The sequence below is a fragment of the Pseudomonas sp. R4-35-07 genome (assembly GCF_003852235.1).
GTDB lineage: Bacteria > Pseudomonadota > Gammaproteobacteria > Pseudomonadales > Pseudomonadaceae > Aquipseudomonas.
Map to the genome: position 1 here is coordinate 3,997,477 of NZ_CP027732.1, position 115,343 is coordinate 4,112,819.

Here is a 115,343-nt window from a genome sequence, read left to right on the forward strand (position 1 = left end):
ATCAACACCCGCGAAGGACACACTATCGCATTACGCTCAAGCCCGCTGCCGTCCGTAACTACGCTGAATGTGTAGGTCATGGAGGACTGATCCTTCGCCTTCATCAACTCGGATCGCAATACAGGCCCCGCGACCTCTGTTGCGGCTGCTTCTTCTGCAGTTGTAATCGTTCGACCCGCATAAACAACAAAACTGTAGGGAGCGCCGCTCTTATCGATTCCGGTCGCCCGAAGCCAGCACTTGTGTCCTGCTCGCAAAAACCACATCCAATCTATGAAAGCGTCGGCATTCCCGGCGAATGTTTGCGTATCCACAATGCCATTTTGCGTTCTGGGAGGCGTAGCCTGCCGCAAGTTTGGCGTTTCCAGGCGCACAGGAAGGCTGATGCTCAAATTCAACGGCGGCGATGTCTGCACCTTACAGGCGGTGGTGACCGTATAAGTGATTTCCACCACCTTACCCATACTCTCGATCACGGCTTCCGGCGGCAACAACCAGATCACCGCGTCCGTCGTGCTGCCTGGTTTGGAGGGCAATAACCAGCATGTATCGTCCGGTCGTTTCCAGCAGACACTGATGGAGTGCTTGGGGTTGCTGCCGGCGTACTTCACTTCGACATGTACGCCGTCGCGCCCATTGTAAGCGGTCAAGTTGGTAAGCACCGCTTCCGTCACTGTTGGCTCAACCAGCACCAGAGCTTCCTGCTCGATCTTGAACGTCTGGGCAGGGAATTCGAACGCGCTTGCCAAATCACACGCCTCACAAAAACTCATCGCAAAGTGCAGTTCGAACGTACTGCAATCAGCCAACTCTTGCAGCGCGGCCCTGGCGATAGGTGCTACCACACCATCCGCCTTCCAGGCATCCGTCATTGGTACCCGTTCCAGAATATCGAAGCGGTAAACACTGCCATTTTCATACTTGCCCACAAACCACATCCAGCAATAACTCGAACACAAGCTGTAGGCCGGTACCGGCACGATCGCAGTGGCGTCCTCTTTGAACGTCGTGAGGCAAAGGGTTGTTCCAGTAGCTTCCTCTATCTGCGCATAGGGAAATGTTGGGGTAAGGACGTTGATCACGCGTACAGGTGAAGACTGTTCATTGTCATTGAAGCCAAGGGTGTAACTAAGCGTCATAGGCTTGGTGAAAAAACACGCCACCACACAGGCCGGCAATTTGATAGTGGGCAGAACCCCGCTCTGCTCAACCGTTACCTGACCAAGCAGCTTCTTGGGATAACCGGGCCCGCTGACATAAAACGTCACCTCGTCGCCTTTATAAGTGTCAAGGCCGGGAACGGTGACCTCGCCTCCCTCTTGAGTGTTCTCGGGGTTAAGGCACCACTCATCGTTGTATTGCACAGACTGCCTCAGATGGGGAGGTGGCAGGTCTAACCCTGGCGCCACGATCAACGCAGCGGTGCGGCGGCGCTGAACCTCGAGCGCATTTCGCGGTAGGCGCGTTTCGAGATGCGGGTCAACATCAGCAGGGGGTTCGGCCGGCAGACCGCTGGTGATCCAGGCAGACTGGAGCGTAATGGATCTCCACGGTTTACGCCGTGCCAGCCAGCCCCGTGCAATTTCGGGTCGCAGTGCATTACCGCTGGCGACCTCCTGTTCAGTCAACACATGGTCGTAAAGCACAGTGTAGAACGCATGCGGAGGAGCATCTTGCTCAGTGACCGCAGTGCAGTAAACCTTATCGCCCGCCTTCGCAAGAGGATGGAGCGGCACGAGCACCGTCTCATTCCCTTCATGGTCGTTCATGTCATAGGTAGGCGTGTTATGCAGGACTTTTTCGTGAAGCAGTCGAGGCGCGAGCTCTTCACTTTCACTTGCCGGGTAGAACGATATGCCCACTTCCTTGACCAGAGAAGCGGCGAGCTGGCCTTGTGACCTGCCTGTATATGAAATACGGGCAGTGAACCCCATAAGGCTCGTCAAGTAGCGCAAGGGAATTTCAATCTTCCTGGCCCCTGTCTCACCGCTCGAATCCACCAGATTCTCAAGGACAAGTTCAGGCGCCTCCTTTGCGCTGACCGTGACGGTGATGACTGACCCGTCCATACGTGAATCCACGGTCAGATAGGAGTCTCTCATTGCGGAGGGAACCACGATCCCGCCGGCCTCGCCGGAAATCGACGGGGCGTTGACTTCCAAAGCATCAGGCTTAGCCGTTTTCGGTTTAGGGCTCCGTGGTTTTGGCGTGCTGTCAGCGCTCAGTGAGGTTTCAGGGGTTTCAGCGGGTGTTTGCTTGGCCATGATGAGAATTCCGTACTCAAGGTGTTTTTATCCCTGGCCAACCTGTCCGGCCAAGGTGCGCCCCTGTAGTAAGTCTTTTTTTCATGACTGCGCCTACTGTCAGAATTGACAGTTCTGACCAAAAGCACTGGGTTCGGGACGGCTACGTCAACGCGCCGCGCATCGTCTACCTGTCCAGCGACCCCAACTGCCCCACCCTGGAAGAACACGAAGGCGCCAGCAACGGCAGCAAGTTGAAGGGGCGCCGTCGCCGGATAAGTTGGTGAAGATTCTGGGGTTGAAAGTAAGGTAAGTAGGAACGTACGAAAAAAACGCCCACGTATCAACATGGGCGCTTTTACTACAGGAAGTGACTACGCCCAGAATGTAAAGAAGTCCCAGTACGTCCAGTTGCCACAGCTGATTTCTATCCTCCCAATAGTTGAACTCCCCGTTGCCGAGAAATCTACCCAACCATTCCAAGGGTTTCCATTAAGGCTAACCTCGCCCAAGTCATCACCTTCCCGACTATAGAAGGTGATCATTGAAGGAAAGTCGTTGTACGTGTAAGCAAATCTCACTCGTTTACAGTTGAAGGTTAAAGTCAAGCGCAGAAGTTGCGGAGGCCCCTGATGTATGCGGTCAGCAATAACCAGTGCCTGGCCTTCATGCATTCCGGGGATCGTAGATGGATATGACGAGATACCCGCTTGTCCAGGGCCTGAAATAAAGTCAATGGTCATCGTTGGAATACTAATGCTCTGTCCGGCAGAGATCAGTTTGGTGGCCTGCCCTGTGAAGTTTTCGTAACGCATTTCAGGTGGTTTGACTACGGTCAACACGCGCGGTGGACACACCACATTCTCAGTCAAGCCGTCAGTCGACACGCTCCATGTGAAGGTCATGGAGGAGTAATTCTGCGCCTTCACTAACTCGGATCGCAGTACAGGTGCCGCCACCTCGGACGTTGCCGCTTCTTCTGCAGCTGTAATCGTTCGAGCCGCATAAACAACAAAACTGTAGGGAGCGCCGCTCTTATCGATTCCGGTCGCCCGAAGCCAGCACTTGTGTCCTGCTCGCAAAAACCACATCCAATCTATGAAAGCGTCGGCATTCCCGGCGAATGTTCGCGTATCCACAATGCCATTTTGCGTTCTGGGAGGCGTAGCCTGCCGCAAGTTTGGCGTTTCCAGGCGCACAGGAAGGCTGATGCTCAAATTCAACGGCGGCGATGTCTGCACCTTACAGGCGGTGGTGACCGTGTAAGTGATCTCCACCACCTTACCCATACTCTCGATCACGGCTTCCGGCGGCAACAACCAGATCACCGCGTCCGTCGTGCTGCCTGGTTTGGAGGGCAATAACCAGCATGTATCGTCCGGTCGTTTCCAGCAGACACTGATGGAGTGCTTGGGGTTGCTGCCGGCGTACTTCACTTCGACATGTACGCCGTCGCGCCCATTGTAAGCGGTCAAGTTGGTAAGCACCGCTTCCGTCACTGTTGGCTCAACCAGTACCAGAGCTTCCTGTTCGATGCTGAAGGTCCGGACAGGAAACTCGACGGCCGTGCCCAGGTCGCACAGCCCATTAAAATTCGCCGCAAAATGCAGTTCAAACTCACTGCAATCGGCCAATTTTTGCAGCTTGGTCCTGGCTATCGGTGTATCAACTCCGTCGCCTAACCATGCGGTAGTCAGCGGCTCTCCTTCCAATATATAAAACTGATAAGCGTTGCCGGCCTCAAGTGTGCCGGTTACCCACATCCAGCAGCAGTCCTGCTCCATGGCGTAATGCCAGATGGGCACTATCGCCGTTGCGTCATCACCAAAAGTATTGAGGTCCACCCGGTTGCCGGTGGCCTGTTCAATCCCCGGTTTTGGCAAGTCCATGATGCCCAGCACCTTCACTCGGCGCTCTGGTGAGGACCAATGGCTGCCATCGCAGCGCGTGACGTTGTAGGTCAACGTAATGGCTTGCTCGAAATTGGCGCGTATCACTGAGGGCGGTACCGCAAACACCAGGCTGGTTTCACCTTCAACCGGTTGGCGACATTCCAGTTCGACTGTGCCTGGCCCTGGGGTGCCGGTAAGTACCGGGCAAACCATGTCGCCGCTGCACATGCCCTCATAAGCCACCGCGATATGCGCACCGTTCACCGTGTTTATCGGGTTGACCACCCAGCCGTCGAACTCAGTGTGTACAGCTTCCTTGAGCTCAGGGGGCGACAGCTCCAAGTGAGGCTCGGTGAGCAACGTCAACAAAAGTGAGCGGAACAATATAGAGGGAGTAGCCCGGCTGAAGCGCACGGACGCCACAAGATATAGTTCGCTGTCATGTTTAAGTTGCTGGAGCAACGCCCGAGGCAGTGCTCGACGCCACCCCAGGCGTACGTCTTCGTCGGTAACCGGTTCATCCTCGAATGGATAGAGTCTGGCCTTGGAGCCATCCGGATAGATGCCGCCTATATAGCAGTTGATCGTTTGGATTGTGCCGGCAAATGCCCAGGGTGGAATGTAAAGAATCGGGTCTTTACAGCACAACAAAGAAAGATCCAGTTTGCCATTGATCGCTTCGAGAATTTGCGCCTGAGGCAAGTTCGAAGGCAGACTGATCCGTACCTGACCTTGTAAAGAGGTCTGACTCTCATCGTTTCTAGTGACGGTGTATGTAAACAACGCGTAATTGTCCAACCACAAGGCTATGTATTCAGGAGGAATATGAAAGTAGATACAACCTGCGTCGTCGCCATGCTGGGGCTCTATCGGCGGATAAGGGCTGCCTGCCAACGGCCAGTCCAGAGCGATTAAGTCTTTTTTCTGCATACCGTTGTAGCAGACGCTGACGTTGCCTCCGTTCAGCAGTTTGAGTGAATCGACACTGCCATTTTCGTCAGCCTCAAGCAGCTTTGGCTTGGGCAGGTCAAGGGCATCCGGCAATGACTTGGACATGGTGAACGTTCCTTTTCAATAGACAGGGAATGCCGAAGCCAGGTGTTGGCCTGATCAGCATCGCCCTATCACACCGAAAAAAAACAGCCGCTTCTACTGTCAGAATTCACAGTTCTGCTGGACAGCCTAGGCGTTTCAGACCAACGGCCGCCTCACAACCCCTCCAACTCCGCCATCAAATCACTCAACCGATCGACCTTCTCGGCACTGATCTCATTCCCCGCCAACCCCTCGATATACTCGGCCAATTCCGCCACTGTGCTGCATTCGAACATCGCCCGCAGCGGCACATCGCGCTGCAGGGTTTTCTGCACCCGCGAGGCAATCTGCGTGGCCAGCAGCGAGTGCCCGCCCAGTTCGAAGAAGTTGTCCTGCACCCCTACCCGCTCGACTTTCAACACCTCGGCCCAGATCGCGGCCAGGGTAGTTTCCAGCGCGTTGCGCGGTGCCAGGTAATCCTGGCTGTGCGACTGGCCGATCTCCAGGGCCGGCAGGGCCTTGCGGTCGAGTTTGCCGTTGGCGTTGAGCGGCAGGCGCTCAAGCCACAGCCAGTGCAGCGGCACCATGTATTCCGGCAGTTCGCTGCGCAGGCGTTGCTTGATGCGATCCAGGCGTTCGCCAGGGTTCAACGCCTCATCCGCAGCCACCAGATAGCCAACCAGGTGTTTGCCATTGACGCCCTCCTGCACAGCCACCGCTGCATCACGCACTTCACGTTGTTCGTGCAGGCGCGCTTCGATTTCACCCAGCTCGATGCGGTAGCCGCGAATCTTCACCTGGTGGTCCACCCGCCCGACATACTCCAACACGCCGTCACTGCGCCGCCGTGCCAGGTCGCCGGTGCGATACAGCCGCTCGCCCGGTGCGCCGAACGGGTTCGGCACGAACACCGGTGCGGTGCGCAACGGGTCGCTGACGTAACCACGACCGACCCCAATACCGGCCACGCACAGTTCACCGACGGCGCCTTGCGGCACCAATTCCAGTGCGCCGTCCAACAGGTACAAGCGGTTGTTGTCCGTGGGCATGCCAATCGGCAGATAGCTGCCCCGTGTCGAGGCCAGGTCGACACGGTAGAACGCCACATCGTCCGAGCATTCCGCCGGGCCGTAAGCGTTGACCAGGCCGATGTGCGGGTAGCGCAACAACCACTGGTGCGCCAGCTCCGGCGGCATCGCTTCACCGGTCGGCAGCATCCAGCGCAGGCCGTCGAGGCGGATAGCGTCCTGGGCGAGCATGCCCTGGATCAGTGACGGCACGCTTTCCAGCACAGTAATGCCCTGTGCCTGGACATGGGCCAGCAAACCCTGGGGATCATGGGCAAGGCTGTTGGGCACGATGTCTACCCGCGCGCCGAACAGCGGCGCGGCGAGGAATTGCCACACGGAAATATCGAAGCTTTGCGAAGCCGTCTGCGCGATCACATCCGTCTCGCTCAGTTGCAGGTAGGGCACCTTGCTCAACTGGTTATTGAGCATGCCGCGCTGTTCGACCATCACGCCTTTGGGCAAGCCGGTGGAACCCGAGGTGTAGATCACATAGGCGAGGTTGTCCGGGGCGCTGTAGATGCCTGGATTCTCGCCACGGGCCGGGACTTCTTCCCACACCAGCAACTGGCAGTCGAAGCCTTCGAGCAGTTCGATGGCCTGCTCGCGGCAGGCTTCGCTGCACACCAGCAACGGCGTGCGGCTCAGCTCGATGATGCGGCTCAGGCGCGGGCTCGGCAGGCCCGGATCCAGCGGCAAGTAGCCGGCACCGGCCTTGAAGCTGCCGATGATCATGCCCAGCAGCTCCAGATTACGCTCGGCCAGCAACGCCACCGGCTGGTCCGGGCCGACACCCGCCGCGATCAGCGCATGCCCAAGGCCGTTACTGCGCCGGTTCAACTCGTCATAGCTCCATTGTCGGTCGAGACAACTGGCGGCGATACGCTGCGGATGCTGCGCCACTTGCTCCTCGAACAGCTCGACATAACTGCGCTGCAGCGGATAGTCGTGTTCGCTCCGGTTGCAGCCGTGCACCAGGAATTCACGTTCCTGCTCGCCAATCAGCGGCAGCTCGGCCATGTCGCCATGGAAGCCCTGCACCAGTGCCAGCAGCAGGCGCTTGAACTCGCCGAGCATGCCTTGCACGGTGCTTTCATCGAAGTAGCGCTGGTCGTAGGACAGGTGCAGGCCAAGATCATCGCCGGGGTAGCACACGGCGGTCAGCGGGAAGTTGGTGTGGGTGCGACCGGAGTCCGAGGTAGCCTTCAGGCTTTGCGCGTGGCTCAGCACGGAGGTGTCCACCGGGGCGTTTTCGAACACGAACAGGCTGTCGAACAGCGGCTGGCCCTTGGGCAGTTCGCTGAGTTCCTGAATCGTTACCAAGGGCAAATATTCGTACTCGCGCAATTGCATATTGCTGTCGAGCAGGCCGCTCAGCCAGTCGCGCACGCTGCAACGCTGGTCGTCTGCCGGCAGTTTTACCCGCAGGGCGATGCTGTTGATAAACAGGCCGACGGTGCGTTGCATCTCGGGCATCTGCACCGGACGCCCGGCCACGGTGACGCCGAACAGCACGTCACGCTCGCCGCTCAAGCGCCGCAGTACCAACGCCCAGGCCGCCTGGGCGAAGGTGTTGACCGTCAATTGATGGGCCTGGGCCAGCTCGCGCAATTGCGCGCCATCACGGGCATCCAGGCGGGTGTAACAATCGCCCACCAGCATGCCGCCGCTGTGGCCGGCATGTTCGCGCAGGAAAGGCCGGTCGCTCGGGATCGGCGTGGTGCGCTCGAACCCTTGCAGGTTGCGCTGCCACCACTGGCGCGCTTCGTCCAGGTCCTGGCGTTGCAGCCAGGCGATGTAGTCGCGGTAACGCGGCGGCGTCGCCAGTTGCGCATCGCGACCGTCGCCCAGGGCCCTGTAGATTTCGAAAAAATCATTCATCAACAGCGAACGGCACCAGGCATCGATGAGGATGTGGTGGTTGCTCATCATGAACCAATAGCGCGCCTCGCCCACGCGGATCAGGCGCAGGTGGAACGGCGCCTGGTTGAGCAGATCGAAACCGGCTTCGCGTTCGGCCTTGAGCAAGGCTTGCAGACGCGGTTCGTGCTCGTGCTCGGGATCGGCGCTCCAGTCCAGGTATTCGATCGGCGTGTTGCCCGGCTTGTGGATCACTTGCAGCATGTCTTCGCCGACGTTCCAGCAGAACGAGGCGCGCAAGGCTTCGTGGCGGGCGATCACCGCCTGCCAAGCCTCGGCGAAACGCTCGGGGTCCAGCGTGCTGTCGATGCGGTAGCGGTCCTGCATGTAATACAGGCCGGTGCCCGGTTCCAGCAGGGTGTGCAGCAGCAGGCCCTCTTGCATCGGGGTCAACGGGTAGACGTCTTCGATGGCGCTGGCCGGTACTGGCAAGCTGTCCAGTTGCGCCTGGGTCAGCTGGGCCAGGGGGAAGTCGGACGGCGTGAAGCCCCCGGCATCGTCTTCGAGACAATGGGCGATCAGGCTATGCAGCTCGGCCAGATACGCCTCGGCCAGTGCACGGATAGTGTATTGATCGTGGCGTTCGCGGCTGAAGGTCCAGCGCAGCACCAGTTCGCCGCCGTACACCTGGCTGTCGACACTGAGCTCGTTGGGCAGCGGTGCGTCCGGATCGTGCGCGAGCCCGGCGGATTCATCCAGCGGATGGAACAGTGCATCAGCGCCGAAGCTCTGGTCGAACTGGCCGAGGTAATTGAAGGTAATTGCGGCGCTCGGCAACGCCGCCAGGGTGCGTTTGCACAGGTCGTCCGCCAAGTAGCGCAGCACGCCGTAGCCCAGGCCTTTATGCGGTACGCCGCGCAGTTGCTCCTTGATCGCCTTGATCGAATCGCCCGGCTGCGCCTGCGGGGTCAGCCGCAGTGGATAGGCACTGGTGAACCAGCCGACGCTGCGGGTCAGGTCGATGTCATCGAACAGGTTTTCACGGCCGTGGCCTTCCAGCTGGATCAGCGCCGAATCATGCCCGCTCCAACGGCACAGCACGCGGGCCAGGGCGGTCAGCAGCAGGTCGTTGACCTGGGTGCGGTAGGCGCTCGGCGCGTGTTGCAGCAATTGCCGGGTGCGTTCGGCATCCAGGCGCACGCTGACCGTCTCGGCGTCACGGTTGCGCCGTGCACCTTGTGGGCGAGCCACCGGCAACGCCAGCGCCGGGCCCGCCAACTGCGCTTGCCACAGGCTCAATTCTTCGCGCAGGGACTCGCTGTGGGCATACGCCTGCAAACGCGCCGCCCACTCACGCAACGCGCTGGTCTTGGCCGGCAAGCTGACGGACCGGCCATCGCTCAGTTGGCGATAAACAGTTTGCAGGTCTTCGAGCAACACGCGCCATGACACGCCGTCCACCACCAGGTGATGAATGACGATCAGCAGGCGCTGCTGGCCTTGGGGGCCGTCCACCAGCAAGGCACGCAGCAGCGGACCGTGTTCCAGGTCGAGGCTGCGCTGGGTATCGGTGAACAGCGCGGTGCAGTCGGCCATGTCGCGCACTTGCGCCTGCATCAGTACACCGCCTTGCGGCACGGCCAAGTGTTCGGCGTGCCACTGGGCGTCGCGGCGGGTGAAGCTCAGGCGCAGCGCATCGTGATGCTCCAGCACCGCCAGCAGGGCCTGCTCCAGGCGGCGCGGGTCGAGCAGTTGCAGCGGCTTGAGCAGCAGCGCCTGGTTCCAGTGCTGGCGCGCAGGGATGTCGGTATCGAAGAACCACTGCTGGATCGGCGTAAGGCCCGAGGCTCCGGTAATCACACCTTGCTCGGCGCTGACCTGCTCGGCCCGCGTAGCGACGGCGGCCAGGCTTTGCACGGTCTGGTGCTGGAACAGGTCACGCGGGCTGAAATGAATGCCCGCCTGCCGCGCACGGCTGACCACCTGGATCGACAGGATAGAATCGCCGCCCAGCTCGAAGAAGTTATCGTCCAGGCCGACCTGCTGCAGGTTCAACACCGCGCACCAGATTGCTGCCAGGCTGTGCTCCAGTGCGTTGCGTGGCGCCACATACTGTTGGCGATTCGCCTCGGGGTCCGGCTCGGGCAAGGCACGCCGGTCGAGCTTGCCGTTGGCGGTCAGCGGCATGCTGTCGAGCACCATCACATGGGCGGGCACCATGTAGTCCGGCAGTTGCGCCTTGAGCTGGGCCTTCACCGCGTCGCGCAACGCACCGTGCTCAGCGTCGCTGACCAGATACGCCACCAGCTGTTTGCCACTCGGCGAATCCAGCGCCAGCACCACCGCTTCGCGCACGGCGTCATGTTCCAACAGGCGGGTTTCGATCTCGCCCAACTCAATGCGGAACCCGCGAATTTTCACCTGATGGTCGATACGCCCCAGGTACTCCACTAACCCATCGGCGCGTTGACGCACCAGGTCACCGGTGCGGTACAGACGCCCGCCATTCGTCGCGAACGGGTCGGCGACAAAGCGCTCCGCCGTCATCCCCGGACGCTGGTGATACCCCTGGGCCAGGCCTGCTCCGCCGACATACAACTCACCGCTCGCGCCTTGCGGCACCAGGGCCAGGTCGGCGTCGAGAATGTAGGCCACGCGTGCGCCGATGACGCTACCGATCGGCACGCTGGCGGCGCCCTCTTCCAGTTGCTCCGGCGCCAGGCAGGCCAGTGGCATCACCACGGTTTCGGTCGGGCCATAGGCGTTGAAGAACAGCGCAGGCTGGAACGCGCTGCGAATGCGCTGCAGATGTTCCCCGGTCAAGGCTTCACCGCCGGTGATACACATGCGCACCGGCAGGGTCTGCTGTTGCGTGGCCAGCCACTGCGCCAGTTGGCTGCCGTAGCTAGGCGTAAACCCGAGGATGCTGATGCGGTGGGTGCGGATCAGCGCGCAGATTTCCTCGGCATCCCACTGGCCCTGGGCACGCAAAACCACCTGGGCACCGCTGAGCAACGGCACCAGCAAGCGCTCGGTGGCGGCGTCAAAATTGATCGAATAAAAGTGCAGTTCGCAGTCGTCCGGGCGCATGCCGAAACGCTCGATCACCGCCTGGCAATGCATGGCGATTTCACCATGGCACACCACCACGCCTTTGGGCTTGCCGGTGGAACCGGAGGTGTAGATCAGGTACGCCGGGTGTTGCGCCAGGCTGATCATCGGCAGCTCGCTGGCCGGGTAGTTGCTCAGCAGCGGCAGGTCGTGTTCCAGGCACCAGGTCGCGACGCTCGCCGGCAACGGACCGAGGGCGTCGAACATCGGCGCATCGCTGAGCAGCAAGCCGATGCCGCTGTCTTCGATCATGTAATGCAGGCGGTCCAGCGGGTATTCCGGGTCCAGCGGCACGTAGGCGCCGCCGGCCTTGAGGATCGCCAGCAGGCCGATGACCATTTCCAGCGAACGCGGCAGCGCCAGGCCGACGCGCACCTGCGGGCCGACGCCGCGCTCGCGCAGCATCCAGGCCAGGCGATTGGCGCGGGCGTCGAGTTCGGCGTAAGTGAGCGTCACCCCGGCAAAGGTCAGCGCCGGCGCATCGGCACGCTTGCGCGCCTGCTCACTGAACAGTGGGTGAATGCACTGGTCGAGCCGATGCTCACCGGCCTCCACCCCGAGGCTGTCCTGCACGGCGCGCTGCTCGGCGGCGCTGAGCAGGGGTAATTCGCTGAGGCGTTGCTGCGGGTTGTCGATCAGCGCTTCCAGCAGGTTGCGCCAATGCGCGGCCATGCGGGCAATGCGTGGTTCGTCGAACAAATCGGTGCTGTAGGTCAGGCAGCAGCCCAGCCGATGATCGAGGTCGGTGACTTCCAGGTTGAGGTCGAACTTGGTGGCGCGGGCATCGTTGGCCAGGTATTCGACAGTCATGCCGGCCAGTTGGCGGCTCTGCTGGAACTCCCAGCGCTGCACGTTGCACATCACCTGGAACAGCGGGTTATACGCCGCGCTGCGCGGCGGTTGCAGCGCCTCCACCAGATGGTCGAACGGCAGGTCCTGATGGGACTGGCCTTCGATCACGGTGTGACGCACCTGCTCGAACAACTGCGCGACATTCATCTGCCCATCGAGTTGGCAACGCACTACCTGGGTGTTGAGGAACGCACCGATCAGCCCTTCGCTTTCCGGACGGATCCGATTGGCCACCGGCGCGCCGATGCGCAGGTCGGTCTGGCCGCTGTAGCGGTAGAGCAACACGGCGAGGGTGGCGGTCATGGTCATGAACAGAGTCAGGCCATGCTCGGCGTTGAACGCGCGAACACGGGCGGCCAATGCGTCGCTCAGGTCGAAGCGGTACAGCTCGCCCCGGTGACTTTGCACCGCCGGGCGCGGGCGGTCGCCAGGCAGTTCCAGCAGCGGATGTTCGCTGCCCAGTTGCGCGGTCCAGTAATCCAGCTGGCGTTGGCGCTCGCCCGCTTCCAACCACTGGCGCTGCCACACGCTGTAGTCCAGGTATTGCACCGGCAGCGGCGCCAGCGGTGAGTCGCGCTCGTCGATGAAGGCTTCGTAGAGCGCACTGAGTTCACGGGCAAAGATGTCCATGGCCCAGCCTTCGGTGACGATATGGTGCAGGGTCAGCACCAGGTAATGCTCTTGTTCGCCGGCCTTGACCAGGCAGGCGCGCAGCAACGGCCCGGTTTCCAGATTGAATGGCGTATGCGCTTCCTGATCCGCCAGTTGCTGCAAACGCTGCTGACGCTCGGTTTCAGTCAGCGCCGAGACGTCCTGCCAGTCCATGCGCAGGCCGGTCTGTGGCGAGACTTTCTGACAGGCCACGCCATCGACGCTCGGGAAGGTGGTGCGCAGGGTTTCGTGACGCATGATCAGGGCCTGCAACGCCGCCTCGAAACGCCCCACGTCCAGCACCCCGCGCAAGCGCGCCATGCCGCCGACGTTATAAGCCGGGCTGTCCGGTTCCATCTGCCAGAGGAACCACATGCGCTGCTGGGAATAGGACAGCGGCACGGGTTGGCTGCGGTCGACCTTGGCGATTGCAGTCTGTTGGTTGCGTTGGCCCGAAGCTTGGATCAGGCCCACTTGCGCGGCGAAGTCGCCCAGCTCGCTGGCGTCGAACAAGGTGCGCAACGGCAGTTCGACGTCGCAGGCCTGGCGGGTGCGGGAGACGATTTGCGTGGCCAACAGCGAGTGGCCGCCGAGGGCGAAAAAGTCGTCGCGCAGGCCAATACGGGGCAGGCCGAGCACTTCGCGCCAGATCGCGGCAATTTGCTGCTGCAGCGGCGTTTCCGGTTCGACGTGTTCGCGGGTTTGCCACACCGGTTCGGGCAGTGCGCGGCGGTCGAGTTTGCCACTGGGGCTCAGGGGCATCGCGTCCAGGCGCATCAGGTAGGCAGGCACCATGTACTCGGGCAAGTCAACGGCCAGGGCGGCTTTCACTGCCTGTGCATCCAGTTCGGTCGGGCCGGTGTAGTACCCGATCAACTGGCCATCCCGCACCTGCACCACGGCGTGGGCGATGCCGTCCAACGCCAACAGGCGGGCTTCGATTTCCTGCGGTTCCACCCGAAAGCCGCGCAGCTTGACCTGCTGATCGAGCCGGCCGAGGTATTCAAGCACGCCATCGACACTCCAGCGCGCACGGTCACCGGTGCGATACAGGCGCGTCCCGGCTGCGCCCAGCGGGTCGGCGACAAAGCGTTCGGCGGTGAGCCCCGCACGGCCAAGGTAGCCGCGCGCCAGGCCGATGCCGCCGATGCACAGCTCACCCGGCACACCGGCCGGCAACGGGTTGAGCTGCTCGTCGAGCACCCGGCAGATCACATTGCCCAGTGGCCGGCCTATCGGCGAGCGCTCGCCATCCTCCACGGCGCAGTGCCAATGGGTGACGTTGATCGCGGTTTCGGTCGGGCCATAACGGTTGTGCAACTGCACCGCCGGCAGGCATGCCAGGACGCGGTTGCGCAACTGCGCGGGCAAGGCTTCGCCGCCGGAGAACAGCCGGCGCAGGCTGGTGCATTCGGTAACCAAGGGTTCATCGATAAACAACTGCAACAGCGGCGGCACGAAGTGCAACGTGGTCACGCCATGTTCCTGCACCAGTTGCGCGATGCGATGAGGGTCACGGTGCTCGCCAGGGCCGGCCAGTACCAGACGGCACCCTGTGATCAGCGGCCAGAAACACTCCCACACCGACACGTCGAAACTGATCGGCGCCTTTTGCATCAGAACGTCGCTGGCATCCAACGTGTAGGTGGCCTGCATCCACTGCAAGCGCTCGGCCAGCGCCGCATGGGTATTGCCCACGCCCTTGGGCTGGCCGGTGGAGCCGGAGGTGTAGATCACGTAGGCGAGGTTGTCGCCGTGCAGGTGCAGGCCCGGTGGCTGGGTCGGCCAGCGGTCCAGGTGCAGGCTGTCCATGGCGATCACACACACGCCTGCGACCGTCGGCAGTTGTTCCAGCAGTGCGGTTTGGGTCAACAGCAAGTGCACGCCGCTGTCCTCGAGCATGTAGGCCAGGCGCTCGGTGGGGTAATCCGGGTCCAGCGGCACATAAGCGCCGCCGGCCTTGAGGATCGCCAGCAGGCCGATCAGCAACTGCGGCGAACGCTCGGCGGCGATGCCCACGCAGACGTCCGGGCCGACGCCCTTGTCGCGCAGGTAATGCGCCAGCCGGTTGGCCTGGGTATGCAACTGGGCGAAGCTCAGGCTGCCCGCTTGCCAGACCAGCGCGGTAGCGTCCAAGGTGTGCTGGTTGAGCAGCTCGGGCAACCACTGCCGGGCCGGCGCGCAGGGTGCCTGGCTCCACGCCTGTTGCTCATCCTCTGCGGTCAGTTTCAGCTCGCCCAAGGCTTGCTGCGGTTGTTCGCAGACCGCTTGCAGCAGGTGGATGTAATGCTCGGCCAGGCGCTGCACGGTTGCCGGCTCGAACAGCTCATCGGCGTAGTCGAAGGCCAGGCTCAAGCGCCCGGTGCGGTCTTCTTCGCTGTGCAGTTGCAGGTCGAACTTGGCTTCGCGGCTGTGCCACGGCAGTTCCTCGGCGAGCAGGCCCGGCAGGCGGCGCAGGGCGCTGAGGTCACGTTGCTGGTGGTTGAACATGACTTGGAACAGGCCCTGTTCCCGCGCCTGGGGGAAGGCCTCCAAGAGTTGTTCGAACGGCAGGTCCTGATGCGCCTGGGCGTCCATTGCCGCCTGGCGTGTCGCGGCCAACAGCTGGTTGAAAGGCTGGCGCCCGTCGAGCTCGGCACGCAATACCAGGGTGTTGATGAAGAACCCGACCAGCCCTTGGGTTTCCTGGCGTGAGCGATTGGCATTGGGCACGCCGATGCGGATATCGCGCTGCCCGCTGTAGCGATACAACAGCGTTTGGAACGCGGCCAGCAGCAGCATGAAGGGGGTGGATTCATGAGCCTGTGCGGTCTGGCGAATCGCGTCACTGAGCTTGGCGCTCAGGCGTACGGTATGGCGCGAGGCGCTGTTCAGACGCTGCGCCGAGCGCGGGTGGTCAGTGGCCAGGTCGAGCGTTGGGTGATCGCCCTCAAGCGTTGCCTGCCAATACGCCAACTGCCGCTGGCCTTCACCTGCGGCCAGCCATTGGCGCTGCCAACTGCCGTAGTCGGCGTATTGCAGGCTCAGTGGCGGCAGCTCCAGGGGCAGGCCCTGGGACGCGGCCGCGTAGAGACGGGAGAACTCGTCGATCAGAACAGTCAGCGACCAGCCATCGGCGATGATGTGGTGCAGGGTGACCAGCAACTGGTGGTCTTCTTCATCCAGGCGCACCAGGGTCACCCGCAGCAGCGGGCCTTTTTCCAGGTTGAACGAAGTTCGTGCCTGGTCTTCGCGGATTTGCTGCGCGCGGGCTTCGCGCTCGGCGCCGGGCAGGTCGCTGAGGTCGATGACGTGCAGGTCGAACGCCGCACTGGACTCGATGCGCTGGAACCCTTCGCCGTCACGCTCATAGAAACGCGTGCGCAGGGCTTCGTGGCGCTGGACCAGGTGCTGGAAGCTTGAGCGCAGCGCGTCTTCATCCAACGCGCCGCGCAGGCGCAGGGCGCCAGGGATGGTGTAGGCGCTGCTGTGAGGGTCCAGCTGCCAGGTGATCCACAAGCGGTTCTGGGCCAGGGATTGCGGCAGCTCGTGCTGGCGCGACAGCGCAGCCATTGCGCCTTGTGCAACGCCGCCGGCCTGCTGCAGCTGCGCGACGCTGGCGGCGAAGCCTTGCAGGGTGGGCGCCTCGAACAGCAGGCGCAGGTTCAGCTCCAGCCCCAGGGTTTCACGCAGGCGCGCGACCACCTGGGTGGCGCTGATGGAGTTGCCGCCAAGCAGGAAAAAGTGATCGTCGGCGGCAACCGTGGCCACTTGCAGCTGCTCACACCAGATCGCCGCGATCTGCTGTTGCAGGGTCGACGCCAGCGCGACCTCACTCGCCGGCGCTTGCACCTCGGGAAACTGCGCATAGCGGTCGAGGCTGCCATCGGCATGGCGCAGCGCACACGCCGCCCGTTGCACCTTGCCGCTGGAGGTTTTCGGCAGCGCGCCCGGGTTGAGCAGCACCACCACGCTAGGCGCCTCTTGGTAAGCCTCGGCCACCGCTTGGCGAATCGCCTTGATCAGCGCTTCGGGCGGCAGGATTTTCTGCACGCTGCGGCTGATTTCCGCAGCGATGCCGATGCCTTCCAGGCCCTGATCATTCACCGCAAAGGCCGCCACCCGGCCTTTGCGCACCACCTCGACCTCACGTTCGATGGTTTGCTCGATGTCCTGTGGATACAGGTTGTGCCCGCGCACGATCAGCAGGTCTTTCAAGCGCCCGGTGATGTACACCTCACCGTCACGGATAAACCCCAGGTCGCCGGTGCGCAGCCAGGTCCGGTCGGCGTGCTGGACGAAGGTGCTGGCGGTGGCTTCAGGGTTGCGCCAGTAACCCTGGGCGATGCTCGGGCCGCTCGCCCAGAGTTCGCCCACGCAATTGTCGGCTAACTCGCTCAGCGTGTGGGGATCGGCGATCAGCACGGCGTGGTCCGGCTGCTGAGTGCCGCAACTCATGACGGCCCTGCCCTGCCCCGGCGCGGCGCGGTTGGCGGCCAGCGCTTGCTCATCGACGCGCAGCGCGGGGATGCCTTGGCCACGGGTGCCGCCCGCGACGAACAGGGTCGCCTCGGCCAGGCCGTAGGAAGCAAAGAAATTGCTTGAGGTGAAACCGCAGGCGGCGAACTTGTCGGCAAAACGTTCCAGGGTGTCCAAGCGGATCGGCTCGGAGCCGGAATAGGCCACGCGCCACTGGCTCAGGTCCATGAGTTCCAGGGCCGACTCGCTGACCCGTTCGCTGCACAGGCGGTAGGCGAAATCCGGGCCGCCGCTGATGGTGCCGCCGTAGTCGCTGATCGCTTCCAGCCAGCGCAACGGCCGCGCCAGGAAGTAGGCCGGCGACATCAACACGCACGGCACACCGCTGAAGATCGGCTGCAGCAGGCCGCCGATCAGCCCCATGTCGTGGTAGAGCGGCAGCCAGCTGACGATGACATCGTGTGGGTTGAGGTCGATGCCAAAGCCGCGACGGATCAGCACTTCGTTAGCCACCAGGTTGCCGTGGCTGACTTGCACGCCCTTGGGCAGCGCGGTGGAGCCGGAAGTGTATTGCAGGAAGGCAATGTCGTCGGCTTGCAACTCGGGGGCGACCCAGTGATCGGCCAGCTGTGCGTCGAGGGTGTCTACGCTCAAGACCGGTGGTGCGTGGTCAATCTGCGCCAGGCTTTCGCCGAGGCTGGCAATGGTCAACAGCAGGCGCGGCTCAGCGTCGCTGATGATCGACAGCAAGCGCTCCTGGTGATGCCGCTTGGTGGATTCCGGCGGGTAGGCCGGTACCGCGATCACCCCGGCGTACAGGCAGCCGAAGAACGCCGCGACATAGTCCGGGCCGCTGGGGAACAACAGCACTGCGCGCTCGCCCATCGCGACATCGGCTTGCAAGGCGGCGGCGATGGTGCGGGCGCGTTGGTCCAGGTCACGGTAGCTGAGCACCACGCTGTGCTCGGCGGACTCGGCCAGAAAGCGCAGGGCTATCTGGTCCGGCGTCTGCGCGGCACGGCGTTGGAGGGACTGGACCAGGGTGCGGGGAAGTTCGAAGGCGTCCATCATGGGGTTCCTGCCTGAAATCGGCTTACGGGAAAGTCGGGAAGTCGGTGAGATTCAGCCGGCGGCCAGTTGCCGCGCCGCGCCAAGGCGCCAGCGGGCCAGGTGTTCGTCGGCATAGCGGCGCACACAGCGCAGCACGGCGCTTTCGTGCTGCACGAGGAAGAAGTGGTGACCGTCGAACATGTCGAGGGAAAAGCCGCTGGCGGCCTCGAGCTGCCAGTCGAGCAATTGGTCGGCGCGCACGCTGTCCTGCTTGCCGCCGAACACATGGATCGGCACACCCAGGGGCTCGCGCTCGCCATAGGTGAAGCTGCCGCAGAGCAGGAAATCGGCGCGCAGGATCGGCAGCATCAGCTCCATCAATTCAGGATTGGCCAACGCGGCGTCGCAGGTGCCCTGCAGTTCGCGCAAGCGGGCGATCAGCTGTGCGTCGGTCTTTTCGATGGCGTATTCGCTGACATCGCGCCGCGCCGGGCCGGCGGTGCCGGAGGCGAACAGCGCCAGCGGCGCCGGCACATTGCGCGCTTTCAATGCGTGGGCCAGTTCGAACGCCAGCAGGCCGCCGAGGCTGTGGCCGAACAACGCATAGGGGCCATTGAGGTCGCGGCTGATTTCAGTCGCGAGCTGGGCAGCCAAGGCCTTGATATCGCGCTGTAGCGGCTCGCCCATGCGCATGCCACGCCCCGGCAATTCCAGCGGGCACACCTGCAACCAATCCGGCAGCACGCGGCGCCAACGTGCGTAGACCGAGGCGCTGGCGCCGGAATGGGGCAGGCAGAACAGGCGCAGCGGCGTTGGCGTACTCATCACCCGAGGACTCCAAGCTGAAACACGCTGTGTGCACGATAAAAACCCATTTCGCCCTCCTGCGGATGCTGATCCTTGGCCGTTTGTTTACAGGCCTGTCACCCAGAAGAACGGACGGCCCCGGCAAATAATTAGTCGCCGGGGGCAAGCGAGACGTGGTTCACACCTTACCGGAAGGCATAAGATTAGTTCGCCTTCTCATTTGACAATCATTATCATTAAGCATAATTTGTTGCCCGATGTGTAGGAGGCCTCAGCAAGGACGCCCTCCCCTAACCTCTTTTGCAACCAGGTGATTTCCATGACGGAACCAGTATCCACAGGCAGGTGCGACTCACCACTTCTCCAGGCGTTCGTCGACAATCGGCTGATCCTGGTGAAGATCGCAGCACGTATTACCGGCTGTCGTTCCCGCGCCGAGGATGTGGTGCAGGACGCTTATTTTCGGCTGCAGTCGGCACCGACGATCACCTCTTCGTTCAAGGCCCAACTGAGTTATCTGTTTCAGATCGTGCGCAACCTGGCGATCGATCACTACCGCAAGCAGGCCCTGGAGCTCAAGTATTCCGGGACCGAAGAGGAAGGCTTGAATGTGGTGATTCACGGCGCTTCACCGGAAACCTCCCATATCAATTTCAACACCCTGGAAAACATCGCCGACGCCCTGACCGAGCTGCCGCAGCGCACCCGCTACGCCTTCGAGATGTACCGCCTGCACGGCGTACCGCAGAAGGATATCGCCAAGGAACTGGGGGTTTCGCCGACGCTGGTGAACTTCATGATTCGCGATGCGCTGGTGCACTGCCGCAAGGTGTCGGGCAACCACAGCGATACGTTCGCGCGCAGGGTTTGAAAAACACATGTGGGAGGGGGCAAGCCCCCTCCCACATTTGATTTCCAGCGCTCTCAGGGGACTGGCATTACATCGATGCGATACGGCTCGAAGATCTTGAGCATCTGGCCATTATCCCGCAGCTGCTTGAGCAACCCGGCAAACGCAGGCCCGGTGATGGGGGCTTTGGGCCGCAGCAACGCGTAATGGTGATAGACCTGGTCGATGCGCTCCGACACCAGGAATGTCCCCGCCATCTCGGCATTGCGCACCATGAAGTCACTCAGGTACGAACGGGTGACCAAGGCGATATCAGCACGCCTGCGGGCGACCATCAGCAAGTTGCTGTCATGGGAGTACGTCAACGTTGCGTTGAAGTGCTCAGCCAGGTACTTGGGGTCGGGGTTGAAGTTCGCGAAGGCGTAGTGATAGCCGCTGAACACCGCCAGGCGTTTGCCGGCAAGGTCGCTGAAATAGCTTTGGTCGCGACCGGGCTCACGCTCGGCGACGAAGATTTCAGCGTCTTCCAGACCCATGTCGACGCTGGTATGGGCCACGTCTTTCCAGCCCCAGGACGGGTTTTCAAAGATCGCCATGTCGACCCGGCCTTGCTCGAAATCGCGAAAACGCCTGGGAATCGAAGTGGGCACCAGCACAAACTGATAGTCGCTTTGCACGGCGTTCAGCGCTTCGACCAATTGCGGCAGCAATCCGGTATCGGCGCCTTGCTCAGGGCGTACGGTATACGGCGGAAAATGCGCCGCGCCGATCCTCACCAACTGCGCGGCGCTGGCCTGCGTCCACCCTGCGGTACCCAATGCCCAAAATGTCAGTCCTGCAGCCAGCCGCCATGGCGAAAACATCTAGGCACACACCGTGAATTCTATGATGGCGATAAGCTAGGCGTTTTTCCCTGGGGAGACAACGTTCACCCGCAAATTAATAGCCGCACTTCAGTCCGCCTTGAGCACCATCAACAGCGCTTCGTCGGCCAGCTCTTCGAGGGTCAGACTGCCTTGGGTGCGGAACCACGTGGTGGTCCAGGATAACGCGCCGGTCAGGAAGCGCCGGGTGATGAACACGTCGCCCCTGATATAACCAGCGGCCTTGGCTTCGCCCAGTACCTGCAGCCAGATGTCCTCATACACATCACGCAGGGCCAGTACCTGGGCCTGACCGTCGGCAGACAACGAGCGCCATTCATACACCAGCACCGCCATCGCCTCACCGCTGCCGCCCATGATCGACTGCAATTCGCAGCGGATCAGCGCCAACACGCGCTCGCGCACCGTGCTCGTTGCTTCCAGCGCAGCCCGCACCATCGCGGTGTTGTAGAGGATGGTTTCTTCCATCACTGCGCGCAGGATCTCGTCCTTGCTCTTGAAGTGATGAAAGATGCTGCCGGACTGAATGCCCACCGCACCGGCCAGGTCGCGCACGGTGGTGCGCTCGAAGCCCTTGTTGCGAAACAGGTGCGCCGCGGTTTGCAGCAACTTGCCCCGAGCGCTCTCGGGGTCGGTCAATTGTCCAGCGTCGACCAGAGTGCGCATCACCCGCAAGGCTTGGGGGTCGTCCATGCTGCTGTCCCTCATGTCTACTATCGTCTTGGGCGGCAATTTAGGCCGTGGCCACCACCCAAGCAAGCGCTTGGGCAAAACTTGTGTACGGGGTTTACCAACCAGGCGAATCAGCCCCCTGGGCGGAACTACAAGGCCCGGCTACGCTCTATCCCCATCAGGACAGGAACAGTACGGGAACCTGCGCATGCCTCATTGGCTGATTATTGACCTTGAAGCCACCACGGATGACGGCGGCTGGCCCGTGACGGAGATGGAAGTCATCGAAATTGGCGCAAGCCTGGTCAACCGCCAGGGCCGCGAGCTGGATCACTTCCAGCGCTTCGTGCGCCCCCTGCGGCGGCCGCTGCTGACGCCTTTTTGCCGCCAATTGACCCATATCACCCAGGCCAATATCGACGCGGCAACGCCGATCACCGAGGTGTGGCCGCTATTCGAGCGCTGGCTGGGCCAGCATCAGGCGCGCCTGGAAGGCTGGGCCAGCTGGGGCGATTACGATCGCGTGCAACTGGAGCTGGAATGGCAACGCCATGGCCTGGCCAGCGCGCTCGGCCAGACGCCCCATGTCAACCTCAAGCAACGTTTCGCCAAGGCCCGGCGGCTGGACAAGCCCTTGGGGCTTAATGGCGCGCTGCAATTGGCGGGGATGCAGTTCAGTGGCCAGCAGCATCGGGCGCTGGAGGATGCGCGCAACACGGCACGCCTGCTGCCGCTGATTTTGCCGGTCTAGGCAGCTCCCCTGCCCTTGGGCATACTGGCTGACCTTTCCAGACCCTTTTTCCGAGGATTCACTCATGTTCAAAGTCAATGAATACTTCGACGGCACCGTCAAGTCGATCGCTTTCGGCACGGCGGAAGGCCCAGCGACCATCGGCGTGATGGCCCCGGGTGAATACGAGTTCGGCACCGACCAGCGTGAAATCATGCACGTCGTTTCCGGCGCGCTGATCGTCAAACTGCCTGACGCCGAGTGGGAAACCTTTGCCGCCGGCAGCCAGTTCAACGTCCCAGCCAAGAGCAAATTCCAGTTGAAGGTTGGCGTAGACACCGCTTACCTGTGCGAATACCGCAGCTGAACCTGACTCGGCGCAAAAAAATGCCCGTCTCCTGCGAGACGGGCATTTTTTATTCCAGCACCGTTACCGGCATCCCGACCTCCAATTGCCCGACCCCATCGTTGACCAGGTTCTGGCCGAACATCGCGCCCTTCTCGGTGCTGCGATAGGCCTGCAGGGTGGCGAACGGTTCGCGGTCCGGGCTGCGCTCGCCGGTCCGGGGGTCGACGGTCGTGAGAACGCAGCGTGAACAGGGCTTGACCACGCGAAACTCCACATCGCCAATGCGCAAGCGTTTCCAGCCATCCTCGGCAAAGGCCTCGCCGCCTTCGATCACCAGGTTGGGACGAAAGCGCAGCATTTCCATCGGCCGGCCGATTTGCGCGCACAAATCGTCCAGGGAAGCCTGGCCGATCAGCAGCAAGGGGTAGCCATCGGCAAACCCCACTTGATCGTCATCCCGGCCAAAACCGGCCTGGGTCGAGCGTGCACGCTCCAGGGGCATATGCACCAGGCGTGTGGGTTTGCCGATGAAGGCGCTGACCCAGGCCGCCGCTTCATCGCCCGCGTCCGGCACGCGCAGGGTGTCGTGCCAGATGGTCACACCGCGCAACGCATCGGCGCCGGGCAATGCCACGTCGAGCGTCCCATAGCCAGGCGAGCTCAGGGTCAGGCCGCCCGCCGCGTTCCACAGCGCGGTCAACTGGCTCATCTTCGCCACGGCGCGTTGCGTGAGGAAGCGCCCACTGGCTTCGTCCACCAGCATCCAGCGTCGATCCCCTGCCAGCCCGAGTTTATCCAGGCCACTCTGCTGCAAGGCCTCGGCCTTGCCGGATTTCAAGGGGTAACGGTACAACGCGCTGAGACGGAGCATGAGCCTGCATTCCTGGGGAACAAAGTGGCATACCCTAGTGTCACGCGGGCACTTCGTCCAGCATCAGTCGTTGACGCACCACATCCACCAGCTTGTCCGGCTGGAATTTGGAGAGGAAATTGTCACAGCCGACCTTCTTGACCATCGAGTCATTGAAGCTCCCCGACAGCGAGGTGTGCAGCACCACGTAGAGGCCACGCAGGCGCGGGTCATTGCGAATTTCGGTGGTGAGGCGGTAACCGTCCATCTCGGGCATTTCGGCGTCGGTGAAGATCATCAGCAGCTTGTCGGTCATCAGCTGGCCGGTGTCGGCCCAGGCCTTGAGCATGTTCAGGGCCTTGAGGCCGTCGCTGGCGATGTGCATCTTCACGCCCAACTGGCCCAGGGTGTCCTTCAACTGCGACAGCGCTACGTTGGAATCGTCCACCAGCAACACTTCACGGCCACGGGCGCGTTCCAGCACTGGGTCCTCGAGTTTTTCCCTGGAGACCTTGGCGTTATAGGGCACGATTTCCGCCAGGACTTTTTCCACATCGATAATTTCCACCAACTGGTCATCGACCTTGCTGATGGCGGTGAGATAGTGCTGGCGCCCGGCGCTGGCCGGCGGTGGCAGGATGGCTTCCCAATTCATGTTGACGATGCGGTCGACGCCGCCCACCAGGAACGCCTGCACCGAACGGTTGTACTCGGTGACGATAATGGTGCTGTTGGGCCCTGGCACCAGCGGGCGCATGCCGATGGCCTGGGACAAGTCGATCACCGGCAACGTCTGGCCACGCAGGTTGACCACGCCGCAGACGAAGGGATGGCGCTGAGGCATCAGGGTCAGCTTGGGCAGTTGCAGCACTTCCTGCACCTTGAACACGTTGATCGCGAACAGCTGCCGCCCGAACAGGCGGAACATGAGAATCTCCAGGCGATTCTCACCCACCAATTGCGTGCGTTGATCTACCGTGTCGAGAATGCCGGCCATTAAGAGCTCCTGGTGTGCACATGGGTTGCGCGCTGAGAGGGTGTGCAGTTCGTATAGGCAAGTTATCGGCGGCAAGCGCCAGACCTTGACCCCGGTAAAATGCCATGTAAATACATTGATGTCACACTGACATCATGCTTTACTGCATCAGCCCTGTCCTCGGGCTGTGTGGGCCTTGCACGACACTCCAATCGGCGTGCGGTTCCACGACGTAGGGGATTCCCCTATGCGCAATCAGGCCCGACCTGATATTCGCGATATCTAATAGCCATTAATGTGACGCCATTCTCATTGCATGAATGGAGTCAGGCTTTTGTTTGCCATCCCACGCCCTAGGCCCGCGAGCCTTCCAGGCACTCACGTATCGGCAACTGAAGTCGTGTCATCCCGCTCAACTGGGACTACGCACGACTTTCGTGAGCATTTCAATAAATGTCCTACTGAAATATCGGAATCAACCTACAAGCTCCAATCATATTTCAGCGCTAGTTTTAAGCCATTCACCCGGTGCGACATCTCATCACCCGAGCTTGAGTTGCGGAGACATGCATGATGAATAGCGCGAAAGAATGGCAAACGGCACTTCCCGAGTTTCTGCTGGAGGCCGAAATGCTGCTGATCAAGTCCCAAGAGTGCTTGAGCCACCTGCATTTGATCCGCAACGACAGCGACGCCATCGACTGCATGAAAACCAGCCTCGCCAAACTGGCTGAAAAGGCCGACAGCCTGGCGCTGCAGGCGATCAGCGAGTTCTCGCGGCACCTGCAGGACCTCATTGCCAACGCCGAGAACCCGATGCAATTGCATGACCAGGCACTCGATGCGTTACATGACTGCCTCACGCTGCTGGCCTGGCAATTGGAGCTGATCGACACGCGCACCGGCGAGTTGGCCCTGGACGAGACCGAGCAAACGTCGTTGATCGCGACGGTTACTTTGCAGATTCCGCAAAAGGATTTCCGGCATAAACCGCAGCAGCGGTTGCATCATGCGTCCTGAGTCCCAAGCATGTCGCCGACGATAGCTGACCTGTCCAAAAACGACCGATAACGGCGAGAAAGGCAGAAACATCAATTAGCCATCTACGCAATAACGATACAAACCAACTTTACTAATACAACTTTTTCAACTCTGGGATTACCCCCCAGAGTATTTGCGCGGGCCATAAACCAATCAGGCGACCAACGGTAACAGGGGTGGTACTATGCCCCCACTCGAAGTGACTCAACTTCATCATGGTTAAACACGATTCGGCAGCGTATTCCAAACAGAGCCCGGCCAACCGGTCTCCCCGCAGCGAACCTTCAGTGGCTCCATCCGCTATGTACGCCAACCTCAAGCCCCTTTTCTCAAGGTCTGTGTCGCGCAGCAACGCACGCCGCATCGTCCTTGCGCTGTGCCTGTGTTCGTTGTCGGTCAGCGTGTGGGCCTACGCGCATGCTTCGCCCTGGTCGCTGCTGATCCTGCTGGTCAACCTGGCCACGCTGGCGGTGGTGGGCCTGCACCAATGGCGTTCGCGCAAATCCATCAAGTTCCAGCCCCAGGAATTGGCGGACCGACTGTTACAGGTCCAGGAAAACGAACGCCATCGCCTCAGCCGCGAACTGCACGACGACATCGGCCAACTGCTGACCGCCGCCAAACTGCAAAGTGAATGGCTGCAGCGTCGCCTGCCGCCAGAGCTGCACGAGCACTGCACGGTGCTGTGCAATACCCTCGACGAAACCCTGGCCAAAGTGCGCGACGTGTCCGCCATTCTCAACCCGCGCCAGTTGGCCAGCCTTGGCCTGGAAGCCAGCTTGCGCGCGCACCTGCTCAAGACCCTGGAAAACACCTCGGTGTGCTGGAGCCTGGAATGCCAGCAACGCCTGACCGGTATTCCTGAAGAAATGGCCGTGGCGGCGTTTCGCATCACCCAGGAAGCCGTGACCAACATGCTCCGTCACGCCCAGGCACATAACCTGCGGGTGCGCCTGCGACGCCTGCCCGAAGGCTTGTCGCTGACGATCTGCGATGACGGCGAGGGCTTTTCGCCGGTTACCGACCCAGGCCTTGCAGGCCAACGCGGCATGGCCGGCATGGCCGAGCGGATAGACCAACTGGGCGGCACCTTGTCGGTCAGCAGTCAGCCAGGCCAAGGCACGCGGATCGACGCGCTTTTCCCCTGGGCGCCCCGCGCCCTCGAACGGGCCAGTTCCCCTAAGGGTTTCGAGTGACCTGCAATTTACTCCTGGTGGATGACCACGCGCTGATTCGCGCCGGCGTGCGTGCGCTGATCCTGGACATGCCCGGTTACGACGTAATCGGTGAAGCCAGCGATGGCGCGCAGGTGCTCGCGCAATTTCGCGCCCTGCAGCCGGATATCGTGCTGCTGGACCTGTCGATGAAACACACCAGCGGCCTGGATGCCTTGCAGGAACTCAAGGGCGCCTATCCCCTGAGCAAAGTGCTGATCCTGTCGATGCACACCGACCCCGACCTGATCATGCGCGCGCTGGAATCAGGTGCCCACGGCTACCTGCTCAAGGACATGACCGCCAACGAGCTGGAACACGCCCTGCGTGCCTTGCGCAACAACGAGCGCTACCTGAGCCCGGCGATCGCCCACACCGTGATCAATCAAGCACTGATCCGCAGCAACGGCCCTGCGACGCCCGCGCCCCATAGCCACAACCTGACGGCGCGCCAGTTGGAAATCCTGCGCCTGATCGTGCGCGGCAAGTCCACCCGGGAAATCGCCCACGGCCTGGGCCTGAGCATCAAGACGGTAGAAGCGCATCGCTCGCAGATCATGAAGCGCCTGCAGATTTTCGACGTGGCGGGCCTAGTGTTATTCGCTGTGCGCGAGCAGATCATCAGCCTGGACGACTAGGGGCGACCCCAGCGGCAGGTGCACGCGCAGGGCCTTGGGCAAGGCCTCGAAATGCAGATCATCGCCTTCCAGCGGCTCGCCATCGAGGTTGATGTACAAGCCCTGCGCCACCTTGATATTGACCCACGGCAGGCGTGCCCGCACGAACATGGTGTCCAGGCCCCAGCCATTGCTCATCAATTCGCGCAAGGTGCCGACCACCTCCTGGGGCGCCGGCAGGATGCTGATGTCCAGCAGGCCATCATCGGCCAGCGCACCCGGGCACAGCACATGCCCGCCCCCGGCCTGGCGCCCGTTGCCGATCCCGAGTGCGAGCAGCTCGCCTTTCCAATGGAAATCCGGGCCTTCCAGCTCACCGTAGGCAGCCTTCAATTCACTGAAGCGTGACAGACCGGTGAACAGGTAGGCGGCACCGCCGAGGATTTTCTTCAGGTCTTCGGAGGTGTTGGCGGTGACCTGGCTGCCGAAACCGCCGGTGGCCATGTTCAAGAATATCTGCCCGCCGACCTGGCCCAGGTCAATCGCTCTCGGTTCAACATCCAGCAACGCCAGGGCGCCAGCCGGCTCCAACGGCACGCCGGCGGCCTTGGCGAAGTCATTGGCTGTGCCCAGCGGCATCAGCACCAGGCTGGCATCGGTATTGGCGTGAGCCATGGCTTCGGCCACATCGCGCAGAGTGCCATCGCCACCGCCGGCGATGATGTGGGTGTAACCGTCGGCCAGGGCTTCATTGACCAGGCGCTGGGCATCGCCACCTTCCCAGGTCACCCGCACTGCCAGCTCCCAACCCTGCTCACGCCGGGCCAGCACGGCCGCGCGCACGTCCTCGTTGAGGGCTTGTTTGCCGTGGAGGATCAACAGGGCTCTGGCGGTGGTCATTTGGGGAACTCTCCTGGGTCAAAGTGCTTGCAGGATGTTGACCCTTGGGGATGAGGAAAAGTCTGTGGCAGGAGAAATTTGGCTGATGGATGGAGATCAACATGTGGGAGGGGGCTTGCTCCCGATAGCGGTGTGTCAGCTAAAGATTAAGCTGACTGATACACCGCCATCGGGGCATGGTATCTACACAACTTTGTAGCAGCAGCCTACGCTAACCACGATGCGAAGCGAGCCGCTCTTGATCTTGCTCTTGATCTTAGGCGCCCCGTTAAACCACGCTGGCCGGAATTCGACAGTGATTTGGGGGGTAAACCGGCAGGGATGCCGGTTTAGCCGCCCCGCGCCATGGATGGCGCGTGGCGGCGGCCCCCCAAATCAATGTCGGATTACGGGCACACCGAGCCTAGGCGAGGTGCCGAGTGGTGGGGCGAGGACTTTTTGGTTACTTTTGGGTCCTTCCAAAAGTGACACGCTGTAAAAGCGGAACCGCCAGCCGCCGTTACCATAGGAACGGATATGTACTCGTTCTGATCCAACATCCTGGTCGGCTGTCAGGCCGCCATCTGGGGCAAGCCCCCTCCCACATTTGAAACGCGGGGAGTCAGTTAGAGAGGCTTCGGCTCCCGAGCCGTCACAGGTTCAGGGCCATACCAAAGTTATGTGGATACCCAAGGCCATCGGGAGCAAGCCCCCTCCCACATTGCGCCCGGCGCTGATCAGCTTTTGTGCAACTTGCTCATCAACTGCGCCTCGGCCTGGGTCAACCCGCACGACTGGGTCAGCTCATCCACCGTCGCGCCCATGCCCACCAGCTTGGCCGCCTGGGCGAACGACAGGTTCGCGGGATCACGCTGCTCCAACTGCACCAACTTGTCCGGCAACGGCCCGAGAATCGCGCGCAGTTCATGCACTTCATCCCCAACCCGCACCGCACTCTGCTGGAAATGATCGACACGCTTGACCAGCTCCAGAATGCGCCGGTCACGCACCGCATCGCGCTCGGCCTGTTGCAAGGCCAACTCCCGTTGCTGGCGCACATAGCGCAGCACAAACGCCAAAGTCCCGGCCCACAACAGGGCCAGGACGATCACCGCCGCCTCAAGAAACAATCAAATGCTCTCCAGGTCCGACCACTCTTCTTCGCTCATCATTTTGTCCAGCTCAACCAGAATCAACAGCTCGTTGTTCTTGTTGCAGACGCCCTGGATAAACTTGGCGGATTCTTCGTTGCCCACGTTCGGCGCGGTTTCCACTTCCGATTGGCGCAGGTAGACCACTTCGGCCACGCTGTCGACCATGATCCCGACCACTTGCTTGTCGGCTTCGATGATGACGATGCGCGTGTTGTCGTTGACATCGGTCGGCGCCAGGCCGAAGCGCTGGCGCGTGTCGATCACCGTCACCACGTTGCCGCGCAGGTTGATGATGCCCAGCACATAGCTCGGCGCACCCGGTACCGGGGCGATCTCGGTGTAGCGCAGCACTTCCTGCACGCGCATCACGTTAATGCCGTAGGACTCGTTGTCCAGTTTGAAGGTCACCCATTGCAGGATCGGATCATCCAAACCTTGTGCGGACGCTGACTTGTTCATGCTTCTGACCCCTTCAAATGCCGCTATCGACGGCGTGTGTGCTAATGGGCCGCGCAACCGCACGACCTTTATTGTTCAATCAACTGCGTTTGTTCTGCGCCATTTCCTTGACCGCGCCACTGGCGATCAACTCGGCCAGTTCGGCGACGTCGAGCAACGCGCACATGTGTTCGATCACGGTGCCCGCCAGCCACGGCCGTTGGCCACGGTGGCTGCGCCATTTGATTTCGTTCGGGTCCAGGCGCAACGAGCGGCTGACTTGATGCACCGCCAGCCCCCACTCGTAGCCCTGCACGGAGATCACATACTGCAGGCCCTGGCGGAAGTCATCGCGGTAGCGGTCGGGCATCACCCAGCGCGCGGTGTCCAGCACCTTGAGATTGCCGGCCTGGCTGGGCAGGATGCCGAGGAACCACTCCGGTTGCCCGAACAACGGCGTCAGCTCCTGGCCTTCCAGGGAATAGATCGAGCCCAGGCACACCAGCGGCACCGCCAGGGTCAACCCGGCGACGTCGAACAGCAGGCATTCGAACGGCTCGGCGGCCCACGACGGGCGACCATCGCCGGTCACCGGCGGCGGCGTGATGCTCGGCGGCAGGTGCACTTCCACGATCGGCTCGACCACTACCGGCGCCACCACGTCAGGCGTGATTGGCACCACCAGCGGCGTCGCTTCGACGTGCGCATCGCGGGCTTGCTCTTCAAGCACCGCCAACTGGAACTCATCCAGCGCAGCGTCAGGCTCGACGGCCGGCTCCAGCACCAGGATCGGTTCCGGCAGCTCCTCGGCGGTCGCCTCCTGCAGCAAGGCATCCAGGTAGGATTCCAGCGCCAGTTGCGGCCGGGTCTTGAAGTCGAGGGGACGGTTCATCAGGCCACCTGCGCCACAAGCTGCTGGGACAGCAGGTGCTTGAGCAACGCCCGATAGGCCAGCACGCCACGGCTCTTGCCGTCGAATTGCGATGGCGTGAGCCCGGCGCGGCTGGCGTCACGCAGGCGCGTGTCTACCGGGATGTAGCCGTTCCAGATGGTGTCCGGATAGGCATCACGCAGTACGCGCAGGGTGCCAAGGGAGGCCTGGGTACGCCGGTCGAACAAGGTCGGCACGATGCTGTACGGCAAGGCCTGCTTGCGCGAACGGTTGATCATCGCCAGGGTGCTGACCATGCGTTCCAAGCCTTTGACGGCCAGGTGTTCGGTCTGTACCGGGATCACCAACTGCTGGCTGGCCGCCAAGGCGTTGACCATCAGCACGCCGAGCAAGGGCGGGCTGTCGATGATCGCGTAGTCGAAGTCCTGCCACAGTTGCGCCAGGGTCTTGGCGATCACCAGGCCCAGGCCGCTCTGGCCCGGCGACTGGCGCTCAAGGGTGGCCAGGGCGGTGCTGGACGGCAACAGCGAAATACTGTCGTTGCTGGTGGGCAGCAGCAGTTGCCCAGGCAAGTCGCCGGGCACGCTGCCCTTGTGCAGGAACAGGTCGTAGCAACTGTGTTCCAGCGCATCCGGGTCGTAGCCGAAATAGCTGGTCATGGAGCCGTGGGGGTCCAGGTCGACCACGACCACGCGCTTGCCCGCCTCGGCCAGCAAGCCGGCTAACGCGATGGACGTGGTGGTCTTGCCGACTCCACCCTTTTGATTGGCAACTGCCCAGACTCTCATTCGGTTGATTCCTCCCGGTGGGCACACGCGCGACCGAGACATTGCATAGGTTAGTGAGCCGGTGACGGAGAATTGACGGAGCTGGCCCGCACCAGCGGCTTTGCAGGGGCCGGTGCAGTTTGTGTGCCAGCGCGCCTCAACGCCGCATCCGGTGTTGCATTCGCCGTGCCGGTGCCGGTCAGGCTGCGGCGTACATCCAGGTTGCGCGACACCACCAGCACCACCCGCCGATTGCGCGCACGGCCTTCGAGCGTGGCGTTGTTGGCCACCGGCTGGAACTCGCCGTAGCCCACCGACGCCAGGCGCTGGGGGTTCACGCCCTGCATCGCGAGCATGCGCACGATGCTTGCCGCCCGGGCCGAAGACAGTTCCCAGTTGGTCGGGTACTGCGCCGTACTGATCGGCAGGTTGTCGGTAAAGCCTTCAACGTGAATCGGGTTTTCAAACGGCTTGAGGATCGCTGCCACCTTGTCGATGATGGTGAAAGCCTGGTCGCTCGGCAGTGCATCGGCGCTGGCGAACAACAGGCTGGAGTTCAGCTCGATCTCCACCCACAGTTCATTGCCGCGCACGGTCATCTGGTTGGAGCTGATCAGGTCGCCAAATGCGGCGCTGATATCGTCGGCAATGCTCTTGAGCGGGTCGCTGGTGCCGCCGACACCGGCGGCGGTCTCATCGCTGTCGTTGACCAACGGCTTGGCCGGGGTCACCGTCTTGGGTCGTTCATCGCCAATAGGAATTGGCTTGAGCGCGCGATCGGAGTCGGAAAACACCCCGATCAACGCTTCGGAAATAACCTTGTACTTGCCTTCGTTCACCGACGAGATCGAGTACATCACCACGAAAAACGCAAACAGCAAGGTGATGAAATCCGCGTAGGACACCAGCCAGCGTTCATGGTTGACGTGCTCTTCAGGCTCGCGACGGCGACGGCTCACTGACGACCTCCGCAAAACGAATCAACTGGTTCATGTGCATCAATCCATGAAGCCCTGGAGCTTCAATTCGATGGACCGCGGGTTCTCGCCCTCGGCGATCGACAGGATGCCTTCGAGCAGCATTTCGCGGTAACGGGACTGGCGCATGGCAATCGACTTGAGCTTGCTCGCCACCGGCAACAACACCAGGTTGGCGCTCGCCACACCGTAGATGGTGGCGACAAACGCCACGGCAATGCCGCTGCCCAGTTGCGAAGGGTCAGCCAGGTTGCCCATCACGTGGATCAGGCCCATTACCGCACCGATGATGCCAATGGTCGGCGCGTAGCCGCCCATGCTTTCAAAGACTTTGGCCGCGTTGATGTCGCGGCTTTCCTGGGTGTAGAAATCCACCTCGAGGATGCTGCGGATCGCCTCCGGCTCGGCGCCATCGACCAGCAGTTGCAGGCCTTTGCGGGCGTAGCTGTCGGGCTCGGCATCGGCAACGCTTTCCAGGCCCAGCAGGCCTTCCTTGCGGGCAGTGAGGCTCCAGTTGACCACGCGGTCGATGCCGCCTGGCAAGTCGACCCGTGGCGGGAAAATGATCCATATCAGGATCTGCATGGCGCGCTTGAACGAGCTCACCGGCGCCTGCAACAACGCCGCGCCCACGGTGCCGCCGATCACGATCAGCGCCGCCGGGCCGTTGGCCAGGGCGCCGAGGTGGCCGCCTTCGAGGTAGTTGCCGCCGATAATGGCGACAAACGCCAGGGTGATGCCGATCAGGCTCAAGACATCCATCAGAGGCAGGCCTCCACCAGATGCTTGCCAATGTCGTCCAGGCTGTAGACCGCGTCGGCCAGGTCAGCCTTGACGATCGCCATGGGCATGCCGTAGATCACGCAACTGGCTTCGTCCTGGGCCCAGATTGAACTGCCGCCCTGCTTGAGCAGGCGCGCGCCCTCACGGCCATCGGCGCCCATGCCGGTGAGCACCACCGCCAGAACTTTGTCACCGTAGGACTTGGCCGCCGAACCGAAGGTGATATCCACGCACGGCTTGTAGTTGAGGCGCTCGTCGCCCGGCAGGATTTTGATCGCGCCACGGCCATCCACCATCATCTGCTTGCCACCCGGGGCCAGCAGCGCCAGGCCAGGGCGCAGGATGTCGCCATCCTCGGCTTCCTTGACGCTGATGCGGCACAGCTTGTCCAGGCGCTCGGCAAAGGCCTTGGTGAACGCAGCGGGCATGTGCTGCACCAGCACGATCGGCGCCGGGAAGTTGGCCGGCAGTTGGGTCAATACACGCTGCAAGGCCACCGGCCCGCCGGTGGACGTACCGATCGCCACCAGTTTGTAGGCCTTGCGCTTGGGCGCGGGCGAATGGGCGCTGGGTGCAGCCGCGCGGGTAGGCGCTGTCGGCACGGGCCGAGCGACGGGTGCGGGCGCCGGGCGGCTGAACGATGATGTCGGCGCGGCCACGGGTGCAGGCGCAGGTGTCGGCGCGGGCGCGCTGAACAGACTGCGGCGGTTACTGCGCGAAATGCTGTGCACCTTCTCGCACAGCATCTGCTTGACCTTATCGGGGTTACGCGAGATGTCTTCGAAATTCTTCGGCAGGAAATCCACCGCGCCGGCATCCAGCGCATCCAGGGTGACCCGGGCGCCTTCATGTGTCAGCGAGGAGAACATCAACACCGGTGTGGGGCAGCGTTGCATGATGTGACGCACGGCCGTGATGCCATCCATCATCGGCATTTCGTAGTCCATGGTGATCACGTCCGGCTTCAACGCAATGGCTTGATCGATCGCCTCTTTGCCGTTGGTGGCCGTGCCGACTACCTGGATCGTTGGATCGGCGGAAAGAATCTCCGAGACGCGGCGGCGGAAGAAACCCGAATCGTCCACCACCAGGACCTTGACTACCATAAACACTCCGTTAGACGGGGCGGGCGCTACCGCCCTGCCCCGCCAGAATCAAATACGCCGTGCGGCGTAACGCTTGAGCATGCTCGGAACATCGAGAATCAACGCGATGCGACCGTCACCGGTGATGGTCGCGCCGGACATGCCGGGGGTCCCCTGCAGCATTTTGCCCAACGGCTTGATGACCACTTCTTCCTGGCCCACCAGTTGGTCGACCACAAAGCCGATGCGTTGGGTGCCCACCGACAGAATCACCACATGGCCTTCGCGCTGTTCTTCATGCTTGGCCGATGCCACCAGCCAGCGCTTGAGGTAGAACAGCGGCAGGGCCTTGTCACGCACGATCACCACTTCCTGGCCGTCCACCACGTTGGTGCGCGACAGGTCGAGGTGGAAGATCTCGTTGACGTTGACCAGCGGGAAGGCGAAGGCCTGGTTGCCCAGCATCACCATCAGGGTTGGCATGATCGCCAGGGTCAACGGCACCTTGATGACGATCTTCGAGCCCTGGCCCTTGGTCGAGTAGATATTGATCGAGCCATTGAGCTGGCTGATCTTGGTCTTCACCACGTCCATGCCGACGCCACGGCCGGACACGTCGGAGATCTCGGTCTTGGTCGAGAAGCCGGGGGCGAAGATCAGGTTGTAGCATTCGGTGTCGGTGAGGCGATCGGCGGCATCCTTGTCCATCACACCGCGCTTGACCGCGATATTGCGCAGAATCGCCGGGTCCATGCCTTTGCCGTCATCGGTGATCGACAGCAGGATATGGTCGCCCTCTTGTTCCGCCGCCAGGATCACCTTGCCGCCCCGCGATTTGCCCGAGGCTTCGCGTTCTTCCGGGGTTTCCACGCCGTGGTCGACGGCGTTGCGCACCAAGTGGACCAGCGGGTCGGCCAGGGCCTCGACGAGGTTCTTGTCGAGGTCGGTTTCTTCGCCCACCAGTTCCAGGTTGATTTCTTTCTTGAGCTGGCGCGCCAGGTCGCGCACCAGGCGCGGGAAACGGCCGAAGACTTTCTTGATCGGCTGCATCCGCGTTTTCATCACGGCGGTTTGCAGGTCGGCGGTGACCACATCGAGGTTCGACACGGCCTTCTGCATGGCTTCATCGCCACTGTTCAGGCCCAGGCGCACCAGGCGGTTACGCACCAGCACCAGCTCGCCGACCATGTTCATGATGTCGTCCAGGCGCGCAGTGTCTACGCGCACCGTGGTTTCGGCTTCAGTGGCAGGTTTATCGGCAACCGGCGCAGCGGCAGGACGCGCCGGAGCTGGCGCGGCAGCCGGTGCAGGCGCTGGCTTGGCGACCGGCGCTGCGGCTTTGGCGGCGGCAACCGGTGCGGCTGTAGCGACCGCTGCGGCGGCGGCCGGAGCCGGGGCCACTTCGGTGAACTTGCCTTTGCCGTGCAACTCGTCCAGCAAGGCTTCGAACTCGTTATCAGAAATCAGCCCGTCACCGGCAGGTGCTGCGCTGGCCGCCGGAGCGACGGCGGCAGTGGCAGCGACCTGCGGCAAGGCTTCGGCGACGAACGTGCCTTTGCCGTGCAGTTGGTCGAGCAGCGCCTCGAATTCGTCGTCGGTAATATCGGTACTGGCGTTAGCCGCCGGTGCCGGTGCCGCTGGCGCAGCCGCCGGTGCCACGGCGTCGGCCGCGAACTGGCCTTTGCCATGCAACTGGTCGAGCAGGGATTCAAATTCTGCGTCGGTAATGTCTTCGCTGGTCGGCGTGGCAACCGGCGCCGTTGCAGCCGGTGCTTCAGCCTCGGCCTTGACCGCATTGAGCGAGTCGAGCAGTTGCTCGAACTCGCTGTCGGTCACATCCGCCTCGGCTTCCACCACCGGCTCAGGCTCGGCTTGCACAGCCGGTGCTTGCGCAGCCGGTTCGGCCAGGCGCGCCAGGGCGGCCAGCAGTTCCGGAGTGGCGGCGGTGACCGGTGCACGTTCACGCACCTGGCTGAACATGGCGTTGACCGCATCCAGTGCTTCGAGAATCACGTCCATTAATTCCGAGTCAACCTGACGCTCACCCTTGCGCAGGATGTCGAACACGTTCTCGGCGATGTGACAGCACTCCACCAGCTCATGGAGCTGGAGGAAGCCGGCGCCCCCTTTTACAGTGTGAAAACCGCGAAAAATTGCATTGAGCAGGTTCGCATCATCCGGACGGCTTTCCAGCTCGACCAGTTGTTCGGACAGTTGCTCTAAAATTTCGCCGGCCTCTACAAGGAAATCCTGAAGGATTTCTTCATCGGCGCCGAAGCTCATGTGGGTGCTCCTTAGAAGCCTAAACTGGACAGCAAATCGTCTACGTCATCTTGACCGGATACGACGTCTTCACGTTTATCGGCATGAATCTGCGGACCTTCACCCTTGGCGAGGTGTTTTTGTGGATCTTTTTCCGAGAGGATCGCTTCGCGGTCATGTTCGATGCCGGCAAAACGGTCGACCTGGCCGGCCATCAGCACCAGTTTGAGCAGGTTGCTTTCCACTTCGGTGACCAGTTGGGTCACACGCTTGATCACTTGACCGGTGAGGTCCTGGTAATCCTGGGCAAGCAGAATGTCGTTGAGGTTGCCGGCCACCGTGCGGTTTTCCTGTTCGCTGCGCGACAGAAAACCGTCGACCCGACGCGCCAGTTCACGGAACTCTTCAGCCCCCACTTCGCGGCGCATGAAGCGGCCCCAGTCAACGCTCAAGGCCTGGGCTTCATTGGCCATGCCATTGACCAGAGGCGTGGCGTTTTCCACCAGGTCCATGGTGCGGTTGGCCGCTGCCTCGGTCAGCCTGACCACATAGGACAGGCGTTCGGTGGCATCGGTGATCTGGGAAATTTCTTCGGCCTGGGGCATACGCGGGTCAATCTGGAAATTGACGATCGCACTGTGCAGCTCACGCGTGAGCTTGCCCACTTCCTGGTACAGGCCGCGGTCACGGGTCTGGTTAAGCTCATGGATCAACTGCACCGCATCGCCGAACTGGCCCTTTTCAAGGCATTCGACCAACTGGTGAGCATGTTTTTTCAGGGTCGACTCAAAATCGCCCTGTGACGTTTCGTTATGGTCCATAGCTCCCCCGTGGCAGCATCAATGGCCGATGCGTTCGAAGATTTTTTCGATCTTCTCTTTCAAGGCCAATGCTGTGAATGGCTTGACCACATAGCCGTTTACCCCGGCTTGGGCGGCTTCGATGATCTGTTCACGCTTGGCTTCGGCGGTCACCATCAACACCGGCAGGCTGCGCAGTTTTTCATCGGCGCGCACATGGCGCAGCAAGTCGATACCGGTCATGCCGGGCATGTTCCAGTCGGTTACCAGAAAGTCGATGCTCCCGCTGTTGAGGATCGGAATCGCCGTAATGCCGTCATCCGCCTCGACCGTGTTAGTGAACCCAAGGTCACGCAACAGGTTTTTTATGATCCGCCGCATCGTTGAGAAGTCATCAACGATGAGGATTTTCATGTTCTTGTCCAATTCGACCTCCAAGCAGTCTTAAACGCGCCCAGCACCTGGACGCGCCACTTCAATCAACAGGCGTTACACAAAAAGGACTGCCCAGGGCACCACGGAGCGAACCCGCGAAGGCCGAAACCTTCGCGGTAGCGTCTGCAGTGTCCCCACACTGCCTGTCAGCGCGCGCGCCACTCTCCCAACCGCCCCCGCAAGCGGGCCGCGCACTGGCTATGCAACTGGCTGACACGCGATTCGCTGACCCCCAGGACCTCACCGATTTCCTTGAGGTTCAGCTCCTCGTCGTAGTACAGCGCCAACACCAGGCGCTCGCGCTCCGGCAAATTGGCAATGGCCTCCGCCAGCGCTCCCTGAAAACGTTCATCTTCCAGATCGCGCGACGGTTCCATATGCGCGCTCGCGCCGTCCTCGTGCAGCCCTTCGTGTTCGCCGTCCTGCAACAGGTCGTCGAAACTGAACAGGCGGCTGCCCAAGGTATCGTTCAAAATCCCGTAATAATCGTCGAGACTCAATTGGAGTTCGGCCGCAACTTCATGATCTTTAGCGTCACGACCGGTTTTTGCTTCAATTGCACGAATTGCGTCACTGACCATGCGCGTATTGCGGTGTACTGAACGCGGCGCCCAATCCCCTTTACGCACTTCATCGAGCATCGCGCCACGGATACGGATACCCGCATACGTCTCGAAACTCGCCCCTTTGCTCGCGTCGTATTTGGTCGACACTTCGAGCAGGCCGATCATCCCGGCCTGGATCAGGTCTTCCACCTGCACGCTGGCAGGCAAGCGCGCCAACAGGTGATAGGCAATGCGCTTGACCAGCGGCGCATAGCGCTCGATCAACTCGCCCTGGCTGTCACGGGCCGACTTTTTGTAAAGGTTGTAGCCGCTGGATGTCATAGCACAGGTCCCGCGCTCGTCTGATGCACCAATCGTTCGACAAAAAACTCCAGATGCCCCCGAGGGTTGGCAGGCAACGGCCAGGTATCGACCTTCTGGGCTATCGCCTTGAACGCCAGTGCGCACTTGGAACGAGGGAACGCTTCGTAGACCGCACGCTGCTTTTGCACGGCCTTGCGCACACACTCGTCATAGGGAACTGCGCCAACGTATTGTAAGGCGACATCGAGGAAACGATCCGTGACCTTGGTCAACTTGGCGAACAGGTTGCGCCCTTCCTGCGGACTCTGGGCCATGTTGGCCAGCACGCGGAAGCGGTTCATGCCGTAGTCACGGTTAAGCAGTTTGATCAGGGCGTAGGCGTCAGTGATCGAAGTGGGTTCGTCGCAGACCACCAGCAGCACTTCTTGCGCGGCGCGTACGAAGCTGACCACCGACTCGCCGATCCCGGCGGCGGTGTCGATCACCAGCACGTCGAGGTTGTCGCCGATATCGCTGAAGGCCTGGATCAGGCCGGCATGCTGCGCCGGGCTCAGGTGCACCATGCTCTGGGTGCCCGAGGCGGCCGGCACGATGCGGATACCACCGGGGCCCTGGAGCAGCACATCGCGCAGCTCACAGCGGCCTTCGATCACATCGGCGAGCGTGTGTTTGGGTGTCAGCCCCAGCAGAACGTCCACGTTCGCCAGGCCCAGGTCAGCATCCAGCAGCATGACGCGACGGCCAAGCTCTGCCAGGGCCAGGGACAAATTCACTGACACGTTAGTTTTGCCGACGCCACCTTTGCCGCCGGTCACCGCGATCACCTGTACGGGATGCATGCTGCCCATTTTATTTCTTTACCTTGTCTTGCTTAGACGCAGGCTACATGGCTTGGTCGCGTGTATCGCTTGCAGACCATCGATGTAGGTACATTTCACGGTGTTCATCCTGCCTTATCCCACCCGCTTTGCCGGGTTGTGATAAAGGTCGGCGAACATATCGGCCATCGCTTCCTCGCTAGGCTCGTCTTGCATTTGCACACTGACAGCACGGCTGACCAACTGATGACGGCGCGGCAGATGCAAATCATCCGGGATCCGCGGCCCGTCGGTCAGGTAGGCGACCGGTAATTCATGACTGATCGCCAGGCTCAGCACTTCGCCGAGGCTGGCGGTTTCATCCAGTTTGGTCAGGATGCAACCGGCCAGGCCGCAGCGTTTATAGCTGTGATAGGCAGCGGTAAGAACCTGTTTCTGGCTGGTGGTTGCAAGCACCAGGTAATTTTTCGACTTGATGCCGCGTCCGGCCAGGCTTTCAAGCTGCATGCGCAGGGCCGGGTCGCTGGCTTGCAGGCCGGCGGTATCGATCAACACCACGCGCTTGCGCAGCAGCGGGTCAAGGGCATTGGCCAGGGACTGGCCCGGGTCGACATGGGTCACCGGCACATTGAGGATACGGCCCAGGGTCTTGAGCTGTTCCTGGGCGCCGATGCGGTAGCTGTCCATGCTCACCAGCGCGATATTCGACGCGCCGTACTTGAGCACATAACGCGCGGCCAGCTTGGCCAGGGTGGTGGTCTTGCCCATGCCGGCAGGGCCGACCATGGCGATCACACCGCCCTCTTCCAGGGGTTCGATTTCCGGGGTGGCGATCATCCGCGCCAGGTGCGCCAGCAGCATGCGCCAGGCTTGGCGCGGCTCTTCGACTTCGGCGGTCAGCGCCAGCAGGTCGCGGGACAACGGCCCGGACAGGCCGATGCGCTGCAGCCGGCGCCACAGGTTGGCTTGTTGCGGCTTGCTGCCTTGCAGTTGGCTCCAGGCCAGCGAGCCCAGTTGCACTTCGAGCAGCTCGCGCAGGCCGTTGAGTTCAAAGCGCATCGAATCGAACACACGCTGGTCGACTGCGGCGGCCGGGGCTGGCGCTGCAGGACGTGGCGGCTCGACAAACGTAGGTTCCACCAGCGGCTCGGCGGCGGTCAGTGGCAGGCCGGCGAACAATTGGCGGTTGGTGGTGGCGTCGCTATCACCGCGCATGCTCAGTTCGGCCTGGGCCGAGACAATGCGCGAAGCGGTCTTGCGCAGCTCGTCTTCGAGCTCCATGTTCGGCACACGCGGAGCCAGGGCCTGGGGCGTGTAATCCAGGGCGGCCGTCAGCTCGACACCGCCGGCAATACGACGGTTACCGATAATCGCGGCATCGGCGCCCAGCTCATCGCGGACCAACTTCATGGCCTGACGCATATCGGCGGCGAAAAAACGCTTCACTTGCATAACCCACTACCCTCAGCCGTTGGGCCCTACTGTCGCGACGATAGTCACTTGCTTATTGTCAGGAATTTCCTGGTAAGCCAACACGTGCAAATTCGGTACTGCCAGGCGCCCGAAGCGCGACAACATCGCGCGGACCGGACCGGCCACCAGTAGAATCACCGGCTGGCCCTGCATTTCCTGGCGCTGCGCAGCTTCGATCAACGAACGCTGCAGCTTTTCAGCCATGCTTGGCTCCAGCAGAACGCCCTCTTCCTGGCCTTGCCCTGCCTTCTGAATACTATTGAGCAATATCTGTTCCAACCTTGGCTCCAAGGTGATAACAGGCAGCTCAGACTCAACGCCTACAATGCTTTGCACGATGGCGCGGGACAAACCGACCCGCACCGCCGCCACCAGCGCGGCAGTATCTTGACTCTTGGCGGCATTGTTGGCGATGGCCTCGGCGATGCTGCGAATATCGCGCACGGGCACCTGTTCGGCGAGCAAGGCTTGCAACACCTTGAGCAACTGCGACAGCGACAGCACGCCCGGCACCAGCTCTTCGGCCAGTTTTGGCGAGGCTTTGGCCAGCAAGCCCATCAATTGCTGGACTTCCTCGTGGCCGATCAGCTCGTGGGAGTGTTTGTAGAGAATCTGGTTGAGGTGGGTAGCGACCACGGTGCTGGCGTCGACCACGGTATAACCAAGGGACTGAGCCTGGCTGCGCTGGCTGACTTCGATCCACACCGCTTCCAGGCCGAAAGCCGGATCTTTGGCGGTGATGCCGTTGAGCGAACCGAACACTTGCCCTGGGTTGATCGCAAGTTCCCGGTCCGGGTAGATCTCGGCTTCGGCCAGGATCACGCCCATCAAGGTCAGGCGGTAGGCGCTGGGGGCCAGGTCGAGGTTGTCGCGGATATGCACGGTGGGCATCAAAAAGCCCAGGTCCTGGGACAGCTTCTTGCGCACACCCTTGATCCGCGCCAGCAGTTGGCCGCCCTGGTTGCGGTCCACCAACGGTATCAGGCGGTAACCGACTTCCAGGCCGATCATGTCGATCGGGGTTACGTCGTCCCAGCCCAGTTCCTTGGTTTCCTGGGCGCGGGCCGGGGATGGCAGCAATTCCTGCTGGCGGGCGACTTCCTGCAGGGCCTGAACCTTGACAGCATTCTGTTTCTTCCAGAACAGGTAGGCCGCGCCGCCGGCCATGGCCGCCATGCTCAGGAACGAAACGTGGGGCATGCCCGGCACGATGCCCATGACGGCCATGATACCGGCGGCCACGGCCAGCGCCTTGGGCGAAGCGAACATTTGCCGGCTGATCTGCTTGCCCATGTCTTCGGAGCCCGAAGCACGGGTCACCATGATCGCAGCAGCTGTGGATAACAACAGTGATGGCAATTGCGCCACTAAACCGTCACCGATGGTCAGCAAGGCGTAGACCTTGCCCGCATCGCCGAAGGTCATGCCGTGCTGGAAAATACCCACGGCCATGCCGCCGATCAGGTTGATGAACAGGATCAGCAGGCCGGCGATGGCGTCACCGCGCACAAATTTACTGGCGCCGTCCATGGAGCCGTAGAACTCGGCTTCCTGGGCCACTTCCAGGCGACGGCTCTTGGCCTGGTTCTGGTCGATAAGGCCGGCATTAAGGTCGGCGTCGATGGCCATCTGCTTACCGGGCATCGCATCCAGGGTAAACCGAGCGCTTACCTCGGAGATCCGCCCGGCGCCCTTGGTGACCACCACGAAGTTGATGATCATCAGGATCGCGAACACCACGATACCGACCACGTAGTTACCGCCGATCACCACTTCACCGAAGGCCTGGATCACCTTACCGGCGGCGGCGTGACCGTCCTGGCCGTGGAGCATCACCACGCGGGTGGACGCCACGTTCAGCGCCAGGCGCAGCAGGGTCGCCACCAGCAGGATGGTCGGGAACACCGCGAAATCCAGCGGTCGCAGGGCGTACACACACACCAGCAGCACCACCACCGACAGGGCGATGTTGAAGGTGAAAAACACGTCGAGCAGGAACGGCGGCATCGGCAACATCATCATTGCCAGCATCACCAGCAACAACAACGGCACGCCCAGGTTGCCCCGCGACAGGTCAGTCAGGGTGCCACGGGCCGTGCTGAGCATTTGAGAGCGATCTACCACCGGTCTTCCTCGTGTCCTTGAAGCAAAGTTTTGACGCTGGGGGGCGTCCTGCAGGCGGTATTGCAAGAAGCCTTCCAACTTTGCTTTTGGGCCCAGGATGACCTTGGAAGCGACGCAGCCTACGGGTGTGACTCAGGTCAAAGGTGGGAGGGGGCTTGCTCCCGATGGCGGTGTGTCAAGCCCCGAATAGGTGGCTGATACGCCGCCATCGGGAGCAAGCCCCCTCCCACATTTGCGCCCGGGGTGGTCTTTAAATAGGCCGTATATTCGAGGCCTGAACACTTGCCGTTCTCCACACACTTATGGACCCGTCCCGGTATCGTTACGCGCACTGACGGGGAGCGCATAAACGCCCTGGGGTTTATGGATCATTTGAAACGTTAACTTCTTACCAATCGACAGTGCAGCCCCCCGCCAATCGCTCCAATCGATAAAGACGCAGTCATGCCCGTCATCCAGCGCAATCAGCCACTTGCCCCTGGCCAGCTCACGTTTGACTGTACCCGTCGTCACTTTCAATGCCGTTCTCCCTGCATCTCGTTTACAGCCTGCGCGCAGTGCCTGGTGCAATAGAACCGCGAGACGCTGGCGCTGGCTACTGTCAAAGTTGACAGGTAGACGCAAACGACCATTGGGTGCTAGCGAGGGGCTTTCGGTGTTTTTTTCCGCTTGCGGGGTTTTCGCATGGTGGGAGCGGCTGGCGGGACTTCACCGCACTTGGCATCTGTCGACTGCACGGCAACCGCGTTGCCATCACGCTCCCGGGCAATAAAACCAATGCCCTTGACCGCATCGAACCACTTGACCGTAGCCCTATCCATCACCGCCTCCCGAGCCGCGCATGGCTGCGCGGCTCATCGCTGTATCAAACAGTGAAGGCGGCGTATTGGCTACTGTCAAAGTTGACAGGTAATGGGCACCCTCCTGTAGGAGCGAGCTTGCTCGCGAAGGTGGGTAACGATAACGCGCAAATCAGGATGAACGCGGCGACTCGGAGTTTTTCGCGAGCAAGCTCGCTCCTACAGAGGCAGACATAAAAGCGCGTTTTCAGGAGTCGCGACGCAAATCCGGCGGGATCGGCAAGTCCTTCAGCGGATCAGGCCGCTTGCCCTTGCCCGCCCGATACTGGCGGATCTGGTAGACGTAGGCCAATACCTGCGCCACGGCCAGGTACAGCCCGGCGGGGATTTCTTGATCGAGGTCGGTGGAATAGAAGATCGACCGCGCCAGCGCCGGTGATTCCAGCAGCAGGATGTCGTTGGCCACAGCGATTTCGCGAATCTTGAGCGCGGTAAAGTCGCTGCCCTTGGCCAGCAACATGGGCGCGCCGCCCTTCTCCGGGTCGTACTTGAGGGCGACGGCGTAGTGGGTCGGGTTGGTGATGATCACATCGGCGTCGGGCACCGAGGCCATCATCTTGCGCTGGGACATTTCCCGCTGCAGTTGGCGGATGCGTTGCTTGACCTCCGGGCGCCCTTCCTGATCCTTGTGTTCGTCACGCACTTCCTGCTTGGTCATCAGCAGTTTCTTGTGGCTTTCCCACAGCTGGATCGGCGCGTCCACCGCTGCGATGATGATCAACCCGGCAGACATCCACAATGCGCTCCAACCCACCACTTGCAGGCTGTGGATGATCGCCGACTCCAGCGGTTCATGGGCGATGCGCAGCAAGTCGTCGATGTCGGACGACAACACCGACAACGCCACGAACAGAATCAGGATGAATTTGGCCAAGGCCTTGAGCAGCTCCACCAGGGCCTTGGTGGAAAACATGCGCTTGAGCCCGGCCGCCGGGTTCATGCGGCTGAACTTGGGCGCCATGCTGCTGGCGGCAAACAGCCAGCCGCCGAGGGCGACCGGGCCGATCAGCGCGGCGAGCAACAAGGTGATCAGGATCGGTTGCACCGCCAGCAGCGCGATCTTGCCCGAATGCAGCAGGTAGAGCCCCATGGAATCCGGGTTGAGCAACACCTCGCGGGGCAAGGTGAAGTTGTGCTTCATCAGCTCCAGCAAGTCCAGCGCCAGGCCACCGCCGTAGATCAGCAAGGCGCCGGCACCGGCCATCATGGTCGCAACGGTATTGAGCTCTTTGGAGCGTGCGATCTCGCCCTTTTCCCTGGAGTCCTTTTTACGTTTCTCCGTGGGGTCTTCTGTCTTGTCCTGACCACTCTCGCTCTCGGCCATGGCTCAGCGCGCCCGTGCCAGGTCACGTAAGAACTGCAAGGCGTCGGTCGCCAGCGGTTGATACTGATTGAGAATGTCAGCCAGGCCGACCCAGAAAATCCCCATGCCCAACACCAGGGTCAAGGGGAAACCAATCGAAAAGATGTTCAGCTGCGGCGCCGCGCGAGTCATTACGCCAAACGCGATGTTGACCACCAGCAATGCCGTGATCGCCGGCAACACCAACAGCAAGGACGCGCCCAGCACCCAGCCGAGGCGCCCCACCAGTTCCCAGAAGTGGTTGACCACCAACCCGGAACCCACCGGCAAGGTGGTGAAGCTTTCAGTCATCACCTCGAACGCCACCAGATGGCCGTTCATGGCCAGGAACAGCAAGGTCACCAGCATGGTCAGGAATTGCCCGATCACCGCCGCCGACACACCGTTGGTGGGGTCGACCATGGACGCGAAGCCCATGCCCATCTGCACCGAGATGATTTGCCCGGCGACCACAAACGCCTGGAAGAACAGGCTCAGGGAAAAGCCCAGCATGGCGCCGATCAGGACCTGTTCGGCGATCAGCATCAATGCGCTGAGGTCGAGAGCGTTGACCGGCGGCATCGGCGGCAAGCCGGGCACGATCACCACCGTGATCGCCACCGCGAAATACAGGCGCACACGCCGTGGTACCAGGGTGGTGCCGAACACCGGCATGGCCATCAACATGGCCGTGACGCGAAACAGCGGCAGGATGAACGAGGCCACCCAGGTGCTGATCTGGGTGTCGGTCAAGGCCAGTAACGATTGCATCGGTTCAGCCGATCAACTGCGGAATACTGCCGTACAGCTGCAGGATGTATTCCATGAAGGTTTGCACCAGCCACGGGCCGGCGACGATCAGGGTGATCAGCATCACCAGCAGGCGCGGCAGGAAGCTCAGCGTCTGTTCGTTGATCTGGGTGGCGGCCTGGAACATCGCCACCAGCAGGCCGACCAGCAGGCTCGGCACCACCAGCACGGCGACCATCAGGGTGGTCAGCCACAGCGCTTCGCGAAACAGGTCGACGGCAACTTCTGGGGTCATCGCGCTATACCCCTCCGAAACTGCCGGCCAGGGTGCCGATAATCAGCGCCCAGCCGTCCACCAGCACAAACAGCATGATCTTGAACGGCAACGAAATGATCAGCGGCGAAAGCATCATCATCCCCATTGCCATCAGCACGCTTGCCACCACAAGGTCGATGATCAGGAACGGGATGAAAATCATGAAGCCGATCTGGAACGCGGTCTTCAATTCCGAGGTGACGAACGCCGGCACCAGGATGGTCAGCGGGGCCTGGTCCGGCGTGGCGATGTCGGTGCGTTTGGACAGGCGCATGAACAGCTCGAGGTCGCTGGAGCGTGTCTGCGACAGCATGAAGTCCTTGATCGGGCCCTGGGCCTTGTCGATGGCGTCCTGGGCGGTCATTTTCTCCGCCAGGTAGGGTTGCAGGGCTTGCTGGTTCACCTTGTCGAATACCGGCGCCATGATGAACAGCGTCAGGAACAACGCCATGCCGGTAAGGATCTGGTTCGACGGCGTCTGTTGCAGGCCCAGGGCCTGGCGCAGGATCGAGAACACGATGATGATCCGCGTGAAGCTGGTCATCAGCATGACGAACGCCGGGATAAAACTCAGCGCGGTCATGATCAGCAGAATCTGCAGGCTGACCGAGTATTCCTGCGCGCCGGCCGCATTGGTGCCCAGGGTGATCGCCGGGATCGACAACGGGTCGGCGCCCAGGGCCATCGGCGCGGCCAGCAACAGCATGAGCGTCAGGAACACGCGCATTACTTCTTATCCTTCTGATCCTTGCCCAGCAATTCCATCAGGCGCTGGGCGAATTCTGGCGTGGCGGCCTCGGTCTTGGCCGCGTCCACCGGTGTCTTGAGTACGTGCAACGGGGTAATGCGGCCGGGGGTGAGGCCGAGCAAAATCTGCTCCTCGCCGACCTGCACCAGCACCAGCCGATCGCGCGGGCCGAGGGCACGCGAGCCGATCAGCTCGATGACCTGGGCGTTGCCCGGGCCGATACGCTGCACGCGGCGCATCAGCCAGGCCAGTACGAAAATCAGGCCGACCACCAGCAACAGGCCGAGCATCAGTTGCGTCAACTGCCCGCCGACGCTGCCGACCGCAGGTGCCGCAGCCGCTTGCGCGATCGGCTCAGCCGCCAGGGCGCCCAAGGGCAGCGCCAGCAACAGTCCCGCCATGCTGTACTTCATTTCAGCGCAACTTCTTGATGCGTTCGCTCGGGCTGATCACGTCCGTCAGGCGAATGCCGAACTTCTCGTTGACCACCACCACCTCGCCATGGGCGATCAGCGTGCCGTTGACCAACACGTCCAGCGGCTCGCCGGCCAGGCGGTCAAGCTCGATCACCGAGCCCTGGTTGAGCTGCAGCAGGTTGCGGATGTTGATTTCGGTGCTGCCCACTTCCATGGAAATCGACACCGGAATGTCCAGGATCACGTCCAGGTTGGGGCCGTCGAGGGTCACCGGGTCGTTGTTTTTCGGCACGCTGCCGAATTCTTCCATCGGCAGGCGTTTGCCGGCTGGCGCGGAGGCAGCGTCGGCGGCCAGCAGCGCGTCGATATCGTCCTGGCCGACATCGCCGGTTTCTTCCAGGGCCGCAGCCCACTCGTCAGCCAGGGCCTGGTCTTCGGCGGAAGTGTTTTCGTGTTCGGTAGCCATTACATGTCCTCGGCGCAGCAAACAATCATGAATAGGGGGTGCATCAGCGGCGATTGATCGGCTCAATCACCTGCAACGCCAGGTTGCCCTTGTGGGAACCGAGCTTGACCTTGAACGACGGCACACCATTGGCGCGCATGATCAGTTCTTCCGGCAGTTCGACGGGGATCACGTCGCCCGGCTGCATGTGCAGAATGTCGCGCAGGCGCAGCTGGCGGCGGGCCACGGTGGCGCTCAGGGGTACGTCGACGTCGAGCAGGTCTTCGCGCAGGGCCTTGACCCAGCGTTCGTCCTGGTCGTCGAGGTCGGACTGGAAGCCGGCGTCGAGCATTTCGCGTACCGGCTCGATCATCGAGTACGGCATGGTCACGTGCAGATCGCCGCCACCGCCATCGAGTTCGATGTGGAACGTCGACACCACAATGGCTTCGCTCGGCCCGACGATGTTGGCCATGGCCGGGTTCACTTCCGAGTTGATGTACTCGAAATTGACTTCCATGATCGCCTGCCAGGCTTCCTTCAAGTCAATGAAGGCCTGCTCCAGCACCATGCGCACCACGCGCAGTTCGGTGGGCGTGAATTCACGGCCTTCGATCTTGGCGTGACGGCCGTCGCCACCGAAGAAGTTGTCCACCAGCTTGAACACCAGCTTGGCGTCGAGAATGAACAGCGCGGTGCCACGCAACGGCTTGATCTTGACCAGGTTAAGGCTGGTGGGAACGTACAGCGAATGCACGTATTCACCGAACTTCATCACCTGCACGCCGCCCACCGCCACGTCCGCCGAACGGCGCAGCATGTTGAACATGCTGATACGGGTGTAACGGGCGAAACGTTCGTTGATCATTTCCAGGGTCGGCATGCGTCCACGGACGATGCGATCCTGGGTGGTCAGGTCGTAACTTTTGACGCTGCCGGGTTCGGCAGCCATTTCGGTCTGTACCAGACCATCGTCGACGCCATGCAACAGCGCGTCGATTTCATCCTGGGACAGCAGGTCTTGCACGGCCATGTCGTGGTCCTACTGCAATACGAAGTTAGTGAAGAGCGCCTGCTCGACCACGACTTTGCCGAGCTCTTTCTGGGCCACTTCCTGCACGCTGGCAGTGACCTTCTGGCGCAGCATTTCCTGGCCCACCGCAGTGGCCAGGCTGTCGAAGCTCTGCCCGGAGAACAGCATCACCAGGTTGTTGCGGATCACTGGCATGTGCACCTTGAGCGCGTCCAGGTCCGCCTGGTTGCGCGCCAGCAAGGTGATGCTCACCTGCAAGTAGCGTTGGCGACCGTTCTGGTTGTAGTTGGCGACAAACGCCGGCAGCATCGGCTCGAAGATTGCCGGTTGCTTGACGTTAGTGGCGGCGTCGGCAGCGGGGGCCGGCTTGCTGGCACTGCTGTGCATGATGTACCAGGTGCCACCCACCGAGGCGCCAATGGCCAGGAGCAGGCCCAGCACAATCAGCAGGATCAGCTTGAGCTTGCCTTTGCCTGCGGGGGGAGTTGCTGCGTCGTCGCTCTTCGCCATGCCAATAATCCGTCACTATTCGGGGATTCATAGATCTACGGAAAGGCAAGAGCAAGTGTTATGCCAGAGTTGTCTGGCATCAGGACAACAGGACAACACAAATCAAATGTGGGAGGGGGCTTGCTCCCGATAGCAGTGTGTCAGTCAACAAATCTGTTGCTGATACACCGCCATCGGGAGCAAGCCCCCTCCCACATTTCGATCTCCGTTCGGCTTGGGTCAGGCGTAGTAGTCGACGGCGCTGGAGCCGATCACACTGCTCACCACCGGCGCGACGGCGGCCGCCACTTCGCCAGAGTCGACAACCTCGCCAGCGCTACTGCGGCCGCCACTCACGCCCCGCGCCTGGCTCTGCTGTTGTTGTTGCTCCTGCCCGCGAGACTGGTCGGACACATTCACATCCACGTGCCCCATGCCCTGCTGGGCGAACATCTCGCGCAGGCGCCCGGACTGGCTTTCCAGCGCTTCACGGACCACCGCATGGCCGCTCATGAAGCTCACTTGGGCCTGCTGGTCGGGCGTCATGTTGACCTTGATGTCCAGGCGCCCCAGTTCGGCCGGCTGCAGCTGGATTTCGGCCGACTTGAGGTTGGCACTGGAGAGGTACATCACGCGGTTGACCACTTCTTCGGTCCAGCCGCTCTGGTGCATGGCCAGCGGGGCGTTGGTCACTGGCGGCAAGGCGTTGGCGGTTTTCGGCGTGGCGGCCTGGGTCAGCGCGGCGAGGCGGTTGGCGAAGTCATCCACGCGGGTGTCGCTGCTGGCGTCCTTGAGGTCCTTGAGGCCGTCATCGATCAGCGCGCCGAAGGCTTTGTCACCGCCCTGGCCGGTGCTGTCCTTGGTGGCTTGTTGATCGACCATGGTGGCCAGGCCTGCCGCGAAATTCTGCGCGGCGGTCGGTTGATCCAGGGGCGTGGCTGACGCAATTTTCTGTGGCGCCTGGCTGCTGGCCGATACATGACCGCCCTGCTCCATCGCCAAGCGTACGGCGGGCATGGCATCCAGGGGGTCGGCTTCAGGGTCGAAGGCCGATGACTTGGCCTGGTCGTTCACGGCAACAGGGGCGGCGGCGGCCGGCTGGGGCTTGTCATCTTCCACGGCCGCCGTCGGCGCTGGCGTTTCCACCGGCACGGCAACGGGTGTGACCGTGGCGATCAGCGCGGGGTCAACCGGCGGATCGGCCGGCGGCTGTTGCGCCAGGGACGGGTCGGCGGCTGTGTCGGCGGCGTCCTCGTCGGCCTTGGCCGGCTTGGCAGGCAAGGGATTGCCGCTATCGGCAACCGCCGGCGTGCTGGCGGCAGATTGATCGCCGGCTGCCGTCGGCGCCGACTTGCCTGGGGCGTCGGCGGTTTTCAAGGCAGGTTTGGCGCCTTGGTTGGCGAACACTTGAGCGAAGCCAGGGCCCTTGCCCCGTGGGTCCGCAGCCGCTGCCGCAGGGGTGGCGGCAGGCGCTTGAGGCTTGGCCGCGGGGGCAGCCTGAAGGAGCGAATTAGGGGCGACTGGCATAGGTAAAGGTCTCCACTGCATGGGGGTCGGGGATGCAGTATCCAGAGATAGAGCAAGAGTCGGGCCAAGTCGCCCAGGGCAGCTAAATCGCGGTTTGAAGCGCTTCAGAGACTGAAACGCTGCCGCTCCGATTCATACAGCGGCCGGACCAAGGCAAACTCATGATCGATCTGATCGACCAGGGCCCCGAGGTCCGCCGTCGTGCCAACGGACTCCACTTCCAGGCGTTGACACAACTGCGCCAGTCGCACCGCCCCAAGGTTGCCGCTGCTGCCCTTGAAGCTATGGGCGATGCGCCCCAGCGCCTTGGCGTCATCACGCGCCTTGCGCAAGGCGGTGACGCGCTCTTCGGAGTCATGAAGGAAGGTCTCCAGCAACCGTGGGTACTCGTCCTCCATCACCTCTTGCAAGCCCGACAGCACGTCGGGGTCCAGATGAATCTCAGCCACTTGCTCGCTCCTTGATCAAGAATCGGCGGATTATGCCAGAGCCTCCCAGCAAAACTCCACGCAGACACTGCGCCCGCCATCGGACCAGCGTACCGCGCTGCTCAGTTGACGCACCAGGCTCAAGCCGCGGCCAGACAGACGGTCAGCATTCAGCGGCCGCGTCAGCACCTCGTCAACATCGAAGCCAGGCCCGCTGTCCTCGACACGCAACGTCATCTTGCCGCCCTTTGCAGTCGGGGACACCTGCACATGTACCCGGATATGGCCGCTGTTCAATTGCGCCAGCCGCTCGTTGCGCAGGCGGTAGTACTGCGCAAACCCTTCGGCATCTTGCTTGAGCTGTGAATCCAGCCCCAGTACCCCATGTTCGAGGGCATTGGCATACAACTCGGCCATCACCGTGTAGAGCGCACCGCTCTGCTCACGCAGGCCGTGGACCTCCAACAGTAATTGCAGCAGATACGGCAATGGGTTGTAGCGCCTGAGGGTCTGCGCACGAAATTCAAAACTCACCGACCAATTCAGCGGGCACGACTGGCCACTGTCGGAATACATCGGTTCCGCCACGCGCAGCGGTTGGCCGGACAGCAAGGTGATTTCAACCATGCTGACATCGTCCCGTGCCTCACCGCGAAAGGCCGCCAGCGCCTGCTCGATATCCTCGAACAAGCGGTCGGGCTCGCGGTTGGCGGCAAACACCTGCTGCAAACGCTCGGCACCGAACAACTGGTCATTGGCGTCGGCGGTGTCCAGCACCCCATCGGAAAGCAGGAACACCCGGTCGCCCAGGGCCATGGGCCAGACTTCGGTGCTGTCATCGAATGCCTGGGCCGACAGCACGCCCAACGGCAAATGCCGCGACATCAACGGCGTGCGCTTGCCGGTAGCGACCTCATGCACATAGCCCTCGGGCATGCCGCCGTTCCACACCTCCACCACGCGCCGCTCGGTGCTCAGGCACAACAGTGTGGCGCAGCAGAACATGTCCACCGGCAGGATGCGCTTGAGCTTGGCGTTCATCTCGCGCAGGGTCTGCGTCAGCCCATAGCCCTTGGCGGTCATGCCATAGAACACTTCGGCCAGGGGCATGGCACCGATGGCCGCCGGCAGGCCGTGGCCGGTGAAATCGCCGAGCAACACATGCATGTCGCCGGACGGCGTATAGGCCGCCAGCAACAGGTCCCCGTTGAACAGTGCATAGGGCGATTGCAGGTAGCGGATATTCGGCGCCGCGTTGATGCAACCCGAATGCGCGACCTTGTCGAACACGGCCTTGGCGGTGCGCTGCTCATGTAACAAGTAATCGTTGTGACGGGCGATCTGGTCGCGCTGCTGCAGCACCGTGGCTTGTAGCCGCCGCAGGCGGTCCATGGCGTTGATCTTGGCGGCCAGAATCAACTGGTTATAGGGCTTGGGCAGGAAATCGTCGCCGCCGGCGTCCAGACACTCGGCCAGTGCGGCGCTTTCGCGCAGCGAGGTCAGGAAGATGATGGGGACCAACTGCTCGCCCGCCAATTGCTTGATCCAGCGCGCGGCGAGAAAACCATCCATCACCGGCATCATCGCGTCCATCAACACCAACTGCGGGCGCTCGCGCGCAAACACTTCAACGGCTTGCTCGCCATTGGTCGCGGTGAGCACATGGTGACCCTGACGCCGCACGATGGTCGACAACAACAGCAAGTCGGCGGCACTGTCTTCGGCAATCAGGATGGTCAGCGGCTCGGATAAGGGCGCCAGGACTCTCACGAGATATCGAAAAGCTTGTCGAAATTGGAAATGGCGAGGATTTTGCGCACGTCCGTGTTGCTGTTGGTCACGCGCACGTCTGAATTATCGCCACCGGCATGGTCCCGCAGCAGCAGAAGCATGCCCAAGGCCGAGCTGTCCATATAAGTGGTTTCTTTAAGGTCCACGACGTACGACTCAGGCACCTTATAGAACCGCTCGTAGGCATCACGAAATGCCTGGTGGCTGCCGAAATCGAATCGGCCCTTGATCGTGATCGTCAACTTCTTCCCATCCAGGGATACATCTGGCTCGATCGACATGTGACTGCTTCCTTGTCATTGGCACTAGACACAAGGTGTAGCAGGCGAATTCGATCTGAGCAACACAGTAGTTCAAATGTGCCCTGTTTCCCTGGTTAGAACTGTTCCTGGCGAGGAAGGCGCTGGGACAGCTCGTCGAGCAGCTTCTGCTCACGCTTATCCTCAAGGGCCCGCGCTTCGTCGAGATAGCGCTGCACCAACTTGCGCAAACCTTCGACGCGGGCGAACGCCGCTTGCCAGCTTTCGCGCGCCTTGTCGAGGTTGTTCTGGTGCCAGGCCAGGCTCTGGCGCTGTTGGCCGACGGCGGTTTCCAGTTGGTTGAGAAAGCCCTGGTACCCCATCAGCCATTGGCCCGACACGCCCTTGCTGCCGCGCTCGATCCACTGTTGCTGATACTCGAGGCGAAAGCGCTCGAGGTCGCCCAGCTTGCTTTCCGCCAGGCGCACCTGGCCCTGGAAATAGCCCAGGCGTTGCACAGCGGTTTTTTCGGCCTTTTCGGCCATTTCCACCACCGGGGCCAGGCGCGCGGCGCGGCTGTTGGCCATGGCTTAGCCGCCTGGCGCGGGGGCGAAGATGGACTGCAGATGCGCTTCGCTTTCGCCCATGCTGATTTTGTCGTTCAGCCCCTGGCGCAGGTAGGTCACCAACTGCGGTTGCAGCGCAATGGCCAGGTCGGTCTCGCGATCGCCGCCGGCCACGTAGGCGCCAACGCTGATCAGGTCGCGGCTCTGCTGATAACGCGACCACAGCTGCTTGAAGTATTGCGCGCGGGCCATGTGCTCCGGCGTGACCACCGCCGGCATCACCCGGCTGATGGACGCCTCGATATCGATGGCCGGGTAGTGCCCTTCTTCGGCCAGGCGCCGCGACAGCACGATGTGCCCGTCAAGCACGCCCCGCGCCGAGTCGGCAATCGGGTCCTGTTGGTCATCGCCTTCGGACAACACGGTGTAGAACGCAGTGATCGAGCCCCCGCCGGCCTCGGCATTACCGGCCCGCTCCACCAGCTTGGGCAGCTTGGCGAACACTGACGGCGGATAGCCCTTGGTCGCTGGCGGCTCGCCGATGGCCAGGGCGATCTCGCGCTGGGCCTGGGCGAAACGGGTGAGCGAGTCCATCAGCAACAGGACATTCTTGCCCTTGTCGCGAAAATATTCGGCGATGCGCGTGCAGTACATCGCCGCACGCAAGCGCATCAGCGGCGCGTCATCCGCCGGCGAGGCGACGACCACCGAACGCTTGAGGCCTTCTTCACCGAGGCTGTGTTCGATGAATTCCTTGACCTCACGGCCACGCTCGCCGATCAGCCCGACCACGATGATGTCGGCCTCGGTAAAGCGCGTCATCATGCCCAGCAACACCGATTTACCCACACCGGTACCGGCGAACAGGCCCAGGCGCTGGCCGCGACCGACCGTCAATAAACCGTTGATGCTGCGTATGCCCACGTCCAGCGGCACGCTGATGGGGTTACGGTTGAGCGGGTTGATGGTGGGGCCGTCCATCGGCACCCAATCCTCGGCCTTCATGCCGCCCTTGCCATCCAGCGCGCGACCGGCGCCGTCGAGTACGCGGCCGAGCATGCTCATGCCCATCGGCAAGCGTCCGGTGTCGGCCAGGGGCACTACGCGGGCGCCGGGGGCGATACCGGCGAGGCTGCCCACCGGCATCAGGAAAATCTTGTTGCCGGAAAAGCCCATCACTTCGGCTTCGACCTGCACCGGGTGGTAGCTGTCGTCGTTGATCACCATGCAGCGGCTGCCCATGGCGGCACGCAAGCCCTCGGCTTCAAGGGTCAGGCCGACCATGCGCAACAGACGCCCTTCAAGGATCGGCTGGCCGGGCAACTCGGTGGCCTCGGCGTAGCTGCCCAGGCGCTTGGCGAAGCTGGTGCGGTCAAGGCGCATCGGTGGCGTCCAGGTCAACGTTCAGGTCAGGCTCGGCCGGGTGCAGCACCTGCTCATGCAACTGGTCGAGCAATTTGGTCATGATCTGGCTGATGCGGGTTTCCACCGTGGCATCGATGCGGCTGTGCTCGGTCTCGACGCGGCAGCCGCCAGGCTGCAAGGCCGCGTCCTCGACGATGCGCCAGGTTTCTTCATGGCGCTCGCGCAAGGCTTTGACCTGCTCGAAATCCTGCGGGTTGATATACAGCCGCACATTGCCGACACCCAGGGGCAGCAGCTTGAGGGCTTCGCGCATCACGCTTTCGATCTGGCTGGAATCCAGCACCAGTTCACGCTGGATCACTTGGCGCGCGATGTGCTGCACCAGGCCGACCATGGATTTTTCCAGCTGCGAGTCCTGTTCGGCGATGGGGTCGAACAGGTTGCCCATCAAGCGCTCCAGGCTGGCCAATTGGCCACTGAGGGCTTCTTCGGCTTCCTGGCGAACTTTCAGGGTGCTGCTGCGAAAGCCGTCTTTTTCACCGGCCGCGAAGCCTTCGTTGTAAGCCTCCTGGCGGATGGCTTCCAACTCTTCAAGGGTCAGCGGCTGGACTTCTTCCAGCGGCACTTCTTCCATCTGTGCCGGTGGTTCCTCCACTGGTTCCGGCTCAGGCTCCGGCACGTGGGGATCGAAGCTGGGCAACGACCAGATGTCGAACCCGCCGACATCCCGCGCGCGAATCAGGTCGCTGGGCGTCTCATCTTTGTTCGACATGCGGGGCGCCTTAAATCATTTCTTCGCCGCCCTTCCCGCCGAGAACGATTTCTCCGGCTTCGGCCATACGGCGGGCAATGGTGAGGATTTCTTTCTGCGCGGTTTCCACGTCGCTGACGCGCACCGGGCCCTTGGCTTCCAGGTCGTCGCGCAACAGTTCGGAGGCACGCTTGGACATGTTCTTGAAGATCTTTTCCTTGACGCCCTCGTCCGAGCCCTTGAGGGCCAGCACCAGCACGTCGGACGACACTTCGCGCAGCAACGCCTGGATGCCACGGTCGTCGACATCGGCGAGGTTGTTGAACACGAACATCAGGTCTTCGATCTGGCCGGACAGGGTGTCGTCGATCTCGCGGATCGAGTCCATCAACTGGCCTTCGACCGAGCTGTCGAGGAAGTTCATGATGTCGGCTGCACGCTTGATCCCGCCCAGGGTGGTGCGCGAGGCGTTCGAGTTGCCCGAGAACTGTTTCTCGAGAATCGTGTTGAGTTCTTTCAGCGCCGCCGGCTGCACGGTGTTAAGCGACGACACGCGCAGGATGATGTCCAGGCGCACTTTATGGTCGAAGTGGCCAAGCACTTCGCCGGCCTGGTCCGGGTCCAGATAGGCCACGACAATGGCCTGGATCTGCGGGTGCTCGTAGCGAATCACGTCAGCGACCGCGCGCGGCTCCATCCACTTCAGGCTGTCGAGGCCACTGGTGTTGCCGCCCAGCAGGATGCGGTCGATCAGGCCGTTGGCCTTGTCTTCGCCCAGGGCCGAGGTGAGCATTTTGCGGATATAGCTGTCGGAGCCGACGCCCAGGCTGGTCTGGTCGCCGACGATCTCGACGAACTCGCTCATCACCTGTTCGACTTGCTCGCGGTGCACATTGCGCATCTGCGCCATGGCCACGCCGACGCGCTGGACCTCTTTGGGCCCCATGTGGCGCAGCACTTGGGCGGCGTCGGTTTCGCCCAGCGACAGCAGCAGCACGGCGGCTTTGTCGACCCGGGAGAGCTTGGCAACAGCGACTCGATCATTCATCAGCGTTAATCCACTCTTTCACGACCTGGGCCACACGGCCCGGGTCTTCTGCCACCAGACTCTTGATTGCGTTCAACTGAGCGTCATAGCCTTCGCTCGGGCTTGGCAACAGGATGCTTTGCGGGCCGCCCAGGCTGACGCGGTCGTTGGCCAACTCGCCGTCCAGGCCACCCATGCCACCCAACTCGACGTCGCCACCGGCCAAGGCCAGTTGTTTCTTGCCATGCCCGGTGATGTTGTTGAGCACCGGCCGCAGAACGCCGAACACCAGCACCAGGATGAACAACACTCCCAGCACTTGCTTGACGATGTCCCAGAACCACGGCTGGGTGTAGAACGCCGGGTCGGTGATCACTTCGCCGCGCTCGGCGGAGAATGGCATGTTGATTACGCTGACGCTGTCGCCACGGCTGGCGTCGAAGCCGACGGCGTCCTGCACCAGGCGAGTAAAGCGCGCCAATTCGTCGGCGCTCCAGGGTGCGCGGGTAACGGCACCGTCAGCGGCATTGACCTTGACCTGGTCATCGACCACCACCGACACCGACAGGCGATTGATCTTGCCCTGCTGCTGCTTGGTGTGGCTGATGGAGCGGTCGAGCTCGAAGTTCTTGGTGGACTGGTTACGCTTGTCCGCCGGGTACGGCGCGAGCATCGGCTGGCCGGTGGCCGGGTCCATGATCTGCTGGCCGTTGGCGTCCAGCAGCGGTTGGCCGGCTGCAATCGCGCCAGCGGTGGCAGCGGCGCCACCGGTGGTTTGCGGGGCGGAAGCCGGTGCCGGTGGCTGGTTGCTCAGGGCCCCCGGTACGCCTTGCGGGCCGTTGCTGGCGGTGCGTTGTTCACTGGTGGACTGCTCGCTGCGCAGGGCGGGCTGGTCCGGATTGAATTGCTCGGACGTCGATTCGACGGCGCTGAAGTCCACGTCGGCGGACACTTCAGCCTTGTAGCGGTCGTTGCCCAGCACCGGCTGCAGGATGTTATGCACGCGCTGGGTGAGCATGCTTTCCATGCGACGGCTGTAGTCGAACTGCTTGCCGGCCTGGGTCAGCGCGGAATTTTCGGCCATGTCGGACAGCAGGTTGCCCTTCTGGTCGACCACGGTGATCTGCGACTTGCTCAACTCCGGCACGCTGGTGGCCACCAAGTTGATGATCGCCAATACCTGGCCAGGCTCCAGGGAGCGGCCGGAAAACAGTTCGACCAATACCGAGGCACTCGGCTTGCGTTCGTCACGCACGAACACCGAGCTTTTCGGGATGGCCAGGTGCACGCGGGCACCCTTGACGTTATTCAGGCTGGAAATGGTCCGCGCCAGTTCGCCTTCCAGGCCGCGACGGTAACGGGTGGCTTCCATGAACTGGCTGGTGCCCAGGCCCTGGTCCTTGTCGAGGATTTCAAAGCCGATATTGCTGTCGGACGGCGTGACGCCGGCGGCCGCCAGTTTCATCCGCGCACGCGCCACATCGTCGGCCTTGACCAGCAAGGCACCGGAGTTGGGCTCCACGGTGTAGGCGATGTCGGCGGCGGCAAGGGTTTCCATGATCTGCTTGGAATCCATGCCCGCCAGGCTGCCGTACAGCGGCCGGTAATCAGGCTGCTGCGACCACAACACCACGGCAAAACCAATCGCCACGCTGGCAGCCAGGCCGACCATCAGGCCCACCTGACGCAACATGGTCATTTCCGAGAGGTTTTCCAGGAACGACAGGCCAAACAGCGGCGGCTTGCCGTCTGTCTTGGCGGGTACGTTGTCCACGACTGCTTCTGCCATGACTTAAATCTCGCCCTTAAACCGGCATCTGCATGATGTCTTGGTAAGCCTGAACCAGCTTGTTACGCACTTGGGTCAAGGCCTGGAAGGAAACACTGGCCTTTTGCGAGGCGACCATCACATCGGTGAGGTCCACGCCGCTTTTACCGATCTCGAACGCGGTCGCCAACTGGCTGGACGCCTGCTGGGTATCACTGACTTTATTGATTGCCTGACCGAGCATGTCGGCAAAACTGCTTTGGCCCAATTCCGGCGCTGGCGCGACAGATTTCGGTTGAGCCATGGCATCCATTTGCATGGAGCGCATATCCAACATCAACCGATTGAACTCAATACCCTGGCTCATGACCTTCTCTCTCCGACGACCCGCAATTTTTTGACACTACGCAGCGGTTACCAGGGGAGGTGCAACAAGGGTGCCAGCTTCGTTGCGACTCGTAAGAAAAGCCGACAAAGCTTGTCAGCCTGGGCTTTGCTCAGGTGGCGAAAAGATACGCTTCCACATCCATGCCCGCGTCGCGCATCTGCGCCAGCTTGTAGCGCAAGGTGCGCGGGCTGATGCCGAGGCGCTCGGCCGCTTCTTTGCGGCGGCCGCGCTCGGCGCGCAGGGTGTCGATGATCATCTGGAATTCGCGGCGGCGCAGGTCATCGCCCAGGGCGCCGGCCGATTCGGCTTCGGCAAGCACCGGTACCGGCGCCAGGCTCGGCAACGGCGCCACGCCACTGCCCATGGCCAGGCAGAAATCCTGGGGCTGGATCAAGCCGCCCTGCTGCAGGATCAGCGCGCGCTGGATCGCATTGTCCAGCTCGCGCACATTACCCGGCCAGGGGTAAGCGACCAGGCAGGCCTGGGCCTCGGCCGACAGCCGCGCCTGGGCGTGTTTCATTTTTTTGACGTGGTTGTTCAGCAGGCGCTCGGCCAGGGGAATGATATCGGCTGGGCGTTCGCGCAACGGGCGCCAGGCCAGCGGGAACACCGACAGGCGATAGAACAAGTCTTCGCGAAAGCGCCCCGCCGCCACTTCGCCCGCCAAGTCGCGGTTGGTGGTAGCGACCACGCGGATGTCCAGCTGGATCGGCTTGCGTGCGCCCACCCGCTCTACTTCGCGCTCCTGCAACACGCGCAACAACTTGGCTTGCAGGCCCAGGGGCATTTCCGAGATTTCGTCGAGCAGAATGGTGCCGCCATCGGCCTGTTCGAACTTGCCGGCCTGGGCCGCGATAGCCCCGGTGAACGAGCCCTTCTCATGGCCGAACAGGGTGGCTTCGAGCATGTTGTCCGGGATCGCCGCGCAGTTGATCGCGATAAACGGCTGCTGGGCGCGGCTGGATTGCTGGTGGATATAGCGCGCCAGCACTTCCTTGCCGGTGCCGGACTCGCCGGAGATCAACACCGTGGAATCGCTGCGCGCCACACGGGCCGCCAGTTCCAGCAGTTGTGCGCTGGCCGGTTCGAAGGCTATCGGGCCCTCACCCGCCACCGCCGAGATGACGCCCAGGGCATGCCGGGCGACCAGTTCGATCAACGCCTTGGGCTCGAACGGCTTGACCAGATAATCCGCCGCCCCCTGGCGCATGGCGTCCACAGCCCGCTCCACGGCGCCATGGGCGGTCATCAGCAGCACCGGCAATTGCGGCTGGCGCGCGCGCAGCAGGCCGAGCAGTTGGTGGCCGTCCATGCCGGGCATGTTCACGTCGCTGACCACCAGGCTGAACGCCTCCTGCTGCACCGCCTCCAAGGCCTCCTCGGCAGAGCCGACCGCGCGGTAGTCATGGCCCGCCAACAGCAGCGTGTCAGCCAATGCTTCACGCAGGGCGCGATCGTCTTCAACCAATAAAACCTTGATAGCCATGATCCTTTTACTCCGCGCTCGCCGCGCTGGAAAACAGCGGCAAGGTCATCAATGCACAGGTGCCGCGCCCCAACCGGGAGCGCAACTGCAATTCTCCCTGATGCGCACGGGCCACTGCCTTGACCACGGTCAGGCCCAGGCCGGTGCCGTTGGTCTTGGTGGTGAAAAAAGGTTCGCCCAGGCGCTGCAGCACGGCCGGTGCGATACCGCTGCCGCTGTCGCTGACGCACAGGCGCAGGGTTTGCTCGCGGCGATATAGGTGCACCTTGAGGCGTGCACCGGGGCCGCTGGCCTGGGTGGCGTTTTCGATCAGGTTGAGCAGCGCGCCGACCAGGGTGTCACGGTTGCACAGCAACTCGCCGTGGTGGCTGTCGCACTGCCAGCGCAGGCTGGCGCCCTGGATATGCGTGGCCGCCGCCGCTTGCAGGGCCTGCATCAAACCGGCCGGAGTGAGGCGGTCGGTCAACGGCAATTCGCCACGGGCAAACACCAGCATGTCGCGCACCTGATGTTCCAGCTCGTGCAGGCGCTCCTTGAGACGCCCGGCAAAGCGCTGGTGGGTGGCCGCCGGCAACTGCTCATCAGTCAAATGACTGGCGTAGATCAACGCCGCCGACAACGGCGTGCGGATCTGATGCGCGAGGGATGCGACCATCCGCCCCAACGACGACAACCGCTCATGCCGCGCCAGTTGGTCTTGCAGATGACGGGTTTCTGTCAAATCGTTGAGCAGCACCAATTGACCCGGTTCAGCATCCAGGGAGCGGGTGGCGATGGACAGGCGGCGCCCGTCTTTAAGCGACACTTCGTGGCCGTCATCCTCACGCGGCGCGAAGCAGCGGGTGATGACGTGGCGCCACAGCTCGCCTTCCAGCGGCAGGCCGAGCAAGTCGCATGCCGCCGGGTTGGCTTCGCGCACACGGCCCTGGTCATCGATGACGATCACGCCACCGGGCAACAGCGAAAGCAGATTCTGCAGGCGGTTGGCCAGGCGTTCTTTTTCGGCCAGTTCCTGCATGCGCTGGGCGCTGACCACCGCGAGTTCGCCTTTAAGCTCGGACACCCGGGCTTCAAGCAGACTGTAGGAGTCGGTCAGTTGGCTCGACATCTGGTTGAACTGCGAGAACGCCTGTTCAAGACCCTGGCGGGTCGGCGGCTCTACAGGCGAAACCAGCCCCTGGATGGCAGGGGCCGGAGATAGTTGGGCGGCGTGGGGCATCATGCTCTCTCGCTTGGCTGACCGTCAGTTAAACGGAACGTTGCGAGGGCTGTAGCAATACCCGTGCCGAAAAAAAACTACCTAAGAATCAACTGGTTGAAAAACAGGCGTCAATCATCCGCCTGTTCATCGCCCTCTTTGCGGCTCATACCGTACTTGCGCATCTTTTCCACCAGGGTGGTGCGACGGATACGCAGGCGCTCGGCGGCACGCGCGACGATGCCGTTGGCGTCGTCCAGGGCCTGCTGGATCAGGCCTTGTTCCAGGTTGCCGAGGTAATCCTTGAGGTCCAGGCCTTCGGGCGGCAGCATGGCCGTGGCGCCGAAGTCCGGCGCGTGGCCGTTGATCGCCACGCGTTCTTCCATGTCGCTGCGCAGGCTGTCGACCAACTGCTCGTCTTCATCGTCGACGTAGCGGAATTTCTTCGGCAACTCGACCACGCCGATCACACCGTAGGGGTGCATGATCGCCATGCGTTCCACCAGGTTGGCCAGCTCGCGGACGTTGCCCGGCCAGCCGTGGCGGCACAGCGACATGATCGCGGCGGAGTTGAAGCGAATGGAGCCGCGTTTTTCGTGCTCCATGCGCGAGATCAATTCGTTCATCAACAACGGGATGTCTTCCACGCGCTCACGCAGCGGCGCCATCTCGATTGGGAATACGTTGAGGCGGTAATACAAGTCTTCGCGGAAGCTGCCGACCTCGATCATGCTTTCGAGGTTCTTGTGGGTCGCGGCAATGATGCGCACATCCACGCTTTGGGTCTTGTTGCTGCCCACGCGCTCGAAGGTGCGCTCCTGCAGCACGCGCAGCAGCTTGACCTGCATTGGCAGCGGCATATCGCCGATTTCGTCGAGAAACAGCGTGCCGCCATTGGCCAGTTCGAAGCGCCCGGCACGACTGGTGATCGCGCCGGTAAAGGCGCCCTTCTCGTGGCCGAACAATTCGCTTTCCAACAGCTCTGCCGGGATGGCCCCGCAGTTGACCGGCACGAACGGCCCGTCGCGACGTTTGGAATGGTAATGCAGGTTGCGCGCGACCACTTCCTTGCCGGTGCCCGACTCGCCCAGGATCAGCACGCTGGCGTCGGTGTCAGCAACTTGCTGCATCATCTGGCGCACGTGCTGGATCGCCCGGCTGGTGCCGACGAGGCTGCGGAACAGGTTGGGTTCACGGTGACGGCCGCGCTCGCGGGCCTGGTCGTACATCTCGCGATAGACCTGGGCGCGGTGCAGGGAGTCGAGCAGCTTGCTGTAGCTGGGGGGCATTTCCAGGGTGGAAAGTACCCGGCGGCGCTGGTCTTCAGGCAGGTCGACGGAAGAAATATCGCCCATCAGCAACACGGGAAGGAACTCATCCCAGGTTGACAGTGTCTTTAACAAGCCCAAAACAGCGCCAGGAGCGTTTACCGTCCCGATCAGTACACAAATGACTTCACGGCTCGACGCCAACGAGCTGACCGCCTGCTGCCAATCATGGCTACCGCAGGGCAAATTTTCTTCACCGAGAAAATTTAAAATCACCGCTAAATCGCGGCGGCGGACGCTATCGTCATCGATCAGCAGAATTTTGGTTTCACGCCACATGCAATAGCAACTTCCCTAGTAAAACTTCCTGCCCCGGAATGAAGGCAATCAAGACGTCTGTAAGACTTATCTTCTACTAGACGTCTGAAATCTGAAAACAGCACTAGTTAAGTCAAAAATGCTGGCACAGTCAAATATATGACGCGCCGTTCGGACCAACCGCGCCCCTATCAGCCGAACAGATGGTAAACCTTTGACGCATTTTTCGCTTGGTTGATCTGCGACATCTCTTCGAATATCGCCTGGCGCTCGCCGGTCGTCACCTCAAGCAACTGCTGGTACACCGCCAACAGTGCCTCCAGCTTCTCCCGCAACGCATTCTCGTCCACCGGCGCTTCGCTGAGCACGTTATCGATCACGTTGCGACAACCCAGGTCCAGCTCGCCAATGGCTTCCCAGTTGCGCGCAGCCAGTGCGTCGACCAGGGCTTCACGGGTTTCATCAATGCGTTGCAGTGCGTGGCTCATGACGTGCTCCTTAAGGCTTCAGGCCTTATTCTGCTACTGCCTGTTGCGCCGCAATGGCGTCCCAGCCTTCTTTTACGGTGATCAGCAAACGAGCCACTTCGTCGATCATGTCGGCGTCGTTATGCAGGTTCGCTTCCATCAAGCGGTTAGTCATATATGCATACAAACTTTCCAACTGCTGAACGTAGGCCGGGTTATCACTCTTTTCTGCATCCAGGCCGTCACGCAGGCCGATCACGATATCAATCGCCTTGCCGAGCATCAGGCCCTTGGCAGCGATGTCGCCACGCGCCAGCGCCCCTTTGGCCTGGGCCATGCGGTCCAGACCGCCTTCCATCAGCATTTGCACCAGGCGATGCGGGCTCGCCTCGGAGATCTGGGCATGGGAATTAACCTTCTGGTATTGGCGAAGGGCTCGCATGGGATTCATGGTTCTACCTCGTGACAGGCGACAGCGAAAAGGATTTCAGTAACCATTATGTCGACTGGGCTGCTAGAAACTTTAACCCCGATGGTCCTGTAAAAAACAAAGCCCGGGTCAGATGACCCGGGCTTTTTTCATGCATTCAGTCAATTGTTTTTCTGGTTGTTCAGCGCGTTGAGCGTGCCCATGATGTTGTTACTTTGCTGGCGTAACTGGGCGACCAGCGAATCCATCGCCGCGTATTTGCGTGTCAGGCTGGCTTGCAGATCCGCCACATGCACGTCCAGTTCCGCCTGGTCCTTGCTCAAGGTCTTGAGACTGTCGGATAGAGCGGTCGTGCGCGTCGCGAAGATACCGGTGGTCGCTTTGGCATAACCTTCAGTGGCATTGGTCATGCGTGCCAGCAACCCGGTCTTGCCGCTGAACATACTGCTGATATCTGCCGAGTTGGTCAGCGCAATCTTGTCGAAGGTTTTGTCATCCATGGTCAACAGACCGGTACCGGAGTCGGTACTGATACCGAATTGTGCCAGGGACTTGATGGTGCCATTCCCGGACAAGGCGTTGAACTCGGCGCGCAAGGAGCTTTGCAGCGAGCGCATGTTGGCGTCACCGGTCAAGGTCGCCGATACCGAGTTACCCGCCGCGTCCTTGGTCACCTTGGTTTCGGCATTCATCGCCTTGAGCAAAGCGTTATAGCTGTCGACAAAGCCTTTGACCCCGGACTTGAGCGCCGCGGTGCTGGTACTCACGGAAATCGTCGTGGTTGCCTTCGGCCCGTCCGGGTCCTTCGTATCCACGGGCGGTGAAACCGACAGCAGCTTGATGCTGACCCCGCTCACCGCGTCCGTGATGTTGTTGGTCTTGGACGTATAGGGCACGTTATCGATGGTGTACTCGGCGTTCTGCGGCGTATCGATCACTTTGTAGCCGGTATCAATACCCGAGTTGCCCGACAACGTCAGGTCCGAGCCGACGCCACCCGTGGTGGAAGTCAACACCATGCGCGAGCCGGTGGAGTCGGTAACGATGTTGGCACTAAGCCCGACAGTGCCGAACTGGGTGTTGATCGAGTCACGCACCTGCTGCAGGGTTGCGCCCGGCGGCACGCTCAGATCAAACTTTTTACCCGACTGGGAGATGGTCAGGGTTGTTGCGGTATCGCCCTTGTTGACCACTGTCGAAGCGCCGCCAGCCAGGGTGACCGTGGACAGTTTGGAAGGCTGGGCGAGTTTATTGACCACCAGGTTGAAGCTGCCGTTGGCAGCGCCCTGGGCGGTGGTCATGGTCGCGACCTTTTCATTTGACGAAGTGCCGGTCAGGCCACTGAAGCTGTTGTCGTCGGTCATGCTTTTGATGGCGCCACGGAAAGCGTCCAGCGCCGACTGGATTTTGCCGATCGACGACAGCTGGGTAGTCGCTTTCTGTGACTGGGTATTGATCTGGGTCTGCTTCGGCGCCCGATCGGCGTCGACCAAAGCTTTTACGATGCCCTGGATGTCGATGCCAGAACCCACACCGTTTACCGTTGTACTCGCCATCGTCTTTCTCCTAATACGGCTGCTGGCGTTTTCTTGACGAACCGCACTTCAAGAAAACAGCGCAACAAGTTTCATGCCAGTTCAGACCTTTTCATCGAACAGCACATGACTGGCGGTGGCCAGATTTTGTGCCAGCTTCAAGGCCGTTTCCGACGGAATCTGGCGGATCACTTCACCACTTTCAGTGGCGATGACCTTGACCACGACCCGATGGGTGGAATCATCAATGGAAAAATCCAGTTTGCGCTGGGCCGCTTGTACGAACTCTCGAATATCGGTGACTGCTTTTTCCAGGTCAGCCCGTTTCGGCTCACCGGCGGTCGGCACGATCGCCTCGACCTTGGTTTTGTCTTTGTCCGCAACCACCGCGGTGGCCGGGCCTTGAGGGGCTACCGGTGGATAAGACGAGGCCAGCTTTACACTCATGTCCATGTCCAATCTCCTCTACAACCGAAAAGACGAAAGGGCACGTAAACGCGCCCTTCCGTCAGTTACCAAGCGCCGTTATTACTGAAGCAGCTTCAGTACAGCGGATGGCAGTTGGTTGGCCTGCGACAGGATCGCGGTAGCAGCCGACTGCAAGGTTTGTTGCTTGGTCAACTCAGCTGTTTCAGCAGCGAAGTCGGTGTCTTGAACGGTGGAGCGTGCAGCGGTGGAGTTTTTCTGAATGTTGGTCAGGTTGTCTACAGTAGTGGTCAGACGGTTCTGAACAGCACCCAGGCCCGAACGAGTGCTATCGATGCCGCCGATAGCCTTGTCCAGTACCGCGATAGCAGCCTGTGCGTTGAAAGCGCTGCTTACGTCGGTCTGTGCAACAGTGGTCTTGGCCGAAGCTGCGGCAGTACCTGCTGCGGCGAACAGACCGGTCACACCAGCACCGTTCAGCGCGTAGCCTTTGGACGAATCCAGGTTCACTGCACCGGTAGCGATCAGGCCGTCGGCCAGAGCGACGCCGGTACCGAAGGCACCTTTACCGTCTTTGGTAGCAACAGTGATCGAACCGGCGTCAGTGGAGGCGCTGAAGTTCAGGTTCTCACCGGAGTCGGACTTGACCGACAAAGTGCCTTTGGATTCGTCATAGTTGACGCTGATACCCAGTTTTGCAGAGTTGGATTTCAGTTGGTCAGCCAGGCTGGCGGTATCGGTTACACCGGTGAAAGTGGTGGCTTGGCCGCCAACAGTCATGGTGAAGGTAGCAGGCGCGGTCTTGGCGGCAGCACCCACGCTGAATTGAGCTTCAGTGCTGGCGGAAGCGCTCAGGCCACCTACAGCGCCGTTCAGTTGGCTGGCGATGGTTTTCGCCGATGCGCCTGCTGCTACGGTAACAGAAGCGGTCTGGCCGTTACCGGTGATACCGATATCGCCACCGGCAACACCTGTGGTGCTAGGTGCAACGCCGACGCTCTTGATCTGCTGCGAGCCGATGTTGTTAGCAGCAACGTTGTCCAGGGACAGGTTGATGGTTTCGTTGGCATTGGCGCCAACTTGGATGGCTTTGGTGCCGTACGAACCGTCGAGCAGTTTCTGGCCACCGAAGGTAGTGGTTTGCGAGATACGGGTCAGTTCCGAAGTCAGCGCCTGGTATTCTTCCTGGTTGGAAGTACGGTCAGCGTCGCTCAGGGAGCCGGTAGCCGAGGACAGAGCCAGGGTACGCATCTTTTGCAGAATGTCGGTCGAAGCCTGCATTGCGCCTTCAGCGGTTTGCGCGATGGAGATACCATCGTTGGCGTTCTTTACAGCTTGGCCCAGGCCGTTGATTTGGCTGGTCAGACGGTTGGAGATCTGCAGGCCCGAGGCGTTGTCTTTAGCGCTGTTGATGCTCAGACCAGTGGACAGACGCTGCATGGAGGTTTGCAGCGAGTTGGCCGCTTTGCCAAGGCCGTTCTGGGTAGTGATGGAAGCAATGTTGGTGTTTACTGTTAAAGCCATGACGAAATCCTCGATGGATGGATACTGCGGCTTCCGGCCCTGGCAACCGCCGGGTGTGGCCTGAGAACCTACGTAATAGTTATCGTCGTGGTAGCCGGTTGCTTGAGGTTTTTTTTGATTTTTTTTACTAGCCCTGTGCCAGCCCTTGCATTTCAAGGGGTTAGCACTGCCGAAAACCCAGGGTTTATTGGTTTTTCTGGCGCCAAATAAAAAACGCCGATGATCTTTCGATCATCGGCGTTTTGCTATGCGCTCTTAAAGGGTCAGGGGCGATACAGAATCGCCGAGCCCCAGGACAGGCCCACGCCAAACCCACTGATCGCCACGCGCTTCCAGGTGGCGTCCATCACGTGCTTTTCCAGCAGTAACGGAATGCTCGACGACACGGTGTTGCCGGTCTCGACCATGTCCTTGATGAACTTGTCCACTGGCGCATCTTCAAAACGGCGCGCCACGGCGTCGACAATCGCCGCACTGCCCTGGTGAATGCAGAATGCATCAATGTCATCGGCCTGGAGGTCCGACTCGTCGAGCAGCTCGTGCAAATGCGCCGGCACCTTGAGCAAGGCGAAGTTGAACACCTGGCGGCCGTTCATGAAGAACACGCCATCGCTGACCTTCAGGTGCGGCGCACCGGAACCGTCGGTGCCGAACTTGGATTTGCCCAGCAACCACGGCGCGTCTTCGCCCATCCAGGTGGCGGTGGCGGCGTCGCCGAAGAGCATGGTGGTGTTGCGGTCTTCCGGGTCAACGATCTTCGAATACGGGTCGGCGGTGATCAGCAGGCCGTTTTTCAGGCCGGTGGCTTCCATGAAACCCTTCATCGCGTAGATGCCGTACACGTAACCGGAACAGCCCAGGGAAATATCGAAGGCGGCCACGTGGGTTGGCAGGCCCAGTTTGTCCTGGACGATGGCTGCGGTGTGGGGCAGCCCTTCTTCATCGCCGTTCTGCGTGACGACAATTACGGCGTCGATGGACTCGCGCTTCAAGTCCGGGTTGTTGGCAAACAAAGCGTTGACCGCCTCGACACACAGATCGGAGGTTTCCTGCGCGGCTTCCTTGCGCGGCAGGAACGCCGAACCGATCTTGCCAATGATGAATTCTTCATCCTTGGCGAATTTGGCACCCTGGGCGTAGTTATCGATACCGTCCGCCGGCACGTAACTGGCGATGCTTTTTATGCCAATCATTGTGGCTTCCCAATACTAAATAGCTGGAGAACACCTCGGGGACTGCGCCCGAAGTGCTGACAATAAAGGGGATAACCCCATAAAAATTTCGCTGAAAGCCGCGCAATAACCACAGCAAGGCGACTTATCCTTTTCACACGATACAGTGAAGATGCGCTTTATGACTCGCAGGTCACTCAATTTTGTGTGGTTTATGCAAAACCTTCAAACAATTAAGCCTATGAACGACAACGGCCCAGCCTGTTTCCAGGCTGGGCCGTCGGGCTGCTCTGTTGCGCGCTTACATCTTGTTGAACAGGCTCAACTGAGAGACTTTCACGAAAGCCAACTGCGAAGCTTGCAGCATGGTCTGCTGCAACGTCAGGTTGATCGCCGCTTGTGCCGTGTCGATATTGCCAAGATCGCTCATGGTACTGGTGTTGGCCAGGCCGATGCTGGTGTTTTCGCTGGTCTGTATATCCAGCGCATTCTGCCGTGCACCAATAGAGCCTCGCACACCGTCGATCTGGGTGCGGGTGTTGGAAAAGTTACTGATGGATGCATCCAGCACGTCCCGAAGCTTGAGCATCGCCGCTGGGTTGCCGTCGGCCGGTTGCTCCAGGGCCTGGCGCAACTGGCTCAAGGTATCCAACGCGTTCTGGGTCTTCTGGGTGCTGGCCGAGACCGCGAATTGATCACCAGCCTGCGGCGTGCCGCTGACATCAAAGCTTACCCCGGCAGCGGTGACTGTCGTGCCGCCGCCCGTATCACCCGTGGCAATCGTCTTGCTGTCGGCGGTATAGGGCTGGGCATACACTTCATAAGCAGTGGCGCTGGTGAATTTGATCACCGCCCCATTGTTGGCCGGGAACGTGCTGACATAGGCCGCCTGGTTACTCACGGTGGCATTGGTCAATTGCGCGGCAGAGGCGTTGCTGGGCGTACGCGAGACACTGAAGCTGTCCGGCTTGGCCGCCAGACTGAACGAACGGTCCTTGACCAGCGCATCGGAATTCGGCCCGGTGGCGACATCCTTGAGGTTAAGGGTGATATCGAAATTCACTCCGCGCACGCTCACCGTGGCGCCCTCCTCCTTGCTGGCGTCGAAACTGCCATTGCCCGCAATTTCGGAGGTGATGTCATTGCCGTTTCGATCGGACACCTTGAACTGCGTGCTGCTGGTGAACGTCAGCTGGTAAGGCTGGCCGTCCGCGAATTTATTGGTGTAGTCGGTTTCCGACGTCACCAGGCCAGCCGATAGCGCCACTTTGTTGTCGTTCGGCACCGGCGCAGTCGCCGGCGGTACCACGGCAGGCGGAATCCACGTCGCCTGGGTGCGACCCGAGTTGATGGCGCCACCCATGATGCTCTTGCCGGTATCACCGGCGTTGACTTTAAGCGTGTCGGAAACCTGCAGGCTCAGGGGCGTTTCATCACCCTGGTAATTGTAAGTGCCATCGCTGTTGCGACTGTAGGGCGGGGTCGAAGTCCTTGAGCCGGAAAACAGATAATTACCCGACGAGTCCTTGCTGTTGAGCAAGCCCAATACCTGGTCCTCGATGGCACCGATCTCACCGGCAATCGACTTGCGATCCGCATCGCTGAGCGAGCCGCCGGCGCGCAGGGCGAGCTCGCTGGCCTTTTGCAGCGCATCATTGATGGAACCCAGCACGCTTTCTTCGTTGGTCAGGGAGTTTTTCAGGCTGGTGATGTTGCCGTTGAACTGGCTGAGCATGTCTTTCTGTTGTTGCAGCATCAGCAAACGCGCCGCCGCGATCGGGTCATCGGAAGCGGTTTGCACACGCACACCCGTAGAGGCCTGCTCCTGCGCTTTCACCACGCTGGAGTAGTTATCCGAATACTTGGCGGAACTGGTTTCGAAATATTGAGCGGTAGAAATACGCATCGTCCCAGGCTCCCTTAAAGACTATTGATCAGCGTGCTGAAGGTTTCTTGCGCAGCCTTGATGATCTGCGACGACGCGGTGTAGTACTGCTGGAACTTGATCATGTCGCCCGCCTCTTCATCCAGGTTGACCTGGGACACCGAGTTGCGCGCGTCCTGGTTGGCCTTGAGCAAGGCGCCGGTCGCGGTCGTGTCGGTATTGGCCGAAGCGGCCTTGGCGCCCACGGTCGAGACCAGGCGGCTGTTGGCCGCCACCAGGCTCACGCCGCCGCCAGTGCCATCGGACAGGCCGATCGTGGTTTTGGTCTGCAGGTCGAGCAGGGCCTGGGCGTTACGGTTATCCGATTTGCCCGAGGCGTTGAAGGAAAACGTAGTGCTGTCGCCCGCAGCGGGCGCACCGGCGACGGTGGTATCGAACTTGAAGCTCTTGGCCGGCACCAGCAGCGTGCCGTTGGCATCGCGCATCGGTACGTCGACGGTGATCTTGTTACCCTGGCCCGGCACGATGGTGCCGGTGCCGATCGAGTTACCCTGGGCATCGTTGAGCGTGTAGCCCTGGGTGCCATCAGCCGCAGGCTTGCCGAACACCATCTTTACCGGCATCGAATGTTCAATGCCGGTACGCAATTGCGCGGTGTCGGCACCACCATGAATATCGATCGGCAGGGTCAGGGTCGGCGGGGTAAAGGTGCCGGTGCCCTGGTTGGTCTTGCTGCCCTCGCCCAGCAATGGCCCGGCGAACGCGATTTTATTGGCGTCGGTCAACGCGGTGCCGATGGTTGCCGCGCCCGTGGCCGTTGGGCTGACTTTGAAACTGTCGCCCGCCGCAATCGGCCCCTTGCCGTCCAGGGCCAGCGTGAAGCCGTCGATCACAGGTGGCGGCGTGGTCGTGGTGTCGAACGCGCCCATGGCCTTGCCGTCGGAACGCACTACGGTGTAGTTGTTGCCGCTGGTAAAGGTGACTTTATAGTCGTAGGTCGACAGCTTGCTGGTGTCGCTGATGCTCACGTTCAAGTTGCCGGAGCCACTGCTGTTGCCCATCGAGCCCTGACTGCGCTGGGCAATTGCGGCCGCGCTGTTGATGTCCTTGAACAGCGACGCACCGAAGTCACCGTTCAGGTCCAGGCCCTGGCCCAGTTGGCTGTTGACGGTATCGGCGGTCGCCAGGGCGATGCGCCCCAGGTCATTGATGGCCGGCATCAGGGCGTCGCTGCGATAACGCAACAAACCGCCAATGCTGCCGCCACTGAGCACGTTGCCCAGGTCGATAGCCGTACCGCCGCCGGCATTGAGCTGGATGGTGTACTGGCTTGGATCACTGCTGCTCGATACCGCCGAAATCGTGTTGGACTGATCGCCCAATACCAGGGATTGGCCGGTGCCGGTGCTGACGCTGAACACGCCGTTCTTCTCACTGGTGGTCACGCCGACCAGTTCATTGAGCGAACGCACTGCCTCGTTACGCGCATCCAGCAGGTTGGCCGGGGCGCTGTTGCTGGAGCCTTGGGCCAGGGTGATCTGCTTGTTGAGGGAAGCAATCGAGGAGGTCAACTGATTGACCTGATCGCTCATGGTCACCAACTGCCCGTTGATCGACTCTTTCTGCTCATTCAATTGGCTGGAGATCGAGTTGAAACGGTTGCTCAGGGTCTGGGCGCTGGTCAGCAGCACTTGCCGGGCGGACACATCGCTGGGGTTGGCCGCCGAAGTCTGCACAGCGGCGAAGAACGCGCTGAGTACCGAAGACATGCCGGTGGTCTTGTCCGACAGGGTCTTGTCGATGGCGCTGGCCTGGCTGGAATAGGCCTTGGCGTCGTTGTTGAGCGCCGTGCTGTTCTGGTAGGCCGCGTCGAGGAATTCGTTATACACCCGGCGCACATCGGCCAGGGTCGTGCCGCTGCCGATGTACACGCCGCCGTAAGGGTTGTTGGCATTGGCATTTTGCGTGGTCTGCTGACGCGAATAACCCGAGGTGTTGGCGTTGGCGATGTTATTACTCAGGACCGACAACGATCCTTGAGCGGCATTGAGCCCTGACATCCCGATACTGAGCAAACTCATGGTTCAGACCTTATAAATGTGTGGTTGCGCCAGCGGCAGCGTAGTTCTGGTAACTGTTCATGTTTTTGGCGATCTGCGAAATCTTGCTGGCATAGGCTGGATCGGTTGCATAACCGGCCTTTTGCAACTCGCGTACAAACTGTTCCGGGTTATCGGCTGATTTCACAACTTCTTTATAGCGATCATTGCTTTGCAGCAGGGTCACGAGGTCATGGAAGCTGTCCTGATAGGAGCTGTAGGAGCGGAACTGCGCCGTCTCCTTGACCATCGCGCCGTCGCGAAACTCGCTGGTGATCGCACGCGCCTGGCCGCCCTGCCAGCTCTGGCCGGCCTTGATGCCGAACAGGTTGTGGCTGCTGCTGCCGTCCTCGGCACGCATCACCGATTTACCCCAACCGGTTTCCAGGGCGGCCTGGGCCACCAGGTACTTCGGATCGATACCGATACGCGCGGCGGCGGCCTTGGCCATCGGCAGCATGGTGGCGACGAATTCATCCTGCGAGCTGAAGGCTTTTTTCGCCGGTGCCAGCGGTGGCTGGGCGATGGCGCGGCCGTAGACCTGCATCTTGCCGCTCGGCACGGCAACGCTGCGGGCGCTGCTGTTGACCACGTTGTCGTCGGCGGCACTGTTGCGCAGTGGCGCGCTGGTGGTTTGCGCAGCGACCGGCGTGCTCGGCACGATGCCGGCGAGCAGGCGGTCGGTCAGCTTGCTTGGCAAGGCGATACGGCGCTGGTTCATCAGCTCCATATCGTTGGCATGCGCACTGGCGCCCTCGGGCACCGCCACGCGGTAGGCCCACAACGGGCGCTGGCCGTTGGAGCGACCCAACGGGCCTTGCGCCTGGGTGCCGGCGGCGATTTCCGTCGGCACGTCGGCTTTTTTCGCCGGGGCATCGGCTGCCGGGCCCTGCAAGGTGGCCGCCTGGGCGTCCACCGGTTTGTTCTTCTGCATCTGGCGCATCAGCACGTCGGCCAGGCCGATACCACCGCCTTCGCGGGACATCGATACCGCCAGTTGCTGGTCGTACATTTCCTGGTACTGCTTGGCCGCCGGGGTGTTCATCGGGTTGTCCTTGCCCAGGGCCTCGGTGGCTGAGCGCATGGACTTGAGCATCTCGCTCAAGAACAACGACTCGAACTCCTGCGCGACTTTGCGCATGTTGCCGTCGCTGTTCTTGTCGGCGCCGACCTTGAGCTGGTTAAGCCGATTCAGGTCGGAGTAAGACCCCGAGTCCGCCGTGCTGCTGATCCCGCTCTTGCGCATATCCATGACCATGGCCTCAGATCACGATCAGGTCGGCTTGCAAAGCGCCGGCCTGTTTCAGGGCTTCGAGGATCGCCATCAAGTCGCCAGGGGCCGCGCCCACTTGGTTCACCGCACGGACGATCTCGTCCAGGGTGGTACCGGGGCCGAACTTGAACATCGGCTTGGCTTCCTGCTGGGCATTGACCCGCGAACGCGGGACGACCGCCGTCTGGCCGTTGGACAGTGGCCCAGGCTGGCTGACAATCGGGTCTTCGGTAATGGTCACAGTCAAGCTGCCGTGGGTCACCGCCGCCGGCGAGACCTTGACGTTCTGGCCGATCACGATGGTGCCGGTGCGCGAGTTGATGATGACTTTGGCCACTGCCTGGCCGGGGTCGACCTCCAGGTTTTCCAGGATCGACAGGTAGTCCACGCGCTGGCTGGGATCCAGGGGCGCGGTCACGCGCACCGAACCGCCATCGATGGCCTGGGCGACGCCTGGGCCGAGCATGTCGTTGATCTTGTCGACCACGCGTTTGGCGGTGGTGAAGTCGGAACGGTTGAGGTTCAGGGTCAGGCTGTTGCCCTGGTTGAACCCACTCGGCACGGTGCGTTCAACCGTGGCGCCACCGGGAATGCGCCCGGCCGACGGCACGTTGACAGTGATCTTCGAACCGTCACGGCCCTCGGCGTCGAACCCGCCCACCACCAGGTTGCCCTGGGCGATGGCGTAGACGTTGCCGTCGATACCTTTGAGCGGCGTCATCAGCAACGTACCGCCCCGCAGGCTCTTGGAGTTGCCCATGGACGACACGGTGATGTCCACCACCTGCCCCGGCTTGGCGAACGCCGGCAAATCGGCACTGATCGACACCGCCGCGACGTTCTTCAACTGCACGTTGCCCGAGCCTGGCGGCACCTTGATGCCGAACTGCGACAGCATGTTGTTGAAGGTTTGCAGGGTGAACGGGGTCTGGGTGGTCTGGTCACCCGTGCCATTGAGCCCCACCACCAGGCCATAACCGATCAACTGGTTACTGCGCACGCCGGAAATGCTGGCGATGTCTTTCAGGCGTTCGGCCTGGGCGACGGCGCTCAGGCACAGCAACACGACCGCCGCCATCAACTGCTTGAAGTTCAAAATGGCCACCTAGAAAGGGAACAGCGGGCTAAGGAAGAAACGGTCGAACCAGCCCGGCTGGCTTGCATCAGCAAACGAACCTGTACCCGAGTAGGTAATCCGTGCATCGGCAATCCGCGTCGACGGCACGGTGTTGTCGGTGGAAATATCATCGGCACGCACCATGCCGGCAATGCGCACCAACTCGTCGCCGGTATTGAGGGTCATCCACTTTTCACCGCGTACGGCGATGATGCCGTTGGGCAACACATCGGCCACGGTCACGGTGATCGAGCCGGTCAGGCTGTTGCCCTGCCCCGCCGCGCTCTTGCCGTTGGTGGCGCGGTCGCCGCTGTAGCCGGCACTGAGGCTCAGGTCACCGTCACCCAACGGGTTATTGGTGGTCAGACCACCGCCGAACAGCGACGTCAGGCCGATACCGGTCTTGCTGGTCTTGCCGATCTGCGAGTTGGCGTTCTTGCTCGCCTGGGTCTTCTCGTTCAGGGTGATGGTGATGATGTCACCGACCCGGAACGCCTTGCGGTCGCTGTACAGGTTCTGCTCGAAACCGGCCTGATAGATCGAGCCATTGTTGGCCGCCGCCGGCAACGGCGTGCGCGGCAACACCGGCGCGTAGTACGGGTCATTGGGTTTCGGCGACGGGGCGACACAGCCCGCAAGCACGGCGATCCCACTCAATGCCAGAACAGAAACAATGCGATTCATGACCCTAACCTCACGGTGTTGCAGGCGCTTTCAAGGGCGCCCCATAGACTGATTACAGATTCTGCGTTACGAACGAAAGCATCTGGTCGGCGGTGGAAATCACCTTGGAGTTCATCTCGTAGGCGCGCTGGGTGGTGATCATGTTGACCATCTCCTCAACCGTGCTGACGTTGGAGGTTTCCAGGGTGCTTTGCAGCGTGGTGCCGAAACCGTTCAGGCCAGGGGTGCCGATTTGCGGCGCGCCGCTGGAAGCGGTTTCCAGGAACAGGTTGTTGCCCATGGCCTGCAGGCCGGCCGGGTTGATGAAGTCGGCGGTTTGCAGGTTGCCTATCACTTGCGACGCAGGGTTGCCGGCCACGGTGATGGACACGGTGCCGTCGTTGCCGACGGTGAAGGTCTTGGCGTCTGCCGGGACCACCACGGCTGGCTCCAGGGCAAAACCATTGGCGGTCACGATCTGGCCGTTGGAGTCCAGGTGGAAGGTACCGTCACGGGTGTAGGAGGTCGTGCCATCCGGTTGCAGGATCTGGAAGAAGCCACGGCCATTGATCGCCATGTCCAGCGGCTGGCCGGTCTGTTGCAGGTTACCGGCGCTGAAGTTTTTCTGGGTGCCGACGATCTGCACACCGGTACCCAGTTGCAGGCCCGACGGCAGTTCGCTGTCCTGGGTCGACTGGGCGCCCGGCTGGCGCTTGATCTGATAGAGCAAGTCCTGGAATTCGGCGCGATCACGTTTGAAACCCGTGGTCGACACGTTCGCCAGGTTGTTGGAAATGGTGGTCAGGTTAGTGTCCTGGGCGGACAGGCCTGTCTTGGCAACCCATAGAGCCGGAAGCATGCTGTTCTCCTTCGTGCGCCTGTTTGTTGGCGCCGTGCTGCGCTGTTTATTTAAAAGCCAATCAAGGCTGTTAGCTCATCTGCAAGACGCGGGTCATGGCCTGGTCATCTTCTTTGGCGGTGTTCATCATCTTGATGTGCAGCTCGAACTGCTTGGAGAGCGCCAGTACCGCGGTCATTTCCTCAACCGCATTGACGTTGCTCGCCTGCAGGAAGCCCGAGGTCAGCTTGACGTTCGCGTCGGCCTGGGCCGGCTGGCCATCCTTGGTGTGGATGGTGCCGTCCAAGCCTTTGTTCATGTTCTTGAGGTCGGGCTGGACCAGCTTGATACGGTCCACTTCGGCCATCACCCGCGGGCCTTCGCCCATGGCGCGGATGCTGATGGTGCCGTCGGCGCCCACTTCGATTTTCTGCTGGGGCGGCACGGCAATCGGGCCGCCGTTGCCCATGATCGGCATACCGTTGCCGGCCCGCAGAACACCGAGCGCATCCACGTTCATGCTGGCGCTGCGCACGTAGGCTTCGCTGCCATCCGGGGTTTGCACGGCCATCCAGCCGTCGCCGCTGACGGCCACGTCCAGGTCACGCCCGGTTTCGATCATCGCGCCGGGCGTGAAGTCGGTGGCTGGCCGTTCGGTCAGGGCAAAAGCCCGCGCCGGAAAGCTGTCACCGAACACCGGCATCGACCGCGCCTGCTCCAGGTCGCGCTGGAAACCGTTGGTGGAAATGTTCGCCAGATTGTTGGCATGGGCCTTCTGCGCCAGAGCATTCTGGCTGGCGCCGGTCATTGCCACGTAAAGGTACTTGTCCACGCTCTATCCTCTTTCTGACGGACGCTTGCCGTCCACCGCTGTACTGATGAGGCTTAAGCAATTTGCGAACCAACTTTTCAAAATTGGCTAAAGCGCAGGCGGGACGGGGGTTTGCGGGTATGCGGCAAGATTTAGAGCGTGGATGAGAGTCGAAAAAACGGCGGACTACTGCCGCTCACGGCAAGCCTCGGCCTTGTAGACGACACAAATCCAATGTGGGAGGGGGCTTGCTCCCGATGGCGGTGGGTCAGTTCATCATTCTGTGGCTGACACACCGCTATCGGGAGCAAGCCCCCTCCCACAGTTTTGGACCAATTTGTGCCAGTTGTTATTTGCCAGCCTTGAGGATTTCGTAATCGCGCAGTTTGTTGGCGATGGTGGTGTGGGATACGTCCAGGCGCTTGCCCAGCTGCCGGCTGCTCGGATGCTCGGCATACAGCGCTTCGAGCACGGCCTTTTCAAACCGCCCGACGATGGCGTCCAACCCGCCTTCCAGCGAGAAATCACCAAGCGGCTGGCGCACGCCGTAATCCGGCAAGCGAATATGCTCAAGCTTGACCGTCCCGCCCTCGCACAGCGAAACCGCCTGGAACAGCACGTTTTCCAACTGCCGCACATTGCCCGGCCAGTGATAGTGGCTGAGTTTGTCCATCGCGGCCGGCGCCAATTTGGGCAGTGGGCAACCGATCTGCCGACTGGCTTGATCGAGGAAGTGCTCGACCAATGGCCCGAGGCCGTCCAGGCATTCGCGCAAGGGCGGGATATGCAGCGACAGTACGTTCAAGCGGTGATACAGGTCCTGGCGAAATTCGCCACGGGCGCACAGTTCGGACAAGTCGACCTGGGTCGCGCAGATCACCCGCACGTCGAGGTACACCTCTTCATCACTGCCGACGCGACGAAAGCACCCGTCCTGCAGAAAGCGCAGCAGTTTTACCTGCAGGCGTGCACTCATTTCCCCCACCCCATCGAGAAACAACGTGCCGCCCGCGGTCAGTTCCAGCAGCCCGAGCTTGCCTTCGGCCCGTGCGCCTTCGAACGCGCCGGGGCCGTAGCCAAACAGCTCGGTCTCGGCCATCGACTCAGGCAAGCCCGCACAGTTGAGCGCCATCAATGGCGACTGGCCGCGCGGGCTGGCGAGGTGACAGGCACGGGCCAGCAGTTCCTTGCCGGTTCCGGTTTCGCCTTCTATTAATAGCGGTGCATCCAGCGGCGCCATGCGCCGGGCTTCGCGCACCACGGCGGCCATCACCTTGGAACTCTGGAAGATGCTGTCGAAGCCGCGCAGTTCCTGCTTGCGCACGTTGTAGATACGCTCGCCCACCCGGTCGGCGCGGTGCAGGGTCAACACCGCGCCGGCCATGGCTTCGCTGTCATCGTGTTCGGAAGATTGCAGCGGCGCAATATCCGCCAGGAACACATCGCCCTTGACCTTGACCCGCAGCCCGTTGATCCGCGACTTGCTGGCGCGCACCAGTTCCGGCAAGTCGAAGTCTTCGGCGTAGCGCGACAGGGGAATGCCCGGCACTTCGTCCACCCGCACCCCGAGCAACTGCGCCGCCGCACGGTTGGCCGCAACGATGGAGCCGCCCATGTCGATGGACAGCACCGGAAACTCCAGGGCCCCCAGCAGCGCATTGAGTTCCATGTGCCGACGCTCGCTGGGCATCAGCCCTACCCTTTTCACGCCGAATACCCCGGCGATCGCCTCGAACTGCGGGCGCAGCGCCTGGAACTGCATGTTCACCAGGTTTGGGCAGAACAGGTAGATGGCATTGCCATGCTCGCCGCCGACCTCGCCCTTGGCGACGTTCACGCCGTACTCCACCAACAGGTTGAGGATGTCCCGCAGGATGCCGATGCGGTTCTGGCAATGCACTTTGATACGCATGAAAAGGCCCGAAAAGTGGGTAGGCGCCGCGTCTTTTTGCCGCTGGGCGCAGATAGTCGTCAAGATTATGTGACAGCTCGGGCGCTTTTCCCAGCCTAAGGCAACGACGAGCGTCGCACCCGTAACGAATAGTTTACAAAATTCGGTAATTTTTCCTACTCAAAGGCCTTTGAAGCCGCTGAAAACCTGCGCTACGCGGGTTATCAATAGACACACAGCAGGACATAACAAGAACGAATGCCTAGCAGGAGAACCGTATGAAGCAGACGCACTACGTGGCCCGCGAGCCCGATGCGCAAGGTTTTATCCACTACCCGCCGGAAGAACACGCGGTGTGGAACACCCTTATCACACGCCAGTTGAAAGTGATCGAGGGCCGTGCCTGCCAGGAATACCTGGACGGCATCGACAAGCTTGGCCTGCCCCTGGATCGCATCCCACAGTTGGGCGAGATCAACAAAGTGCTGGCCGACACCACCGGCTGGCAAGTCGCCCGCGTGCCGGCGCTGATCCCCTTCCAGACCTTCTTCGAATTGCTTGCCAGCAAGCAGTTTCCGGTGGCGACCTTCATTCGTACCCGTGAGGAACTGGACTACCTGCAAGAGCCGGATATTTTCCACGAGATCTTTGGTCACTGCCCGCTGCTGACCAACCCCTGGTTCGCCGAATTCACCCACACCTACGGCAAGCTCGGCCTGGCGGCCACCAAGGAGCAGCGGGTGTACCTGGCGCGTCTGTATTGGATGACCATCGAGTTTGGCTTGGTGGATACCCCAGAAGGCCGGCGCATCTACGGTGGCGGTATTCTGTCATCGCCCAAGGAAAGCGTGTATTGCCTGTCGGACGAGCCTGAACACCAGGCCTTCGACCCGCTGGAGGCGATGCGCACGCCGTATCGCATCGACATCCTGCAGCCGCTGTACTTCGTGCTGCCCGAGCTCAAGCGCCTGTTCGACGTGGCGCAGGAAGACATCATGGGCATGGTCGAGCGCGGTATGCAGTTGGGCCTGCACGCCCCGCTCTTTACCCCAAAAGCAGCCACCCAAACCCAAAGCCGCGTGAACCTTGTGTTTTAACGCCAGGTGAGTCTGTTCCCTGGCCCCGCGTTGCTTTAGGGTAACGCCACTGACCTTCAATCATTCGAATTCAGGACACCTTCATGACCACCTTGAACCAAGCCCATTGCGAAGCCTGCCGCGCCGACGCCCCACAAGTCAGCGATGAAGAACTGCCGGTGCTGATCAAACAGATCCCGGACTGGAACATCGAAGTGCGCGACGGCGTGATGCAATTGGAAAAGGTTTTCCTGTTCAAGAACTTCAAGTTCGCCCTGGCCTTCACTAACGCCGTGGGTGAAATCTCCGAAGCCGAAGGCCATCACCCTGGCCTGCTCACCGAATGGGGCAAAGTCACCGTGACCTGGTGGAGCCACTCCATCAAGGGCCTGCACCGCAACGACTTCATCATGGCCGCGCGCACCGATGAAGTGGCCAACAGCGCCGAGGGCCGCAAGTAATGCATTTCGACGCGATTGGCCGCGTGCCCGGCGACCCGATCCTCGGGCTGATGGACCTGTATGCCCAGGATGCCAACCCGAACAAGTTCGATTTGGGCGTGGGCGTCTACAAGGACGACCAAGGCCTGACGCCGATTCCGCACTCGGTAAAACTCGCCGAGCAACGCCTGGTCGATAGGCAAACCACCAAGACCTACATCGGCGGTCACGGCGATGCTGCGTTCGGCGCACTGATCAGCGCACTGGTGCTTGGCGCCGATTCGGCGCTGCTGCGTGAACAGCGTGCCGGCGCTACCCAGACGCCAGGTGGCACCGGGGCCCTGCGCCTGAGCGCCGATTTTATCGCCCACAACCTGCCCGGCCGTGGCGTGTGGCTGAGCGACCCGACCTGGCCGATCCATGAAACCATTTTCGCCAAAGCCGGGCTGAAGGTCAGTCACTACCCTTATGTGGGCAGCGACAATCGCCTGGATGTGGCGGCGATGCTTGCCACCCTGTCCGGCGTGCCCGAGGGCGACGTGGTCTTGCTGCACGCCTGCTGCCATAACCCGACCGGCTTCGACCTGTCCCAGGATGACTGGCGCCAGGTGCTGCAGATTGTGCGCGAGCGCCAATTGCTGCCGCTGATCGATTTTGCCTACCAAGGTTTTGGCGACGGCCTGGAGCAGGACGCCTGGGCGGTGCGCTTGTTCGCCGCCGAACTGCCGGAAGTGTTGATCACCAGTTCGTGCTCGAAAAACTTTGGCTTGTACCGCGACCGCGTTGGCGCCTTGATCGTGTGTGCGGCCGATGCGCAAAAGCTTACGGATGTGCGCAGTCAACTGGCCAATATCGCGCGTAATCTGTGGTCAACGCCGCCGGATCATGGCGCCGCCGTGGTCGCGACCATCCTCGGCGATGCCGAGCTGAAACAGCAGTGGAGCGATGAAGTCGAGGCCATGCGTTCGCGCATCGCGCAGTTGCGCGCCGGGCTGGTGGACGCGCTGGCACCCCACGGCCTGGCCGAGCGGTATGCGCATATCGGGACGCAGCGTGGGATGTTTTCCTATACCGGGTTGAGTGCCGAACAGGTCCAGCAACTGCGTGAAAAGCACAGTGTGTATATGGTCAGTACGGGACGGGCCAATGTGGCGGGGGTGGACGCCACGCGCTTGACGCTGCTGGCCCAGGCCATCGCCGACGTCTCCAACTGAATAAACCGGGAACTAAATGTGGGAGGGGGCTTGCCCCCGATGGCGGTGGATCAGCTAGAGATAAGCTGGCTGACATTCCGCTATCGGGAGCAAGCCCCCTCCCACATTTTGACCGAGTCAGGACCTTCAGCTCGTGACCATCTCGGCCTTCAACTGCGCGTCCCTGGCCTGCGCATCCGCCAGCCGATACAACTCGATATGCCCATCCCAGTGCTCGATCAGCGCCGTGCACGACTCCACCCAATCGCCGCAATTGAGGTAATCCACCTCCCCTACCTTGCGGATTTCGGCATGGTGAATATGCCCGCACACCACCCCGTGCAACTCCCGCTTGGTCACTTCGTGGGCGATGGCCTCTTCGAAATCGCTGATAAAACTCACGGCGGTTTTCACCTTGTGTTTCAGGTAAGCCGAGAGCGACCAATACCCGTAGCCATAGCGCGCTCGCCAGTGATTGAGCCAGCGGTTCAAGGTAAGGGTAAACTCGTAGGCCGAGTCGCCCAGGAAGGCGAGCCAGCGGTGATAACGGGTGATCACATCGAACTGATCGCCATGGATTACCAGCAGATGGCGACCGTCGGCGGTCACGTGCACGGCCTCGTCCACCAGTTGGATATTGCCCAGGATCAGCTTGGAATAGCGCCTTAGAAACTCGTCATGGTTGCCGGTGACGTAAATCACCTCGGTGCCGCGTTTGGCCATGGTCAGCAGGCGGCGAATGACGTTGGTGTGGGCTTGCGGCCAATACATGCCGCCACGCATTTTCCAGCCATCGATAATGTCGCCGACCAGATACACCTTGTCGGCGTGGTAGCCCTTGAGAAAGTGCGACAAGTGCTCAGCCTGGCAATCCCGAGTGCCCAGGTGCACATCGGAAATCCACAGGGTACGCACCCGTTGCTTGCGGCTGGGCTTGGCGAGTTCGGCACGGGTCATGGGGGTCCCTCGACGCTGTTTTCGCGAGCTTGCGCCCTGGCAGTGAATAGCCCATGACAGCTGTGCTTCAGTCTGATGACAACGCTTGGCCGCCCTTAAGCGATGTAGACTGGGGACTTGCCGCCCAGGAGAGCGCAATGAGCCCCAGTCTTACGCTTCGCCAGTACACCGATGCCCCCATCGCCCATAGCCATGACCATGCGCAATTAGTGTTCGGCCTGTCCGGGCGCCTGGATTTCGAAGTGGATGGCTGCGGCAACCAAGTGCAGGAAAGCAGCGTGATGATCCTGCCCTTTGCCGCTCACCACGCCTGCGGCAGCCGCGAGGGTAGCCGCTGCCTGGTGCTGGATGTGCCAACCGAGCATTGGCTGTTGCAAACATTGGGTGACCACGCCGATGCCAGTCGCCGCCTGCTCGACCGGCCGGCCCGACTGGCGCTGGATTCGCGACAGCACCAGTTAGTGCAATGGCTGGCTGGCAGCCCGATACATGATCCAGTGATCGCCCAGCAAGGCGCGTTGCTGCTGCTCGCCAGCCTCAATCATCCGCAAGCGATGCCACCACCGGGGCGGCGCCTGCCTTATGCCGCGTTCAACGCGCATATCGAACGCCACGCCGCTCACCCGCTGCATGTCGCGGACCTGGCACGGATTGCCTGCCTGTCGGTTGCGCGTTTGCACGCGCGCTTCATGGTCGAATGCGGGCAGACCCCCATGGATTACGTGCGCAACCAGCGCCTGCAAATGGCATTGACCCTACTGCGCGAGACGCCGCTGCCCGTTGGTGAGATCGCCGCACGCGTGGGGTACCGCTCGCAAAGTGCCTTCGCTGCAGCCATGTTGCGCGAGTTTGGCGCCTCGCCGGGCACAATGCGGCGAACGTCATAGGAAGAGTTTCGCGCTAAAAATCGCGAGCCGCACGACAGACGCCCTTTTCGCCAAACCTCTAGACTGATTGTCACTTCCATTGGTAGGCATCGCAATGACTCCCCGCTCAGCCCTCGGCGCCCTGCATATCGGCGCATTGATGTTTGGCCTCACCGGTGTATTCGGCAAACTGGCGGCCGCCTCACCGTCCATCATCGTATTCGGGCGGGCCGCATTTGCGGTGATTGCCCTGGCGGTCTTCGCGCGCTTTGCCAGCAATGCGCCCTGGAGAAACCTGCAGATGCGCGACTGGCGCCGCCTGCTGGTCAGCGGCGTGCTGCTTGCCGCGCACTGGGTGACATTCTTCATCGCGGTCAAGGTCGCCGGGGTGGCGGTGGCAACGTTGGGGTTTGCCGCCTTCCCGGCCTTCACGGTGATCCTTGAAGGGCTGATCTTCCGCGAGCGGATTCGCGCCAATGAAATGGTGCTGGTAGCGCTGGTCAGCATCGGCCTGGTTCTGGTGACCCCGGACTTCAACCTGGCCAGCGACGCCACGGGCGGCTTGCTCTGGGGCATCGCGTCGGGGCTGCTGTTCGCCTTGTTGTCATTGAACAACCGCGCCAGCTCCGGACGCATTCCGGCGGTACAGGCCGCGTTGTGCCAGAACGTGGTGGTCGCAGTCTGCCTGCTGCCCGTGGCGGCACCGGGGCTTGCGGACGTGCGTGCGCTGGACTGGCTGTGGATCGGCCTGCTGGGCGTGTTCTGTACCGGCCTGGCCCATAGCCTGTTTGTCGCCAGCCTCGCGGTGATCAAGGCGCGCACCGCGTCGGTGGTGTTTGCCATGGAACCGGTCTACGGCATCACCGTGGCCTGGCTACTGTTCGCCGAGACGCCCACCTTGCGCATGCTGCTGGGCGGCGCACTGATCATCGTCGCCATCGTGCTTTCCGGCCTGATGGGCAGCGCCAGCCAGGCCAAGCCGCCGGCTGCGGCCTGACGTCACGGCGTACGGTCGTTATGCCCAAGGTCGCGCTGCGGGTCGATCTGATCGCGCACGCGCTGCTTGAGCACCTTGGCCTCCGGGAAACCGCCATCGGCCTTGCGCTCCCAGATCTGTACGTTGTCGCAGGTGATGCGAAACGCGCCGCCGGTTGAGGGCGCCAGGGACACCTTGGCTAAATCCTCGGCAAACGTACTCAACAATTCCTGGGCCAGCCAGGCGGCACGCAACAGCCACTGACACTGGGTGCAATAGGTGATAACGATCTCGGGTTTGCTTGCGGACATAACGTGAAAGGCTCCTGCGTGACGGCGTCAGTGGATCGCATGGCTATAATACCGGCCTTTATCGCCCAGCCTCGAGATTCATGATGCGCCGCCTGTTGTCCTGCCTGTTCCTCTGCCTGCTCCCCCTTCTCGCCGACGCCGTTGAAAGCCCACGCCCGAAAATCGGCCTGGTGCTGTCGGGCGGCGCCGCCCGTGGCCTGGCCCATATCGGTGTGCTCAAGGCTTTGGAAGAACAGGGCATCCAGGTTGATGCGATTGCCGGCACCAGCATGGGCGCGGTGATTGGCGGGCTGTATGCCTCGGGCTACAAGATCGACGAGCTGGAAAAGCTCGCCCTGAATATCGACTGGCAGCAGGCATTGTCCGACGCACCGCCCAGGGAAGACGTGCCATTCAGGCGCAAGCAGGATGACCGCGATTTCCTGGTCAAACAGAAACTCAGCTTTCGCGACGACGGCAGCCTCGGCCTGCCGCTGGGCGTGATCCAGGGCCAGAACCTGGCATTGCTGCTGGAAAGCATGTTCGCCCACAGCAGCAACACGCGTAATTTCGACAAGCTGCCAATTCCGTTCCGGGCCGTGGCCACCGACATCACCACCGGCGAAAAAGTGGTGTTCAGCAAGGGCCACCTGCCCCAGGTGATACGCGCCAGCATGTCGATCCCGGCCGTGTTCGCCCCGGTAGAGCTGGACGGGCGCCTGCTGGTGGACGGCGGCATGACCGACAATATTCCCCTGGATGTGGCGCGGGAAATGGGCGTCGACATCGCCATCGTGGTGGACATCGGCACACCGCTGCGCTCACGCAAGCAATTGGCAACCGTGGTCGATGTGCTCAACCAGTCCATCACCTTGATGACGCGGCGCAATTCCGAGGAACAACTCAAGGCCTTGCACCCCAGGGACGTGTTGATCCAACCGTCCCTGGCAGCCTACGGCGTGACGGATTTCGGCCGCGCCAAGGACATGATCGATGCCGGCTACCGCGCCACGCGTGCCCTCGACCTGCGCCTGGCGCACCTGCGCCCCGCCGAACCGGTAGACCCGCAACTGACCGCCGCGCGCACGCCCGGCGAACGCACCCCGATCATTACCGCGATCAAGGTGGAAAACGACTCCAAAGTCAGCGACGACGTGATCCGCTATTACATCCGCCAGGAGCTGGGCGAACCGCTCAACCTCGGCCGCCTGCAATCGGACATGGGCACGCTGTACGGCTTGGACTACTTCGAGCAGGTGCAATACCGCGTGGTGAAAAAAGCCAAGGACAATACCCTGGTCATCAGCGCACGCGGCAAGCGCAGCGGCACCGACTACCTGCGCCTGGGGTTGAACCTGTCGGATGACATGCGCGGCGACAGCGCCTTCAACCTTGGCGCCAGCTATCGGATGAACGGCATCAACCGCCTCGGCGCCGAATGGCTGACGCGGGTGCAGATCGGTGATCGCCAGGAGCTGTACAGCGAGTTCTACCAACCGATGGACACGGGCTCACGCTACTTCGTCGCGCCCTATATCCGTGCCCAGGCGCAGAATGTCGAGCTGATCATGGACAACGACCCCATCTCGGAATATCGGCTGGAGCGCTACGGTTTCGGCTTGAACGTCGGGCGGCAGATCGGCAACAGCGGCGAGATTCGCTTTGGCGTGGGCGAAGCCTGGGGCAAGGCGGACGTGCGTATCGGCGACCGCGACCTGCCGAGCGTGAGTTTCAGTGAGGGCTTCTATGAGCTGAAATACTCGTTCGACTCTTTCGATAACGTGTACTTCCCGCACACCGGCGAAGACATCGCCCTGGCTTACCGTGAGTTCGAGCCGGGGCTGGGTTCCGACCAGCGCTACCGCCAATGGGAGTTCAAGCTGGACAAAGCCATGAGCCACGGCCCCGACACGCTGATCCTGGGCGGACGCTACGGACGCACCCTGGACAAATCCGACGTGGTGGTCTCCAGCTTCCTGCTGGGTGGCGCACGGCAATTGTCAGGCTTTCGCGAGGACGCGATCTCGGGCCAGAACGTCAGCCTGATGCGCGCGGTGTACTACCGCCGGCTGACACCGCGCTCGTACCTGCCGTTGGATTTCCCGTTGTACCTGGGAGCTTCGGTGGAACGGGGCCGGGCGTGGAACAACGATAACCAGTTCGACAGCGGGTATATCAACGCGGCGAGCGTTTTCCTGGGCTTTGATACACCGCTGGGGCCGTTGAATTTCAGTTATGGATTCAATGATGACAACCAGAAAGCGGTGTATCTGAACCTGGGCCAGACTTTCTGACACAACGCAGAATAAATGTGGGAGGGGGCTTGCTCCCGATAGCAGAGTATCTGTCAGCAATTCTGTAGCTGACCCACCGCTATCGGGAGCAAGCCCCCTCCCACATTTTTGATCTTCACTGAACCTGGAATCAGGACTTTTCCAGATTCGCCAGGATGTGCCCGTGCACGCGCATGCATACGCGCAAATCCTCTTCGTCCACCCCAACAAACAGTTCATGGCGCAACGCCGTGGCGATGGTCTCGATCTGGTCGATGAGGGGCCGAGCGGTGTCACACAACAGAATACGTTTGGCGCGGCGGTCTTCCACTACCGCCTGGCGTTGAACCAGGCCTTGGCCTTCCAGGCTGTCGAGCAGACGCGCCAGGGTCGGTCCTTCTACCCCGACACTTTGTGCCAGTTCACGCTGAGTCGGTGCTTCGGTAAAACGGGCCAGGTGCAGCAGCACCAGCCATCGCGCCTGGGACAAGCCCAGCCCCGCGAGACGGCGGTCCAGCTCGGCGCGCCAACCTCGGGACATTTGCGCCAACTGCATGCCAAATCGGTGTTGATCGGTTAACGGCATAAAAAACTCATGTTTTAGACTGAAAACAAAGTGTGGCTAATTATTAGTCAGCTAAGCATGAGCCATGCCAGTAGGCAAGGCCCCGTATGTACTGATTCGTTACATTGTCGTAATTGGCACACTAAATTTCGAATTCAGACTGCAAGGCAGCGCGTACGCAGTACAAAACGCCCTCGGGAACACGCCCGGTAAACAACGGCGTGATTTCCGCGACAGGTGGCAATTCGCCTTCCCCGTCGAGAAATGCATCCTGGATTTCACCAAGCAAATCTTCAGGCAAATCAAGAGCCTGCTCCAACGACAATTGCTGCTTGCCGATGGCTTCGGCCAGCAACGTGTACACGTTCTTTTCCGAGCATTGCAGCTGGCCGGCGATCTGGATCGGGGTCATGCCGGCGCGAGCCAGGCTGATCAGCTCGTGGCGAATATCGGCGATTTCCTTCGGTGCTTCGACCTGGCCGCCGAGTACTTCGAGGAATGCCTGGCCATAACGCTCCAGCTTGCGCGCGCCCACACCGCTGACCCTGGCCATCTCCGCCATGGTGGTGGGCTGCTCGCGAAGCATCTCCAGCAATGTAGAGTCAGGGAAGATGACATACGGCGGCACGCTGTGTTCCTGCGCCAGTTTGCGCCGCAGGGTACGCAAGGCTTCCCACTGTTCGCGCTCTTCGCCACGCACCAGCTGGCTGGCCTGGCTGGTGCTGCTCTTGGCGGTGGTCTGCGGCTTGAGGTCGCGGCGCAGCTCCAGGCTGACTTCGCCCTTGAGCAAAGGCCGGCAACTGTCGTTCAAGCGCAGGCCGCCGTAGCCTTCGATATCGATGTCGACCAGCCCGCGCGCGACCATCTGGCGGAACAGCGAGCGCCATTCGCCTTCGGCGCGGGCCTTGCCGACGCCATAGACCGAGAGTTTCTCGTGGCCAAAGCTGCGGATTTTTTCGTTGTCCTTGCCCAGCAACACATCCACCAGATGGCCCACGCCATAGCGCTGGCCGGTGCGGTAGATCGTCGACAATGCCTGGCGCGCCGGCTCGGTGGCGTCCCAGGTCTGCACACCGTCGATGCAGTTGTCGCAGTGGCCGCACGGTTGCGGCATGTCTTCGTCGAAATACGCCAGAAGCGTCTGGCGGCGGCAGCGGGTCTCTTCGCACAGCGAGAGCATGGCGTCGAGTTTGTGCTGCTCCAGGCGCTTGTGGCGCTCATCGCCTTCGGAGTTCTGCAGCATCTGCTTGAGCATCACCACATCTTGCAGGCCGTAGACCATCCAGGCATCCGCCGGCAGGCCGTCACGGCCGGCGCGGCCGGTTTCCTGGTAATAAGCCTCGAGGGACTTGGGCAGGTCCATGTGCGCCACGAAACGCACGTTGGATTTGTCGATCCCCATGCCGAAGGCGATGGTCGCCACCATGATCAGGCCTTCCTCGTTGAGAAAGCGCTTCTGGTGTGCCGAGCGCGTTTCATTGGGCAGGCCGGCGTGATAAGGCAGCGCCGGGTAGCCTTGTTCACAGAGGAACGCGGCGACTTCATCGACCTTCTTGCGTGACAGGCAATAGACGATACCCGCATCGCTGCGCCGCTCCGAGAGGAAGGCCAGCAACTGCTTGCGCGGCTGCTCCTTGGGCACGATGCGGTAGAAAATATTCGGCCGGTCGAAGCTCGACAGGAAGCGCTCGGCGTTCTGCAAATGCAGGCGCTCGACGATCTCTTCGCGGGTACGCTTGTCGGCGGTGGCGGTCAGGGCGATACGCGGCACATCAGGGAACAGCTCCGCCAGTTGGCCCAGCTGCAGGTACTCGCGGCGAAAATCGTGGCCCCACTGCGACACGCAGTGAGCTTCGTCGATGGCGAACAGGGCAATTTCCAGGCTCTGCAAGAACGCCAGCATGCGCGGCTGCACCAGCCGCTCCGGTGCCAGGTAAAGCATCTTCACTTCGCCGCGCTTGATCCGCGCCGCCAGGTCGCGCTGCTGCTCGGCACTCAGGGTGGAGTTCAAGGCAGCGGCGGCGACGCCGAGTTCTTCCAGGGTGGCGACCTGATCGTCCATCAATGCGATCAGCGGCGACACCACCACAGCCAGGCCATTGCGCAACAGCGCCGGCACCTGGAAGCACAACGATTTGCCGCCACCGGTCGGCATCAGGACCAGGGCATCGCCGCCATTGGCCACGCGCTCAATGATCGCACCCTGGCGGCCACGAAAACTGTCGTAGCCGAAGATGTCCTTGAGGACGCGTTGAGCCTGCTCGAGCATGTAAAACTCCAAAATGGTGCGCAAATCCCTCTGTACAGGCTGGCCGAAAAAACCCGCTTTCATGGAAAATAATCCGTAAGCGAAGTTTTCCCGGAGTGCTGCGTAGCCTGCAGGGGCATCACAAAACGCGGCAGTATACCCGAGCGTTCACCGGCAAAGGGCGCGACTGACGAATAGACCGCCTCTGTCTAAAACCGCGCAAAAATGCCGTGCGGCTGGCCTGGGCGCTCAAGAAAGCCTAGAATTCAGCATCGTTTATTCCCAAGGTAGCCCTTCAATGTCCTTCGCTGAGCAACTAACCCGCCTGCAAGCCTTCCTCGACGCCGATGAGCTGCATGACGAGGCGCTGGACTACGTGGCCGCCCACGGCTACCTGACCGCCCTGTCGATCTGCTCCGAAGACGTGCCCGAGCGTGAATGGATCGACGCGCTGTTCGCCGAAGAGCCTCACTACGCCGACGACGCCCAGCGCGAAGAAATCGAAGCCACCCTGCTGGCCCTCAAGGCCCACATCGGTCGCCAACTGGCCTCCGATGAAGAATTCGAGCTGCCTTGCGAGCTGGACCTGGGTGAAGACCCGGACGACTCCGACCTTCGCGGCTGGTGCATCGGTTTCATGGAAGGCGTATTCCTGCGCGAAGCCGCCTGGTTCGAAACCGCCGAGGAAGAAGTCAGCGAAATGCTGCTGCCGATCATGGTCGGTTCGGGCCTGTTCGACGACCAGCCGGAGTTTTCCGATATCGCCGCCGACGCCAACCTGATGGACGATATGATCGTGCAGATCCCCGAAGCCCTCACCGCGCTGTACCTGCTGTGCAACGCGCCTGACGAAAAACCGGCGATCCTCAAGCCACGTCACCACTGAGTCGCTTGCCCGTGGACCCCATGGGCAAGCGTTCGCCGCTCCTGCGTTACGCATTGCTGGCCATCGGCTTGCTGAGCGTAGCGCTTGGGGTGATCGGCATTTTCCTGCCGGTATTGCCGACTACCCCCTTTCTACTGCTGGCTGCCGCCTGCTTTGCTCGAAGCTCCCCGCGTTTCTACCATTGGCTGGTGGACCACCCGCGCCTGGGCCCCTGGATTCGTGATTACCTCGACGGTAACGGTATCCCGCTCAAGGGCAAGGTCTACGCCATCGGCTTGATGTGGCTGAGCATCGCCATTTCCTGCTACCTGGTGCCATTGCCGTGGGCACGCGGCTTCATGCTGACCAGCGCGGTGCTGGTGACGATTTACATCCTGCGCCAGAAAACCCTGCCCCCTCGCTGAACACACCTGCGACATTCGCCCTCACACGACCTTGGTCGACACTGACTAACCCCGGGCATCATGCGAGACTGTCCAACCGGGCCCGGAATGCCCGGTGTTTCTATGCTCGGAGTTACCATGACGCTGTCCAGCGGGCTGATCGCCGCCGTTGCCCTGGCCTATATGGCCATCATGTTTGCCATCGCCTTTTACGGTGACCGTCGCCATGCGCCGCTGCCGCCGCGCGTGCGTGCGTGGGTCTATAGCCTGTCGCTCGCCGTGTATTGCACCAGCTGGACCTTCTTCGGCGCCGTAGGCCAGGCTGCCGAACAGCTCTGGGCGTTCTTGCCGATCTACCTGGGACCGGTGCTGTTGCTGGTGCTGGCGCCCTGGGTGCTGCAGAAGATGATTCTGATCAGCAAGCAGGAAAACATCACCTCCATCGCCGACTTTATCGCCGCGCGCTACGGCAAATCCCAATCCCTGGCGGTCGTGGTCGCGTTGATCTGCCTGGTTGGCGTATTGCCCTATATCGCCCTGCAGCTCAAGGGCATCGTGCTCGGCGTGAACCTGTTGATCGGCTCCGGGCCCGACACCACGGGCACCCGGGCCCAGGACACCGCGCTGATTGTGTCGCTGGTGCTGGCGCTGTTCACCATCGTGTTTGGTACGCGCAACCTCGACGCCACCGAACACCACCGGGGCATGGTGCTGGCGATTGCCTTTGAATCCTTGGTCAAGCTGTTCGCGTTTCTGGCGGTCGGTGCGTTTGTGACCTACGGGCTGTACGACGGTTTCGGCGATCTGTTCAGCCAGGCGATGCTTGCACCGCGCCTGGAGGAATATTGGAAAGAGACCATCAATTGGCCGTCGATGGTGGTGCAGACCGGCGTCGCGATGATGGCGATCATCTGCCTGCCCCGGCAATTTCATGTGACGGTAGTGGAGAATATCGACCCGCAGGATTTGCGCCTGGCCAAATGGGTGTTCCCGGCGTATTTGATCCTCGCCGCGCTGTTCGTGGTGCCCATCGCCCTGGGCGGCAAGATGCTGTTGCCCGGTTCGGTGCTGCCGGACTCCTACGTGATCAGCCTGCCGATGGCCGAAGCCCACCCGGCCCTCGCGGTACTCGCGTTCATCGGCGGTGCCTCGGCGGCCACCGGCATGGTGATCGTGGCTAGCATCGCCTTGTCGACCATGGTCTCCAACGACATGCTGCTGCCCTGGCTGCTGCGCCGCTCCAGCGCCGAACGGCCCTTTGAAGTGTTCCGCCATTGGATGCTGTCGGTGCGCCGGGTCAGCATCGTGATCATCCTGTTGCTGGCCTATGTGAGTTACCGGCTGCTGGGCTCCACCGCAAGCCTGGCGACCATCGGCCAGATCGCCTTTGCCGCCGTGACCCAGCTGGCACCGGCGATGCTCGGCGCGCTCTACTGGAAGCAGGCCAACCGGCGCGGGGTTTTTGCGGGCTTGGCGGCGGGTACCTTCCTGTGGTTCTACACCCTGGTCCTACCGGTTACCGCGAAAAGCCTGGGCTGGTCGCTGAGCCTTTTCCCCGGCCTGACCTGGATGCACTCGCACCCGTTCGGGTTTTCCGTGACCTCACTGACCTTGGGCACCGTATTCTCGCTTGCCGGTAATTTCACGCTGTTCGTGTGGGTGTCGATGCTGTCGCGCACGCGGGTGTCCGAGCATTGGCAGGCCGGCCGCTTCATCGGCCAGGAAACCAGCCAGCGCACCAGCACCCGTTCCATGTTGTCGGTACAGATCAGCGACCTGCTCAGCTTGTCCGCACGCTTTGTCGGCGAAGAACGGGCGCAGCAGAGCTTCATCCGTTTCGCCTATCGCCAGGGCAAAGGCTTCAACCCCAACCAGAATGCCGACAACGACTGGATCGCCCACACCGAGCGTTTGCTGGCGGGCGTGCTCGGTGCGTCCTCGACGCGAGCAGTGGTGAAAGCGGCGATTGAAGGGCGGGAAATGCAGCTGGAGGACGTAGTCCGCATCGCCGACGAAGCGTCCGAGGTGCTGCAGTTCAACCGCGCCCTGCTGCAAGGCGCGATCGAGAACATCACCCAGGGCATCAGCGTGGTCGACCAGTCGCTCAAGCTGGTGGCCTGGAACCGACGCTACCTGGAGCTGTTCAACTACCCCGACGGTTTGATCAGTGTCGGCCGGCCGATTGCCGACATTATTCGCTACAACGCCGAGCGCGGCCTGTGTGGCCCCGGTGAAGCCCAAGTGCATGTGGCGCGACGCCTGCACTGGATGCGCCAGGGCCGTGCGCATACCTCCGAGCGCCTGTTCCCCAACGGGCGCGTGATCGAGCTGATCGGCAATCCGATGCCCGGTGGCGGTTTCGTCATGAGTTTCACCGACATCACCGCGTTCCGCGAAGCCGCACAAGCGCTGACCGAGGCCAATGAAGGCCTGGAACAACGGGTGACCGAGCGCACCCATGAACTGTCGCAACTCAACGTCGCGCTGACCGAGGCCAAGGGCGTGGCCGAGTCCGCCAGCCAGTCGAAGACCCGTTTTCTGGCGGCCGTCAGCCATGACCTGATGCAACCGCTGAACGCCGCGCGGCTGTTCTCCGCCGCCCTTTCCCACCAGCATGAAGGCCTCTCGAGCGAGGCCCGGCAACTGGTGCAGCACCTGGACAGTTCACTGCGCTCGGCCGAGGACTTGATCAGCGACTTGCTGGATATCTCGCGCCTGGAAAACGGCAAGATCAATCCCCAACGCCAGCCGTTTGTCCTCAACGAGTTATTCGACACCCTGGGCGCCGAATTCAAGGCACTCGCCCATGAACAGGGCTTGCGCTTCCGTTTGCGCGGCAGTCGCCTGCGGGTGGACAGCGACATCAAATTGTTACGACGAATCCTGCAGAATTTCCTGACCAACGCCTTCCGCTATGCCGATGGCCCGGTGCTGCTGGGCGTGCGTCGGCGCCAGGGCCATTTGTGCCTGGAGGTCTGGGACCGTGGCCCTGGCATCCCGCCGGATAAACAGAAAGTGATTTTCGAAGAGTTCAAGCGCCTCGACAGCCACCAGACCCGCGCCGAAAAAGGCCTGGGCCTGGGCTTGGCGATCGCCGACGGCCTGTGCCGCGTGCTGGGCCACCGCCTGAACGTACGCTCATGGCCGGGCAAAGGCAGCGTGTTCAGCGTGCGTGTGCCGCTGGCGCGCAGCCAGGTCAGCCCGCAGCCGAAGGCCACCGTAGAAAACGGTGTGCCCTTGAGCGGCGCACGGGTGCTGTGTGTGGACAACGAGGAAAGTATCCTGATCGGCATGCGCAGCCTGCTTACGCGCTGGGGCTGCGAAGTCTGGACCGCTACCGGCCAGGCCGAGTGCGCGGCCCTGTTGGCCGACGGCATGCGCCCGCAACTGGCGCTGGTGGATTATCACCTGGACCACGGCGAAACCGGCACCGAACTGATGAGTTGGCTGCGGGCGCAATTGGCCGAGCCGATTCCCGGCGTGGTGATCAGTGCAGACGGGCGCCCGGAAATGGTGGCGCAGGTGCATGGAGCGGGGCTGGATTACCTGGCCAAGCCAGTGAAGCCGGCGGCATTGCGGGCGCTGCTAAGTAGGCACCTGCCTCTGTAGGCGGGATGTACTCGGTAAAAAATGTGGGAGGGGGCTTGCTCCCGATAGCTGTGCATCAGCAATGGATTTGTTGACTGACACACTGCAATCGGGGGCAAGCCCCCTCCCACATTTTGATCATGTTTATTCAGGGGAATGCGCTACGCCATCCGAATCGGTCATCGCGCGCTCGAGCAAATCCGCCGGCAGGCTTTTGCTGGCGCGCGCGCCCAGCAGGCGCAGTTGCTCGGTGCGGCTGACCAGATTCCCGCGTCCATCGGTCAGCTTGTTACGCGCCGCGCTGTAAGCCTTGTCCAGCTGCTGCAAGCGGTTACCCACTTCGTCCAGATCCTGGATAAACAACACGAACTTGTCATACAGCCAACCGGCGCGCTCGGCAATTTCCCGGGCGTTCTGGCTCTGGCGTTCCTGCTTCCACAGGCTGTCGATCACCCGCAGGGTGGCGAGCAAGGTGGTGGGGCTGACAATCACGATATGACGGTCGAAGGCTTCCTGGAACAGGTTCGGCTCGGCTTGCAGCGCTGCGGAAAACGCCGCCTCAATCGGCACGAACAGCAGCACGAAATCCAGGCTGTGCAAACCTTCCAGGCGCTTGTAATCCTTGCTGGCCAAACCTTTGACGTGATTGCGCAAGGACAGCACATGCTGCTTCAACGCCGCCTGGCCAATCACTTCGTCATCCGCAGCAACGTACTGCTGATAGGCGGTCAGGCTGACCTTGGAGTCCACCACCACCTGCTTGTCGCCCGGCAACATGATCAGCACGTCGGGCTGGAAGCGTTCGCCATCCGGGCCTTTGAGGCTGACCTGGGTCTGGTATTCGCGGCCTTTCTCCAGACCCGCATGCTCCAGCACCCGCTCCAGAATCAGCTCGCCCCAATTACCCTGGGTTTTCTGGCCTTTGAGGGCGCGGGTCAGGTTGGTGGCTTCGTCCGACAGGCGCAGGTTCAATTGCTGCAGGCGTTCAAGCTCTTTGGCCAGGGAAAAGCGCTCGCGGGCTTCGTTCTGGTAGCTTTCTTCAACGCGCTTCTCGAAGGATTGGATGCGCTCCTTGAGCGGGTCCAGTAGCTGCCCCAGGCGCTCCTGGCTGGTTTCGGCAAAGCGTTGCTCACGCTCATCGAAAATCTTCCCGGCCAATTCGGCGAACTGCGCGCGCAGCTCGTCCCGGGAACCCTGCAGATCGGCGAGGCGTTGTTGATGGCTGTCCTGCTGTTCACGCAGCTCGGCGCGCAAGGCGGCGGCCAAGGCGTCAAGCCGGCGCAGCTCGGTTTCCTTGGCGCTGCGGTCCAGGTTCCAGGCGTGGGCGGCGTCGCGGGCGTTATCGCGGTCGATCTGCAACAGCTCGACTTCGCGGCGCACCGCAGCCAGGTCGGCCTGCTTGGCGGCATTGGCGTGGCTCAGATCGCTGATCTCGTCGCGGCTGGCGTCCAGTTGGGCAGCAAGCCCTTCCTGGGCCAATTGCGCGGTCGCCAGGCGCTCTTCCAGCAGTTCCCAGCCGGTGGTGCGCGCGGTCAGCCGTCGTTGAATCTGCCAGCACAACGCCAATAACGGCAGCGCGGCGCCAGCAAGCCCCAGGGCGACACTGGTCCAGTCGAAAACCATAGCCATTTCTGCCATCACCAAAAAAGAGCAAGGTTAACTAAGCAATGCCCGGGAGGACAGCTCAGTCTTCGACCTGGCCCAGTTCGCGCTGGGCGCGACGGTCGCCGGCGCGGGCCGCCGAACGCAACAGGTCCTGGCCGATGCGTCGGTCGCGGGCATTTTCGCATTCACGGCACATCAATTGGCCCAGGCGGCTCTGCGCGGCCACCACGCCTTCGCGGGCAGGCTGCTTGAGCAGGCGGCCAGCCAGGTGCTTGACGTTGGTACTTTGTCCCAGGCGCGGGCTGTCGAGGAGCCACAAGGCGACTTTCAAAGAAAAGCGCTTGGGCACGGTAACAGTCTGGGGATTGTCGGTAACAGAAGGTGATACTGAGCGAAACTTCATAAAGCACTGTGGGACAGGACGGAAGGCGCGCCACTCTACTCTTTTTTTCGTACAGGTAAAGCTGAAAAAACCCGGCACGCCCGTTCTAGAGCAAGCGCTTGGGACAATCCACAGAAGCTGTGGATAACTCAGTGGACAACCCGCCTTTAACTCGCGCAAAGGCCCATGGCATGGGGGCCGCAGTCAAACTGACGATTTTTTCACCAATAAAAAAAAGCCAGATTTTTCATTGACTTAAATTTTGATTGCAGGCAAACGAGCAGGCTTGCGGGCTGTCGCCAGGGAAGTTACCGACGCTGCGACTAATGTGCACAAGTACCCAGCCAACGGTTATATCGCTGGCATTTTTTGATCCGACACACTCGGGAAATGTTACTGCCGGGAAGCTGGGCAGTGGACGGCTGATGGTTTTTTTGCCAAGCCACTTCCTTTCCTTGTTTCGATCCGTTACTATCCGCAGCGTTAGTACCAAGCTGAAAGTCAATTCTGGTCGACATATCCCTAGAACTTCATGGGATCGACCACCTCGATGGTTTCCAGGTATCACTTGCGACGACACTGCCTTTGAACAAGCAAAGGGTGCCGCGAAGTCTGCATACTCTGACCGAACCAACCTGCAAATTGATCAGGATCTTCACCCTGGGCCCAGAACCTTTGCCCCTGTTGTGTTGCCTGCCCTCCTAAGTACCTACCTGCCAGCCCAAGCGCGCCTAATTCAATAGCGCTTCAAACTGGCTGCTTTGTTCCAGACTAGGTTCTTTCGTTTGATCAATGGTGATCAGCGTTTCTGGAACGTTTTAACGTTGCACGGTTCTTATCCGTGTCATTTGTAGGAACACCAATAATATGAACGCTCAAATCCACACTCAGGATGCCATCCGCACCCTCACCAACGCTTTTGCCCCAATGAACTGCCTGATCATGGCCGCTCGCAAAGGCTGCTTCAGCTTCACCCTGGTCAACGAACACGGCATCGCACGTCACAGCGAACGCCTGTACCCCGATCAATACTCCAGCGCAGAACCGCTGCAGGCCGTGATCGAGCGTACCCGTCAGGCACTGATTGCCTGATCGACCCGAGTCGCTGAAACACAAAAACCCTGTCTGAAAAACAGGGTTTTTTATTGCCTGGAATTTGCTCGCGGAATTTTTTACTAAGCACGAATAGATATAAACGTTATAACCGGATAAAGAAGATGTTTTAAAAACAGTCCTTTACAGGATGAATATGACACTACACTTCAACTCAAGCGGCATGATCCGCTTGCGACGGGCCTGAGATCCGATCCACCGCTGCCAAGCCCTCCTTCTCAGGCTCGTCATTCATTCCCACTTACTGAGGTTTGTATGGGTATTGCCGCCAGCGAATTGTGTCGTTATGTGATCAGGCCGACCTTGCTGTACCTCGGCCGCCATAACCCGACCGCCGAAGCCCTGCTGCTGGGCATCGCCGCCAGCCAGTCGGAACTGGGCTCGGCCCTGCATGATCGACGCGGCCATGGCCTCTACAGCATCACCGAACCACGTCATCGCGCCCTCTGGGATACCTACCTGGCACTCGACCCTGAACGTGCGAGCCTGGTGCGCGGGTTGGCCAGCCAACATGCGTTCCTCAGTGCGCCCCAGTTGGAACTGACGGTGAACCTGCGTTACGCCACGGCAATCGCCTGGTTGCTGGTGGAACAACACCGTCCTGCCTTGCCCGCGCCCGGCGATGTATTGGCGATGGCACGTATCTGGAAAGAAATATTTCACCCTCAAGGCCGCCTGCGAGATTTCTCCCAGGCCTGGCAAAACTGTGTCAGCCCAATGAAACAGGTGGCCTGTTGACCGGGCAAATTGCAAGATTCGCCAAAAAACCAGAAATCTGGTCGGATTGTCCTACAAAACCGCTCTATCTCCTGCATTACAGCCTATAGCGCGATGTTAAATTTATTGATACTTTCCGCAGCGGTGATCACACGGAGTTCTAATAATGAAAAAAGTAATGCTCAAGACCACACTTAGCCTCGCCGTTGCCATGGCCTCCTCCCAACTGTTCGCCAGCGGCTTCGCCCTGAACGAACAGAGTGTCAGCGGAATGGGTACTGGCTTCGCAGGTCGCTCCTCTTCTGCCGATGACGCAAGCACTGTCTACGGTAACCCTGCCGGTATGGCTCGCCTGAACGGCCAGCAAATCACCGGCGGTGTCGCAGCCATCGATGCCTCTACCGATCTCAGCGACACAAGCGGTCGCTCTCGCGGCAGCAACAAAGGCGACATGGTGCCGTTCACCGCCGTACCTTTTGGGTTCTACACCAATAAGCTCAACGACCAGTGGGCTGTCGGCTTTGGCGTGTATGCGCCGTTCGGCCTGATAACCGACTACGAAAGCGGCTTCCAGGGCCGTGGCTTTGGCAGCAAGAGCGAAGTGAAAGTCATCACCTTGCAACCAACGGTCAGCTACGCCTTCAATGATCGCGTTTCCGTCGGCTTCGGCCCGACCATCAACCGTATTGGCGGCACCCTGGAATCGGACATCACGCTGAACCCTGCCGCGCCGGACACCAATATCAAGATCAAGGGTGACGACACCGCGCTGGGTTTCAACGTCGGCGTGCTGGTACAAGCCACCGATACCACCCGCGTCGGCCTGACCTATCACTCCAAGGTCAGCTACAAGCTGGAGGGTCACACCGAAGTCACCGCGCCGACCGCGACCTCTCCGTTCCTGCGCAGCAACCGTTACGACGCTTCGCTGAAGATCGATACGCCTGAGTCCTACGACCTGTCGGTGACCCAGGACCTGACCGACGCGTGGAAACTCTATGCCGGTGCAACCTGGACCCGCTGGAGCCGCCTGAAAGACATCACCGTCAAGAACGACGGTGTCACCGGCGCAACCGGTGGCGCACTGGCCCCAGCATTGGTAAGCACCATCAAGGAAGACCAGAACTGGCACGACACCTGGGCTTACGCCCTGGGTACTTCGTACCAGCTGACCAAGCAAGTGGTGCTGCGTACCGGCCTGACGTTCGACCAGTCGCCGACCAACAACACTGACCGCTCGCCGCGCATTCCTACCGGCGACCGCACCATCTTCAGTCTGGGTTTGGGCTACGAGGTCATGCCGAACATGACCATCGACGTGGCCTACTCCTACCTGAAGGAAGAGGACGTCAAGGTTGCACGCTCCAACCAGTTGGCCAGCTACAACGCCAAGTATGAAAACAGTGCCAACGGTTTCGGCCTGGGCATGACCTACCGCTTCTGATTCGTTGCGGTATAAAAAAGCCCCGCTCTCCTGCACAGGAGGCGGGGCTTTTCAATGGGCGGCGATCAGGGTTTGGACGCCAGCGCCTCTTCTACCGCCTTGATCAACTCCGGACTGTCAGGCTTGGTCAGGCTGGAAAAATTGGCGATGACGTTGCCCTGGCGATCCACCACGTACTTGTAGAAGTTCCACTTCGGCGGCGCGTCGGTCTGTTGCGCCAGCACTTTGAACAAATTGACCGCGTCCGGTCCCTTGACCTTCTGCGGTTCGGTCATGGTGAAGGTCACGCCGTAGTTCACGTAGCAGACCTTGGCGGTTTCTTCGCCGGTCTTGGCTTCCTGCTTGAAGTCGTCGGACGGCACGCCAATCACCTCCAGGCCCTGGCCCTTATAGCGCTGGTACAACGCTTCGAGGCCTTTGAATTGCGGGGCGAAGCCGCAGAAGCTCGCCGTGTTGACGATGACCAGGGGCTTACCCGCGAAACGCTGGCACAGGTCAATGGATTCCTTGGCCCGCAGCTTGGGCAATTGGCCCTCCAGCAACGGCGGGCAACTGGCCGCCAGGGCCAAGCTGCCAGCAGCCATCAGGATGGGTACAGCGAGCCAGCGCATCAACATGGGAAAAGTCCTTGCATGGGTTCAGACATAGAACTTAACAGATCGCCATGCCCAACTGCATCAACGCCAGGCCGCCACGCTGCCAGCCCCACCAGGCCAACAGCAACAACACCAGCCCTGCCACCAGGGCCATGCACCGCAGTGCTGCACTCATGCCGCCTCCATTTGCGCCTGCACGCGCGCCACTGGCCGTTCACGCACTGGCCAGTTCAGGGCCGCCGCGAGCAGGCTGAGCAGAATCGCCACCTGCCAGATCAAATCGTAGTTACCGGTTCGATCATAGACCACCCCACCCAACCAGCCACCGAGGAACGAACCGAGTTGATGGAACAGGAACACAATTCCGCCCAACATCGAGAGGTTGCGTACACCGAACAAGGTCGCAACAGTACCGTTGGTCAGCGGCACGGTAGACAGCCACAGGAATCCCATTGCCATGCCAAACAGGTAAGCCGTGACTTCGGTGACCGGCGCCCACAGGAACAGCACAATCACCACCGCGCGCAACAGGTACAAGCCGGTGAGCAAGCGCGGCTTGGACATGCGCCCACCCAGCCAGCCGGCCGTGTAGGTGCCGAACACATTGAACAGCCCGATCAACGCCAGCACCGTAGTGCCAGCGGTAGCCGGCAGATGCTGGTCCACCAGATATGCCGGTAGATGCACGCCGATAAACACCACCTGGAAACCGCAGACGAAAAAGCCGAAGGACAGCAGCCAGAACCCGGAATGGGAGCACGCCTCCTTCAACGCTTCGCGCAGGGTTTGCTGACCGACCGTGGTCGGCAGCGGCCGGTCCTTGAGCATGGCCACCAGCGGCAGGATCAGCGCGACCATCAAGCCCAACGCCAGCAGCGCCGCAGACCAGCCCAGCCACCCGATCAAGCCGAGAGTCCCTGGCACCATGGCGAACTGGCCAAAGGAGCCGGCGGCGCTGGCGATGCCCATGGCCATGCTGCGTTTTTCCGCTGGTACGGCGCGGCCGACCACACCGAGGATCACTGAAAACGACGTGCCGGACAGGCCAATGCCGATCAGCAACCCCGCGCTCAGGGACAATGACCACGCAGAGTCCGACATGCCCATCAGCACTAGGCCCACGGCGTACAACACGCCGCCGACGAACACCGCCTTGGTCGCACCGAAGCGGTCAGCCAGGGCCCCGGTGAACGGCTGCGCCAGACCCCAGATCAGGTTCTGCAAGGCAATGGCAAAGGCGAACGTCTCGCGTCCCCAGCCAAATTCGCTGCTCATCGGTGCCAGGAACAGGCCAAAGCCGTGCCGCACGCCCAACGACAACGCCAGGATCAGCGCACTCCCCACAAGAACCCAGCCACTGGTGCGCCACATCGAGGTCATTTCTTATTCTCCGCTCGCGGGTATATACCCGCTTATAGTCGAACAAACCGCCGTTCAGGCAAGTTCATCCAGCAAGGCCAACAACGTTTCGCGCTTTTCGGCGCCCAGTTGATCGATCAATTTCTGTTGCGCCGCTTCCCATGCCGGCAAGGCCGCAGCCAACCGCTGCTGACCGGCCTCGGTCAACTGCACCAGGCGGTTGCGCAGGTCATCGCCTTCGACCAACCGGACCAGGCCGTCACCTTCCAGTACGCGCAGATTGCGCCCCAAGGTGCTGCGGTCCAGGCCCATCGCTTCTGCCAGGCTGGAAATGCTCGGCTGATCGAGACGTTGCAGGTTGCTCAGCAAGGAATACTGGGCAACGTTGATCCCGAAGCCGTCGAGGGCGCCGTCGTAATACCGGCTGACGCCACGGGCGGCGCGTCGCAGGTTGGTGCACAAGCATTGGGAAGCAAGCATAGAGCGTGTATATACCCGGAGTTAAGCAAATGCAAGGAAGTGTTACAGCGCCAGCCCGATCAGCACCGCCGCTTCGAGCAGTTCCAGCAGGGCGCCGGCGGTATCGCCGGTCGTGCCACCCAGACGCCTGATCATTATATGGCGCAAGCCGATAAAACAGCCCGCCGCGAGCAGTACCGCTATCCCACCGCTGAAACCACCGATCAAGATGCAGGCCAGTCCGCTGAGGATCAGCACCTGCTGGCCGACAATCCTCGGTAAATGATCCGACAGCGCCTGACCCAATCCACCGGCACGCACATAGCGCGTGGTGAGAAACAGCGCTAGCATCGAAGCCCGGCCGATCAATGGCGCGAGAATCAGCGCGGCGCCATTATGCTGCTCGATCAAGGCCACCAGCGCGGTGAATTTGAGCAGCAACACCAGGCCCAGGGTTACCACGGCAATCGGCCCGCTGCGCGGGTCTTTCATGATGCTGAGGGTGCGTTCGCGGTCGCCGAAGCCGCCGAGCCAGGCGTCGGCACTGTCCGCCAGGCCGTCCAGGTGCAGCCCGCCGCTGAGCAGCACCCAGGCGGTCAATAGCAGCGCGGCGTGCAGCAACAATGGCGCGCCCGTCAACAGGCTGTTCAGGCCCCACAGCAGCAGGCCAAACAGCAAACCCACCACCGGGTAAAACAGCAACGAACGCCCCAGTTCCTGAGGTTGCGGCATGCCTGGCAGGCGTATTGGCAGACTGCTCAGGAACTGCAGGGCGATCCAGAATGGCAGCATGTTCAGGCCCCTTCCTTCAACGTGCCATCGCTGGCCACTTGCAGGCTGAACAGCCCACCGTGACCGACTTCGACATTCAGCAAGTGCTCACGCGGCAAACCGCGCGCACGTGCCAATAACAGGCGCATGACGCCGCCGTGGCTGATCAACAGCACGCGTTCACCGGCATAGGCCTGCTGTAGACGTAAGACGGCGCCCAGCACCCGGTCGGAAAACGCCGCCACCGGCTCGCCTTCTGGCGGCGTAAAGCGGTAGGGGTCCGCCCAGAACAAGCCCAAGCCCTCGGCGTCGGTTTCCATCAACGCCGCCGCGCTCTGCCCTTCCCAAGCGCCGAAGTGCAGCTCTTGCAGGTCTTTTTCCAGACTGACTGGAAGGTTGAGACGTTCGCCCAATTCCTCAGCAAAGCGCGCACAGCGTTGCAACGGCGAACTGATCAGCCGGTCCCACGGCCCCTGCCCCAGCACGGCGGCGCGCATCTGCTCCCAGCCCCTGGTCGTCAAGGCATCATCCAGGCTGCCGCGCAGGCCGCCGCCCAGCTCGGTTTCACCGTGGCGCAGCAGGTCCAGGTGCAAGGTCATGCAGGGCGATCCGCCACGGCGGCTTCGGCGAACGTCGCCATCTGGCCGTGCAACGCACAGGCCAGGCGCAGCAACGGCACCGCCAGCGCCGCACCGCTGCCTTCGCCCAGGCGCAGGCCCAGGTCCAGCAGCGGCTGTGCGTCGAGACTGTGCAGCACGTGACGATGGCCCGGTTCGGCGCCACGATGGCCGAACACCAGCCAGTCGCGGCAGGCCGGATTCAAGCGCGTGGCCACCAGCGCAGCCACGCTGCAGATAAACCCGTCCACCAGCACCACGATGCCTGCCTGGGCGCAGGCCAGGTAGGCACCGACCAACGCGGCAATTTCAAAGCCCCCCAGGTTGAACAGCGTCTGCAACGCGTCGTCGCGCTGGGCCGCGTGCAAGCTCACGGCGCGCTCGATGACTGCCACCTTGTGGCTGACGCCTTGGGCATTCAGCCCCGTGCCCGGACCGGTCAGGTCACTCACCGGGCAATCGAGCAGCGCACACGCCAACGCGCTGGCGGCGGTGGTGTTGCCAATGCCCATTTCACCACCGATAAACAGCTGTGCGCCGTGCTCCAAAGCGCGGCGTGCGCTGTCTCGGCCGGCCTGCAAGGCCTGGCGCCCCTGCACCTGGGTCATCGCCGGGCCGTGGACAAAGTTGGCCGTGCCCGCGCCGATATTCAGGTGGCGCACGCCGGGTAGATCCAGGGAGGGCGTGACCGTGCCGAGGTCAACCACTTCCAACTGCGCATCCAGCTGGCGAGCCAATACGCTGATGGCCGCGCCACCGCTGACAAAATTGTGCAGCATCTGCCCGGTCACGGCCTGGGGAAACGCCGACACACCTTCGGCGACCACGCCATGGTCGCCGGCAAAAATCGCAATCCACAGCTGCTCCACCGACGGTTTGACCCGGCCCTGCAACCCGGCCAACTGCACTGCCAGTGCTTCCAACTGGCCGAGCGAACCGGCGGGTTTGGTCAACTGCTGCTGACGCGCCAACGCCTGTGCTTGCGCAGCGGCGTCGATGGCCTTGCAGGGGTTGAGCCACCAGAAATCCGTCATAACGCAGTACCTTTCAAAGTCAGGGGCAGGCCGGCAACCGTCAGCACTACGCGCTGACACCGCTCGGCCAAGGCTTGATGCAGCCAACCGGCTTCATCCACATAACGGCGAGTCAATTCGCCCAGCGGCACGACACCCAGTCCGGTCTCGTTGCTGACAAAAATGATCTGCCCCGGCAGTGCAGCCAGGGTATCGAGCAACTGGTCGCGCTCCGAAGCAAGGCGCTCAGGGTCTTCCAACATCAGCAGATTGGTCAGCCACAGGGTCAGGCAGTCCACCAGCAGGCAACGCTCGGCAGCGGCGTTGTCGCGCAACACCCGCGCCAGTTCGATGGGCTCTTCGATCAGGCCCCAATGGTCGGGGCGACGCGCACGGTGCAGGGCAACGCGCTGGTTCATCTCACCGTCCAGCGGCTGGCTGGTGGCGATATACGTCACCGGTAAACCGCTGGCGCCGGCGAGTTTTTCAGCCAGACGGCTTTTGCCCGAACGGGCGCCGCCGAGAATCAATTGATGCATGAGCCACTACCTTTTCCAGTCAGCCGAAAGACTGCCCATTGTGGGAGGGGGCTTGCTCCCGACAAGGGCGCTTCAGACACTGATGCATCGACTGATACACCGTCATCGGGGGCAAGCCCCCTCCCACATTGGCCCTGTGTACATGCCGTCAGAGTCCGCACAAACGACGCAACAATTCAGTGTCCAGATGGTTTTCCACCAGATCCGCCAAGCGCTCGATATCCCGCTCACGCAGGGCGTGATAGTCGACTGCCTGCACGTCCTGCAACCCCGCCCAGCGCAGCAGTGCACTGCACGCCGCCGGTGTCTCGAACAGCCCGTGCAGATAAGTACCGAGAATCTGCCCGTCTGCACTCTGCGCGCCATCACTGCGCCCGTCGTCGAGCCGCACGGCGGCATTCGCCAGCGCCCGGCCGGCCGTCACCCCCGCATGGATCTCATACCCGCTGACCTCGGCATCCTCCAGCAACAAACGCCCGCGCACATTGCGCAATTGCTTCTCTTGCTCAAGCGTCGTGCTGAACGCCAGCAGCCCCAGGCCAGCGCTGGAGCCGACGGGCCCTTCCAGGCCGAGCGGGTCATGCACCTGCTCGCCGAGCATCTGCAGGCCACCACAAACCCCCAGCACCTTGCCGCCATAGCGCAAATGCCGCGCCACGGCGGTATCCCAGCCATGGGCACGCAAGTAAGCCAAATCACTGCGTACACTTTTCGACCCCGGCAGGATGATCAGGTCGGCGGCCGGGATCGGCTGACCCGGCCCGACGAATTGCAGGTTCACCTGGGGATGCAGGCGCAGCGGGTCGAAATCCGTGTGGTTGCTGATGCGTGGCAGCACCGGCACCACCACGTTGAGCACCTGGGCGGCCTTGTCGGTCTGGCGCTGGTCGATGCCATCTTCGGCCTCGAGGTGCAGGTCCATCACGTAGGGCAACACGCCCACCACCGGCTTACCGGTACGCGCCTCCAACCAATCCAGCCCCGGTTGCAGCAGCGCGATATCCCCGCGAAACCGGTTGATGATAAAACCCCGGACCCGCGCCTGTTCGCTGAGGGACAACAATTCCAGCGTACCGACCAGATGGGCGAACACCCCGCCGCGATTGATATCGGCGATCAACAGCACCGGGCAATCCACCGCTTCGGCGAAGCCCATATTGGCGATGTCATTGGCGCGCAGGTTGATCTCGGCCGGCGAGCCCGCGCCTTCGACCATCACCACCGGATAGGCCTGGCTCAACCGTGTGTGGGAGGCCAGCACCGCCTGCATCGCGATGGCTTTGTAGTCGTGGTAGGCAACCGCGTTCATGCTGGTCACGGCGCGGCCATGGATAATCACTTGGGAACCGGTGTCGCTGTTGGGCTTGAGCAGCACCGGGTTCATGTCGGTGTGGGGCGCCAGGTTGGCGGCCTGCGCCTGGACCGCCTGAGCGCGGCCGATCTCGCCGCCTTCAGCAGTCACCGCACTGTTGAGCGCCATGTTCTGTGGCTTGAACGGCGCCACTGCAACCCCCTGGCGCACCAGCCAGCGACACAGCGCAGTCACCAGCGTGCTTTTGCCGGCGTCGGAGGTGGTGCCCTGCACCATCAACGTAGTCATGTCGCTTCCTTGTAGGCGGCCAGTGCCGTCTCGAGACGCTGCCAATCGGCCTCGCTGTCAGGCAGACCGAAACGCACGCTGCTGTCGTGAACGAACAGGCGCAGCAGAATGCCGCGCTGGGCCATGAATTCGTGCAAGCGTTCGGCGTGCGGGGTGATCAACCACTGGAATAAAGCGCAGCCACCCTGGGGCTGAAAACCCTGGCGCTCAAGCAGGTCAGACAGGCGCTGGCCGCCCTCGATGCAACGCGTGCGCTGGCGAGCGTGCCCAGCGCTGTCGCGCAGGCATGCCTGGCCGAGTACCCGTGTCGGCCCGCTGACCGCCCAGGGCCCGACCTGTTCGGCGAGCAATTTGAGCAACCGGCGCTCGGCCAGCACAAAGCCCAGGCGCACGCCGGCCAGGCCGAAGAACTTGCCGAATGAGCGCAGCACGATCAAGCCGACTTGCTGGGTGTGGCTGGCCAGGCTCAAGTGCGGGGTCACGTCCATGAAGGCTTCGTCCACCACCAGCCAGCCGCCGCGCTGGGCCAGCCGCGTATGCCAGTCGAGCAGGCGCTCCGGGGCCAGGCTCAAGCCGGTGGGGTTATTCGGGTTGACTACCACCAGCACGTCGAGGCCATCGAGAAAGAAGTCGACTTCCTGCTCTTGCACTTCGCGCACCACATAACCGGCACGACGCCAGGCTTCGGCGTGTTCGGCGTAGCACGGCGACAGTACGCCGACCTTGCCGGAACGACGCAGGCGCGGCAGCAACTGAATCGCGGCCTGGGAGCCCGGCACCGGCAGCACGTGAGCCGCGCCATAGTAGTCGCTGGCGGCTTTTTCCAGGCCGTCATCGGCTTCCGGTAGCCGTGCCCAGGCGCGCAAGGGAATCTCGGGGATCGGCCACGGCCAGGGCGCCAGGCCACTGGACAAATCGAGCCAATCCGCCTCCGCGATGCCGTATTCAATTGCCGCCTTACGCAGCCGACCACCGTGTTCAAGCATAAAATTGCGCCCCCGCGCACAGAACCAGCAGCCACAACCATACGCCGCGCTGCACCAGTTGCCAGCCTCGGTCGATCGCGTCAGCGTCGGCCGGCGGGCCTTCGCCCAATGGCGGGCGCTGGTGCACCTCGCCGTGATAAATCGCCGCGCCACCCAGTTCGACGCCCAACGCACCGGCGCCAGCGGCCATCACCGGGCCGGCGTTGGGGCTGTCCCAGGTCGGCCCCTGGGTGCGCCAGCATTTGAGTGCCAGGCGAGTCTTGCCCAGCAACGCGTAGGTCAAGGCCACCAGGCGTGCAGGAATATAGTTGAGCCCATCGTCGATCTTCGCCGCCGCCCAGCCAAAGCGTTCGAAGCGTTCGTTGCGATAGCCCCACATGGCGTCGAGGGTGTTGCTCAGGCGATAGAGCACTACGCCCGGCACGCCGGCGACCACAAACCAGAACAGCGCGGCGAACACGGCGTCGCTGCCGTTTTCCAGCACCGACTCGGTGGCCGCGCGAGCGACCTCGGTGCGATCCAGCTCGCTGGTCTGGCGGCTGACCAGGTAACTCACGCGTTGGCGCGCTGCTTCCAGGTCATCACTGCGCAGGGCCTGGGCGACCGGAATCACATGCTCCCCCAGGCTGCGCATGCCCAGGGCGCAGTACAACGCCAGGATTTCCAGCACCCAACCGATGTACGGCGCCCAGGACAATGCGGTGGCCAGCAGGGTCAGCGGCACCACCGCGATAAACCACGCGGTCACCCCATGGCTGCGCCAGCCACGACCGCCTGAATTGAAACGCTGTTCGATGCGCCCGGCAAAATTGCCGAACGCCACCAGCGGATGCCAGCGCCTGGGCTCGCCCAGCAGCGCATCCAGCGCTACTGCGGCAACACACAGCAAGGCCACACTCATCGACTCACTCCCCACAGGTTTTCGTACAGCATGTCACTCAATGGCCGCGGCTCGGCCCAGCCTTCGAGCTGCAACATCGGTGCCGGATAGAACTCGGCGACCGGCCCCAGGCACAGCACCGCCAGGGGTTTGGCGCCCGCCGGCAAACCCAGCAGGTCAGCCAGGGCCTGGGGTTCGAACAGCGACACCCAGCCCATGCCCAACCCCTCGACGCGGGCCGCCAGCCACAGGTTCTGGATCGCGCAGGACAACGACGCCATGTCCATTTCCGGCAAGGTGCGACGGCCGAAGATGTGCCGCTCGCGATCGTCCATCAGCGCTGCCACCAGCACTTCGGCGCAGTCGTGGATGCCTTCGACCTTGAGCTTCATGAAGTCATCGGAGCGCTCGCCCAGGGCCTCGGCGGTGCGCAGGCGTTCTGCTTCGACCAGTTGCTGAATGCGCCCTCTTAATTGACGGTCGCTGATACGGATAAAGCGCCACGGTTGCATCAGGCCGACGCTGGGTGCCTGGTGGGCAGCCTGGAGCAGGCGCTGCAATAACTCAGGCGCGACGCTGCCACCGCTGAAGTGGCGCATGTCGCGGCGTTCGGCGATGGCGCGGTAGACGGCTTGGCGCTCGGCCTCGGGGAAGGCGTTGTCGCTCATGGCGTCATCGGGGGCAAGCCCCCTCCCACCTGTGGAATGCACCCCCCTGTGGGAGGGGGCTTGCTCCCGATAGCGGTGTCAGGGCCTGGCACAAAAAGTGCGGCCACCGCCTCCGGGTTCGACGGAAAGTAAAAGTGTACATAGGACGCGGTCATCCGCCCCTGCCGATACACCGCCTCAGCCCCACGCCCACCATTGGGGCTCATGCCACGGGCGATCGGCTCGCATGCGGTGCTGGTCAGGGAATGGTGATAGGTGTGCCCGCGCAATGTGCCTTCGGGCAACTCGACGCTTTGCAGCGCCAGCGCTGCCAATTTCTTTTGCATCACTGCATCGCCCTGCAGCAGGCCGAGCAGTTCGGCGCGGTTGCCGTCGACATCGGTAAGCGAGTCCAGCAGGTACAGCATGCCGCCGCATTCGGCGAGCAAGGGCTTGCCGGCTGCATGATGAGCGCGGATGGCGGCGAGCATCGGTGTGTTTTGCGACAGGGCCCGGTGATGCAGCTCCGGGTAACCGCCGGGTAGATAGAGGCTGTCGGCTTCAGGCAATGCGCCGTCATGGATCGGTGAAAAGAAACGCAACTCGGCGCCCATCGCGCGCAACAAGTCGAGGCTGGCACCGTAGGTAAACGCGAAGGCTTCGTCACGGGCCACCGCAATGCGTACCCCGGCGAGCAACGGCTCGGCGGTGATCACCTGCGGCGCGGCAAATGTCACCGGTGGCGGCACGGCGACTTCGCAACTGCTGCCCAACGCTTGGGCGGCGGCGTCCAGACGCAGGTCGAGGTCATTGAGTTCGCTGGCTTGCACCAGGCCCAGGTGACGGCTGGGCAATTCGATACCGGTTTCACGCGACAGCGCGCCGTACCAGCGCAATCCCTCGGTGAGGCTGCCTTCCAGCAACTGCGCATGGCGCAGCGTGCCGACGCGGTTGGCGAGTACGCCGGCGAATGGCAGGTCCGGCTGGTAGCGCGCCAGGCCCAACGCGAGGGCGCCAAAGGTCTGCGCCATGGCCGTGCCGTCGATCACTGCCAGCACCGGCACGCCGAAATGCCGCGCCAGGTCGGCGCTGGACGGGGTGCCGTCGAACAGGCCCATTACGCCTTCGATCAGGATCAGGTCGGCCTCCCCCGCTGCTTCCCACAACAAACGGCGACTTTCCTGCTCGCCCACCATCCACATATCCAATTGATACACCGGCGCGCCGCTGGCGCGCTCGTGAATCATCGGGTCAAGGAAATCCGGCCCGCATTTGAATACGCGTACCGTGCGCCCCAGGTTGCGGTGCAAACGCGCCAACGCTGCGGTGACGGTGGTTTTGCCCTGGCCGGACGCCGGTGCGGCGATCAAGACGGCCGGGCAATGACGGGGCTGATTCAAAGTTCGACGCCTTTCTGTGCCTTGATACCGGCCTGGAACGCGTGCTTGAGCATGCCCATTTCGGTGACGGTGTCACCCATTTCGATCAGCTCAGGCTTGGCGCCACGGCCGGTGACCACCACGTGCTGCATCGGCGGGCGCGCCTGCAGGTCGCCGAGCACCTGGTCGAGGTCAAGGTAGCCGTGCTTGAGGGCAATGTTCAGTTCGTCGAGCACGACCAGGCCGATAGAAGGGTCATTGAGCATCGCCCGGGATACCGCCCAGGCCGCTTCGGCGGCGGCGATATCGCGCTGGCGATCCTGGGTTTCCCAGGTGAAGCCTTCGCCCATCACGTGAAAGCGGACCTGCTCGGGGAAGCGGCGGAAAAACAACTCTTCGCCGGTACTGTTGCGCCCCTTGATGAACTGCACCACGCCGCACTGCATGCCATGCCCCATGGCCCGGGCCAACATGCCGAAGGCCGAACTGCTTTTGCCCTTGCCGTTGCCGGTCAGCACCAGCAGCAAACCGCATTCATTGGGCGAGTTGGCGATGCGTTCATCGATCACGGCTTTTTTGCGCAGCATGCGCGCCAGGTGGCGTTCGTCGCGGTCGGGGGTATCGGTCATGGCAGCTCTCCGTTGGGGCTGGACAAAAACGGCGGGCAGGAAAAAGGAAAAACAGACAGCCAAGCATCGCCCACCGTGATGCTGTTGGATGTTTCAGGCCGGTCTCCGGGCTCATGAGTGGCGCCCTGCCTTTTGTAAAAGACAGGACATGCCAACGGCGCGCCTTCCCATATCGCCTGCGATACAGTGGCCAACAGCACCGTCTTGACTCATTTACCGTTGCGGGGGCAGCGCCGGAATTGCGGCGACACTGTGTACAAGTGCGCTCACTCACCGGCTTCCCTGTTTCACTCTGTCGACGCATGCGCCACAGAGCACCTGGAACAAGCCGCGAAGGTTAGTGGGTTGGGGGTGGAGCGTCAATTAAAGCTGACCCTGTACTTGAACCATCAAGGTGATGTGCTTCTCTACCCTTACAGGTATTCAGGAGAACACCATGCACAAAACCAGACTCGCCCTACTGATCATGCTCGCCGGCACCCTCGCCGCCTGCGGAGAAAGCTCTACCCTGCAGGTAGCCGATGGCACCGGGCCCTCGCCCAGGTTGCCGGAACCGAACAAGACGCTGATCCCCACCGTGAACATCGCGCCGGCTGTCGGTTGGCCCGACGGCGCCAAGCCGACGGCCGCTGCCGGCACCCAAGTGGCCGCATTCGCCGAAGGCCTGGAGCATCCGCGCTGGCTGTATGTGTTGCCCAACGGCGACATTCTGGTGGCCGAGACCAATGCTCCGCCCAAGCCCGATGACGCCAAAGGCGTGCGCGGCTGGGTCATGGAGAAAGTCATGGGCCGCGCGGGCGCAGGTGTGCCGAGCCCGAACCGCATCACCCTGCTGCGCGACGCCGATCACGACGGCGTCGCCGAAACGCGCACGGTGTTCCTGGAAAACCTCAACTCGCCCTTCGGCATGGCTCTGGTCGGCAACGACCTGTACGTGGCGGACTCGGATAAGTTGCTGCGTTTCCCCTATCAAGCTGGGGAGACCGCGATCAAGGCGGCCGCCACCAAAGTCGTCGATTTGCCGGGTGGCAGCCTCAACCATCACTGGACTAAAAACGTGATCGCCAGCCAGGATGGCAGCAAGCTGTACGTCAGCGTCGGCTCCAACAGCAACGTCGGCGAGAATGGCCTGGAAGCCGAAGAAGGTCGGGCGGCGATCTGGGAAGTGGACCGCGCCACGGGCCAGCATCGTATTTTCGCCTCCGGCCTGCGCAACCCCAATGGCATGGCGTGGGAGCCGCAGAGCGGCAAATTGTGGACGGCGGTGAACGAGCGCGATGAAATCGGCAGTGACCTGGTGCCGGACTACATCACCTCGGTCAAGGACGGCGCGTTCTATGGCTGGCCGTTCAGCTATTACGGGCAGCATGTGGATGTGCGCGTCACCCCGCAGAACCCGCAACTGGTTGCCAAGGCCATTGCGCCGGACTATGCGGTCGGCCCGCATACCGCGTCGCTGGGGCTGACCTTCGCCCAGGGCAACACACTCCCGGCGCAGTTCAGCAACGGTGCGTTCATCGGCCAGCATGGTTCGTGGAACCGCAAGCCGCACAGTGGCTATAAGGTGATCTTCGTGCCGTTCGAGGGCGGGCAGCCGAAAGGCAAGCCGGTGGATGTGCTGACCGGGTTCCTCGATAAAGATGAGAACGCCATGGGCCGGCCGGTGGGCGTGGTGATCGATCAGCAAGGGGATTTGCTGGTGGCCGATGATGTGGGGAATAAGGTGTGGCGGGTGTCTGCGGTCAAGTAGACCCTCTCAAGCACACCACAAAACAATGTGGGAGGGGGCTTGCTCCCGATAGCAGTGTGTCAGCCACTGGAGATAGTGACTGATACACCGCTATCGGGAGCAAGCCCCCTCCCACATTTGGTTTGGTGTTTGATTCAGGGATTGCGCGCCAAGTTTGCCGGCAGTACGCGCTTGGCACTCAGGTAAGCATTCTGCCAATACGCCTTCGACAACGTATCCAGCTTCACCGTACCGCCAGTCTGCGGAGCGTGCACAAAACGGCCCTCACCCACGTAGATGCCGGCGTGGCTCACCCGCGAACCACCACCGGTGGCGAAGAACAGCAGGTCACCAGTTTGCAGGTTCTGCTCGCTGACGTCCTGGGCACGCATCACGATCAACTCGCGGGTAGTGCGCGGCAAGGTGATACCGGCCGCATCGCGGTAGACAAAGCCAATCAGGCCGCTGCAATCAAAGCCCGAGTCCGGCGTGTTGCCGCCCCAGCGATACGGCGTGCCCACCAGGCCCAGCGCGCGAAAGAGCACGTCTTCGGCGGCCGGCGAGAAATTCTGGGTGGAATAGTTGAACACCGGCTTAGGCTTGACGGCTACAGGAGCAGGCGGCGGTGGACGGCTTGCGCAGGCGCTCAGGAGTGCGGCGCAAACGAGAAGAAAGAGGCGGGCCGAGGTCGACATGGGCAGAACAATCCTGGTCTGGATGCGGCTTTCGCTGCCGAACGCTGAAAACCAGAACGCGCAAGCAAAGCTCGCGCGAACGGATTACAACAATGTCCAAGGATTTTAGCGCTTACGCGTCAAACTTCAAGTATCACTTTAACTTTACTTACTGGCGGTAACCGTAGACGGGGCCATGGCGAGTGCACGCTTGGCTTCGATGAAGGTTTTGCTCCAGTAGCTGTCACCCAAGTTATCGACCCGCACCCCACCGCTACGACGGCTGCTGGAGTGGATAAACTGGTTATCGCCCAAGTAGATACCAGCGTGGCTGACACGGCCGCGACCGGCTGTACTAAAGAAAAGCAGATCACCGGGCTTGAGGTTGTTGCGTGCGACCAACGGTGCTTTCACGTTGATCATTTCGCGGGTGGAGCGCGGCAGATTCATGCCGGCTTCTTCACGAAACAGGTAGCCGATAAAACCGCTGCAATCGAAACCGGCTTCAGAGGTGCCGCCGAAACGGTAGCGGGTACCGATCAGGGACATGCCGCGTTCGAGAATGCTGTCGGCCAGAACGGGAAGCTGATAAGGCTTGCTGCCGGAGAAGTCGGCCAGCTCTTTTTCGGTTGCCAGCTCTTCTTCATAAACAGAAGCAGACTGTGCAGCAACGAATTTAGCCTGATTTTGAACCTGTGGTTTGGGCTGTTCTGCCACCTGCTGAGGGTGGGAGGCGCAACCAAACAACAGGGTAACGAGTGCGAGAGGCACGAGGGGTGCGAAGCGATTTAGCATGGGCACGACCGTGGCTGATGTGTAAAGAAGGCGAGACTATGCCTTCTATCACA

Annotated in this window: 100 protein-coding genes and 1 riboswitch (1 of these 101 running past the window's edge); of the genes, 20 read left to right on the forward strand and 80 right to left on the reverse strand. The window is 61.7% G+C overall.

Annotation, left to right across the window (positions count from 1 at the left end; all coding sequences use genetic code 11):
• A protein-coding gene (locus tag C4J89_RS18195; protein ID WP_124415225.1) for a hypothetical protein crosses the window boundary here: on the reverse strand, positions 1-2,264 show its 5' portion. 454 nt of this gene lie to the left of the window's left edge; 2,264 of the gene's 2,718 nt are visible here — the first part of the coding sequence; the start codon lies at positions 2,262-2,264; its stop codon lies off the left edge, out of view.
• 83 nt (positions 2,265-2,347) lie between these two features.
• On the opposite strand from C4J89_RS18195, the gene C4J89_RS26970 reads away from it, so the two are divergent.
• Entirely contained in the window at positions 2,348-2,530 is a 183-nt protein-coding gene (locus C4J89_RS26970; RefSeq protein WP_164487582.1) for a hypothetical protein, read from the forward strand.
• Positions 2,531-2,617: 87 nt separating this feature from the next.
• Here the strand turns inward: C4J89_RS26970 and C4J89_RS18200 are convergent, their stop codons facing one another.
• The 3 genes from C4J89_RS18200 to C4J89_RS18210 all read right to left on the reverse strand — a co-directional run bounded on the left by C4J89_RS18200 (position 2,618) and on the right by C4J89_RS18210 (position 19,044).
• Positions 2,618-5,191: a hypothetical protein gene (locus C4J89_RS18200; RefSeq protein ID WP_124415226.1), complete on the reverse strand. Its 2,574-nt coding sequence runs from the start codon at positions 5,189-5,191 to the stop codon at positions 2,618-2,620.
• A gap of 152 nt (positions 5,192-5,343) precedes the next feature.
• Complete coding sequence (locus C4J89_RS18205; RefSeq protein ID WP_124415227.1) at positions 5,344-18,240, reverse strand: non-ribosomal peptide synthetase; 12,897 nt, start codon at positions 18,238-18,240, stop codon at positions 5,344-5,346.
• 51 nt (positions 18,241-18,291) lie between these two features.
• On the reverse strand, positions 18,292-19,044 hold the full coding sequence (locus tag C4J89_RS18210) for a thioesterase II family protein (RefSeq protein WP_124363748.1): 753 nt from the start codon (positions 19,042-19,044) through the stop codon (positions 18,292-18,294).
• A gap of 301 nt (positions 19,045-19,345) precedes the next feature.
• Between C4J89_RS18210 and C4J89_RS18215 the strand changes: the two genes are divergently transcribed.
• A complete protein-coding gene (locus C4J89_RS18215) occupies positions 19,346-19,897 on the forward strand; it encodes an RNA polymerase factor sigma-70 (RefSeq protein ID WP_124363749.1) in 552 nt (183 codons plus the stop codon).
• 53 nt (positions 19,898-19,950) lie between these two features.
• Here the strand turns inward: C4J89_RS18215 and C4J89_RS18220 are convergent, their stop codons facing one another.
• Positions 19,951-20,739 carry an ABC transporter substrate-binding protein gene (locus C4J89_RS18220; protein WP_124363750.1) on the reverse strand — a complete coding sequence of 263 codons (789 nt, stop codon included), beginning with the start codon at positions 20,737-20,739 and terminating at the stop codon, positions 19,951-19,953.
• Between the two features lie 90 nt (positions 20,740-20,829).
• Positions 20,830-21,453 carry a TetR/AcrR family transcriptional regulator gene (locus C4J89_RS18225; protein ID WP_124415228.1) on the reverse strand — a complete coding sequence of 208 codons (624 nt, stop codon included), beginning with the start codon at positions 21,451-21,453 and terminating at the stop codon, positions 20,830-20,832.
• A gap of 187 nt (positions 21,454-21,640) precedes the next feature.
• On the opposite strand from C4J89_RS18225, the gene C4J89_RS18230 reads away from it, so the two are divergent.
• The gene (locus tag C4J89_RS18230; RefSeq protein WP_124363752.1) at positions 21,641-22,183 is read left to right on the forward strand and encodes an exonuclease domain-containing protein; all 543 of its coding nucleotides are present in this window, start codon (positions 21,641-21,643) and stop codon (positions 22,181-22,183) included.
• Between the two features lie 64 nt (positions 22,184-22,247).
• Positions 22,248-22,529, forward strand: a complete 282-nt coding sequence (locus C4J89_RS18235; RefSeq protein WP_124415229.1) for a pyrimidine/purine nucleoside phosphorylase — start codon at positions 22,248-22,250, stop codon at positions 22,527-22,529.
• A 49-nt stretch (positions 22,530-22,578) separates the two neighbouring features.
• On the opposite strand, the gene C4J89_RS18240 is transcribed toward C4J89_RS18235, so the two are convergent.
• On the reverse strand, positions 22,579-23,382 hold the full coding sequence (locus tag C4J89_RS18240; protein WP_124415230.1) for an MOSC domain-containing protein: 804 nt from the start codon (positions 23,380-23,382) through the stop codon (positions 22,579-22,581).
• 40 nt (positions 23,383-23,422) lie between these two features.
• Positions 23,423-24,358 carry a chemotaxis protein CheV gene (locus C4J89_RS18245; protein WP_124363755.1) on the reverse strand — a complete coding sequence of 312 codons (936 nt, stop codon included), beginning with the start codon at positions 24,356-24,358 and terminating at the stop codon, positions 23,423-23,425.
• Between the two features lie 549 nt (positions 24,359-24,907).
• Here C4J89_RS18245 and C4J89_RS18250 point away from each other — a divergent pair.
• From C4J89_RS18250 to C4J89_RS18260, 3 genes are all read left to right on the forward strand, one after another.
• A complete protein-coding gene (locus C4J89_RS18250) occupies positions 24,908-25,357 on the forward strand; it encodes a hypothetical protein (protein WP_177412752.1) in 450 nt (149 codons plus the stop codon).
• A gap of 323 nt (positions 25,358-25,680) precedes the next feature.
• Positions 25,681-26,574: a sensor histidine kinase gene (locus C4J89_RS18255; protein WP_124416049.1), complete on the forward strand. Its 894-nt coding sequence runs from the start codon at positions 25,681-25,683 to the stop codon at positions 26,572-26,574.
• Positions 26,571-27,230: a response regulator transcription factor gene (locus tag C4J89_RS18260; protein ID WP_124415231.1), complete on the forward strand. Its 660-nt coding sequence runs from the start codon at positions 26,571-26,573 to the stop codon at positions 27,228-27,230. Before C4J89_RS18255 ends, C4J89_RS18260 begins: the two co-directional genes overlap by 4 nt.
• Here C4J89_RS18260 and yegS read toward each other — a convergent pair.
• The 51 genes from yegS to C4J89_RS18525 form a co-directional block, all read right to left on the reverse strand.
• Entirely contained in the window at positions 27,189-28,109 is a 921-nt protein-coding gene (yegS, locus tag C4J89_RS18265; protein ID WP_124415232.1) for a lipid kinase YegS, read from the reverse strand. The genes C4J89_RS18260 and yegS overlap by 42 nt on opposite strands.
• Positions 28,110-28,825: 716 nt before the next feature.
• A complete protein-coding gene (locus tag C4J89_RS18275; protein WP_124363758.1) occupies positions 28,826-29,218 on the reverse strand; it encodes a DUF2802 domain-containing protein in 393 nt (130 codons plus the stop codon).
• Positions 29,219-29,701, reverse strand: a complete 483-nt coding sequence (locus C4J89_RS18280) for a chemotaxis protein CheW (RefSeq protein WP_124363759.1) — start codon at positions 29,699-29,701, stop codon at positions 29,219-29,221. It lies immediately after the preceding gene.
• A gap of 79 nt (positions 29,702-29,780) precedes the next feature.
• Complete coding sequence (locus C4J89_RS18285; protein WP_124415233.1) at positions 29,781-30,572, reverse strand: CheW domain-containing protein; 792 nt, start codon at positions 30,570-30,572, stop codon at positions 29,781-29,783.
• Positions 30,572-31,360, reverse strand: a complete 789-nt coding sequence (locus C4J89_RS18290; protein ID WP_124415234.1) for a ParA family protein — start codon at positions 31,358-31,360, stop codon at positions 30,572-30,574. The genes C4J89_RS18285 and C4J89_RS18290 overlap by 1 nt, the downstream gene beginning before the upstream one ends.
• Positions 31,361-31,410: 50 nt before the next feature.
• A complete protein-coding gene (gene motD / locus C4J89_RS18295; RefSeq protein WP_124363762.1) occupies positions 31,411-32,298 on the reverse strand; it encodes a flagellar motor protein MotD in 888 nt (295 codons plus the stop codon).
• A 39-nt stretch (positions 32,299-32,337) separates the two neighbouring features.
• Positions 32,338-33,078, reverse strand: coding sequence for a flagellar motor protein (locus C4J89_RS18300; protein WP_124363763.1), 741 nt, complete (start codon positions 33,076-33,078; stop codon positions 32,338-32,340).
• A complete protein-coding gene (locus tag C4J89_RS18305; RefSeq protein WP_124415235.1) occupies positions 33,078-34,205 on the reverse strand; it encodes a chemotaxis response regulator protein-glutamate methylesterase in 1,128 nt (375 codons plus the stop codon). Before C4J89_RS18305 ends, C4J89_RS18300 begins: the two co-directional genes overlap by 1 nt.
• 48 nt (positions 34,206-34,253) lie before the next feature.
• A complete protein-coding gene (locus tag C4J89_RS18310; protein ID WP_124415236.1) occupies positions 34,254-36,467 on the reverse strand; it encodes a chemotaxis protein CheA in 2,214 nt (737 codons plus the stop codon).
• A gap of 11 nt (positions 36,468-36,478) precedes the next feature.
• Positions 36,479-37,267, reverse strand: coding sequence for a protein phosphatase CheZ (locus C4J89_RS18315; protein ID WP_124367838.1), 789 nt, complete (start codon positions 37,265-37,267; stop codon positions 36,479-36,481).
• 18 nt (positions 37,268-37,285) lie between these two features.
• Complete coding sequence (locus C4J89_RS18320) at positions 37,286-37,660, reverse strand: chemotaxis response regulator CheY (RefSeq protein WP_005790040.1); 375 nt, start codon at positions 37,658-37,660, stop codon at positions 37,286-37,288.
• Between the two features lie 167 nt (positions 37,661-37,827).
• Complete coding sequence (gene fliA / locus C4J89_RS18325; RefSeq protein ID WP_124359259.1) at positions 37,828-38,568, reverse strand: RNA polymerase sigma factor FliA; 741 nt, start codon at positions 38,566-38,568, stop codon at positions 37,828-37,830.
• Positions 38,565-39,398 carry a flagellar synthesis regulator FleN gene (gene fleN / locus C4J89_RS18330; RefSeq protein ID WP_003192912.1) on the reverse strand — a complete coding sequence of 278 codons (834 nt, stop codon included), beginning with the start codon at positions 39,396-39,398 and terminating at the stop codon, positions 38,565-38,567. The genes fliA and fleN overlap by 4 nt, the downstream gene beginning before the upstream one ends.
• Before the next feature lie 105 nt (positions 39,399-39,503).
• Positions 39,504-40,820, reverse strand: a complete 1,317-nt coding sequence (flhF, locus tag C4J89_RS18335) for a flagellar biosynthesis protein FlhF (RefSeq protein WP_124363767.1) — start codon at positions 40,818-40,820, stop codon at positions 39,504-39,506.
• Positions 40,821-40,832: 12 nt separating this feature from the next.
• Complete coding sequence (flhA, locus tag C4J89_RS18340; protein WP_124365188.1) at positions 40,833-42,947, reverse strand: flagellar biosynthesis protein FlhA; 2,115 nt, start codon at positions 42,945-42,947, stop codon at positions 40,833-40,835.
• Between the two features lie 318 nt (positions 42,948-43,265).
• Positions 43,266-43,478: a hypothetical protein gene (locus C4J89_RS18345; RefSeq protein WP_256657507.1), complete on the reverse strand. Its 213-nt coding sequence runs from the start codon at positions 43,476-43,478 to the stop codon at positions 43,266-43,268.
• Positions 43,479-44,012: 534 nt separating this feature from the next.
• On the reverse strand, positions 44,013-45,149 hold the full coding sequence (gene flhB, locus C4J89_RS18355; RefSeq protein ID WP_124363769.1) for a flagellar biosynthesis protein FlhB: 1,137 nt from the start codon (positions 45,147-45,149) through the stop codon (positions 44,013-44,015).
• Between the two features lie 3 nt (positions 45,150-45,152).
• On the reverse strand, positions 45,153-45,938 hold the full coding sequence (gene fliR, locus C4J89_RS18360; protein WP_124363770.1) for a flagellar biosynthetic protein FliR: 786 nt from the start codon (positions 45,936-45,938) through the stop codon (positions 45,153-45,155).
• 4 nt (positions 45,939-45,942) lie between these two features.
• Positions 45,943-46,212, reverse strand: coding sequence for a flagellar biosynthesis protein FliQ (fliQ, locus tag C4J89_RS18365; RefSeq protein ID WP_057721355.1), 270 nt, complete (start codon positions 46,210-46,212; stop codon positions 45,943-45,945).
• A 4-nt stretch (positions 46,213-46,216) separates the two neighbouring features.
• Positions 46,217-46,960 (reverse strand): flagellar type III secretion system pore protein FliP, encoded by a 744-nt coding sequence (gene fliP, locus C4J89_RS18370; RefSeq protein WP_124363771.1) that lies wholly within the window; start codon positions 46,958-46,960, stop codon positions 46,217-46,219.
• Positions 46,960-47,394 carry a flagellar biosynthetic protein FliO gene (gene fliO, locus C4J89_RS18375; protein ID WP_124367841.1) on the reverse strand — a complete coding sequence of 145 codons (435 nt, stop codon included), beginning with the start codon at positions 47,392-47,394 and terminating at the stop codon, positions 46,960-46,962. The genes fliP and fliO overlap by 1 nt, the downstream gene beginning before the upstream one ends.
• A gap of 1 nt (position 47,395) precedes the next feature.
• Complete coding sequence (gene fliN / locus C4J89_RS18380) at positions 47,396-47,863, reverse strand: flagellar motor switch protein FliN (protein ID WP_053257298.1); 468 nt, start codon at positions 47,861-47,863, stop codon at positions 47,396-47,398.
• 43 nt (positions 47,864-47,906) lie between these two features.
• Positions 47,907-48,875 carry a flagellar motor switch protein FliM gene (gene fliM / locus C4J89_RS18385; RefSeq protein ID WP_124363773.1) on the reverse strand — a complete coding sequence of 323 codons (969 nt, stop codon included), beginning with the start codon at positions 48,873-48,875 and terminating at the stop codon, positions 47,907-47,909.
• A gap of 9 nt (positions 48,876-48,884) precedes the next feature.
• Positions 48,885-49,385 (reverse strand): flagellar basal body-associated protein FliL, encoded by a 501-nt coding sequence (gene fliL / locus C4J89_RS18390; RefSeq protein ID WP_124363774.1) that lies wholly within the window; start codon positions 49,383-49,385, stop codon positions 48,885-48,887.
• A 219-nt stretch (positions 49,386-49,604) separates the two neighbouring features.
• Entirely contained in the window at positions 49,605-50,891 is a 1,287-nt protein-coding gene (locus C4J89_RS18395) for a flagellar hook-length control protein FliK (RefSeq protein ID WP_124415238.1), read from the reverse strand.
• 104 nt (positions 50,892-50,995) lie between these two features.
• Positions 50,996-51,340, reverse strand: a complete 345-nt coding sequence (locus C4J89_RS18400; RefSeq protein WP_124367843.1) for an Hpt domain-containing protein — start codon at positions 51,338-51,340, stop codon at positions 50,996-50,998.
• A gap of 30 nt (positions 51,341-51,370) precedes the next feature.
• Entirely contained in the window at positions 51,371-53,089 is a 1,719-nt protein-coding gene (locus C4J89_RS18405) for a fused response regulator/phosphatase (RefSeq protein WP_124415239.1), read from the reverse strand.
• Positions 53,086-53,391: an STAS domain-containing protein gene (locus tag C4J89_RS18410; RefSeq protein ID WP_124367845.1), complete on the reverse strand. Its 306-nt coding sequence runs from the start codon at positions 53,389-53,391 to the stop codon at positions 53,086-53,088. The genes C4J89_RS18405 and C4J89_RS18410 overlap by 4 nt, the downstream gene beginning before the upstream one ends.
• A gap of 95 nt (positions 53,392-53,486) precedes the next feature.
• Complete coding sequence (gene fliJ / locus C4J89_RS18415) at positions 53,487-53,936, reverse strand: flagellar export protein FliJ (protein WP_124363779.1); 450 nt, start codon at positions 53,934-53,936, stop codon at positions 53,487-53,489.
• 3 nt (positions 53,937-53,939) lie between these two features.
• Entirely contained in the window at positions 53,940-55,298 is a 1,359-nt protein-coding gene (gene fliI, locus C4J89_RS18420) for a flagellar protein export ATPase FliI (protein WP_124363780.1), read from the reverse strand.
• Positions 55,288-56,052 carry a flagellar assembly protein FliH gene (gene fliH / locus C4J89_RS18425; RefSeq protein WP_124415240.1) on the reverse strand — a complete coding sequence of 255 codons (765 nt, stop codon included), beginning with the start codon at positions 56,050-56,052 and terminating at the stop codon, positions 55,288-55,290. Before fliH ends, fliI begins: the two co-directional genes overlap by 11 nt.
• 10 nt (positions 56,053-56,062) lie before the next feature.
• Positions 56,063-57,079 carry a flagellar motor switch protein FliG gene (gene fliG / locus C4J89_RS18430; protein WP_057721344.1) on the reverse strand — a complete coding sequence of 339 codons (1,017 nt, stop codon included), beginning with the start codon at positions 57,077-57,079 and terminating at the stop codon, positions 56,063-56,065.
• A complete protein-coding gene (gene fliF, locus C4J89_RS18435) occupies positions 57,072-58,847 on the reverse strand; it encodes a flagellar basal-body MS-ring/collar protein FliF (protein ID WP_124363782.1) in 1,776 nt (591 codons plus the stop codon). The genes fliG and fliF overlap by 8 nt, the downstream gene beginning before the upstream one ends.
• Before the next feature lie 16 nt (positions 58,848-58,863).
• Positions 58,864-59,193, reverse strand: coding sequence for a flagellar hook-basal body complex protein FliE (fliE, locus tag C4J89_RS18440; RefSeq protein WP_017134937.1), 330 nt, complete (start codon positions 59,191-59,193; stop codon positions 58,864-58,866).
• 130 nt (positions 59,194-59,323) lie between these two features.
• Complete coding sequence (locus C4J89_RS18445; RefSeq protein WP_124363783.1) at positions 59,324-60,700, reverse strand: sigma-54 dependent transcriptional regulator; 1,377 nt, start codon at positions 60,698-60,700, stop codon at positions 59,324-59,326.
• A gap of 7 nt (positions 60,701-60,707) precedes the next feature.
• On the reverse strand, positions 60,708-61,919 hold the full coding sequence (locus tag C4J89_RS18450) for a PAS domain-containing sensor histidine kinase (protein ID WP_124416050.1): 1,212 nt from the start codon (positions 61,917-61,919) through the stop codon (positions 60,708-60,710).
• A gap of 110 nt (positions 61,920-62,029) precedes the next feature.
• Positions 62,030-63,505: a sigma-54 dependent transcriptional regulator gene (locus C4J89_RS18455; protein WP_124363784.1), complete on the reverse strand. Its 1,476-nt coding sequence runs from the start codon at positions 63,503-63,505 to the stop codon at positions 62,030-62,032.
• A 170-nt stretch (positions 63,506-63,675) separates the two neighbouring features.
• On the reverse strand, positions 63,676-63,972 hold the full coding sequence (gene fliT, locus C4J89_RS18460) for a flagellar protein FliT (RefSeq protein WP_124415241.1): 297 nt from the start codon (positions 63,970-63,972) through the stop codon (positions 63,676-63,678).
• A 25-nt stretch (positions 63,973-63,997) separates the two neighbouring features.
• Positions 63,998-64,402 carry a flagellar export chaperone FliS gene (fliS, locus tag C4J89_RS18465; RefSeq protein WP_124367850.1) on the reverse strand — a complete coding sequence of 135 codons (405 nt, stop codon included), beginning with the start codon at positions 64,400-64,402 and terminating at the stop codon, positions 63,998-64,000.
• Positions 64,403-64,542: 140 nt separating this feature from the next.
• Positions 64,543-65,937: a flagellar filament capping protein FliD gene (gene fliD, locus C4J89_RS18470; RefSeq protein ID WP_124367851.1), complete on the reverse strand. Its 1,395-nt coding sequence runs from the start codon at positions 65,935-65,937 to the stop codon at positions 64,543-64,545.
• A gap of 81 nt (positions 65,938-66,018) precedes the next feature.
• Positions 66,019-66,369, reverse strand: a complete 351-nt coding sequence (locus C4J89_RS18475) for a flagellar protein FlaG (RefSeq protein ID WP_124367852.1) — start codon at positions 66,367-66,369, stop codon at positions 66,019-66,021.
• A 75-nt stretch (positions 66,370-66,444) separates the two neighbouring features.
• Positions 66,445-67,866, reverse strand: coding sequence for a flagellin (locus tag C4J89_RS18480; protein WP_124410476.1), 1,422 nt, complete (start codon positions 67,864-67,866; stop codon positions 66,445-66,447).
• Positions 67,867-68,129: 263 nt separating this feature from the next.
• Entirely contained in the window at positions 68,130-69,059 is a 930-nt protein-coding gene (locus C4J89_RS18485; RefSeq protein WP_124415242.1) for a ketoacyl-ACP synthase III, read from the reverse strand.
• Between the two features lie 280 nt (positions 69,060-69,339).
• A complete protein-coding gene (locus C4J89_RS18490; protein ID WP_124367855.1) occupies positions 69,340-70,944 on the reverse strand; it encodes a flagellar hook-associated protein 3 in 1,605 nt (534 codons plus the stop codon).
• Between the two features lie 14 nt (positions 70,945-70,958).
• Complete coding sequence (gene flgK / locus C4J89_RS18495) at positions 70,959-73,004, reverse strand: flagellar hook-associated protein FlgK (protein WP_124415243.1); 2,046 nt, start codon at positions 73,002-73,004, stop codon at positions 70,959-70,961.
• Between the two features lie 10 nt (positions 73,005-73,014).
• On the reverse strand, positions 73,015-74,280 hold the full coding sequence (flgJ, locus tag C4J89_RS18500) for a flagellar assembly peptidoglycan hydrolase FlgJ (protein WP_124415244.1): 1,266 nt from the start codon (positions 74,278-74,280) through the stop codon (positions 73,015-73,017).
• A gap of 4 nt (positions 74,281-74,284) precedes the next feature.
• Positions 74,285-75,394 carry a flagellar basal body P-ring protein FlgI gene (locus C4J89_RS18505; protein ID WP_372237507.1) on the reverse strand — a complete coding sequence of 370 codons (1,110 nt, stop codon included), beginning with the start codon at positions 75,392-75,394 and terminating at the stop codon, positions 74,285-74,287.
• A 6-nt stretch (positions 75,395-75,400) separates the two neighbouring features.
• Positions 75,401-76,096: a flagellar basal body L-ring protein FlgH gene (gene flgH / locus C4J89_RS18510; RefSeq protein WP_124363795.1), complete on the reverse strand. Its 696-nt coding sequence runs from the start codon at positions 76,094-76,096 to the stop codon at positions 75,401-75,403.
• A 52-nt stretch (positions 76,097-76,148) separates the two neighbouring features.
• Entirely contained in the window at positions 76,149-76,934 is a 786-nt protein-coding gene (gene flgG / locus C4J89_RS18515) for a flagellar basal-body rod protein FlgG (protein ID WP_057721328.1), read from the reverse strand.
• 70 nt (positions 76,935-77,004) lie between these two features.
• Positions 77,005-77,745: a flagellar basal body rod protein FlgF gene (locus C4J89_RS18520; RefSeq protein WP_124363796.1), complete on the reverse strand. Its 741-nt coding sequence runs from the start codon at positions 77,743-77,745 to the stop codon at positions 77,005-77,007.
• A 328-nt stretch (positions 77,746-78,073) separates the two neighbouring features.
• Positions 78,074-79,636, reverse strand: a complete 1,563-nt coding sequence (locus C4J89_RS18525) for a sigma-54-dependent transcriptional regulator (RefSeq protein ID WP_124363797.1) — start codon at positions 79,634-79,636, stop codon at positions 78,074-78,076.
• A 257-nt stretch (positions 79,637-79,893) separates the two neighbouring features.
• On the opposite strand from C4J89_RS18525, the gene phhA reads away from it, so the two are divergent.
• The 3 genes from phhA (at position 79,894) to C4J89_RS18540 (ending at position 82,345) form a co-directional block, all read left to right on the forward strand.
• Positions 79,894-80,712 (forward strand): phenylalanine 4-monooxygenase, encoded by an 819-nt coding sequence (phhA, locus tag C4J89_RS18530; protein WP_124415245.1) that lies wholly within the window; start codon positions 79,894-79,896, stop codon positions 80,710-80,712.
• Positions 80,713-80,795: 83 nt separating this feature from the next.
• Entirely contained in the window at positions 80,796-81,152 is a 357-nt protein-coding gene (locus C4J89_RS18535; RefSeq protein WP_124363799.1) for a 4a-hydroxytetrahydrobiopterin dehydratase, read from the forward strand.
• A complete protein-coding gene (locus C4J89_RS18540) occupies positions 81,152-82,345 on the forward strand; it encodes an amino acid aminotransferase (protein WP_124415246.1) in 1,194 nt (397 codons plus the stop codon). Before C4J89_RS18535 ends, C4J89_RS18540 begins: the two co-directional genes overlap by 1 nt.
• Before the next feature lie 126 nt (positions 82,346-82,471).
• On the opposite strand, the gene C4J89_RS18545 is transcribed toward C4J89_RS18540, so the two are convergent.
• Positions 82,472-83,281, reverse strand: a complete 810-nt coding sequence (locus tag C4J89_RS18545) for a UDP-2,3-diacylglucosamine diphosphatase (RefSeq protein ID WP_124415247.1) — start codon at positions 83,279-83,281, stop codon at positions 82,472-82,474.
• A 137-nt stretch (positions 83,282-83,418) separates the two neighbouring features.
• On the opposite strand from C4J89_RS18545, the gene C4J89_RS18550 reads away from it, so the two are divergent.
• Together C4J89_RS18550 and C4J89_RS18555 are read left to right on the forward strand one after the other, a co-directional pair.
• Positions 83,419-84,168 carry an AraC family transcriptional regulator gene (locus tag C4J89_RS18550; RefSeq protein WP_124363802.1) on the forward strand — a complete coding sequence of 250 codons (750 nt, stop codon included), beginning with the start codon at positions 83,419-83,421 and terminating at the stop codon, positions 84,166-84,168.
• Between the two features lie 94 nt (positions 84,169-84,262).
• Positions 84,263-85,144: a DMT family transporter gene (locus C4J89_RS18555; protein ID WP_124415248.1), complete on the forward strand. Its 882-nt coding sequence runs from the start codon at positions 84,263-84,265 to the stop codon at positions 85,142-85,144.
• 2 nt (positions 85,145-85,146) lie between these two features.
• Here the strand turns inward: C4J89_RS18555 and C4J89_RS18560 are convergent, their stop codons facing one another.
• Positions 85,147-85,434, reverse strand: a complete 288-nt coding sequence (locus C4J89_RS18560) for a SelT/SelW/SelH family protein (RefSeq protein WP_124363804.1) — start codon at positions 85,432-85,434, stop codon at positions 85,147-85,149.
• 83 nt (positions 85,435-85,517) lie between these two features.
• Between C4J89_RS18560 and C4J89_RS18565 the strand changes: the two genes are divergently transcribed.
• Positions 85,518-87,707 carry a patatin-like phospholipase family protein gene (locus C4J89_RS18565; protein WP_124371432.1) on the forward strand — a complete coding sequence of 730 codons (2,190 nt, stop codon included), beginning with the start codon at positions 85,518-85,520 and terminating at the stop codon, positions 87,705-87,707.
• A gap of 130 nt (positions 87,708-87,837) precedes the next feature.
• Here the strand turns inward: C4J89_RS18565 and C4J89_RS18570 are convergent, their stop codons facing one another.
• Together C4J89_RS18570 and recQ are read right to left on the reverse strand one after the other, a co-directional pair.
• Complete coding sequence (locus C4J89_RS18570; protein ID WP_065884521.1) at positions 87,838-88,272, reverse strand: MarR family transcriptional regulator; 435 nt, start codon at positions 88,270-88,272, stop codon at positions 87,838-87,840.
• A 121-nt stretch (positions 88,273-88,393) separates the two neighbouring features.
• Entirely contained in the window at positions 88,394-90,520 is a 2,127-nt protein-coding gene (gene recQ, locus C4J89_RS18575) for a DNA helicase RecQ (protein WP_124415249.1), read from the reverse strand.
• Positions 90,521-90,797: 277 nt separating this feature from the next.
• On the opposite strand from recQ, the gene C4J89_RS18580 reads away from it, so the two are divergent.
• From C4J89_RS18580 to C4J89_RS18590, 3 genes are all read left to right on the forward strand, one after another.
• On the forward strand, positions 90,798-91,385 hold the full coding sequence (locus C4J89_RS18580) for a YecA family protein (protein WP_124363806.1): 588 nt from the start codon (positions 90,798-90,800) through the stop codon (positions 91,383-91,385).
• 20 nt (positions 91,386-91,405) lie between these two features.
• Entirely contained in the window at positions 91,406-91,789 is a 384-nt protein-coding gene (locus C4J89_RS18585) for a YbaN family protein (protein WP_124415250.1), read from the forward strand.
• A 117-nt stretch (positions 91,790-91,906) separates the two neighbouring features.
• The gene (locus C4J89_RS18590) at positions 91,907-95,377 is read left to right on the forward strand and encodes a hybrid sensor histidine kinase/response regulator (RefSeq protein WP_124415251.1); all 3,471 of its coding nucleotides are present in this window, start codon (positions 91,907-91,909) and stop codon (positions 95,375-95,377) included.
• Between the two features lie 123 nt (positions 95,378-95,500).
• Here the strand turns inward: C4J89_RS18590 and rmuC are convergent, their stop codons facing one another.
• A complete protein-coding gene (gene rmuC / locus C4J89_RS18595; RefSeq protein WP_164484589.1) occupies positions 95,501-96,865 on the reverse strand; it encodes a DNA recombination protein RmuC in 1,365 nt (454 codons plus the stop codon).
• 175 nt (positions 96,866-97,040) lie between these two features.
• Positions 97,041-97,364, reverse strand: a complete 324-nt coding sequence (locus C4J89_RS18600) for a sel1 repeat family protein (RefSeq protein WP_124363809.1) — start codon at positions 97,362-97,364, stop codon at positions 97,041-97,043.
• 846 nt (positions 97,365-98,210) lie between these two features.
• Here C4J89_RS18600 and C4J89_RS18610 point away from each other — a divergent pair.
• The 3 genes from C4J89_RS18610 (at position 98,211) to C4J89_RS18620 (ending at position 100,617) form a co-directional block, all read left to right on the forward strand.
• The gene (locus C4J89_RS18610; protein WP_010208698.1) at positions 98,211-98,435 is read left to right on the forward strand and encodes a hypothetical protein; all 225 of its coding nucleotides are present in this window, start codon (positions 98,211-98,213) and stop codon (positions 98,433-98,435) included.
• 276 nt (positions 98,436-98,711) lie between these two features.
• The gene (locus tag C4J89_RS18615; protein ID WP_124415252.1) at positions 98,712-99,194 is read left to right on the forward strand and encodes a hypothetical protein; all 483 of its coding nucleotides are present in this window, start codon (positions 98,712-98,714) and stop codon (positions 99,192-99,194) included.
• Positions 99,195-99,339: 145 nt separating this feature from the next.
• Positions 99,340-100,617, forward strand: coding sequence for an OmpP1/FadL family transporter (locus C4J89_RS18620; protein WP_124363811.1), 1,278 nt, complete (start codon positions 99,340-99,342; stop codon positions 100,615-100,617).
• A 65-nt stretch (positions 100,618-100,682) separates the two neighbouring features.
• Here the strand turns inward: C4J89_RS18620 and C4J89_RS18625 are convergent, their stop codons facing one another.
• From C4J89_RS18625 to cobO, 13 genes are all read right to left on the reverse strand, one after another.
• Positions 100,683-101,234 (reverse strand): glutathione peroxidase, encoded by a 552-nt coding sequence (locus C4J89_RS18625; RefSeq protein WP_124415253.1) that lies wholly within the window; start codon positions 101,232-101,234, stop codon positions 100,683-100,685.
• A gap of 150 nt (positions 101,235-101,384) precedes the next feature.
• Positions 101,385-102,593, reverse strand: coding sequence for an MFS transporter (locus C4J89_RS18630; RefSeq protein ID WP_124367868.1), 1,209 nt, complete (start codon positions 102,591-102,593; stop codon positions 101,385-101,387).
• Positions 102,594-102,647: 54 nt separating this feature from the next.
• Positions 102,648-103,052 carry a MarR family winged helix-turn-helix transcriptional regulator gene (locus C4J89_RS18635; protein ID WP_124363814.1) on the reverse strand — a complete coding sequence of 135 codons (405 nt, stop codon included), beginning with the start codon at positions 103,050-103,052 and terminating at the stop codon, positions 102,648-102,650.
• Between the two features lie 42 nt (positions 103,053-103,094).
• The gene (locus C4J89_RS18640; RefSeq protein WP_124415254.1) at positions 103,095-103,823 is read right to left on the reverse strand and encodes an adenosylcobinamide-GDP ribazoletransferase; all 729 of its coding nucleotides are present in this window, start codon (positions 103,821-103,823) and stop codon (positions 103,095-103,097) included.
• A gap of 2 nt (positions 103,824-103,825) precedes the next feature.
• The gene (gene cobC, locus C4J89_RS18645) at positions 103,826-104,401 is read right to left on the reverse strand and encodes an alpha-ribazole phosphatase family protein (RefSeq protein ID WP_124415255.1); all 576 of its coding nucleotides are present in this window, start codon (positions 104,399-104,401) and stop codon (positions 103,826-103,828) included.
• Positions 104,398-105,453, reverse strand: coding sequence for a nicotinate-nucleotide--dimethylbenzimidazole phosphoribosyltransferase (cobT, locus tag C4J89_RS18650; protein ID WP_124415256.1), 1,056 nt, complete (start codon positions 105,451-105,453; stop codon positions 104,398-104,400). The genes cobC and cobT overlap by 4 nt, the downstream gene beginning before the upstream one ends.
• Positions 105,450-105,971 carry a bifunctional adenosylcobinamide kinase/adenosylcobinamide-phosphate guanylyltransferase gene (gene cobU / locus C4J89_RS18655; protein ID WP_124415257.1) on the reverse strand — a complete coding sequence of 174 codons (522 nt, stop codon included), beginning with the start codon at positions 105,969-105,971 and terminating at the stop codon, positions 105,450-105,452. Before cobU ends, cobT begins: the two co-directional genes overlap by 4 nt.
• Positions 105,972-106,119: 148 nt before the next feature.
• Complete coding sequence (locus C4J89_RS18660; RefSeq protein WP_124415258.1) at positions 106,120-107,571, reverse strand: cobyric acid synthase; 1,452 nt, start codon at positions 107,569-107,571, stop codon at positions 106,120-106,122.
• Positions 107,568-108,557 carry a threonine-phosphate decarboxylase CobD gene (cobD, locus tag C4J89_RS18665; protein WP_124415259.1) on the reverse strand — a complete coding sequence of 330 codons (990 nt, stop codon included), beginning with the start codon at positions 108,555-108,557 and terminating at the stop codon, positions 107,568-107,570. The genes C4J89_RS18660 and cobD overlap by 4 nt, the downstream gene beginning before the upstream one ends.
• On the reverse strand, positions 108,550-109,458 hold the full coding sequence (gene cbiB, locus C4J89_RS18670) for an adenosylcobinamide-phosphate synthase CbiB (protein ID WP_124415260.1): 909 nt from the start codon (positions 109,456-109,458) through the stop codon (positions 108,550-108,552). Before cbiB ends, cobD begins: the two co-directional genes overlap by 8 nt.
• Positions 109,455-110,105 carry a 5,6-dimethylbenzimidazole synthase gene (bluB, locus tag C4J89_RS18675; protein WP_124415261.1) on the reverse strand — a complete coding sequence of 217 codons (651 nt, stop codon included), beginning with the start codon at positions 110,103-110,105 and terminating at the stop codon, positions 109,455-109,457. The genes cbiB and bluB overlap by 4 nt, the downstream gene beginning before the upstream one ends.
• A complete protein-coding gene (locus C4J89_RS18680; protein WP_124415262.1) occupies positions 110,102-111,484 on the reverse strand; it encodes a cobyrinate a,c-diamide synthase in 1,383 nt (460 codons plus the stop codon). Before C4J89_RS18680 ends, bluB begins: the two co-directional genes overlap by 4 nt.
• Positions 111,481-112,092, reverse strand: coding sequence for a cob(I)yrinic acid a,c-diamide adenosyltransferase (cobO, locus tag C4J89_RS18685; RefSeq protein ID WP_124363824.1), 612 nt, complete (start codon positions 112,090-112,092; stop codon positions 111,481-111,483). The genes C4J89_RS18680 and cobO overlap by 4 nt, the downstream gene beginning before the upstream one ends.
• Before the next feature lie 78 nt (positions 112,093-112,170).
• Positions 112,171-112,429: riboswitch (cobalamin riboswitch) on the reverse strand.
• A 99-nt stretch (positions 112,430-112,528) separates the two neighbouring features.
• Between cobO and C4J89_RS18690 the strand changes: the two genes are divergently transcribed.
• On the forward strand, positions 112,529-113,842 hold the full coding sequence (locus C4J89_RS18690; RefSeq protein WP_124415263.1) for a sorbosone dehydrogenase family protein: 1,314 nt from the start codon (positions 112,529-112,531) through the stop codon (positions 113,840-113,842).
• A gap of 134 nt (positions 113,843-113,976) precedes the next feature.
• On the opposite strand, the gene C4J89_RS18695 is transcribed toward C4J89_RS18690, so the two are convergent.
• A complete protein-coding gene (locus C4J89_RS18695; RefSeq protein WP_124363826.1) occupies positions 113,977-114,516 on the reverse strand; it encodes a C40 family peptidase in 540 nt (179 codons plus the stop codon).
• A gap of 144 nt (positions 114,517-114,660) precedes the next feature.
• Positions 114,661-115,290 carry a C40 family peptidase gene (locus tag C4J89_RS18700; RefSeq protein ID WP_124363827.1) on the reverse strand — a complete coding sequence of 210 codons (630 nt, stop codon included), beginning with the start codon at positions 115,288-115,290 and terminating at the stop codon, positions 114,661-114,663.
• Positions 115,291-115,343: the final 53 nt, after the last annotated feature.

Bases quoted from the DNA above. Each gene is read 5' to 3' on its own strand.
- fliN (WP_053257298.1), bottom strand. From the start codon at position 47,863: ATGGCTACCGAACACGAAAACACTTCCGCCGAAGACCAGGCCCTGGCT.
- C4J89_RS18540 (WP_124415246.1), top strand. From the start codon at position 81,152: ATGCATTTCGACGCGATTGGCCGCGTGCCCGGCGACCCGATCCTCGGG.
- C4J89_RS18555 (WP_124415248.1), top strand. From the start codon at position 84,263: ATGACTCCCCGCTCAGCCCTCGGCGCCCTGCATATCGGCGCATTGATG.
- C4J89_RS18580 (WP_124363806.1), top strand. From the start codon at position 90,798: ATGTCCTTCGCTGAGCAACTAACCCGCCTGCAAGCCTTCCTCGACGCC.
- C4J89_RS18215 (WP_124363749.1), top strand. From the start codon at position 19,346: ATGACGGAACCAGTATCCACAGGCAGGTGCGACTCACCACTTCTCCAG.
- C4J89_RS18625 (WP_124415253.1), bottom strand. From the start codon at position 101,234: ATGTTGATGCGCTGGCTCGCTGTACCCATCCTGATGGCTGCTGGCAGC.
- C4J89_RS18300 (WP_124363763.1), bottom strand. From the start codon at position 33,078: ATGGATGTCTTGAGCCTGATCGGCATCACCCTGGCGTTTGTCGCCATT.
- C4J89_RS18255 (WP_124416049.1), top strand. From the start codon at position 25,681: ATGTACGCCAACCTCAAGCCCCTTTTCTCAAGGTCTGTGTCGCGCAGC.
- C4J89_RS18615 (WP_124415252.1), top strand. From the start codon at position 98,712: ATGGGTATTGCCGCCAGCGAATTGTGTCGTTATGTGATCAGGCCGACC.
- C4J89_RS18560 (WP_124363804.1), bottom strand. From the start codon at position 85,434: ATGTCCGCAAGCAAACCCGAGATCGTTATCACCTATTGCACCCAGTGT.
- flhF (WP_124363767.1), bottom strand. From the start codon at position 40,820: ATGCAAGTGAAGCGTTTTTTCGCCGCCGATATGCGTCAGGCCATGAAG.
- C4J89_RS18600 (WP_124363809.1), bottom strand. From the start codon at position 97,364: ATGAAGTTTCGCTCAGTATCACCTTCTGTTACCGACAATCCCCAGACT.
- C4J89_RS18475 (WP_124367852.1), bottom strand. From the start codon at position 66,369: ATGGACATGAGTGTAAAGCTGGCCTCGTCTTATCCACCGGTAGCCCCT.
- C4J89_RS18320 (WP_005790040.1), bottom strand. From the start codon at position 37,660: ATGAAAATCCTCATCGTTGATGACTTCTCAACGATGCGGCGGATCATA.
- C4J89_RS18235 (WP_124415229.1), top strand. From the start codon at position 22,248: ATGTTCAAAGTCAATGAATACTTCGACGGCACCGTCAAGTCGATCGCT.
- C4J89_RS18310 (WP_124415236.1), bottom strand. From the start codon at position 36,467: ATGAGCTTCGGCGCCGATGAAGAAATCCTTCAGGATTTCCTTGTAGAG.
- C4J89_RS18225 (WP_124415228.1), bottom strand. From the start codon at position 21,453: ATGGACGACCCCCAAGCCTTGCGGGTGATGCGCACTCTGGTCGACGCT.
- C4J89_RS18210 (WP_124363748.1), bottom strand. From the start codon at position 19,044: ATGAGTACGCCAACGCCGCTGCGCCTGTTCTGCCTGCCCCATTCCGGC.
- C4J89_RS18240 (WP_124415230.1), bottom strand. From the start codon at position 23,382: ATGCTCCGTCTCAGCGCGTTGTACCGTTACCCCTTGAAATCCGGCAAG.
- C4J89_RS18410 (WP_124367845.1), bottom strand. From the start codon at position 53,391: ATGTCGATCGAGCCAGATGTATCCCTGGATGGGAAGAAGTTGACGATC.
- C4J89_RS18630 (WP_124367868.1), bottom strand. From the start codon at position 102,593: ATGACCTCGATGTGGCGCACCAGTGGCTGGGTTCTTGTGGGGAGTGCG.
- C4J89_RS18635 (WP_124363814.1), bottom strand. From the start codon at position 103,052: ATGCTTGCTTCCCAATGCTTGTGCACCAACCTGCGACGCGCCGCCCGT.
- C4J89_RS18525 (WP_124363797.1), bottom strand. From the start codon at position 79,636: ATGCGTATCAAAGTGCATTGCCAGAACCGCATCGGCATCCTGCGGGAC.
- C4J89_RS18455 (WP_124363784.1), bottom strand. From the start codon at position 63,505: ATGTGGCGTGAAACCAAAATTCTGCTGATCGATGACGATAGCGTCCGC.
- C4J89_RS26970 (WP_164487582.1), top strand. From the start codon at position 2,348: ATGACTGCGCCTACTGTCAGAATTGACAGTTCTGACCAAAAGCACTGG.
- C4J89_RS18315 (WP_124367838.1), bottom strand. From the start codon at position 37,267: ATGGACCATAACGAAACGTCACAGGGCGATTTTGAGTCGACCCTGAAA.
- flgJ (WP_124415244.1), bottom strand. From the start codon at position 74,280: ATGGTCATGGATATGCGCAAGAGCGGGATCAGCAGCACGGCGGACTCG.
- fliQ (WP_057721355.1), bottom strand. From the start codon at position 46,212: ATGACCCCAGAAGTTGCCGTCGACCTGTTTCGCGAAGCGCTGTGGCTG.
- flgG (WP_057721328.1), bottom strand. From the start codon at position 76,934: ATGCTTCCGGCTCTATGGGTTGCCAAGACAGGCCTGTCCGCCCAGGAC.
- C4J89_RS18535 (WP_124363799.1), top strand. From the start codon at position 80,796: ATGACCACCTTGAACCAAGCCCATTGCGAAGCCTGCCGCGCCGACGCC.
- flgH (WP_124363795.1), bottom strand. From the start codon at position 76,096: ATGAATCGCATTGTTTCTGTTCTGGCATTGAGTGGGATCGCCGTGCTT.
- C4J89_RS18570 (WP_065884521.1), bottom strand. From the start codon at position 88,272: ATGCCGTTAACCGATCAACACCGATTTGGCATGCAGTTGGCGCAAATG.
- C4J89_RS18230 (WP_124363752.1), top strand. From the start codon at position 21,641: ATGCCTCATTGGCTGATTATTGACCTTGAAGCCACCACGGATGACGGC.
- C4J89_RS18245 (WP_124363755.1), bottom strand. From the start codon at position 24,358: ATGGCCGGCATTCTCGACACGGTAGATCAACGCACGCAATTGGTGGGT.
- fliT (WP_124415241.1), bottom strand. From the start codon at position 63,972: ATGAGCCACGCACTGCAACGCATTGATGAAACCCGTGAAGCCCTGGTC.
- C4J89_RS18565 (WP_124371432.1), top strand. From the start codon at position 85,518: ATGCGCCGCCTGTTGTCCTGCCTGTTCCTCTGCCTGCTCCCCCTTCTC.
- C4J89_RS18290 (WP_124415234.1), bottom strand. From the start codon at position 31,360: ATGAGAGTCTGGGCAGTTGCCAATCAAAAGGGTGGAGTCGGCAAGACC.
- C4J89_RS18480 (WP_124410476.1), bottom strand. From the start codon at position 67,866: ATGGCTTTAACAGTAAACACCAACATTGCTTCCATCACTACCCAGAAC.
- C4J89_RS18640 (WP_124415254.1), bottom strand. From the start codon at position 103,823: ATGCTGCCATTCTGGATCGCCCTGCAGTTCCTGAGCAGTCTGCCAATA.
- cobU (WP_124415257.1), bottom strand. From the start codon at position 105,971: ATGCATCAATTGATTCTCGGCGGCGCCCGTTCGGGCAAAAGCCGTCTG.
- fliI (WP_124363780.1), bottom strand. From the start codon at position 55,298: ATGCGCCTTGACCGCACCAGCTTCGCCAAGCGCCTGGGCAGCTACGCC.
- bluB (WP_124415261.1), bottom strand. From the start codon at position 110,105: ATGAGCGACAACGCCTTCCCCGAGGCCGAGCGCCAAGCCGTCTACCGC.
- fliG (WP_057721344.1), bottom strand. From the start codon at position 57,079: ATGAATGATCGAGTCGCTGTTGCCAAGCTCTCCCGGGTCGACAAAGCC.
- C4J89_RS18200 (WP_124415226.1), bottom strand. From the start codon at position 5,191: ATGTCCAAGTCATTGCCGGATGCCCTTGACCTGCCCAAGCCAAAGCTG.
- yegS (WP_124415232.1), bottom strand. From the start codon at position 28,109: ATGACCACCGCCAGAGCCCTGTTGATCCTCCACGGCAAACAAGCCCTC.
- C4J89_RS18490 (WP_124367855.1), bottom strand. From the start codon at position 70,944: ATGCGTATTTCTACCGCTCAATATTTCGAAACCAGTTCCGCCAAGTAT.
- cobT (WP_124415256.1), bottom strand. From the start codon at position 105,453: ATGACGGATTTCTGGTGGCTCAACCCCTGCAAGGCCATCGACGCCGCT.
- fliF (WP_124363782.1), bottom strand. From the start codon at position 58,847: ATGGCAGAAGCAGTCGTGGACAACGTACCCGCCAAGACAGACGGCAAG.
- recQ (WP_124415249.1), bottom strand. From the start codon at position 90,520: ATGCTCGAGCAGGCTCAACGCGTCCTCAAGGACATCTTCGGCTACGAC.
- cobO (WP_124363824.1), bottom strand. From the start codon at position 112,092: ATGACCGATACCCCCGACCGCGACGAACGCCACCTGGCGCGCATGCTG.
- cbiB (WP_124415260.1), bottom strand. From the start codon at position 109,458: ATGAGTGTGGCCTTGCTGTGTGTTGCCGCAGTAGCGCTGGATGCGCTG.
- C4J89_RS18550 (WP_124363802.1), top strand. From the start codon at position 83,419: ATGAGCCCCAGTCTTACGCTTCGCCAGTACACCGATGCCCCCATCGCC.
- C4J89_RS18700 (WP_124363827.1), bottom strand. From the start codon at position 115,290: ATGCTAAATCGCTTCGCACCCCTCGTGCCTCTCGCACTCGTTACCCTG.
- C4J89_RS18585 (WP_124415250.1), top strand. From the start codon at position 91,406: ATGGGCAAGCGTTCGCCGCTCCTGCGTTACGCATTGCTGGCCATCGGC.
- flgK (WP_124415243.1), bottom strand. From the start codon at position 73,004: ATGAGTTTGCTCAGTATCGGGATGTCAGGGCTCAATGCCGCTCAAGGA.
- C4J89_RS18285 (WP_124415233.1), bottom strand. From the start codon at position 30,572: ATGAACCGTCCCCTCGACTTCAAGACCCGGCCGCAACTGGCGCTGGAA.
- C4J89_RS18395 (WP_124415238.1), bottom strand. From the start codon at position 50,891: ATGCCAGTCGCCCCTAATTCGCTCCTTCAGGCTGCCCCCGCGGCCAAG.
- C4J89_RS18590 (WP_124415251.1), top strand. From the start codon at position 91,907: ATGACGCTGTCCAGCGGGCTGATCGCCGCCGTTGCCCTGGCCTATATG.
- C4J89_RS18450 (WP_124416050.1), bottom strand. From the start codon at position 61,919: ATGCCCCACGCCGCCCAACTATCTCCGGCCCCTGCCATCCAGGGGCTG.
- fliE (WP_017134937.1), bottom strand. From the start codon at position 59,193: ATGAGCCAGGGTATTGAGTTCAATCGGTTGATGTTGGATATGCGCTCC.
- C4J89_RS18545 (WP_124415247.1), bottom strand. From the start codon at position 83,281: ATGACCCGTGCCGAACTCGCCAAGCCCAGCCGCAAGCAACGGGTGCGT.
- flhA (WP_124365188.1), bottom strand. From the start codon at position 42,947: ATGCTCAGCACGGCCCGTGGCACCCTGACTGACCTGTCGCGGGGCAAC.
- fliL (WP_124363774.1), bottom strand. From the start codon at position 49,385: ATGGCGAAGAGCGACGACGCAGCAACTCCCCCCGCAGGCAAAGGCAAG.
- fliH (WP_124415240.1), bottom strand. From the start codon at position 56,052: ATGTCGAACAAAGATGAGACGCCCAGCGACCTGATTCGCGCGCGGGAT.
- C4J89_RS18445 (WP_124363783.1), bottom strand. From the start codon at position 60,700: ATGGCTATCAAGGTTTTATTGGTTGAAGACGATCGCGCCCTGCGTGAA.
- C4J89_RS18220 (WP_124363750.1), bottom strand. From the start codon at position 20,739: ATGTTTTCGCCATGGCGGCTGGCTGCAGGACTGACATTTTGGGCATTG.
- C4J89_RS18485 (WP_124415242.1), bottom strand. From the start codon at position 69,059: ATGATTGGCATAAAAAGCATCGCCAGTTACGTGCCGGCGGACGGTATC.
- fliO (WP_124367841.1), bottom strand. From the start codon at position 47,394: ATGAAGTACAGCATGGCGGGACTGTTGCTGGCGCTGCCCTTGGGCGCC.
- cobC (WP_124415255.1), bottom strand. From the start codon at position 104,401: ATGACCTTGCACCTGGACCTGCTGCGCCACGGTGAAACCGAGCTGGGC.
- fliA (WP_124359259.1), bottom strand. From the start codon at position 38,568: ATGACATCCAGCGGCTACAACCTTTACAAAAAGTCGGCCCGTGACAGC.
- fliD (WP_124367851.1), bottom strand. From the start codon at position 65,937: ATGGCGAGTACAACGGTAAACGGTGTGGGTTCTGGCATCGACATCCAG.
- cobD (WP_124415259.1), bottom strand. From the start codon at position 108,557: ATGCTTGAACACGGTGGTCGGCTGCGTAAGGCGGCAATTGAATACGGC.
- fleN (WP_003192912.1), bottom strand. From the start codon at position 39,398: ATGGGCAGCATGCATCCCGTACAGGTGATCGCGGTGACCGGCGGCAAA.
- C4J89_RS18695 (WP_124363826.1), bottom strand. From the start codon at position 114,516: ATGTCGACCTCGGCCCGCCTCTTTCTTCTCGTTTGCGCCGCACTCCTG.
- fliS (WP_124367850.1), bottom strand. From the start codon at position 64,402: ATGAATCCCATGCGAGCCCTTCGCCAATACCAGAAGGTTAATTCCCAT.
- C4J89_RS18660 (WP_124415258.1), bottom strand. From the start codon at position 107,571: ATGACTACGTTGATGGTGCAGGGCACCACCTCCGACGCCGGCAAAAGC.
- C4J89_RS18620 (WP_124363811.1), top strand. From the start codon at position 99,340: ATGAAAAAAGTAATGCTCAAGACCACACTTAGCCTCGCCGTTGCCATG.
- C4J89_RS18280 (WP_124363759.1), bottom strand. From the start codon at position 29,701: ATGAACAAGTCAGCGTCCGCACAAGGTTTGGATGATCCGATCCTGCAA.
- fliJ (WP_124363779.1), bottom strand. From the start codon at position 53,936: ATGGCCAACAGCCGCGCCGCGCGCCTGGCCCCGGTGGTGGAAATGGCC.
- C4J89_RS18205 (WP_124415227.1), bottom strand. From the start codon at position 18,240: ATGATGGACGCCTTCGAACTTCCCCGCACCCTGGTCCAGTCCCTCCAA.
- C4J89_RS18305 (WP_124415235.1), bottom strand. From the start codon at position 34,205: ATGGTAGTCAAGGTCCTGGTGGTGGACGATTCGGGTTTCTTCCGCCGC.
- phhA (WP_124415245.1), top strand. From the start codon at position 79,894: ATGAAGCAGACGCACTACGTGGCCCGCGAGCCCGATGCGCAAGGTTTT.
- C4J89_RS18610 (WP_010208698.1), top strand. From the start codon at position 98,211: ATGAACGCTCAAATCCACACTCAGGATGCCATCCGCACCCTCACCAAC.
- C4J89_RS18690 (WP_124415263.1), top strand. From the start codon at position 112,529: ATGCACAAAACCAGACTCGCCCTACTGATCATGCTCGCCGGCACCCTC.
- C4J89_RS18250 (WP_177412752.1), top strand. From the start codon at position 24,908: ATGATGAATAGCGCGAAAGAATGGCAAACGGCACTTCCCGAGTTTCTG.
- fliM (WP_124363773.1), bottom strand. From the start codon at position 48,875: ATGGCCGTGCAAGACCTGCTGTCCCAGGATGAAATCGACGCGCTGTTG.
- fliR (WP_124363770.1), bottom strand. From the start codon at position 45,938: ATGCAATCGTTACTGGCCTTGACCGACACCCAGATCAGCACCTGGGTG.
- flhB (WP_124363769.1), bottom strand. From the start codon at position 45,149: ATGGCCGAGAGCGAGAGTGGTCAGGACAAGACAGAAGACCCCACGGAG.
- fliP (WP_124363771.1), bottom strand. From the start codon at position 46,960: ATGCGCGTGTTCCTGACGCTCATGCTGTTGCTGGCCGCGCCGATGGCC.